The sequence below is a fragment of the Streptomyces sp. NPDC091972 genome (assembly GCF_044756385.1).
GTDB lineage: Bacteria > Actinomycetota > Actinomycetes > Streptomycetales > Streptomycetaceae > Streptomyces.
Window position 1 is genome coordinate 111,935 of sequence record NZ_JBIVSV010000007.1, and the last position, 110,506, is coordinate 222,440.

Annotated in this window: 109 protein-coding genes and 3 pseudogenes (2 of these 112 cut by a window edge); 52 read left to right on the forward strand and 60 right to left on the reverse strand. The window is 71.2% G+C overall.

The genetic code is table 11. The features are described 5' to 3' along the window. The 8 genes and pseudogenes from ACIQJT_RS21940 to ACIQJT_RS21975 form a co-directional block, all read right to left on the reverse strand. Positions 1-279 carry the 5' portion of a SpdD-like protein gene (locus ACIQJT_RS21940; protein WP_402645891.1) on the reverse strand. 42 nt of this gene lie to the left of the window's left edge, so only the first 279 of its 321 coding nucleotides appear in the window; the start codon lies at positions 277-279; the stop codon falls past the left edge of the window. Positions 280-291: 12 nt separating this feature from the next. Continuing rightward, positions 292-447, reverse strand: a complete 156-nt coding sequence (locus ACIQJT_RS21945) for a hypothetical protein (protein ID WP_007382116.1) — start codon at positions 445-447, stop codon at positions 292-294. 14 nt (positions 448-461) lie between these two features. Continuing rightward, positions 462-656, reverse strand: coding sequence for a mobile element transfer protein (locus tag ACIQJT_RS21950; protein WP_356460348.1), 195 nt, complete (start codon positions 654-656; stop codon positions 462-464). A gap of 22 nt (positions 657-678) precedes the next feature. Further along, entirely contained in the window at positions 679-1,353 is a 675-nt protein-coding gene (locus tag ACIQJT_RS21955; RefSeq protein ID WP_402645895.1) for a DUF2637 domain-containing protein, read from the reverse strand. 71 nt (positions 1,354-1,424) lie between these two features. Then, the gene (locus ACIQJT_RS21960) at positions 1,425-1,625 is read right to left on the reverse strand and encodes a hypothetical protein (RefSeq protein WP_402645898.1); all 201 of its coding nucleotides are present in this window, start codon (positions 1,623-1,625) and stop codon (positions 1,425-1,427) included. After that, entirely contained in the window at positions 1,622-1,840 is a 219-nt protein-coding gene (locus tag ACIQJT_RS21965; RefSeq protein ID WP_359031542.1) for a hypothetical protein, read from the reverse strand. The genes ACIQJT_RS21960 and ACIQJT_RS21965 overlap by 4 nt, the downstream gene beginning before the upstream one ends. Positions 1,841-1,924: 84 nt before the next feature. Further along, a pseudogene (locus ACIQJT_RS21970) lies at positions 1,925-3,269 on the reverse strand (FtsK/SpoIIIE domain-containing protein). Between the two features lie 5 nt (positions 3,270-3,274). After that, positions 3,275-3,403, reverse strand: a complete 129-nt coding sequence (locus ACIQJT_RS21975; protein WP_402646525.1) for a hypothetical protein — start codon at positions 3,401-3,403, stop codon at positions 3,275-3,277. Positions 3,404-3,792: 389 nt separating this feature from the next. Between ACIQJT_RS21975 and ACIQJT_RS21980 the strand changes: the two genes are divergently transcribed. The 3 genes from ACIQJT_RS21980 (at position 3,793) to ACIQJT_RS21990 (ending at position 7,430) form a co-directional block, all read left to right on the forward strand. Continuing rightward, positions 3,793-4,113, forward strand: coding sequence for a putative quinol monooxygenase (locus ACIQJT_RS21980; RefSeq protein ID WP_402645901.1), 321 nt, complete (start codon positions 3,793-3,795; stop codon positions 4,111-4,113). Next, positions 4,110-5,345 carry a helix-turn-helix domain-containing protein gene (locus ACIQJT_RS21985; RefSeq protein WP_402645904.1) on the forward strand — a complete coding sequence of 412 codons (1,236 nt, stop codon included), beginning with the start codon at positions 4,110-4,112 and terminating at the stop codon, positions 5,343-5,345. Before ACIQJT_RS21980 ends, ACIQJT_RS21985 begins: the two co-directional genes overlap by 4 nt. A gap of 1,452 nt (positions 5,346-6,797) precedes the next feature. Further along, on the forward strand, positions 6,798-7,430 hold the full coding sequence (locus ACIQJT_RS21990) for a hypothetical protein (protein WP_402645906.1): 633 nt from the start codon (positions 6,798-6,800) through the stop codon (positions 7,428-7,430). Between the two features lie 740 nt (positions 7,431-8,170). On the opposite strand, the gene ACIQJT_RS21995 is transcribed toward ACIQJT_RS21990, so the two are convergent. Together ACIQJT_RS21995 and ACIQJT_RS22000 are read right to left on the reverse strand one after the other, a co-directional pair. Next, complete coding sequence (locus ACIQJT_RS21995; protein WP_402645909.1) at positions 8,171-9,250, reverse strand: DNA cytosine methyltransferase; 1,080 nt, start codon at positions 9,248-9,250, stop codon at positions 8,171-8,173. 66 nt (positions 9,251-9,316) lie between these two features. After that, positions 9,317-10,540: a hypothetical protein gene (locus tag ACIQJT_RS22000; protein WP_402645911.1), complete on the reverse strand. Its 1,224-nt coding sequence runs from the start codon at positions 10,538-10,540 to the stop codon at positions 9,317-9,319. Between the two features lie 135 nt (positions 10,541-10,675). Here ACIQJT_RS22000 and ACIQJT_RS22005 point away from each other — a divergent pair, with 135 nt between their 5' ends. The 3 genes from ACIQJT_RS22005 to ACIQJT_RS22015 all read left to right on the forward strand — a co-directional run bounded on the left by ACIQJT_RS22005 (position 10,676) and on the right by ACIQJT_RS22015 (position 13,055). Then, positions 10,676-11,146: a very short patch repair endonuclease gene (locus ACIQJT_RS22005; RefSeq protein ID WP_402645914.1), complete on the forward strand. Its 471-nt coding sequence runs from the start codon at positions 10,676-10,678 to the stop codon at positions 11,144-11,146. A 259-nt stretch (positions 11,147-11,405) separates the two neighbouring features. Then, entirely contained in the window at positions 11,406-12,068 is a 663-nt protein-coding gene (locus ACIQJT_RS22010) for a hypothetical protein (protein WP_402646485.1), read from the forward strand. A gap of 96 nt (positions 12,069-12,164) precedes the next feature. Further along, complete coding sequence (locus ACIQJT_RS22015; protein ID WP_365461780.1) at positions 12,165-13,055, forward strand: SDR family oxidoreductase; 891 nt, start codon at positions 12,165-12,167, stop codon at positions 13,053-13,055. A 6-nt stretch (positions 13,056-13,061) separates the two neighbouring features. Here the strand turns inward: ACIQJT_RS22015 and ACIQJT_RS22020 are convergent, their stop codons facing one another. The 11 genes and pseudogenes from ACIQJT_RS22020 to ACIQJT_RS22070 form a co-directional block, all read right to left on the reverse strand. After that, positions 13,062-14,024, reverse strand: a complete 963-nt coding sequence (locus ACIQJT_RS22020; protein ID WP_402645917.1) for a glycosyltransferase family 2 protein — start codon at positions 14,022-14,024, stop codon at positions 13,062-13,064. Further along, positions 14,002-15,075, reverse strand: a complete 1,074-nt coding sequence (locus ACIQJT_RS22025) for a glycosyltransferase family 9 protein (RefSeq protein ID WP_402645920.1) — start codon at positions 15,073-15,075, stop codon at positions 14,002-14,004. The genes ACIQJT_RS22020 and ACIQJT_RS22025 overlap by 23 nt, the downstream gene beginning before the upstream one ends. A 340-nt stretch (positions 15,076-15,415) precedes the next feature. Beyond that, positions 15,416-16,852 carry a D-glycero-beta-D-manno-heptose 1-phosphate adenylyltransferase gene (gene rfaE2, locus ACIQJT_RS22030; RefSeq protein WP_402645923.1) on the reverse strand — a complete coding sequence of 479 codons (1,437 nt, stop codon included), beginning with the start codon at positions 16,850-16,852 and terminating at the stop codon, positions 15,416-15,418. Continuing rightward, positions 16,849-17,457 carry an SIS domain-containing protein gene (locus ACIQJT_RS22035; RefSeq protein WP_365461774.1) on the reverse strand — a complete coding sequence of 203 codons (609 nt, stop codon included), beginning with the start codon at positions 17,455-17,457 and terminating at the stop codon, positions 16,849-16,851. The genes rfaE2 and ACIQJT_RS22035 overlap by 4 nt, the downstream gene beginning before the upstream one ends. After that, positions 17,454-18,689: a glycosyltransferase gene (locus tag ACIQJT_RS22040; protein ID WP_402645926.1), complete on the reverse strand. Its 1,236-nt coding sequence runs from the start codon at positions 18,687-18,689 to the stop codon at positions 17,454-17,456. Before ACIQJT_RS22040 ends, ACIQJT_RS22035 begins: the two co-directional genes overlap by 4 nt. Then, positions 18,686-19,648 carry a glycosyltransferase gene (locus ACIQJT_RS22045; RefSeq protein ID WP_402645929.1) on the reverse strand — a complete coding sequence of 321 codons (963 nt, stop codon included), beginning with the start codon at positions 19,646-19,648 and terminating at the stop codon, positions 18,686-18,688. The genes ACIQJT_RS22040 and ACIQJT_RS22045 overlap by 4 nt, the downstream gene beginning before the upstream one ends. After that, positions 19,645-20,556: a glycosyltransferase family 9 protein gene (locus tag ACIQJT_RS22050; protein WP_402646488.1), complete on the reverse strand. Its 912-nt coding sequence runs from the start codon at positions 20,554-20,556 to the stop codon at positions 19,645-19,647. Before ACIQJT_RS22050 ends, ACIQJT_RS22045 begins: the two co-directional genes overlap by 4 nt. Positions 20,557-20,703: 147 nt before the next feature. Further along, positions 20,704-21,249 (reverse strand): annotated as a pseudogene (locus tag ACIQJT_RS22055) (D-glycero-alpha-D-manno-heptose-1,7-bisphosphate 7-phosphatase); the annotation flags it as partial. Further along, the gene (locus ACIQJT_RS22060) at positions 21,246-22,259 is read right to left on the reverse strand and encodes a glycosyltransferase family 2 protein (RefSeq protein WP_402645932.1); all 1,014 of its coding nucleotides are present in this window, start codon (positions 22,257-22,259) and stop codon (positions 21,246-21,248) included. The gene ACIQJT_RS22060 and the pseudogene ACIQJT_RS22055, both read right to left, overlap by 4 nt. Next, positions 22,256-23,890 carry a carbamoyltransferase gene (locus ACIQJT_RS22065; RefSeq protein ID WP_402645935.1) on the reverse strand — a complete coding sequence of 545 codons (1,635 nt, stop codon included), beginning with the start codon at positions 23,888-23,890 and terminating at the stop codon, positions 22,256-22,258. The genes ACIQJT_RS22060 and ACIQJT_RS22065 overlap by 4 nt, the downstream gene beginning before the upstream one ends. Before the next feature lie 47 nt (positions 23,891-23,937). Next, positions 23,938-24,933 (reverse strand): NAD-dependent epimerase/dehydratase family protein, encoded by a 996-nt coding sequence (locus tag ACIQJT_RS22070; RefSeq protein ID WP_402645937.1) that lies wholly within the window; start codon positions 24,931-24,933, stop codon positions 23,938-23,940. A gap of 605 nt (positions 24,934-25,538) precedes the next feature. Here ACIQJT_RS22070 and ACIQJT_RS22075 point away from each other — a divergent pair. Together ACIQJT_RS22075 and ACIQJT_RS22080 are read left to right on the forward strand one after the other, a co-directional pair. Then, the gene (locus ACIQJT_RS22075; protein WP_365461764.1) at positions 25,539-26,795 is read left to right on the forward strand and encodes an MFS transporter; all 1,257 of its coding nucleotides are present in this window, start codon (positions 25,539-25,541) and stop codon (positions 26,793-26,795) included. Between the two features lie 75 nt (positions 26,796-26,870). After that, positions 26,871-27,944, forward strand: coding sequence for an acyltransferase family protein (locus tag ACIQJT_RS22080; protein WP_402645942.1), 1,074 nt, complete (start codon positions 26,871-26,873; stop codon positions 27,942-27,944). A gap of 440 nt (positions 27,945-28,384) precedes the next feature. Here the strand turns inward: ACIQJT_RS22080 and ACIQJT_RS22085 are convergent, their stop codons facing one another. After that, a complete protein-coding gene (locus ACIQJT_RS22085) occupies positions 28,385-28,795 on the reverse strand; it encodes a hypothetical protein (RefSeq protein ID WP_402645944.1) in 411 nt (136 codons plus the stop codon). 171 nt (positions 28,796-28,966) lie between these two features. Here ACIQJT_RS22085 and ACIQJT_RS22090 point away from each other — a divergent pair, with 171 nt between their 5' ends. From ACIQJT_RS22090 to ACIQJT_RS22100, 3 genes are read left to right on the forward strand one after another with little or no spacing between them, the layout of a single operon-like run. Then, entirely contained in the window at positions 28,967-29,479 is a 513-nt protein-coding gene (locus ACIQJT_RS22090; protein ID WP_365461760.1) for a SigE family RNA polymerase sigma factor, read from the forward strand. Positions 29,480-29,487: 8 nt separating this feature from the next. Then, positions 29,488-29,880, forward strand: coding sequence for a hypothetical protein (locus ACIQJT_RS22095; RefSeq protein WP_402645947.1), 393 nt, complete (start codon positions 29,488-29,490; stop codon positions 29,878-29,880). Positions 29,881-29,933: 53 nt separating this feature from the next. Continuing rightward, a complete protein-coding gene (locus tag ACIQJT_RS22100) occupies positions 29,934-30,434 on the forward strand; it encodes a peptidylprolyl isomerase (protein WP_402645949.1) in 501 nt (166 codons plus the stop codon). Positions 30,435-30,492: 58 nt separating this feature from the next. Here ACIQJT_RS22100 and ACIQJT_RS22105 read toward each other — a convergent pair whose 3' ends face one another. Further along, positions 30,493-31,524, reverse strand: coding sequence for a Ku protein (locus tag ACIQJT_RS22105; RefSeq protein ID WP_365461756.1), 1,032 nt, complete (start codon positions 31,522-31,524; stop codon positions 30,493-30,495). Between the two features lie 54 nt (positions 31,525-31,578). On the opposite strand from ACIQJT_RS22105, the gene ligD reads away from it, so the two are divergent. Beyond that, positions 31,579-32,460, forward strand: a complete 882-nt coding sequence (gene ligD, locus ACIQJT_RS22110; RefSeq protein ID WP_365461754.1) for a non-homologous end-joining DNA ligase — start codon at positions 31,579-31,581, stop codon at positions 32,458-32,460. Between the two features lie 606 nt (positions 32,461-33,066). Here the strand turns inward: ligD and ACIQJT_RS22115 are convergent. After that, on the reverse strand, positions 33,067-33,870 hold the full coding sequence (locus ACIQJT_RS22115) for a nuclease-related domain-containing protein (protein WP_402645954.1): 804 nt from the start codon (positions 33,868-33,870) through the stop codon (positions 33,067-33,069). A 120-nt stretch (positions 33,871-33,990) separates the two neighbouring features. Between ACIQJT_RS22115 and ACIQJT_RS22120 the strand changes: the two genes are divergently transcribed. The 7 genes from ACIQJT_RS22120 to ACIQJT_RS22150 all read left to right on the forward strand — a co-directional run bounded on the left by ACIQJT_RS22120 (position 33,991) and on the right by ACIQJT_RS22150 (position 40,518). After that, positions 33,991-34,497: a protein phosphatase gene (locus ACIQJT_RS22120; protein ID WP_365461750.1), complete on the forward strand. Its 507-nt coding sequence runs from the start codon at positions 33,991-33,993 to the stop codon at positions 34,495-34,497. Between the two features lie 46 nt (positions 34,498-34,543). After that, complete coding sequence (locus ACIQJT_RS22125; RefSeq protein WP_402645958.1) at positions 34,544-35,323, forward strand: hypothetical protein; 780 nt, start codon at positions 34,544-34,546, stop codon at positions 35,321-35,323. Beyond that, positions 35,320-36,555: an ATP-binding protein gene (locus tag ACIQJT_RS22130; RefSeq protein ID WP_402645961.1), complete on the forward strand. Its 1,236-nt coding sequence runs from the start codon at positions 35,320-35,322 to the stop codon at positions 36,553-36,555. The genes ACIQJT_RS22125 and ACIQJT_RS22130 overlap by 4 nt, the downstream gene beginning before the upstream one ends. Before the next feature lie 93 nt (positions 36,556-36,648). After that, entirely contained in the window at positions 36,649-37,068 is a 420-nt protein-coding gene (locus ACIQJT_RS22135; RefSeq protein WP_402645964.1) for an SH3 domain-containing protein, read from the forward strand. A 52-nt stretch (positions 37,069-37,120) separates the two neighbouring features. Then, positions 37,121-38,482 carry an FtsW/RodA/SpoVE family cell cycle protein gene (locus ACIQJT_RS22140; RefSeq protein WP_365461742.1) on the forward strand — a complete coding sequence of 454 codons (1,362 nt, stop codon included), beginning with the start codon at positions 37,121-37,123 and terminating at the stop codon, positions 38,480-38,482. A 17-nt stretch (positions 38,483-38,499) separates the two neighbouring features. Next, a complete protein-coding gene (locus ACIQJT_RS22145; protein ID WP_365461913.1) occupies positions 38,500-39,963 on the forward strand; it encodes a penicillin-binding protein 2 in 1,464 nt (487 codons plus the stop codon). 45 nt (positions 39,964-40,008) lie between these two features. Next, a complete protein-coding gene (locus ACIQJT_RS22150) occupies positions 40,009-40,518 on the forward strand; it encodes a DUF3291 domain-containing protein (RefSeq protein WP_365461740.1) in 510 nt (169 codons plus the stop codon). A 6-nt stretch (positions 40,519-40,524) separates the two neighbouring features. Here ACIQJT_RS22150 and ACIQJT_RS22155 read toward each other — a convergent pair whose 3' ends face one another. Then, entirely contained in the window at positions 40,525-41,628 is a 1,104-nt protein-coding gene (locus ACIQJT_RS22155) for a ferritin-like domain-containing protein (RefSeq protein ID WP_365461738.1), read from the reverse strand. Positions 41,629-41,718: 90 nt separating this feature from the next. Here ACIQJT_RS22155 and ACIQJT_RS22160 point away from each other — a divergent pair, with 90 nt between their 5' ends. From ACIQJT_RS22160 to ACIQJT_RS22175, 4 genes are all read left to right on the forward strand, one after another. Then, a complete protein-coding gene (locus ACIQJT_RS22160; protein ID WP_365461736.1) occupies positions 41,719-42,657 on the forward strand; it encodes a diiron oxygenase in 939 nt (312 codons plus the stop codon). Between the two features lie 140 nt (positions 42,658-42,797). After that, positions 42,798-43,445 (forward strand): helix-turn-helix domain-containing protein, encoded by a 648-nt coding sequence (locus tag ACIQJT_RS22165; RefSeq protein WP_365461734.1) that lies wholly within the window; start codon positions 42,798-42,800, stop codon positions 43,443-43,445. Further along, positions 43,438-43,740 carry a hypothetical protein gene (locus ACIQJT_RS22170; protein ID WP_402645970.1) on the forward strand — a complete coding sequence of 101 codons (303 nt, stop codon included), beginning with the start codon at positions 43,438-43,440 and terminating at the stop codon, positions 43,738-43,740. Before ACIQJT_RS22165 ends, ACIQJT_RS22170 begins: the two co-directional genes overlap by 8 nt. A 103-nt stretch (positions 43,741-43,843) precedes the next feature. Further along, positions 43,844-44,938, forward strand: coding sequence for a C40 family peptidase (locus ACIQJT_RS22175; RefSeq protein ID WP_402645973.1), 1,095 nt, complete (start codon positions 43,844-43,846; stop codon positions 44,936-44,938). Here the strand turns inward: ACIQJT_RS22175 and ACIQJT_RS22180 are convergent. Genes ACIQJT_RS22180 through ACIQJT_RS22200 form a run of 5 tightly spaced genes read right to left on the reverse strand, consistent with a single transcriptional unit; the run spans position 44,887 to position 50,418 of the window. Continuing rightward, positions 44,887-46,140: a styrene monooxygenase/indole monooxygenase family protein gene (locus tag ACIQJT_RS22180; protein WP_365461728.1), complete on the reverse strand. Its 1,254-nt coding sequence runs from the start codon at positions 46,138-46,140 to the stop codon at positions 44,887-44,889. The two genes, ACIQJT_RS22175 and ACIQJT_RS22180, sit on opposite strands and share 52 nt — an antisense overlap. Positions 46,141-46,165: 25 nt before the next feature. Further along, complete coding sequence (locus tag ACIQJT_RS22185) at positions 46,166-46,822, reverse strand: ATP/GTP-binding protein (RefSeq protein WP_365461726.1); 657 nt, start codon at positions 46,820-46,822, stop codon at positions 46,166-46,168. After that, the gene (locus ACIQJT_RS22190; RefSeq protein WP_053852876.1) at positions 46,803-47,207 is read right to left on the reverse strand and encodes a DUF742 domain-containing protein; all 405 of its coding nucleotides are present in this window, start codon (positions 47,205-47,207) and stop codon (positions 46,803-46,805) included. Before ACIQJT_RS22190 ends, ACIQJT_RS22185 begins: the two co-directional genes overlap by 20 nt. After that, positions 47,204-47,707, reverse strand: coding sequence for a roadblock/LC7 domain-containing protein (locus ACIQJT_RS22195; protein WP_053852877.1), 504 nt, complete (start codon positions 47,705-47,707; stop codon positions 47,204-47,206). The genes ACIQJT_RS22190 and ACIQJT_RS22195 overlap by 4 nt, the downstream gene beginning before the upstream one ends. After that, the gene (locus ACIQJT_RS22200; RefSeq protein WP_402645979.1) at positions 47,704-50,418 is read right to left on the reverse strand and encodes a nitrate- and nitrite sensing domain-containing protein; all 2,715 of its coding nucleotides are present in this window, start codon (positions 50,416-50,418) and stop codon (positions 47,704-47,706) included. Before ACIQJT_RS22200 ends, ACIQJT_RS22195 begins: the two co-directional genes overlap by 4 nt. 372 nt (positions 50,419-50,790) lie before the next feature. On the opposite strand from ACIQJT_RS22200, the gene ACIQJT_RS22205 reads away from it, so the two are divergent. Next, positions 50,791-51,579: a protein phosphatase 2C domain-containing protein gene (locus tag ACIQJT_RS22205; protein WP_402645982.1), complete on the forward strand. Its 789-nt coding sequence runs from the start codon at positions 50,791-50,793 to the stop codon at positions 51,577-51,579. A 767-nt stretch (positions 51,580-52,346) separates the two neighbouring features. On the opposite strand, the gene ACIQJT_RS22210 is transcribed toward ACIQJT_RS22205, so the two are convergent. Continuing rightward, positions 52,347-52,841, reverse strand: a complete 495-nt coding sequence (locus tag ACIQJT_RS22210; protein WP_365461719.1) for a MarR family transcriptional regulator — start codon at positions 52,839-52,841, stop codon at positions 52,347-52,349. A 235-nt stretch (positions 52,842-53,076) separates the two neighbouring features. Between ACIQJT_RS22210 and ACIQJT_RS22215 the strand changes: the two genes are divergently transcribed. Next, positions 53,077-53,913, forward strand: coding sequence for a lysozyme (locus tag ACIQJT_RS22215; protein ID WP_365461717.1), 837 nt, complete (start codon positions 53,077-53,079; stop codon positions 53,911-53,913). A gap of 75 nt (positions 53,914-53,988) precedes the next feature. Here the strand turns inward: ACIQJT_RS22215 and lon are convergent, their stop codons facing one another. Then, positions 53,989-56,403 (reverse strand): endopeptidase La, encoded by a 2,415-nt coding sequence (gene lon, locus ACIQJT_RS22220; protein WP_365461715.1) that lies wholly within the window; start codon positions 56,401-56,403, stop codon positions 53,989-53,991. A gap of 179 nt (positions 56,404-56,582) precedes the next feature. Between lon and ACIQJT_RS22225 the strand changes: the two genes are divergently transcribed. Then, complete coding sequence (locus ACIQJT_RS22225; RefSeq protein ID WP_402645987.1) at positions 56,583-57,242, forward strand: GNAT family N-acetyltransferase; 660 nt, start codon at positions 56,583-56,585, stop codon at positions 57,240-57,242. A 261-nt stretch (positions 57,243-57,503) separates the two neighbouring features. Here the strand turns inward: ACIQJT_RS22225 and ACIQJT_RS22230 are convergent, their stop codons facing one another. Beyond that, positions 57,504-58,325: a rhomboid-like protein gene (locus tag ACIQJT_RS22230; protein ID WP_402645989.1), complete on the reverse strand. Its 822-nt coding sequence runs from the start codon at positions 58,323-58,325 to the stop codon at positions 57,504-57,506. Positions 58,326-58,464: 139 nt separating this feature from the next. On the opposite strand from ACIQJT_RS22230, the gene ACIQJT_RS22235 reads away from it, so the two are divergent. The 5 genes from ACIQJT_RS22235 to ACIQJT_RS22255 all read left to right on the forward strand — a co-directional run bounded on the left by ACIQJT_RS22235 (position 58,465) and on the right by ACIQJT_RS22255 (position 65,500). Beyond that, positions 58,465-59,142, forward strand: coding sequence for a spermidine synthase (locus tag ACIQJT_RS22235; protein WP_365461709.1), 678 nt, complete (start codon positions 58,465-58,467; stop codon positions 59,140-59,142). Between the two features lie 123 nt (positions 59,143-59,265). Next, the gene (locus tag ACIQJT_RS22240; protein ID WP_352390195.1) at positions 59,266-60,003 is read left to right on the forward strand and encodes a response regulator transcription factor; all 738 of its coding nucleotides are present in this window, start codon (positions 59,266-59,268) and stop codon (positions 60,001-60,003) included. Continuing rightward, positions 60,000-61,109, forward strand: coding sequence for an ATP-binding protein (locus ACIQJT_RS22245; protein WP_365461707.1), 1,110 nt, complete (start codon positions 60,000-60,002; stop codon positions 61,107-61,109). Before ACIQJT_RS22240 ends, ACIQJT_RS22245 begins: the two co-directional genes overlap by 4 nt. A 293-nt stretch (positions 61,110-61,402) precedes the next feature. Further along, the gene (locus ACIQJT_RS22250; protein ID WP_402645995.1) at positions 61,403-65,233 is read left to right on the forward strand and encodes a multifunctional oxoglutarate decarboxylase/oxoglutarate dehydrogenase thiamine pyrophosphate-binding subunit/dihydrolipoyllysine-residue succinyltransferase subunit; all 3,831 of its coding nucleotides are present in this window, start codon (positions 61,403-61,405) and stop codon (positions 65,231-65,233) included. 87 nt (positions 65,234-65,320) lie between these two features. Continuing rightward, positions 65,321-65,500, forward strand: coding sequence for a DUF6104 family protein (locus tag ACIQJT_RS22255; protein ID WP_003992906.1), 180 nt, complete (start codon positions 65,321-65,323; stop codon positions 65,498-65,500). A gap of 225 nt (positions 65,501-65,725) precedes the next feature. Here the strand turns inward: ACIQJT_RS22255 and ACIQJT_RS22260 are convergent, their stop codons facing one another. Further along, the gene (locus ACIQJT_RS22260; protein WP_402645998.1) at positions 65,726-66,565 is read right to left on the reverse strand and encodes a hypothetical protein; all 840 of its coding nucleotides are present in this window, start codon (positions 66,563-66,565) and stop codon (positions 65,726-65,728) included. 146 nt (positions 66,566-66,711) lie between these two features. On the opposite strand from ACIQJT_RS22260, the gene ACIQJT_RS22265 reads away from it, so the two are divergent. Both ACIQJT_RS22265 and ACIQJT_RS22270 read left to right on the forward strand, forming a co-directional pair. After that, positions 66,712-67,734, forward strand: a complete 1,023-nt coding sequence (locus tag ACIQJT_RS22265) for a DUF4097 family beta strand repeat-containing protein (RefSeq protein WP_365461701.1) — start codon at positions 66,712-66,714, stop codon at positions 67,732-67,734. 1 nt (position 67,735) lies between these two features. After that, positions 67,736-68,815, forward strand: a complete 1,080-nt coding sequence (locus ACIQJT_RS22270; RefSeq protein ID WP_402646002.1) for a helix-turn-helix transcriptional regulator — start codon at positions 67,736-67,738, stop codon at positions 68,813-68,815. Between the two features lie 102 nt (positions 68,816-68,917). Here the strand turns inward: ACIQJT_RS22270 and ACIQJT_RS22275 are convergent, their stop codons facing one another. From ACIQJT_RS22275 to ACIQJT_RS22290, 4 genes are all read right to left on the reverse strand, one after another. Next, the gene (locus ACIQJT_RS22275; protein WP_365461697.1) at positions 68,918-69,481 is read right to left on the reverse strand and encodes a Clp protease N-terminal domain-containing protein; all 564 of its coding nucleotides are present in this window, start codon (positions 69,479-69,481) and stop codon (positions 68,918-68,920) included. Next, a complete protein-coding gene (locus tag ACIQJT_RS22280; RefSeq protein WP_007384656.1) occupies positions 69,481-69,690 on the reverse strand; it encodes a helix-turn-helix domain-containing protein in 210 nt (69 codons plus the stop codon). Before ACIQJT_RS22280 ends, ACIQJT_RS22275 begins: the two co-directional genes overlap by 1 nt. A 104-nt stretch (positions 69,691-69,794) precedes the next feature. Next, a complete protein-coding gene (locus tag ACIQJT_RS22285) occupies positions 69,795-70,760 on the reverse strand; it encodes a zinc-binding dehydrogenase (protein WP_365461695.1) in 966 nt (321 codons plus the stop codon). Positions 70,761-71,297: 537 nt separating this feature from the next. Beyond that, complete coding sequence (locus ACIQJT_RS22290; RefSeq protein WP_053850409.1) at positions 71,298-72,521, reverse strand: NADP-dependent malic enzyme; 1,224 nt, start codon at positions 72,519-72,521, stop codon at positions 71,298-71,300. Between the two features lie 644 nt (positions 72,522-73,165). Between ACIQJT_RS22290 and ACIQJT_RS22295 the strand changes: the two genes are divergently transcribed. The 3 genes from ACIQJT_RS22295 to ACIQJT_RS22305 are packed head-to-tail and all read left to right on the forward strand — an operon-like array spanning position 73,166 to position 75,855. Beyond that, entirely contained in the window at positions 73,166-74,128 is a 963-nt protein-coding gene (locus tag ACIQJT_RS22295; RefSeq protein ID WP_402646007.1) for an ABC transporter substrate-binding protein, read from the forward strand. 30 nt (positions 74,129-74,158) lie between these two features. Further along, positions 74,159-75,097: an amino acid ABC transporter permease gene (locus ACIQJT_RS22300; RefSeq protein ID WP_402646010.1), complete on the forward strand. Its 939-nt coding sequence runs from the start codon at positions 74,159-74,161 to the stop codon at positions 75,095-75,097. After that, entirely contained in the window at positions 75,094-75,855 is a 762-nt protein-coding gene (locus ACIQJT_RS22305; RefSeq protein ID WP_280849377.1) for an amino acid ABC transporter ATP-binding protein, read from the forward strand. The genes ACIQJT_RS22300 and ACIQJT_RS22305 overlap by 4 nt, the downstream gene beginning before the upstream one ends. Positions 75,856-75,926: 71 nt before the next feature. Here ACIQJT_RS22305 and ACIQJT_RS22310 read toward each other — a convergent pair whose 3' ends face one another. Continuing rightward, positions 75,927-76,685 carry a class I SAM-dependent methyltransferase gene (locus tag ACIQJT_RS22310; protein WP_402646013.1) on the reverse strand — a complete coding sequence of 253 codons (759 nt, stop codon included), beginning with the start codon at positions 76,683-76,685 and terminating at the stop codon, positions 75,927-75,929. 98 nt (positions 76,686-76,783) lie between these two features. Between ACIQJT_RS22310 and ACIQJT_RS22315 the strand changes: the two genes are divergently transcribed. After that, the gene (locus tag ACIQJT_RS22315) at positions 76,784-77,413 is read left to right on the forward strand and encodes an ABATE domain-containing protein (RefSeq protein WP_053850405.1); all 630 of its coding nucleotides are present in this window, start codon (positions 76,784-76,786) and stop codon (positions 77,411-77,413) included. Here ACIQJT_RS22315 and sodX read toward each other — a convergent pair. Continuing rightward, positions 77,317-77,754, reverse strand: coding sequence for a nickel-type superoxide dismutase maturation protease (sodX, locus tag ACIQJT_RS22320; protein ID WP_053850411.1), 438 nt, complete (start codon positions 77,752-77,754; stop codon positions 77,317-77,319). The genes ACIQJT_RS22315 and sodX overlap by 97 nt on opposite strands. A 145-nt stretch (positions 77,755-77,899) precedes the next feature. Here sodX and sodN point away from each other — a divergent pair, with 145 nt between their 5' ends. Then, positions 77,900-78,295, forward strand: a complete 396-nt coding sequence (gene sodN, locus ACIQJT_RS22325) for a superoxide dismutase, Ni (protein ID WP_020136639.1) — start codon at positions 77,900-77,902, stop codon at positions 78,293-78,295. Positions 78,296-78,388: 93 nt separating this feature from the next. On the opposite strand, the gene ACIQJT_RS22330 is transcribed toward sodN, so the two are convergent. The 5 genes and pseudogenes from ACIQJT_RS22330 to ACIQJT_RS22350 all read right to left on the reverse strand — a co-directional run bounded on the left by ACIQJT_RS22330 (position 78,389) and on the right by ACIQJT_RS22350 (position 82,934). Continuing rightward, positions 78,389-79,192, reverse strand: coding sequence for a phosphatidate cytidylyltransferase (locus ACIQJT_RS22330; RefSeq protein ID WP_402646015.1), 804 nt, complete (start codon positions 79,190-79,192; stop codon positions 78,389-78,391). Next, positions 79,189-80,952: an aminotransferase class I/II-fold pyridoxal phosphate-dependent enzyme gene (locus ACIQJT_RS22335; RefSeq protein WP_402646017.1), complete on the reverse strand. Its 1,764-nt coding sequence runs from the start codon at positions 80,950-80,952 to the stop codon at positions 79,189-79,191. The genes ACIQJT_RS22330 and ACIQJT_RS22335 overlap by 4 nt, the downstream gene beginning before the upstream one ends. 125 nt (positions 80,953-81,077) lie before the next feature. Beyond that, a pseudogene (locus ACIQJT_RS22340) lies at positions 81,078-81,495 on the reverse strand (hypothetical protein). 28 nt (positions 81,496-81,523) lie between these two features. Beyond that, on the reverse strand, positions 81,524-81,760 hold the full coding sequence (locus ACIQJT_RS22345) for a hypothetical protein (protein WP_402646020.1): 237 nt from the start codon (positions 81,758-81,760) through the stop codon (positions 81,524-81,526). Positions 81,761-81,779: 19 nt separating this feature from the next. Further along, positions 81,780-82,934 (reverse strand): anion permease, encoded by a 1,155-nt coding sequence (locus ACIQJT_RS22350; RefSeq protein WP_402646023.1) that lies wholly within the window; start codon positions 82,932-82,934, stop codon positions 81,780-81,782. 103 nt (positions 82,935-83,037) lie between these two features. Here ACIQJT_RS22350 and ACIQJT_RS22355 point away from each other — a divergent pair, with 103 nt between their 5' ends. The 3 genes from ACIQJT_RS22355 to ACIQJT_RS22365 are packed head-to-tail and all read left to right on the forward strand — an operon-like array spanning position 83,038 to position 84,619. After that, on the forward strand, positions 83,038-83,433 hold the full coding sequence (locus ACIQJT_RS22355; protein ID WP_053850400.1) for a helix-turn-helix transcriptional regulator: 396 nt from the start codon (positions 83,038-83,040) through the stop codon (positions 83,431-83,433). Positions 83,434-83,442: 9 nt separating this feature from the next. Continuing rightward, positions 83,443-83,856, forward strand: coding sequence for a VOC family protein (locus tag ACIQJT_RS22360; RefSeq protein ID WP_365463079.1), 414 nt, complete (start codon positions 83,443-83,445; stop codon positions 83,854-83,856). A gap of 19 nt (positions 83,857-83,875) precedes the next feature. Continuing rightward, positions 83,876-84,619 carry a VOC family protein gene (locus tag ACIQJT_RS22365; protein ID WP_402646028.1) on the forward strand — a complete coding sequence of 248 codons (744 nt, stop codon included), beginning with the start codon at positions 83,876-83,878 and terminating at the stop codon, positions 84,617-84,619. On the opposite strand, the gene ACIQJT_RS22370 is transcribed toward ACIQJT_RS22365, so the two are convergent. From ACIQJT_RS22370 to ACIQJT_RS22385, 4 genes are read right to left on the reverse strand one after another with little or no spacing between them, the layout of a single operon-like run. Beyond that, positions 84,606-84,848, reverse strand: a complete 243-nt coding sequence (locus tag ACIQJT_RS22370) for a hypothetical protein (RefSeq protein ID WP_365463073.1) — start codon at positions 84,846-84,848, stop codon at positions 84,606-84,608. The genes ACIQJT_RS22365 and ACIQJT_RS22370 overlap by 14 nt on opposite strands. Further along, a complete protein-coding gene (locus ACIQJT_RS22375; RefSeq protein WP_402646031.1) occupies positions 84,845-85,177 on the reverse strand; it encodes a DUF952 domain-containing protein in 333 nt (110 codons plus the stop codon). Before ACIQJT_RS22375 ends, ACIQJT_RS22370 begins: the two co-directional genes overlap by 4 nt. Before the next feature lie 44 nt (positions 85,178-85,221). Next, positions 85,222-85,419 (reverse strand): hypothetical protein, encoded by a 198-nt coding sequence (locus ACIQJT_RS22380; RefSeq protein WP_365463067.1) that lies wholly within the window; start codon positions 85,417-85,419, stop codon positions 85,222-85,224. A 38-nt stretch (positions 85,420-85,457) separates the two neighbouring features. Beyond that, positions 85,458-86,042 carry a dihydrofolate reductase family protein gene (locus tag ACIQJT_RS22385; RefSeq protein ID WP_365463064.1) on the reverse strand — a complete coding sequence of 195 codons (585 nt, stop codon included), beginning with the start codon at positions 86,040-86,042 and terminating at the stop codon, positions 85,458-85,460. A gap of 116 nt (positions 86,043-86,158) precedes the next feature. Here ACIQJT_RS22385 and ACIQJT_RS22390 point away from each other — a divergent pair, with 116 nt between their 5' ends. Further along, positions 86,159-86,749 (forward strand): TetR family transcriptional regulator, encoded by a 591-nt coding sequence (locus tag ACIQJT_RS22390; protein WP_365463062.1) that lies wholly within the window; start codon positions 86,159-86,161, stop codon positions 86,747-86,749. Positions 86,750-87,281: 532 nt separating this feature from the next. On the opposite strand, the gene ACIQJT_RS22395 is transcribed toward ACIQJT_RS22390, so the two are convergent. The 3 genes from ACIQJT_RS22395 to ACIQJT_RS22405 form a co-directional block, all read right to left on the reverse strand. Further along, positions 87,282-87,887 carry a GNAT family N-acetyltransferase gene (locus ACIQJT_RS22395; RefSeq protein ID WP_402646034.1) on the reverse strand — a complete coding sequence of 202 codons (606 nt, stop codon included), beginning with the start codon at positions 87,885-87,887 and terminating at the stop codon, positions 87,282-87,284. Between the two features lie 167 nt (positions 87,888-88,054). After that, the gene (locus ACIQJT_RS22400) at positions 88,055-89,230 is read right to left on the reverse strand and encodes a family 2 encapsulin nanocompartment cargo protein polyprenyl transferase (protein WP_402646036.1); all 1,176 of its coding nucleotides are present in this window, start codon (positions 89,228-89,230) and stop codon (positions 88,055-88,057) included. 167 nt (positions 89,231-89,397) lie between these two features. Beyond that, on the reverse strand, positions 89,398-90,804 hold the full coding sequence (locus ACIQJT_RS22405; RefSeq protein ID WP_365463054.1) for a family 2B encapsulin nanocompartment shell protein: 1,407 nt from the start codon (positions 90,802-90,804) through the stop codon (positions 89,398-89,400). 311 nt (positions 90,805-91,115) lie between these two features. Here ACIQJT_RS22405 and ACIQJT_RS22410 point away from each other — a divergent pair, with 311 nt between their 5' ends. Next, entirely contained in the window at positions 91,116-91,706 is a 591-nt protein-coding gene (locus tag ACIQJT_RS22410) for an N-acetylmuramoyl-L-alanine amidase (protein ID WP_402646039.1), read from the forward strand. Positions 91,707-91,728: 22 nt separating this feature from the next. Further along, positions 91,729-92,622 (forward strand): 1-aminocyclopropane-1-carboxylate deaminase/D-cysteine desulfhydrase, encoded by an 894-nt coding sequence (locus ACIQJT_RS22415; protein ID WP_402646041.1) that lies wholly within the window; start codon positions 91,729-91,731, stop codon positions 92,620-92,622. Positions 92,623-92,633: 11 nt separating this feature from the next. On the opposite strand, the gene ACIQJT_RS22420 is transcribed toward ACIQJT_RS22415, so the two are convergent. Further along, positions 92,634-94,232 carry a Na+/H+ antiporter gene (locus ACIQJT_RS22420; RefSeq protein ID WP_365463045.1) on the reverse strand — a complete coding sequence of 533 codons (1,599 nt, stop codon included), beginning with the start codon at positions 94,230-94,232 and terminating at the stop codon, positions 92,634-92,636. Between the two features lie 85 nt (positions 94,233-94,317). On the opposite strand from ACIQJT_RS22420, the gene ACIQJT_RS22425 reads away from it, so the two are divergent. From ACIQJT_RS22425 to ACIQJT_RS22435, 3 genes are all read left to right on the forward strand, one after another. Continuing rightward, entirely contained in the window at positions 94,318-94,578 is a 261-nt protein-coding gene (locus ACIQJT_RS22425) for a UBP-type zinc finger domain-containing protein (protein WP_402646044.1), read from the forward strand. Between the two features lie 259 nt (positions 94,579-94,837). Further along, positions 94,838-95,251 carry an anti-sigma factor gene (locus ACIQJT_RS22430; RefSeq protein ID WP_006136266.1) on the forward strand — a complete coding sequence of 138 codons (414 nt, stop codon included), beginning with the start codon at positions 94,838-94,840 and terminating at the stop codon, positions 95,249-95,251. A gap of 17 nt (positions 95,252-95,268) precedes the next feature. Further along, positions 95,269-96,414 (forward strand): RNA polymerase sigma factor SigF, encoded by a 1,146-nt coding sequence (locus ACIQJT_RS22435; protein WP_402646047.1) that lies wholly within the window; start codon positions 95,269-95,271, stop codon positions 96,412-96,414. 103 nt (positions 96,415-96,517) lie between these two features. On the opposite strand, the gene ACIQJT_RS22440 is transcribed toward ACIQJT_RS22435, so the two are convergent. Then, on the reverse strand, positions 96,518-96,967 hold the full coding sequence (locus ACIQJT_RS22440) for a hypothetical protein (RefSeq protein WP_365463036.1): 450 nt from the start codon (positions 96,965-96,967) through the stop codon (positions 96,518-96,520). A gap of 169 nt (positions 96,968-97,136) precedes the next feature. Here ACIQJT_RS22440 and ACIQJT_RS22445 point away from each other — a divergent pair, with 169 nt between their 5' ends. Beyond that, complete coding sequence (locus tag ACIQJT_RS22445; protein WP_402646051.1) at positions 97,137-98,105, forward strand: diacylglycerol/lipid kinase family protein; 969 nt, start codon at positions 97,137-97,139, stop codon at positions 98,103-98,105. Between the two features lie 320 nt (positions 98,106-98,425). Continuing rightward, positions 98,426-98,683 (forward strand): WhiB family transcriptional regulator, encoded by a 258-nt coding sequence (locus tag ACIQJT_RS22450; RefSeq protein ID WP_006142322.1) that lies wholly within the window; start codon positions 98,426-98,428, stop codon positions 98,681-98,683. 197 nt (positions 98,684-98,880) lie between these two features. Here the strand turns inward: ACIQJT_RS22450 and ACIQJT_RS22455 are convergent, their stop codons facing one another. Both ACIQJT_RS22455 and ACIQJT_RS22460 read right to left on the reverse strand, forming a co-directional pair. After that, positions 98,881-100,347: a PAS domain-containing sensor histidine kinase gene (locus tag ACIQJT_RS22455; RefSeq protein ID WP_365463115.1), complete on the reverse strand. Its 1,467-nt coding sequence runs from the start codon at positions 100,345-100,347 to the stop codon at positions 98,881-98,883. Positions 100,348-100,716: 369 nt separating this feature from the next. Beyond that, on the reverse strand, positions 100,717-101,358 hold the full coding sequence (locus ACIQJT_RS22460) for a TetR/AcrR family transcriptional regulator (protein ID WP_402646053.1): 642 nt from the start codon (positions 101,356-101,358) through the stop codon (positions 100,717-100,719). A 224-nt stretch (positions 101,359-101,582) separates the two neighbouring features. Between ACIQJT_RS22460 and nagB the strand changes: the two genes are divergently transcribed. Then, on the forward strand, positions 101,583-102,368 hold the full coding sequence (nagB, locus tag ACIQJT_RS22465; protein WP_365463030.1) for a glucosamine-6-phosphate deaminase: 786 nt from the start codon (positions 101,583-101,585) through the stop codon (positions 102,366-102,368). 136 nt (positions 102,369-102,504) lie between these two features. Here the strand turns inward: nagB and ACIQJT_RS22470 are convergent, their stop codons facing one another. The 4 genes from ACIQJT_RS22470 to ACIQJT_RS22485 form a co-directional block, all read right to left on the reverse strand. Then, positions 102,505-104,007, reverse strand: a complete 1,503-nt coding sequence (locus ACIQJT_RS22470; protein WP_365463027.1) for a glycoside hydrolase family 3 protein — start codon at positions 104,005-104,007, stop codon at positions 102,505-102,507. Between the two features lie 8 nt (positions 104,008-104,015). Further along, positions 104,016-104,867 carry a carbohydrate ABC transporter permease gene (locus ACIQJT_RS22475; RefSeq protein ID WP_365463024.1) on the reverse strand — a complete coding sequence of 284 codons (852 nt, stop codon included), beginning with the start codon at positions 104,865-104,867 and terminating at the stop codon, positions 104,016-104,018. Then, complete coding sequence (locus ACIQJT_RS22480) at positions 104,864-105,844, reverse strand: sugar ABC transporter permease (protein WP_365463022.1); 981 nt, start codon at positions 105,842-105,844, stop codon at positions 104,864-104,866. Before ACIQJT_RS22480 ends, ACIQJT_RS22475 begins: the two co-directional genes overlap by 4 nt. 124 nt (positions 105,845-105,968) lie before the next feature. After that, positions 105,969-107,252, reverse strand: coding sequence for an extracellular solute-binding protein (locus ACIQJT_RS22485; protein ID WP_365463019.1), 1,284 nt, complete (start codon positions 107,250-107,252; stop codon positions 105,969-105,971). Positions 107,253-107,559: 307 nt separating this feature from the next. Between ACIQJT_RS22485 and ACIQJT_RS22490 the strand changes: the two genes are divergently transcribed. Together ACIQJT_RS22490 and ACIQJT_RS22495 are read left to right on the forward strand one after the other, a co-directional pair. After that, complete coding sequence (locus tag ACIQJT_RS22490; protein WP_053847903.1) at positions 107,560-108,324, forward strand: GntR family transcriptional regulator; 765 nt, start codon at positions 107,560-107,562, stop codon at positions 108,322-108,324. Positions 108,325-108,413: 89 nt separating this feature from the next. Further along, positions 108,414-110,506, forward strand: partial view of a carbon starvation CstA family protein gene (locus ACIQJT_RS22495; protein WP_402646059.1) — the 5' portion only. It continues 43 nt past the right edge of the window; 2,093 of the gene's 2,136 nt are visible here — the first part of the coding sequence; its start codon is at positions 108,414-108,416; its stop codon lies beyond the right edge, outside the window.

Consider the following 110,506-nt stretch of genomic DNA (forward strand, 5'->3'; position numbering starts at 1 on the left):
GGCGCACACGGCGACCGAGGCGCCGGTGATGGCGACCGCGAGGAGCATCGAGACCAGGACGGCGCCGACCACGAGGACGGCGGCGGTGCCCATTCCGGCGACGGCGACGACTGCGCCGGGGGTGAGCTGGACCGTGGGCCGCGAGGAGACCGGGGCCGGTGCCATCGGGGCGGGCGGCGGGGTCGGGGCGCCCGGCGTGATGGTGGTCGGCTGGATGACGGCGGGTGGGGTGCTCAGCCCGGTCGGGGTCGGGTTGACCGGGACTTTGGGTCGGATCATGGCGGGGTCTCCTTACTTGGTCGCGGTGTCGATGGCGGGGGCGAGGAAGCTGTCGGCGAGGAGGTAGCCGCCGATCAGCAGGACGATCACGAGCCACCAGGGCGGGCGGACGAGCTTGACGCCGACCAGGCCCAGGCAGGCGATGAAGAACCACAGCGGCACGGACACGGCGTGATCTCCCTTCAGCGGACGGGGCAGCGGTGGCCGCGCGCGGCGACCATGGCGGCCTCGTAGGAGTCGTAGGCGGCCGACCAGCCGCAGTCCTCCGCGTCGCAGGCGGCGACGTACTTCATCTCGCCGGTGCGTCGGTCGGGTCCGCCGCCGATCGCGGTGGTGCCCACGCGGTGCATCTCGTTCCAGATCTGATACAGGCCCATCAGGGGTCAACGCCTTTCGGGTTCAGGTGAGTTGGGCGGCGATGGCGTCCGCCATGACGGCGGGGACGTTGAGTCGGGCGCGCAGGGTGTCGGTGTCGATCGGGGCGCCGGTGCGGGCCGTGTGGTCGGCGGCGATCTTGCGAGCGTGCGCGACCAGAGCGGCCGGTACCGGCACAGCAGGGGCCGGGGCGGGCGTGGGTTCGGCGACGGGCAGAGCGGGAGGTTCCTCGGTCGCGGTCGCAGCTGTCTTCAGCTCGGAGACCGGCGGGGGGACGGAGTCGCGCTCGACGTCGAGGACTGCCGGGGCCGGGGCCGTGTCTGCCGTGTCGGAGGGGTGGTCGGGTGCGTGGGCGAGGAGGGTGCCGCCGAGGAACGCGAGGGCGGGCCAGCCGGCGACGCCGAAGCGCAGCCATGCCGGGGGGTGGGCGAGGTCGAGGAAGCCGGCCGTGGCGACATTGGCGCCGAGCGATGCGACCAGGGCGATCAGGAACCAGCACCAGGCCAGCCGCGACGAACCACCGCCGCGCAGCCGTCGCCAGGCAGCGACCAGGAGAAGGTCAACCGAGATGGGGTAGGCCCAGGCTTTCCAGCCGGTCTGTCCGGCAGCGGCGGCGAGGTCGTGCAGGTGGGCGAAGGACAGCGCCCCGGCGATCACGGCCTGCACGAGCACGGCGTCGAGGCGGATCGAGCGAGTCATGTCTTCACCTCCTTCAGGGAGTTGGGCCGAGGCGGGGCGGGGATCAGGTCCGGCCGCCCGTCCCCGCGGGTTCAGTCGGTGGCGGCTTCGCCAGAGCCCCAGCAGGTGGTGCACAGGGCGGCTTGCCGGTCGTCGGTGGCACGCTTCTTACGGCCGCCGACCTGCACGGTTTCGGCGACCTCGCCCTTGCCCTCGCAGTCCGGGCACGCGGCCGGCATCGGCTTGCGGGCGGCGGTCTTGCGGCGGGTCGTCGTCTTCTTGGCACTGGTCACGGGGTCCACCCCTCGCCGGGGTATTCGGGGCCCTGGTTGGGGTCGTAGCCGGGCGGGAACAGGCCGGGCGGCGGCTCGGGCAGCGATGCGGCCAGGCACGGACCCACGGTCTCGATGAACGTCTGGTCGGCGTCGGCGCCGAGGGTGTCGGCGTACAGGGCCAGGGCGCCGAGCAGGATCACGGTGCGGTGGAAGTCCTCGCAGTGCTCGCACATGGGAGGTGTCCTCCCTCCTTCGGGCATGGCTCGGGTAGGGATCTGGCGCGAAGGCGGTCGCGCCGACCGTGGAACAGAGGAGTGTCAGGCGGCTTCGGCCACGGCCGGCGCCTCGACAGGCGCGAGGCCGAGCAGCGGGCGGAAGCGGGCCAACTCCGGGATCTCCGGGACCAGATGGGCATACTTGTTGCAGGCCGCCACGGCTTGCCGCATGGTCGTGTGCGGGGTGCGGATGCGCACCCACTCCCCGGTGGAGTAGCCGACCACGGCCATCCCCCGCCGTTCGTTGGGGATCTGGATCGCGGCGAACACAGCGTGCGGGGAGATGTCCCCGAAGGCCATCTTGGCCGTCGACTCGTCGTTGACGCGGTGCACCATCCGGCCGGTGAGCTGGGCGCGCAGCATGGTGATGCCGTCGCCGAGTTCGGAGCCGAAGCGCTGGCCGTAGATGTCGAGGAAGATGCCGGCCGCACGGCCCAGTTGGGCGAGGCGCACCAGGGCCTTGACGATCCGGTCGCGGCGCGGGTCGTTCTTCTTCGTGCTCAGCGCGAGTTCGGCGATCTCGTCGATGGTGACCACGATCGGCACCGGCCGCAGACTCTCGGGAAGGTCCCAGATGTTCGCGGCGATCTCCGCATCCGGGGTGTCCGCACTGATGCGCTGCTCACGCCGGATCACGTCGTAGATGACTTCCATCCGGGCAATGAGCGCTTCGAGGAGGTCGGCGGCATCGTCGGGGTTGTCGACCAGGGCGGAGAACCGGCGCGCGAGCGGACCCAGTTCCACACCCTTCTTGCAGTCGATGCCGACCAGGGCGACCGGTTGCGGGGCGAGTTCCTTGATCAGGGTGCGTTGGGTGACGGACTTGCCGGTGCCGATCGCGCCGACCGTGATCGAGTGCGGCACCTGCCGGTAGTCGCGGTAGTGCACGCTGCCGTCCTCGACCAGCGCGAGCGGGATCTTCAACAGACCACGGTCGGTCGTTGCCGGCATCTGCACCCGCTTGAGGACGTCGTAGCCCGTCAGGGCGATCTCGATGACACCCGGCTTGATCTCGCGGGAGGTGACCTGATGGACGCCGAAGGAGTGGCGCAGCCGGTCGGAGGCGGCGGCGAACTCGAACGCGTCCTGACCGGGCCACATCTTGATCCGTAGCCGTAGACCGGTGCGGGGTCGGGCGGATCCACACCAGACGCGGCACCCGCTGTTGCGGGACCGGCTTCTTCATCCACCGGGCCAGCGCCCGACGCATCCGGGAGGCGGGAACGGTCAGATGGCAGGCCTCCATGACCGAGGCGTACCGCCAGCGCACGCGCACCACAGCGAGGACGATGCCGAAGCTCAGCCAATACCAGACCGGGCGGCGCCACTTCAGCAGCAGCGCCGAGGCGACCAGGGCCGCTAACGCGATCAGCAGCAGCTTGGCCATGGTGGTCAGCCCTTGCCGTTCGAGCCGGCCGGCGTGAGCTGCTTGGCGGCGACCGCGATCGCGCGGTAGGAGATGCCGTGACCGAAGTCGTTCTCCCACGGGCGGGCCACCAGCCCAGGCAGCTCGACCGGCATGCCCGGCATGAGGTCGGCCTGTGCCGTCCTCGGCGACCACGATCGTCACCGCGTCCGGACGACCGTCCACGATCACGGCCACGTTGACGTTGTAGAGCACCTTGCCCGACGTCTTGTCGACGGCGATCTCACCAGTGTCGCGGTTCTTGACCTTCTTCTCCGGAACCTGGATCAGCATGACCGTCATCGCGGACGTGTCGACGGGAATCTGGCGCATGATGGAGTCTCCCTGTTGGGACGAGCCCCGGGCTGCGTCGTGATCTTGGCGGATGGCACGCAGTTCGGGGCGGCTTGTTGTTACGACACCACCGAAGCTACTCGCAGAAAAACTGCGACTAGTAGGAGTTCTCCGAGTCTGCGAGACTGAGTGCGACGACAAGGAGGACGAAATGGCTAACTTTGCTCTTTTCGTTCGCTTCACGCTGCGCGATGGCGCGGGTGAGGCGTTCGACGCGCTGATGCAGGAGACGACAGCGGGAATCCGCGCGCATGAGCCCGGCACGCTGGTCTACACATGCCATACGGTCGAGGGCGCACCCAATGAGCGGATCTTCTTCGAGCTGTACGCAGATCACGAGGCTTTCGAGGCACACGAGCGCCAGCCCCACACACGTCACTTCCTGGCGGAGCGCGCCAAGTACGTTGAGAAGACCGAGGTTGATCGGCTTCAGCCCTACGCCGGTAAGTACCCCACCGGAGCGCAAGAGTGACGAGCCCCGACACCAAGATCGTTGGCCAGCGGGTCAAGGAGCTACGCCGAGCCGCAGGCATGTCACAGAGCGACCTCGCCGCAGCGATGGGACGCTCCGAAAGCTGGGTTTCCCAGGTTGAAAGAGGCGTGCAGCCGGTCGAACGGCTATCGATCATTCAGGCGCTTGCCGATGCCCTCAACGTGTCCGTACGCGACGTACGGCCGGACGCTGCCCCGGCAGAGCAGAGCGAACCTGAGGAAGCCGCGACGAGCAACGACCTTGACGGGCTGCGGGTAGCCCTCACCGGTCACCCAGCCTTGGGAAGCCTCTTTGAGCAGCCGCCAGCCGAGCCGACGCCATCGCTCGCCGACTACCGCCGGCATGTCGACGAGGCATGGGCGCTCGCGCACGCATCCAGCTACGCAGCGCTCAGCGATCACCTCGCCAAGCTGCTCCCGAGTATCGAAGCCGCAGTTCGCCATGCACCAGCGAGCGAGCGGGTCGAGCTGCACTCGTTGCGCGCCAAGGCGTACCAGGTAGCCGCAGCAAGCTTCACGCGTCAGGACCAAGCAGATGCCGCGTGGGTTGCGGCCGACCGAGCGCTCCAAGCGGCCGAACTCGCAGGACAGCCATTGGAAGTTGTCGCGAGCCTATTCCGCATGGCACACGCATTCATGCGGCAACAGCACATGGAACAGGCCGAGCAAGCCGCGCAATCCGCTGTGACCGTGATGGCTCCAAGAGCCGAGAACCCGGCATGTCCGCCTGAGGAACTTTCCCTTCTAGGCGCCATGAACCTAGTGCTCTCAGTGATCAACGCGAGAGAGGGTAACCGAGGGCACACCCATGAGCACCTCCAGGTTGCGCGAGGGATCGCGGCGCGATTGGGAGAAGACCGCAACGACTTTGACACGGAGTTCGGGCCGACGAACGTGGAGATCCACGCCGTGAGCACAGCCGTGGAGTTGGGGGATGCGGGACTTGCTCTCGAAGTGGCTCAGCACGTCGAAACGTCAGGGCTGTCCGCAGAACGACAGGCGCGTTTTCTGCTTGACGTGGCGCGAGCACACGCGCAGCGGCGACACGTCGGCGAGGCCACAGCCGCGCTCTTGGAGGCGGAGGCGCTGACACCTGAACAGATCCACGATCACTACTTGGCCCGCGAGGTCATCCGCGACTTGATCCAGCTCTCGGAGCCTCGCATCCCTGAATCTCTACGCGGCTTGGCTGATCGGAGCGCTGTCGTCTAGAGGTTTCCCGTTGCCGTTCTACCGGCCGACATCCATGGGCGTCGCGCACGGCGGCCCAATATCAAGCCCCGGTGACGCTCCACACGGCACCGGGGCTTACGCATGCCTAGCTGACGCCCGGACCATGGGTCCACGCGGCGAGGCGGCTCACCATGTCCAGGACCACGTCCTGACGATCAGCAGGAAGGAACGGCCACGACACCCATGCGGGGAGGGAGGCCGCGACGACGATCAGAATAGGGAGGACGCGAATCCAGCGTCCCGGGGGGCTCGCGAACAGCGAAGGCAACATGGAGCCTGCTTTCTTGACCTGACGCGACGAGACCTTGTGCCTCGCCTAAAGGTATCCGCCGGGTCTGCACGATGACTCCAATCCGTGTGCGGCAATCATGCCGTACGCACCAGTTACTCACTTTATGTCCGGATTAGTCAACGTGATCTGGCACACGCCTCCGTACCTCAGCCGAGCAGATCGCGGTAGAACTTTCCCTACTTCATCAAGGCTCGCTGCGCTCGCTCGCCCGGCAGCCGCCGACGTTTGTCGATCTTCGGCCTGATACTCCGCCCCGGCGTATCAACGCCGCTCTGGCCCGCACACCACCGCCACCACGATCCGGCCTCAGGGATGGAAAAGAGCAACAGCAGCTAGACCCCAACGCCCCGCTTCCGGGGCCACGCCGCACCCCTTTCCACCCGGTTGCCTACAGAAGTAGGTCGTATCAAACCGAGGGCCGCGCCAAGCGCGGCGGCGCCGGCCGGTCGCCGCCGCGCCGCCTCCATGTCTCCGCCACCGGCGCACGTCGCCGCCCGTCCGTCGCCGCACGCAGCGGCCAAGTCCAACACGGGCACGGGGGCGGACGGAATTCCCCACGGTGCAGGTCAAAGAGGCTTTGTGTTACCGAAGGAGGCCGGATCGTGGTGGCGGCGGCATGCGGTCCAACGCTGCCAGATATGCGGGCGTTCGAACGGTCCGCCGATACCGCACCAGGCCACCAGCCCGACGGCGGACGCGGCCATACAGACGTAGAGCACCAACACCCAACCTCGACCTAGAGCAAGGCCATGGTCAGAACGATGCCTCCGGCGGGGGATCGGCCGGCACCGGGATGGAGGGGCGCCGTTCCCGACTGCGGGTCCGTGGATGGCGTGCGTGGTGGGCTCCCATCCCGTCCACCGTCGACCCAGGCAGAGCCGAGCAGACGCGGCCCATGGCGTCCAGGTCGTTCGTAGAGTGGCGCGCTCCACCTGGACGCCATGAACCACGCCCGCTCCACGGTGTGTGGGTCGACGGCGGACGGGATGGGAGCTGGGGCAGTTAGTGGTTACGGAAGGAAGCGAATGCCACCCGCCCGATCAGCCAGTCTGCCAACATGGGTCAATGGAATACGGCCTGTCGAGTACGCAGCTGCCCCGCGGATATTTCTTCAGAGGACAGGAAGCGGTCCTCTCCATATGGCCTGGGACACGAACGTGCTTGTCGATTACTTGCAGTACGGCAAAGTAATTTGGGGTGATGGCGACCTCGACATAGAGGACCCAGAGTACGCAAGCCAAGTCGAAGCAGTAGGCCGGATAATGGATCCGCTGTTCTGTTTCTGGGACATCAGGATCCATCTTTTCGACGAAATCCTCAACGACGCGAAACGTGAATTATCTATCGAACGCAGAAGCCGCAGGGAGCGCGCCCTCGAGCGATTCACTCGCGCCCTGATGTTCGCCGACTGGTCCGAGGAAGGCGACGAGTGGGACGACCTTGAAACCGAGTACCCTCAGGAACCTCTTTTCGACGAGGAGGCACTCACGCAACCGGTCAGCCCAATACGCCAGAACCTGAGTGCCGCGCTCCCCGACGGCCACGATCGTATCCTCGTGACCGAAGCAGTGGAACGCGGCATGCATGTGTTCCTCACGCGAGATCAAGGGATTCTCAGGACAGCAGCCCTCGCCGACCGTCTTGGACTCCTGATCGTCAGCCCCGTCGAATTTCTCCAACTGTTCGAGGAGTCCGGACTCTCAGCCCTACAGTTCCCAGTTCCCGACCTCGCACGCATTTCAAAGGTGATAGAGGCCCTAGAGTTCGATTGATATCTGGAGCTTATCCCGACCGGGCATGCACCCAAAAAACCGAGGACCCTGCGGCTATTAACCGCAGGGCCCTCGTTCGTCAGCTCAGGCGAGAGGCAGCAACCTCGCTGCCATTGTTCCCGTAACCGTCTCGGCCGCCTTAAGCGTGCTCTTCTTAGACATTCTGAATTTACTCATCCGAATCTCCCTTCGTTCGTGATGCGGTATCCGTTCCTGGCTTAATGCTTCGTAGAACCAGATTGCTGAACTTCAATACAATCGCGACCGAAACGAGGATTAGGACCCAATGTAGGGGAATCGAACCCCCGACTCCTGCCTCTACCCTCAACTGACGACTGCTCAGTTATACCAGCCCTGCCCATGGGTTGTGTAGGGGCGGCTACGGTCGCCCAATCTCGCCCCAAGGGCGATGGCGCCAGGGGTTCCTCTTACCACTGTCGAAGAAACGGCAGGTCAGAGCACTTCTTTTGACAGCGCGATCGGCTCACCCGACTTGCGCATTACTGGCAAAACACACCACGGGAAGTTGATCCGCTCATCACATGGGCCGGCGGGCCACGCCTTGCCACTGTCGTGCCAGGACCGGCAGGGACTCACGGGGAACCACGGTGCCGTAGTGGGCAACGGCTGGAGGTCAGCTCAGGACAAGGAACTCCCAGGCACACCCATGGTCACCCAACCTCGCTCCTAACGCGGTGATCGACGGCAGCCGCGTCCCCTACCAGTCCGCCGCCAGACGGTCACAGGGCTTTGAGAACCTCAGTTGCTACTTGTTGCGCCAAAGCAGGAGGAACAGAGTTACCGATCTGGGTTTGGATGGATCCCCTGCTCCCCCCGAATTCAAATTCGTCGGGAAAGGTGAAAAGTCTCTTCATCTCAGGAATCCGCAGCCGTCGATTTTCCCAGTGAAACGGACCAACGTATGGACCAGGTTGAGCCTGGATGGTAGGAGACGGCTTCTCAGGTGAGAGCTTGAGGAGGAATGACCAGTACTTTGACCTCCACCTGAACTGAGGATCAGGGTGTCCACGCTCCTCAGTGTAATGAAGATAATTCTCACCCGGCGGGATGTCCGGAAGCAAATGACCATACTTCCCGGCTACAATTTCGCCGGGCTCAGGCTCGGAGATCACGTCAGCCAACGCCTCACCGGCAGTCACATGCGGTCGTTCCGCCTTGCCTGTGGAACGCCTCTCCCAACTGCCCCCGTGAGTTGGTGCTGGGTGAGTCGGCATTTTCTGACCCTTTGGAACACCGATGATGAACAAACGTGGCCTGGCCTGTGGAACGCCATAGTCTGCGGCATGAAGCACTTGTGACGCGCAGTCATAACCAGCTTCGTCGATTTCGCGCAGGAGTCGCTCATAGGCGGGTCTCGAAGCTCGATTGTTGTATGTCAGCGAGTAGACGTTCTCCAGAATGAAGGCTCGCGGCTTGCTCTCGCGCAATACACGCGTATATTCCTGCAGCAGCGACGCATCAGGGTCGAGTCCTTCGCGCTTCCACTTGAGCCAGTAACCCGACTTAGAGAACGGTGTACACGGAGGACCTCCAACGAGGAGATCAGGCCGGTCGCCGCCACTCAGGCCAGCTGCCTCCATGATCTTCTCAGTCGGCACATTGAGGATGTCATCCTGGATCACCGAGGACGAGAGGTCGAAGTTCTTCTCCATCGTTGCGGCCGCGTCAGCGTTCCGCTCGACAGCAGCTCGCACCACGAACCGGCAGCCTGCGTCAGAGAGCGAGGCCGCCTCTACCCCCAAGTCCAGGCCGCCGGCACCGCTGAAGAGGCTGATTGCTACTAGGTCGTTCGCAGGCATGGAACGTATGATGCCAGGCTTCACGACTGTCTCACCCATCGCCTCACGGTTCACCGCCACAGTCCGTCACCCTTCCAGGACGGACAGCAGGTCAGGCGACCAGCTGTCGTCCACGACTTGCATCGCAGCGATCTTGTGGTCATGAGACGCATGACGCCTGAGGCTCTCAGACCTCTTGAAGCGGAATTCCCACTTTCCAGTCACCGAGAAGAGGCAAGCGGCGACCACCTGAAAGTGTGTGACATCGTAATAGCGACTGGTGGGGTCACTCTTCGAGGCTCGAGTTTTTTGCACTTCCACACGATAGTTTCCGTTCGCGGTTAGCTTGGGCGAGCAGTTCTTGCACTCGATGCGAAGTTTCACACCACTTGTGGTCAGCACCTCGAAGTCTGGCTGACCGTCAAGATCGAGCGGCTCAATGTTGGCGAGACCTTTAGTCGATCTAAGCTGTTGCTCGAGGTGCCATTCCGCGACCCGCCCCCTCACTGCAACCTTCAATCGGTTAGCCGACGAAAGGAGATCCAGAATGTGATTGCTAGACATGGCAAACGCTTCTTCGAGGTCATGGCGACCAACAATCCCTCCGGAGCCACCGACCTCGCTTAGGTCTGCCACATCAACCTTAGCCAGACTCTCGGCCAACTTGTAACGCAGTGGACTGTCGAGCTGGAGGCGCTGAGCCCGGCGTTCCAGGTGAATGAAGTGGAGGATCTTGTCAGGCCGAAATACGACAACAGTCTCGAGGCCGGTACGTGAGCGCGGCATCCCCCTCCTGATTCCCGGAACGTTTTCACGCTCATAGACGTACCAGCCAGACTTCAGCGCCTTCTCGACATATTCCTGTTTATATTCAAAGGAAATCCCCATCGGTAGTGGGTCGTAAAGGGTACGATCCAATCCTACGAAATGCCCCAGGTCAGGATCAACCCCCATGACCAACGTGGTCTCTATCCCCGCCATATCCTCGGCTAGCGAATGATCAAAGATATGCCAGCTTTTCTCGCTACCATATCGGATTTGCATTCGGTGCTCGTCACCAGGGCGGTTCGTCGTCGTTCGGCGATTCGAGCGGAAGGGATAGAGCAGCAGCCCGATCCGATACGTATCAAAAAGCTCCAATCCGACATAAATGGGAGTAGTCCCGTCGGGGGTCACAAAAAGAACTCGCACGCCAGCTTCCTTGACACTCGCGAGCGCGTCGAGAATCGCCTGTCTGACGTCAGCCTTGCCAACCGTCCTGTAGGTCGCGAAGTAGGTACGGCCTGCGTGCTTGGCGTCTGAATCCGTCATGCTGATCATCCTGCACGCCCGCACTCGCGGTTGTCTCACCTTTTCGAGGAAGCCCAACCGACAGCTCTACTGGTGCGCGGCAGCACCGACGAGCGGCTGAAGCGAGGATCCGTCAGTGTGACTACCGTGTGGTTGATGACCCCTGAACGCGCAGCCGTTGAGTCGGTGGTTCCGACGCCTGGCCGTTCGCGCATCATGGCCGCGATCCGGCGCCGCGACACGCGCCCTGAACGCTCGGTCCGCTCCCTGCTGCACGCAGCCGGGAAGCGCTACCGTGTCGACTTCCGCGTGGATCTTGAAGGCGCACGCCCGCGCCCGGACATCGCTTTCACACGTGCAAGGGTTGCCGTGTTCGTGGACGGCTGCTTCTGGCACTCCTGCCCGCAGCACGGCACAAAGCCGGGCGTCAATCAAGGCTACTGGCAGCCCAAGCTAGAACGGAACGTCGCCCGTGACCGCGCCAACGACAGGGCTCTTGTCGCTGCCGGCTGGACGGTCATACGTGTCTGGGAGCACGAGTCTCCTCACGACGCAGCCCGACGCATCATCGCCGTTCTCGAGAGAAGTCAGCCCGTCCAGCCATTGCCGAAGCGCTCGACTGGATGATGCCCAAGCCGTGGACCATTTGTGGACCACATACGGACTGTTGGGTGAGCCAATGCCGCTGACCTGCGAACTTATCCGTGCCCGAAGGGGTCTCCGGAGGCATGTGCGCAGGTTGGGATCCTGCCGGGGCACTCCTTATGAGGTGCCCAAAGGCCTCGTCATCAGTGGCCCCGCTGAGGCCGGGGGCTTCGTGTATGTGCTGCCGTGGCCCTGCAAGGCAGGAACCCCTCCTGTCAGTGGTGTGCGTTTTGATGGGTGGGTGACTGTTCTGGATGTTGCTCGGCGGTTGCCCGAGATTGTTGTCCTTCGTGAGCACTGCCGGTCTCTGGCCATGCTGGAGGCCGGTCTGAGTCCGGAGTGGGACTACCGCTATCACTCCTTCGACGAACACTGGGCCGAAGGGGAGTCGTTGGCCTCGATGCGGAACGGATCGGGGGACGACTACTCCATCGTCTTCTCGGCCGCCGGCGTCTACATCCGTGGGTTCGATCATGAATCGCCCATGAGCCCCTACGCGGAGGACGGGCCCTGGCCCGGTGTGCTCGACGAGGTTCCCGGCGTCTTTCAGGCGTACGTCAGGGAGCCCGCGTTCTCCGATGACGGCCTGCCGCGCGTCACCGCGTGCATGTGGCGGGAGGCAGGGGACGACAGGTGGAGAACGGGGACCATCGACTTCCCCGACGAGAGGAACGCCGACCCGGACGGCGCCGACTTCCTCTTCGAACTGTTGGTGGACCGCTCGCCCGAGGCGTTTCAGGAGTGGGCCCAGGACTACTACGAGGTTCCGGTCGACCTGGGGGCCGTTCGGCACGTCTTCTCCTCGCGTCCGCTGACCGAGGACGTGGTCCGCGCGTTGAACCCGGACATCGGTCTGTCGGATCTCGCCCGGGACATCGCCGAGATCGGCTATCCGACGAGGTGAGGACGAGTTCCCTCGGCGCGGTCACGCTTTTCGAGGTGGCCGCCGTGGGAACCCGCTTCTGCGAACGTACCCCCCACCGATGTCGAGGAGGCCGCCGTGGCCGAGCAGGAGCGGACCCAGCAGGATCCCGTGACGCAGCATGCGCAGCCGGAGTTCCCGGAGCAGGACCAGCCTCATCCGGGCTGGACCGGGCCGATGGACCCGCCGCCGGATCACGGTGAGGAGTCGTACCGCGGGACCGGGCGGCTGGAGGGGCGCAAGACCGTCATCACGGGCGGGGACTCCGGTATCGGGCGGGCGGTGGCGCTGGCCTTCGCCCGGGAGGGCGCCGACGTGCTCTTCACGTACCTGCCGGAGGAGGCGGACGACGCGCGCGAGACCTCCCGGCTGGTCGAGGACGCCGGCCGCAAGGCGGTCGCCGTCTCCTGCGACATCCGCGAGGAGGACAACTGCCGGGCGCTGGTGGAGCGCGCGGTCGCCGAGTTCGGGCGGATCGACGTACTGGTGAACAACGCGGCGTTCCAGATGTCGCAGCCGGACGGCATCGAGGCCATCACGACCGAGCAGTTCGACCGGGTGATGCGCACCAACCTGTACGGGATGTTCTGGCTGACGAAGTTCGCCGTGCCGCACATCCCGAAGGGCGGCAGCGTCATCAACTCCACGTCGGTGCAGGCGTACAAGCCCAGTCCGCACCTGCTGGACTACGCGATGACCAAGGGCGCCATCGTGACCTTCACCCAGGGGCTGGCCCAGATGCTCGCGGAGCGCGGCATCCGCGTCAACGCGGTCGCGCCGGGCCCGGTGTGGACGCCGTTGATCCCCGCGACGATGCCCGACACCGCGGAGTTCGGCAAGCAGAGCCCGCTCGGCCGCCCGGCCCAGCCCGCCGAACTGGCCCCGGCGTACGTCTATCTGGCCTCTCAGGAGGCGAGTTTCGTCACCGCGGAGATCCTCAACGCCACCGGTGGCACGCCCCTGCCGTAAGCCCGACTAGCGGCCACGCTCCAGGAGTCTGATCGCCCCCTCCACGTGCGGCGGCAGCGGTCGGCGCCTCGCCAGGGCGGCGGGGAGGCGTACGGCCGTTTCGTGCAGGGCGCGGCGGGCGCCGGGGGCACCGGTGGCCGCGGCGGTCAGGCGGGCGGTGGCCCGCAGGGCCGCCGGCAGCGGGCGGCGCAGCCAGAAGGTCAGGACCTCGTTGCGCCGCAGCAGAGGGCTTCGCCCGTCGCGGCCGCCGTGCGCCGGGTGGTGACGGGCCGTCAGCGTCGGTTCGTAGGTCACGCCCCAGCCGTCGGCCGCGAGATCGTAGGCGAGCAGGGTCTCCTCGCCGCCGAAGAACAGGAGCGGGTGGTAGCCGCCCGCCCGGAGGTAGGCGTCCCGGCGGACCACGCAGGCGCAGGCCAGGAAGCCCAGCACCGGACGGCCCGGCAGGTCGGGCTCCTGGGGCAGCGGTGAGGCGGCGAGCACGGCGTTGAAGGGGTCCTCGGTCCGGTCGGGGCCGACGAGCGTGCGGGCCGCCAGCAGGCCAAGCCGGGGGTGCCGGTCGAACAGGTCGGCCGCGTGCCGCAGGGCGCCCTCGGTCCACCAGGAGTCGTCGTCGCTGAAGGCCACGTAGGGCGTCTCGGCCCGCCGTACCGCGAGGTTGCGGCCCAGGGCGCCGGTGTTCCGGTCGGGTTTGAGCACGCGGACGGCCGGCGGACGGTGGCGCAGGGCTTCGAGGGTCGAGTCGTCGGAGCTGTTGTCGACGACGATGACGGGGGGCCGTTCGGGCAGGGCGGTGAGGGCGTCGACGGTGCGCAGGACGTCGGCGGGCCGGTCGCGGGTGATGACCGCGACCGTGACCCGGCCGTCCCGGCGGTCCCGGCGGTCCGTACCGTTTCGGGCGTCCCGGCCGTCCCGGCCGTTCCGGGCGCCGGTGCGGTCCGCCGGGTCGTCAGGCCGGGGCCGTGGGTACACCGGCGTCACTCCCCTTCCGGGCGGGTGCACCGGCGCGTACGGGCCGCAGCAGGGACAGCGCGGCGGTGACGGCCTCGTCGGTGCCGATCCGCAGCAACTGCGGGTCGGGGGTGTCGCCGTGCGGGTCGCCGGGCGGTCCGGGTTTCCACAGGGCGATGTGGTGCGCGGCACCGGGTGGGCCCCACAGGTTCGGCGAGACCGGGCCGAAGAGCGTCACGGACGGCGTGGCGTGGGCCACGGCGAGATGCGCCGGTCCGGTGTCGCCGCTCACGACGAGCGGGGCGTGGGCGACGAGCGCCGAGAGTTCGCCGAACGGCAGCCCGCCGTGCAGTACGTCCCGCTCCGGCAGGCCCGCCCGTGCGGCGACGTCCAGGACCAGGGCGTCCTCCGCCGGGCCACCGGTGACGACGACACGGTGACCGGCGGTGCGCAGTCGTCGTACGAGGTCGGCGAAGCGTTCGGCGGGCCAGCGGCGGGACGCGGCCTCCGCACCGGGGTGGACGACCACCGCACCCGGCGCCGGGGACGGCGTGGCCGGTGGCGGCAGCCGCAGATCGGCGGGGTCCGCTGGGATGCCGTACGCCGCGAGGAAGTCGCACCACCGCTCGCGCTCGTGCTGGTCCGGCCGCCACACCGGGGGTTCGGGGAGGGCCGGGTCGGGCTGGGCGTGGGCCAGAAGCCGGCGGGGGGCGAGGACGGCCAGCGCGTCGCGGCTCTCCGGTCCGTTGCCGTGCAGGTCGACGGCGATGTCGGGGGGTGGCCCGGTCCATCCGTCCAGCGTGGGTACGGCCCGTCCCGGGGCCTGGGCCGGGAGGATGTCGTCCACCGCCCCCGTGGCCAGCGCGGCCTCGCCGAGGGTCGGCGGGAGCGCCAGGACGACGTGATGGCCGGGGAAGGCCCGGCGGATGCCGCGCAACGCGGGGACCGAGGCGAGCAGGTCGCCCAGTCCCAGCGCGCGCAGCACCAGGAGCCGGGGGCGGCCGGTCACCGGCTCGTGCGCCCCGGCCGGGCGCGCGGACCGAGGCGCCGTCGGGCGCGGGTGGCCGGTCATCGGCTTCTCCGCCCCGGCCGGGCCAATCCGGCCAGACGCACGGACCGTCGCTCCACCGGGCGCAGGCAACCCGTCCTCGACTCCTCCACCCCGGCCCGGCGCACGGACCGACGTACCACCGGGCGCAGGCGGCCGGTCACCGGCTCCGCCGCCCAGGCCAGGCGCGCTGGTTGAGGCGCCATCAGACGCGGACGGCCGTTCATCGACTCCTCCCCCACGGCCGGGCCACCCCGGCCGTGGGGGACGGACCGACGCACCACCGGGCGCGGACGGCCGTTCATCGACTCCCCCACCCCGCCCAACCACACCGCCCGACGCCCCGCCGGCCGCAGTCGGCCCGTCACCGGCTTCTCCGTCCCGCCGGGTGGGACGGCTGGGGGGTCGCCGCGGCGCGTTCCGCGATGCCGGTGGTGGAGCGGCCGTCCAGGTAGGGGAACAGGACGACCTGTCCGCCCCAGCTCTCCACGAGCGACGCCTCCGGCAGGTGGGCCAGGGCGTAGTCGCCGCCCTTGGCCCAGATGTGCGGGCGCAGTTCGCCGAGGAGTCGCTCCGGGGTGTCCTCGTCGAACACGGCGACCGCGTCGACGCACTCCAGTGCGCGCAGTACCCGGACCCGGTCCGCCAGCGGGACGAGGGGCCGGCCGCTGCCCTTGCGGCGGCGTACGGAGGCGTCCGAGTTGACGCACACCACCAGGCAGTCACCGGTGCGGCGGGCGGCCTCCAGCAGGGCGACGTGGCCGGCGTGCAGCAGGTCGAAGCAGCCGCCGGCGGCGACGACGGTTCCGCCGGCGGCCCGTACCCGGGTGGCCGTGCGCAGGGCGTCGTCCGTCGGTTCGTGGTCGTCGGAGGGGCGCGGGGGCGCGGCCGGGGCGGTGTCCACGGCGAGCGCGCGGGCGCCCCCTTCGGCGACGTACCTGGTGGCGGCGTGCACGGCGGCCCGCACCGCGGTCTCGGTGAGCTCGCCGTCGGCGAGGGACCCGGCGGCGGTCGCCGCGAACCGGTCGCCGGCCCCGCAGGCGTCGCCCTCGGCGGTGACCGGCGACGGCACCAGCAGCGGCGTCTCCCCGTGGGACAGCAGCGCGCCCCGCCCGCCCAGGGTGACGACCACGGAGGCCGCTTGCCAGGCGCGGACCAGCGTGTCGGCGTGGCGGGCCGCGGCGTGCAGGGCGCTGCCGCCCTGGGACTCGTCGCCGGGGTGCACCTGGCCGGCGAAGGCCCGTGCCTCGCTCGCGCACGGGGTGGCCAGCCTGACGCCGGGCACCGGCGGGCGGCCGCGCGGGTGCGGGTCCCAGACGACGGGCAGGCGGGCGGCCGCCGACCGCAGCTCCTCGCGCAGGACGTCGGCGGTGCCGCGGCCGTAGTCGGCGACCAGGACGGCACCGGCCTCCGCGATCGCCCGGCACGCCTCGTCGGTCCGTTCCCGGGCCCGTCCGTCGCCGTCGTCCAGGCGCAGCAGGGGCCGGTCCTCGGCGAGGACGCGTGTCTTGCTGGACAGGGCGCCGGTCAGGGGCAGCCGTACCAGGCGCACCCGGTCGGGCAGCAGTCGGCACAGCGACGCGCTGGCCTCGTCGTCGCCCAGCGCGGTGACGAGGGTGACCTGCCGTCCGTCGGCCGCGGCGAGGCAGGCGGCCAGCGCGGCTCCGCCGGGCCGCGCGATGCGCCGGAGCGAGCTGACGACGGGGACGGGCGCGTCGGGGGCCAGCCGTTCGACGCGTCCGCACAGGTCGTGGTCGAGCAGGGCGTCGCCGACGACGAGCAGCGGGGCCGGGGCGCTCATGTGCCGCCCTCCGCGTCCGGGTGTGTCAGCGGGCCGTCGTCCACCGTGCGGTCGAAGGACTCGCAGAGCATGTGGACGGCCACCAGGTGCAGTTCCTGGACCGTGGCGGACGTCGCCGCGTCCACGCACAGGGAGTCGTCCGCGCACCCTTCGAGCGGGTTGGGCGCCGGGCCGGTCAGGGCCCACACGGTCAGGCCCAGGCGTTGCGCCTCCTTGGCGGCGACGAGCAGGTTGGCGCTGGAGCCGCTGGTGGACAGCAGCATGAGCACGTCCCCGGCGCGGCCGTGCGCGGCGACCTGGCGGGCGAAGATCTCCTGGACGCCGTAGTCGTTGGCGATGGCGGTGGTCGAGGACGTGTCGGCGTGCAGGGCGAGCGCGGAGAACGGCGGGCGGTCGTCGCGGTAGCGGCCGACGAGCTCGGCGGTCAGGTGCTGGGCCTGGGCCGCGCTGCCGCCGTTGCCCGCGACGAGGAGCCGGGCGCCGGTGCCCAGGCGTTCGGCGAGGGAGGTCCCCCAGCGCCGGACGACGGGGGCGGCGTGGTCGCGGAACCCTTCGAGGGCCTTCATCAGGTCGTCGCAGTGTGCGGTGTCCGGGGCGAGTTTCATCGGACCACTCCCGAGAGCGAGGGTACGGAGGAGACGGCGCCGTAGACCCGGGTCACCCCGTCGGCGACGCGGTCCCAGGTGTAGCGGGCGAGGACACGGCGGCGGCCGGCCGCGCCGTACCGGGCGAGCCGGTCCGGGTCGTCGAGCAGTTCCCGTACGGTCGCGCCGAGGTCGTGGTCCTCGTCGGGCGGGACCAGGACGCCCGTGACGCCGTCGGCGACGGTGTCGAGCTGTCCGCCGACGGCGGTGGCGACGACGGGGGTGCCGCAGGCCATGGCCTCGACCGGGACGATGCCGAAGGGTTCGTAGCGGGGCACGGACAGCACGAGGTCCGCGCCGGACATGAGGGCGGGCATCCGGGTACGGCTCACGCCGCCGAGCAGTGTCACGCGGTCGGCCACCCCGCACTCCCGGGCGATCGAGCACAGCCGTTCCGTCTCCGGCTCGGCGAACAGCAGGGCCGGTTCGGGGCCCCCGGCGATGAGGAGTTCGGCGTCCGGCACGGCCGCGAGGGCGCGGATGGCCCGGTCGAAGCCCTTGCGGGGGACGAGCCGGCCGACGGTGAGCAGACGCCGGGGCGCGGACGGGTCCCGGCGGGCTCCGGCAACCGGCGCGAACCGCACGGGGTCCACACCGCAGGGGACGACGTGGATGCGCCGGCGGGGCAGGCCCATGGCGACGAGTTCGTCCACCTCGTCCTCGCAGGTGGCGATGATGCCGCTGCACTCGCGGCCCACGGCCGTCTCGATCTCCACGCGTGCGCGCGGCGAGGTGTCGGCGGCGCCCTGGTGCCGTTTCTTGACGGTGCCGAGGGCGTGGTAGGTCTGCACGACGGGCACGCCCGCGGCGCGTGCCCCGGTCACCGCCGCCAGCCCGGACATCCAGAAGTGGGCGTGCACCACGTCGGGTGGTTCCGTCGCCCACTCACGGGCCAGCCACGCCCCGAACTCCGCCATGTACGGCAGGAGTTCGTCCTTGGGTATCGGGGCGGGCGGTCCGGCGGGCACGTGCACGACCCGCACCCCGTCGGCCGTGACGACCCGCTCCGGCAGCCGCGGGTCGTCGCGGCGCGTGTACACGACGACCTCGTGGCCCCGGCGGGCCAGTTGGGCGGCGAGCTGGGCCACGTAGACGTTCTGGCCGCCCGCGTCGGGCCCGCCGAGCTCGGCCAGCGGGCTGGCGTGCTCGGAGACCATGGCGACGCGGCCGGCCGACGGCTGGCTGGGGCTCATCGGGTGACCTCCTTGATCAGGCGTTCCCAGTCGTCCCGGAAACGCCGCTCTCCGTAGCGGGACCGTGCCGCGGCGCGGGCGGCCTCCCCGGTCCGCCGGGCACGGTCCCGGTCCGCGAGGAACCCGCGGACGGCCTCCTCCAGGACGTCGAGGCGGTTGGAGACCACCCCGGCGCCCTCGGGCACGGCCTCGCGCACCTCCGTGGTGTCGAGCGCGACCACGGGCATGCCCAGGAACATGGCCTCCAGCAGCGACAGCCCGAGGGACGTCCAGCGCACGGGATGCAGGTACAGGCGGCAGCGGGCCATCGCGGGGTGCAGTTCGCCCTGCGGCAGGTCGCGGCTGCGGCAGCGGTCGGCAGGCAGCCCGAGCCGGTCGGCGAGTCCCTCCGTGCGCATGCCGAAGACGTCCAGCGGCGCCGAGCGCGCGAACCGCGGCAGCAGGTCGGTTCCGGTGGTACGGCCGCGCCGTACGGGCTCGTTGACGACGACGGCCGCGCGGGGCTCCTCGCCGGTCCACAGGGGGCCCGGGTCGATGATGCCGTGCTCGATGACCTCGGTGGGAGCGCGGCCGTTGTCCCACATCAGGCGGTTGAAGTGGGTGACGTGGACGACGGGGACGTCGCTCCGGTCGGCGAGGGGGTGGCGGGTGTCGACGGGTGACTCGTGCGGGCTGTTGTGCTCGACGTACACGGCGGGCACGTCGGTGCCGGGCCGGTGGCCGGTCCAGCGCAGGGCCAGGTCCAGCTCGTGCGGCCGTTGCAGGACCATCAGGTCGATGTCGGCCTCGCGCAGTTCGGCGGGGCTCAGCTCGCGGACGGTGGCCGGCCACTGCCAGGTCCTGGCCCGCCCCAGTCCGTCCGGTCCGCGGTCGGGCGTCACCGGGACGAGGAAGGTGTACGGGCCCTGGACGAACGACGTCAGCCATGAGCCGTGTACATGCCAGACCAGGATGTTCATGCGCTCTCCTTGAGGAGTTTCTGCACGGCCCGTACGACGTCCTGGGCCGTGACCTCGTCCAGGCACGGATGGCCCGGCACGGGGCAGTGCCGGGCCCGGCTGTCGGCGCAGGGCGCGTGCTGGTCGCCGAGGAGCACGTGGGGCACGCCGTACGGCGCCCAGCGCTCGGCCGGGACGACGGGCGCGAACAGGGAGACCACGGGGGTGGCGACGGCGGCGGCCAGATGGGCGGGGCCGGTGTTGCCGCACACCACGACGTGGGCCATGCGCAGGACGCCGGCCAGGGTCTGCGGGGTCGTCCGGCCGCCGAGGTCCACGGCGGAGCCGCCCGCGACCCGCCGGGTGAGGCCGGTTTCGTCGGGGCCGCCGGTGACGACGACGCGGTGCCCCGCCTCGGTGAGCAGGGCCACGGCCTCGGCGCAGCGGTCGGGACTCCAGGCGCGGGCGGGCGCGCTGGCACCGGGGTGCACGACGACGTAGGGGCCGTTGCCGGTCAGTGCGACGGTGTCCGGCGGCGGGAGGACCCGCAGCCTGCCGTCGTCGCCCGGCGGTGGGAGGAAGCCCATGGCGGCGGCGGTGTCGAGCGCGGCCTCCGTCTCGTGCCGGCCGGGCAGCCGCCGGTGCCGTACGTCGAGCAGGCGGCCCGGGTGGTCGACGCTGTCGGCGCCGGTCCGCGCCACGCCGGCCATCCGCAGCAGCAGGGCCGTGGGCAGCGGGCTCTGGTGGAACGACGTGAGGATCAGGGCGGTGTCGAAGGCCTCCGCCCGCAGGCGCGCCAGCAGTCCGTCGACGTCCGCCTCGGCGACGGCGGGTGCGTGCACGCCCTCCCAGGGGGCCGCCCAGGTGATCACGTCGTCGACGCCGGGCAGGAGCCGTGCGGCGGACTCGCCGAGCGGGCCGCAGAGCATGGTCACCCGGGAGGAGCGGGCGGCGACGGCCCGGACGGCGGGTCCGGCGAGCAGGACGTCACCGAAGCTGTCGAGCCGCACGACCAGTGTCTTCGGCTCGTCCCCCGCCGGGGGCGGCCCGGTGGCGGTGCTCGGGTCACGGCGTTCCGGCGGGGCCTCGTCGAGGAGCTCGCGGACCGCGGTGAGGAGGTCGGGGGCGGTCCGGGGAGCCGCCTCGGTCTCCTCGGGCCGGGTCGCCGCGTTGGGTACGAGCACGCCGCGGGCGCCCGCGGCACGGGCGGCCAGGACGTCGGCCGCGATGTCGCCGATCACCACGCAGTCCGACGGGGCCACTCCGAGGCGCCGTGCCGCCTCGATCACCAGGCCGGGACGGGGCTTGCGGCAGTCGCAGCCCGCCTCGGGCAGGTGCGGGCAGTACACCCAGGTGCCGAGACCGCCGAGCAGCGCGTCGGCCCGGGCGTTGACCCGCTGCACGTCGGCGTGCGTGAGCAGTCCGCGGCCGATGCCCGACTGGTTGCTGACCACGCCGGTGGCGACGCCCGCCGCGCGCAGCAGGTCGAGGGCCTGCCGGGCGCCGGGCAGGGGGCGCACCAGGTCGGGGTCGCCGTTGTAGGGGACGTCCTCGACGAGGGTGCCGTCGCGGTCGAAGAGCACGGCGGCCGGGCGGGGGGCGTGCGAGGTCGGGTGGTTCACGGCGTGCCCCCGAGCCGTGCGGCGCCCCGATGGCGGATCAGGCCGTCGATCCAGTGGCGGACGGCGAGGGGCGGGATGACCACGCTGGTGGCGAGCATGGTGGTGATCTCGCGGGCGGTGCGCGGGCCCGGTGCGATGCGGGCCAGGGCGAACTCGGCCGTGCCCAACGCCCACAGCGCTCCGGCGGCGCCCGCGGCGCGGGGCCTGCCGGCCGCGGCGCACCCGGCCGCGACGAGCGCGCCGGCGGTCACCAGCGCGTGCCGGGTGAGCCGTCCGCGGGGCGCACCGGCGCAGATCCACCAGTCGCGTCCGTGGAGGCGGGTCATCAGGGCGTCGTCCGCGTTGCCCCGCTGGGTCCGTACCGACACCCAGGGGTCGGCCGGGCGCACCGGGTGGCGTGTGGTGCGCCGGCCGCGGCGCAGCGTCCAGCCGGCGTCCCGCACCCGCAGCGCCAGGTCGGCGTCCTCGCGGAAGGCCCGGGGGAACCGCTCGTCGAAGCCGTGGACCTGGGCCAGGGCGGCGGTGCGGTAGGCCATGTCCGCCGTGGCCCAGGCGGCCCGTTCCAGCCCGGCCGTGCCGCGTTCCCAGTCCGTCGGCCGGCGGTGGGCGGGCAGTGGGACGGACAGCCGGCCCTGGATGCCGCCGGTGGCCGCGTCGGCCGCCGTGAGGTCCTCGGCGAGCAGGCGGGACCAGTCCGGCAGCACCTGGACGTCGTCGTCGAGGAAGACGGTCCAGGGTGCGGTGACCGTGCGCCAGCCCGTGTTGCGGGCGGCCGCGGGGCCGCGTCCGCCGCTGCGCAGGGTCCGCACCCGCCCGCGCAGGACGCCCGCGGCATCCAGCGGCAGCTCCCCGGCCGGGTCCGTGCGGTCGTCGACCACGACGACCTCGGTGGGCGGATGACCGCCGGCGGCGGCGAGCGCGCGCAGGCAGTCGGCCAGACAGGGGCGTCCGATCGTCGGCACGACGACGGCGTAGGCCGGTGCGGAGGAGAGGGAGGGGGCGTCCGTCATGCGAACATGCCCTTCCGCCGGATCGCGAACGGCCCGAGGGCCAGCAGGTCCACGGGTGCGGAGCCGAAGCACTCCAGGGCGTCCCGCGGGTCGTCGACCATGGGCCGGCCGGCCGTGTTGAGGCTGGTGTTGACCACCACGGGCAGCCCCGTGCGCCGTTCGAAGCCGTCGATCATCCGGGCCACCAGCGGCTCCGCGGCACGGTCCACGGTCTGGATCCGGGCCGTGCCGTCCACGTGGACGACGGCCGGGATGCGCTCGCGCCACTCGGCGGCGACCTCGTGCACGAACAGCATGTAGGGGCTGGGCAGGGGCCCGTCGAAGAGCTCCGCGGCCCGCTCCGCCAGCACCATGGGGGCGACCGGCCGGAACTCTTCCCGGCCCTTCACCGCGTTGAGGCGTTCCAGGTTCGCGGGCCGGCCGGGGTGGGCCAGCAGCGAACGGTGGCCCAGGGCCCGGGGGCCGTACTCGCTGCGTCCCTGGAACCAGGCCACGATGCCGTCCCGGGCGAGCTCCTCGGCGACGGTGTCGGCGATGTCGGCGGGCTCCTCGTAGGGGACGGCGGCACGCTCCAGCCACTCCCGCAGCTCGTCGTCGCTCCAGCCGCGTCCCAGGGCGGCCGTCGGCATGGCCTCGACCGTCTCCTTCTGGTGGGCGACGTGCAGCGCGGCGCCGAGGGCCGTGCCCGCGTCCCCGGCCGCGGGCTGCACCCAGATGCGGTCGAAGGGGCCCTCCCGGTGCAGCCGGGTGTTGGCCACGCAGTTGAGCGCCACACCGCCCGCCAGCGTCAGCACGTCCTCGCCGGTGCGCTCGTGCAGCCAGCGCACCAGGCCGAGCAGGACCTCCTCCAGGCACGCCTGGGCACTGGCGGCGGCGTCGGCGTGGTCCTCGGTCCACGGGGCGCCCGCCGCACGCGGGGGCACCAGCGAGGACCAGGGGACCGGACGGGCCCGGAAGCCGCCCTCCCCCTCCAGGTGGACGTACTGCCGCAGCTGCTCGAGGAAGCGCGGGCGGCCGTACGACGCCAGGGCCATCACCTTGAACTCGTCGCTGCTGCGCAGGAAGCCGAGGTGGTGGGTGAGGTCCTCGTAGAACAGGCCCAGGGAGTCGGGCAGCGACTGGGTCCCCAGCACGGCGAGCTCGCGGCGGGCGTAGCGGCCGGCGAGGTGGGAGCCGCATTCGCCGCGGCCGTCCAGGACGAGGACGGCGCAGTCCGGGTAGGGGGAGGCCTGGCCCGCGGAGGCGGCGTGGGCAACGTGGTGCGGGACGAACCGCACCTTGCCGGGGTCGAGTCCGGGCAGGGCCTCGGCCAGGAACTCGGGGGCCCGGCGGGCGTACTCCTGGCGCAGGTGGTCCCAGGGGTCGTCCAGGCCCAGCTGGTCGGCGGGGCGGGCGAGTTCGGGGTCGTAGGAGTAGGCGACCGCGTCGAGGTCGGCCGGGGTGAGACCGGCCTGTTCCAGGCACCAGCGGGCGGACAGTTCGGGCAGTTCCCACGCGGAGAAGGGGATGGGCCGCTTGCCGTGCTTACGACGGCTGAAGCGCTCCTCCTCCGCGGCTGCCACGATCCTGCCGTCCATGACCAGGGCGGCGGCCGGGTCGTGGAAGAGGGCGTTGATTCCCAGGACACGCATGAGGTTCCTCCGGGGCGGCGTGGTGGACGACTTCTCGGCGTGCGGGCTCAGAGCTGCCGGATCGGCTCCCGCGTCGGCCGCGCCGCGGCGAAGTAGGCGATGGTCTGCTTGATGCCCTCCTCCCAGGGCACCTTGGGGGTCCAGCCCAGCAGTTCACGGGCCAGCCGGGTGTCCGGGCGGCGGCGCTGCGGGTCGTCGACGGGACGGTCGACGAACTCGATGCGTGAGGAGGAGCCCGCCAGTTCCACCACCCGGCGGGCGATGTCGCGGACCGCGACCTCGTCGGTGCCGCCGATGTTCACGGGCCGTACCGAGCGGCTCGCGGCCACCAGCAGGATTCCGTCGACGGTGTCGTCCACGTAGCACAGGGACCGTGTCTGGCTGCCGTCGCCCGCCACCGTCAGGGGCTCGTCGGCCAGCGCCTGGCAGACGAAGGTCGGTACGGCTCGGCCGTCGTGGGCGCGCATGCGCGGCCCGTACGTGTTGAACAGGCGGACGATGCCCGCGTCGGCGTCCTTGACGCGCACATGAGCGGTGACCAGCGCCTCGGCGAACCGCTTGGACTCGTCGTACACGCTGCGCGGACCCACCGGGTTGACGTTGCCCCAGTAGTCCTCGCGCTGCGGGTGCACCAGGGGGTCGCCGTACACCTCGGAGGTCGAGGCGAGCAGGAAGCGGGCCCGGTCGCGTTCGGCGAGGGCCAGCATGGTGCGGGTGCCGAGGCTGCCCGCGTCGAGCGTCTCCAGGGGCAGCCGCAGGTAGTCGGCGGGCGAGGCGGGACACGCGAAGTGCAGGACGACGTCGTACGGTCCCGGCAGGCGCCCCAGGCACTCGGGCGCGGAGACGTCGCACTCCACGAACCTGAATCCGGCGCGGCCCTCCAGGTGGGCGATGTTCCGACGCGCTCCGGACGAGAGATTGTCCGCGCAGTCGACTTCGACACCTGAATCCAGCAGGCGCTCGCACAGATGGCTGCCGAGGAAGCCGGCGCCGCCGGTCACCAGGGCACGGCGCCAGGGCACGCGAGGGGTGGCATCAATCATGGGGACGTCCTTCAGCCGTGCTCGCGGGGCGGTGCGAGCGGCTTTGTGGAGGGGAGTGAAAGAACAGGAGTGGTCGGGACGCACCGGAACGTGCGTCTGGAACAGGGCCTGGCTGGTCGCGGCCGCCGTTTTCCCGACGGAGAGGAGCGAAAGACTGGCGCCAGCTGCTTTCACGCTTTGATGCCTATTGTGCCGACAGGTCCGTTTCCACGCGACCGCTGACAGGGGCGCCCGGTCGACGCGGCGCGGGCCGGCTCCACGCGTTGAACTCTGCTCCTCCTGTGAGCAACCGCACTCAGCAGGGCAAGTGGCGTGAAGGTGCGCGGCAGTTGGGCCCGTCAGGACGCTCTCGCGCGACGCACCGCGGCCGACGGGCCGGGCGGGTCTGTCACGATGGTGCGCGCCGTGACCGACTCGGTGGACGGCCGCGCAGTGCAGCCGGCGTTCCTCGGTTTCGCCTACCTGTCTGACCTGCCTCTTCGTCTCCCGGGTACCCCACTGTGTCTTCCGCCCCTGTTCCCGTCTGCCCTGCCGCCGCCCCGGCCGCCGCGGTCCCGCCCCGGCCGACGTCGCGCTCGCCGTGGCGCTCCCTGAGGCACCGCAGCATGCGCTGGTGGTCCGTCGCGAACCTCGTGTCGAACGTCGGCACCTGGATGCAGCTCACCGTGCAGAACCTGCTCGTCCTGCAGATCACCGGCTCCGCCGCCGCGACGGGGCTGTCGATGTCCGTCCAGGCCGGCCCCGCCCTCTTCATGAGCCTGCTGGGCGGAGCGGCCGTGGACCGCTGGTCGCGCAAGCTGACCGCGGCCGTCAGCCAGACCCTCCTCGGCGCGGTCGCCTTCGCCACGGCCGTCCTCGTGGCGCTGGACCGGCTCGACATGACGTCCCTGCTGGTGCTGGCCGCCGTGACCGGCACCGTGGCCACCGTGGACGGACCGGCGTGCGCCCTGCTGGGCAACGACCTCGTCCCGCCCGAGGACGTCCCCTCCGCCATCGGCGTCGGCGCGCTGGTGCACAGTGCCGGCCGGCTCGTCGGGACCGCCCTGGCCGGTGTGACGGTCGGCTTCCTCGGCACGGCCGCCGCGTACGCGGCCAACGGGCTGTCCTTCCTGTTCGTCGCCGCGGTCGTGCCGTTCCTGCGCCCCGCGCCCGGTGCGGCACCGGTGGCCGGACCCGGCACGGTCACCGCGCGGACCGGGGCCGACCCCGACCCGACCGTCCGCGGCGGCCTGCGCTTCTTCGCGCGCCGGCCCCGGCTGGTCGCGCTCGCCGGCATCACCGGGATCAGCGCGGTCCTCGGCCGCAACTACGGGCTGACCCTGGCCGTGCTCGTCACCGGGCCGCTCGCGGGCGGTGCGGGGGCCTTCGGCACGGTCTCCGCGGTCCTCGCCGTCGGCGGCATCCTGGGCGCGTTCCTCGGCGCCCGGCTGCGGCGGCCCTCCGTGCGGCTGGTGGGCACCCTGGCCGCCGCGGGTGCGCTGCTGCAACTGGCGGCGGGGCTCTCGCCGTCGGTGGCCGTCCTGCTGGTGCTGGTCCTGCCCATGGCCGTGCTGGAGTCCGTGTCCGACACCGCCGGAACGGCCGTGCTCCAGACCGACCCGCCCCCTCATCTGCGCGGGCGCGTCCTCGGTGCGTGGAACAGCATCGGCACGGTGTGGAGCCTCGGCGGCCCGCCCGCGCTGGGCCTGCTCATGGAACTGGCCGGGGCACGCGGGGCCCTGGTGACCGGTGGCCTGCTCATCGCCGGCGCGATCGGGGCGGGGTTCCTGGTACAGACCCGCCGCACCCCTGCCCCCGTGGCCCTGGCGGCGACGCCGGGCGGCGAGGTGACGGGGCGGGAAGCGCTGCGAACGGCTGCCTGAGGATCCGCCCCGCGGGGGACGGCCGGCACACAAGTACGGGGTTTGGGCCGTTCCCGCAGTGGTGAGGCGCCGGGGATGCACGAGCACCTTGTCACGGCCGCCCCTCGGGAAGGACTCGCGGCGCGGCGGCCCGCGGAACGCGACGCCTTCTTCGACAACGCCAAGTACCTGGCGATCGTCCTGGTCGCCGTGGGGCACGCCTGGGAGCCGCTGCGGGACGGGAGCCGGGGCGTGTCCGCGCTGTACCTGCTCGTGTACGCCTTCCACATGCCGGCGTTCATCGTCGTCTCCGGGTACTTCTCGCGGAACTTCGACGCGAGTCCGGGGAAGCTGCGGCGGCTGGTGACCGGGCTCCTCGTGCCGTACGTCGTGTTCGAGACGGCGTACACCTTCTTCACGCGGTGGACGGACCAGGAGCCCGGCCGGCCGGTGAGTCTGCTGGACCCGCTGTACCTGACGTGGTTCCTGGTGGCGTTGTTCGTGTGGCGGCTGACCACCCCTCTGTGGAAGCGGGTGCGGCGGCCGGTGCCGGTCGCCCTGGCCGTGGCGATGCTCGCGACGCTCACGCCCTCCATCGGGGACGACCTCGACCTCCAGCGCGTCCTTCAGTTCCTGCCGTACTTCGTCCTCGGGCTGTCGCTCGGGCCCGAGCACTTCCGGCTGGTCCGCCGGCGGGCGGTACGGCTGCTCGCCGGGCCGGTGTTCGCGGTCGCGCTCGTGGCGGCGTACTGGGCGGTGCCGCGGATGAGCGGGGCCTGGTTCTACCACCGGGACAGCGCCCGGGAGCTGGGCGCGCCCGGCTGGTCGGGACCGGTGATGACGCTGGTCGCCTTCGGGTGTTCGCTGGTGCTCGTCGGCTGCTTCCTCGCGCTGGTGCCGGGGCGGCGGACCTGGTTCACCGCGCTGGGCGAGGGCACGCTCTACGGCTATCTGCTGCACGGCTTCCTCGTCCAGGGCGCCCGCTTCTGGGGCTGGTACGGGCCGCCCTGGCTGCACACCCCGCTCGGCGTGGCCGCGCTCACCCTCGCCGCGGCGGCGGTCGTGACCACCCTGTGCACCCCACCGGTCCGCCGAGCCCTGCGGTGCGTGGTGGAACCGGAACTCCGGTGGGCGTTCCGCCGGGAGACACCGCGACCGGCGGGCCCGTGACGGCACCGGCGCGAACGCCTCCCGTACAGAGGCGGCAGCGCGCCCTGCCACGACGCCACCGGCGCGGACACCAGGGACCGCTGACGCCGGACCCGCCGCCGACGCCCGCACGGCCACGGCGGCGCGTCACGGCCCGGCCGACCGCTCCGGCCCACGACACCCCGCCCGCCCTGCGGCGGAGACATCCCCCCGCCTCACCGCAACGGCGGCGAGCCACCGGCTCCTCCCCCACCGCGGTCGACGACGGCATCGCGCGACGGCAGTCCCTCCGCCGGCGGTGTCTCCGCCCGCAGCTGCGACGGGATGTCCTGCCCGCCGCAGATGTCCAGCCCCGCTTCGGACGATGACCGCGCGGCAACCGCGCGAGCCACCAGCCTGCGCCGGGGCGCCGACGGCTCCTCCCCCGGCGTAGCCCCGCCGCAGGCCCTTCTCCGCTCCCCCTACTTCGACGACCCCTCGGCGACCGACGGCACCGGGCTCGGGGCCGTGGTCGGTTCCGCGGGGGCGGGGCTCGGCCCGGTCGACGGCCGCTCCTTCGGCACGACCGTCGGCACGGGGCTCGGCACGACCGTCGGCACGGGGCTCGGCACAGTCGTCGGCGCGGACGGGACCGGGCTCGGCTCGGAGGGCCGCCCGGACGGGACCGGTGACGGCACGGCCGAGGGCCCCGTGGACGGGGCCGTGGACGGGACCGGTGACGGGGCCGTGGAAGGGGCCGACGTCGGTGACGGCGTGGCGGAGCCCGTTGCGGCGCCTGCGAGGGCGGCCCAGCCGCCCACGGCCACGGCGGTTCCCGCGAGGACGCCGATCAGGAGGCGGCGGGTGGGTCGGATGGCACGACGGTCGGTCAAGGCTGCTCCTCTGTGGTCGGTCGTTTGCGTGAGAGGAGTACGGGACGGCGGCCGGGACGGGTTGCACGGACCGGTGCGGAAACTTTTCTCACGGGGGCGTGCAACCTCGCGGAGCGTCCCGCCGTACCTCTCAGGGACAGGTGTGACGGGTTCGGCGGAGGGTCGGGGCGGGTGCGGGAAGCAGTCCGGGAGCGGGAGTTCCGGGAGTTCGCCGAGGCCCGGCAGGGGCAGCTCCGACGCAGCGCGTACCTGCTGTGCGGGGACTGGCACCAGGCCCAGGACCTCACCCAGACGACGTTGATGAAGCTGTACGCCTCCTGGGGCCGGGTCCGCCGCGACGGCAACGTCGAGGCATACGCCCGTACGATCCTCACCCGCGTCTTCATCGACCAGTACCGCAAGCGCACCTGGCGGGAGGAGCCGACGGAGGAGCTGCCGGAGCCGGGGTCCGCGGAGCCGCCGGTCACGCCCGAGCTGCGGCTGGTGATGCAGGCCGCGCTGATGCAACTGCCGCCCCGCTACCGGGCGGTCCTGGTACTGCGGTTCTGGGAGGACTGGAGTGTGGAGCAGACCGCCGAGGCGCTGCGCGTGACCCCGGGCACGGTCAAGAGCCAGAGCGCCCGCGGGCTCGTCCGGCTGCGCGGGCTCGTCGAGGGCCTGGCGGGCGAGACGAGCGGGAGGTGAGGCGGCAGATGGACGACACGGACGAGTACGGGGAGGGCGGCCGCGTGCGGGACGCCTTCGAGGCCATCCTCGACGGCGGGCTCGAACCGGCCCTGCCCAGCGTCACCGACGCGGCCGTCGCCGGCGGCCGACGGATCCGACGCCGTCGTACGGCGGTCTCGGGCGCCGTGGGAGCACTGGTGGCCGCCGCCCTCACGGCCGGCATCGTGGCCGCGCTGCCCGGTACCGACTCCGGCCGTTCCTCGGTGCCGCTGGCACCGGCGAGCAGCCCCCCGCCTCCCCGCACCGGCCCGGTGTCACCGTCGCCCGCGCCCTCCGAGCCGTCGGTCGTACCGACCCCGCGGCCCGGCACGACCGGGATCGTCACGGGCGAGGCCCCCCTCTCGTCACCGGCGCCGTGACAGCCGTGTGACAAGATGCTTCGGTCATGCCCCACCAGAAAGGGACGATTCCCATGTCCAGGGTCGAGCTGACCACTAATTTCGGCCGTATCGTCCTCGAGCTCGCCGACGCCGAGGCGCCCAAGACCGTCGAGAACTTCCTGACCTACGTCGGCAACGGGCACTACGACGGCACGATCTTCCACCGGGTGATCGACGGCTTCATGGTCCAGGGCGGTGGCTTCACCCCGGACATGGTGCAGAAGCCCACGCTCGCGCCGGTCCCGAACGAGGCCGACAACGGTCTGAAGAACACCGCGTACACCGTCGCGATGGCGCGCACCAGCGACCCGCACTCGGCGACCGCGCAGTTCTTCATCAACGTCTCGGACAACGACTTCCTCAACTTCACGGCCAAGAGCCCGAACGGCTGGGGCTACACCGTGTTCGGCAAGGTCGCCGAGGGCCAGGACGTCGTCGACCAGATCAAGGGCGTGCGCACCGGCAGCAGCCGCGGTCACGGCGACGTGCCGACGCAGCCGGTGATCATCGAGTCCGCGAAGGTCGTCGACTGACCTCGCGGCACGACTGACGCGACCTGCGCGGCGCCTTCCTCGGGCGGTGGTGCGCAGGTCACGCGGTCCGCTTGCGGGCGGTCGTCTTCTTGGCCGCCGTCTTCTTCGCGGTCGACGCCTTCTTGGCCGCCGCCGTCTTCTTCGTCCCCTGGGACGACTTCGCCGTCGTCTTCTTGGCGGCCGCCGTCTTCTTCGTCGTGGTGCTCTTGGTGGTCCTGGCCGTCGACTTCTTCCCGCCGGTCTCCTTGGGCGCGGACCGCGCCGACTTCCGCTGCGGCAACTGCCTGACCTCGCCCGGCTCCTCGCCCCGCGACTCCTTCGCCTCCCGCACGCTCTTCTCCAGCGCGGCCATGAGGTCGAGCACCTTGCCGCTGCGGGCCGGTTCCGGCGACTCCGGCGGGGCCTCCCCCGCGGCCTTCGCGGCGACGACCTCCTCCAGCGCCTCGCGGTACTCGTCGTGCAGTTCGTCCAGGTCGATCTCGCCGAGGGTGTCCATCAGGGCGTCCGCGAGGTCGAGTTCCTTGTCGCTGACGGTGACCTTGGTGTCGGGGGCGAGTCCCTCGGGCGCGCGGACCTCGTCCGGCCACAGCAGCCCGTGCAGGGCGATGGCGTCCTCGACCACCCGGAGCATCCCGAGGCGTTCGCGGCCGCGCAGCGCGTACTTGGCGATGGCCACCTTGTTGCTGCGTTTGAGGGCCTCCCGGAGCAGGGTGTACGGCTTGGCCGCGGGGGCGCCGCCCGCCTGGAGGTAGTACGACGCGTCCATCTGGAGGGGGTCGATCCGGTCGGCCGGCACGAAGGCGACGATCTCGATCGTCTTGGCCGTGGGGAGCGGCAGGTGGGCCAGGTCCTCGTCGGTGATCGGGATGATGGTGCCGTCCGCGTCCTCGTACCCCTTGCCGATCTCCGCCTGGCTGATCTCCCGGTCCTCCAGTTCGCAGACCTTGCGGTAGCGGACCCGTCCGCCGTCCTCGGTGTGGATCTGGCGGAAGGAGATCGAGTGGCTCTCGGTGGCGTTGACCAGCTTGATCGGGATGCTGACCAGGCCGAAGGAGATGGCGCCGTTCCATATGGATCTCACCAGCAGCACCCTTTCTGGGGTTTTTGTGCCGTTCTATCCCTCTTTGCATGAGATTCTCATCGTATGACGCCGATCACAGAGGTGGAGGGACGACGGCTCGCGCTCAGCAACCTGGAGAAGGTGCTGTATCCGGCCACCGGCTTCACCAAGGGCGAGGTGCTCCACTACTACGCCATCGCGGCCGACGTCCTGCTCCCCCATCTGCGTGACCGCGCCGTCTCCTTCCTGCGCTATCCGGACGGTCCCGACGGCCAGGTCTTCTTCGCCAAGAACGTGCCGCCGGGTACGCCCGACTGGGTCACCACGGCCGAGGTGCCCCGCTCGGAGGGGCCGGCCAGGATGGTGCTGGTCCAGGACCTGGCGAGCTTGATGTGGGCGGCCAACCTGGTCACCGAGTTCCACACCCACCAGTGGCTGGTCGGCTCGCCCGAGGAGGCCGACCGCCTGGTCCTCGACCTGGATCCGGGACCGCCCGCGACGGTCGTCGAGTGCTGCGAGGTGGCGCTGTGGCTGCGGGAGCGGCTGGCGGCGGACGGCATCGAGGCGTACCCGAAGACCGCCGGGTCCAAGGGGCTGCACCTGCTGGCGGCGGTGCGGGGCGCCTCGTCCGAGCAGGTGTCGGAGTACGCGAAGCAGCTCGCCGTGGAGGCGGAGCGGGCGATGCCGGGGCTGGCGCTGCACCGGATGACGCGCAGTCTGCGGCCCGGGAAGGTCTTCGTGGACTGGAGCCAGAACGCCGCCCGCAAGACGACGGCCACGCCGTACACCCTGCGGGCCCGGGCCCGCCCCCTGGTGTCGGCGCCGGTCACCTGGACGGAGGTCGAGGAGTGCACGGCGCCGGGTCAACTGGCCTTCGAGGCCCAGGACATGGGGGATCGGTTGCAGGACTACGGTGATCTGCTGGGTCCGCTGCTGGACGGCGGGCGGGCGTCTCTGCTGCCGTAGGGGCGCGAGGGGGGTGCCGGGTCGGGTGGTCGGGCGACTGCGGGCCCGTGGGGGCGCGAGGGGGGCCGGGTCGGGTGGTCGGGCGGCTGCGGGCCCGTGGGGGCGCGAGGGGGGGTGCCGGGTCGGGTGGTCGGGCGACTGCGGGCCCGTGGGGGCTTGTCGCGCAGTTCCCCGCGCCCCTGGGTGGGCTGCCGTGAGCTGTGTCCAGACCTTGCCGTCCCCGCGCCCTCGGGTGGGCTCCGCCCCGCCGCCTCCGCACGACCACGCCGCCTCAACTCCCGGTACCCAGGCCCCCCGGCACCCCGCACCGACTCAACCCGCGACGTCCACACCCCGCGCCCCCGCACCACCACACCACCTAAGCCCACAACGTCCAGGCCCCGACGCCCCTGCCCCCGCCACGCCGAGTCAGCCCACAGCGCCCAGGCCCTGCCACCCCTGTCCCCACCACGTTGCGTCAGCCCACAATGTCCAGGCCCTGCCACCCCCGCCCCCCACCACGCCGCCTCAAGCCACGGCGCTCAGCCCCTGGCGCCGCCGCACCACTACACCTCAACCCACGGCGCCCAGCCCCTAGCGCCCCCACACCGCCTCAACCCGCCGTGTTCAGACCTTGCTCCATGTGTGCCGGTCTCTCGCCATCGCGTGCAGGGCCTCCACGTCCGTCGGTTTGAGGACGCCGCCGAGACGGGCGAGGTCTTCCAGGTCCGTGTCGCGCAGGACGCGGATGCCGCGGGGCGGGAGGGTGACCGTGAGGCCCGAGGGGCCGACGAGGGCGAGGACCGGGTGGACCTCGGCGGTCAGGGCGTAGGAGGCGCGGTCGGCGTCGGCGCGGACGCGGCGCAGCAGCGGCTGCGGGTCGCGGCGGCCGAGGGAGACCATCGGGTCGGCGACCGTCACCCGCTGCTTGCGGGCGTACAGCGTGTGCACGGCGAACAGTCCGCCGGGGCCGATCGCCAGGTGGTGGACGCGGTCGCCGCCGGGCAGCGGGACGGAGTGCAGGGTGTGCCAGCCCGCGCCGTCGAGGCGGTCCAGCGCCTCGCCCACGGTCTGCTCGGCCTCCAGGGCGCGGCGACGTGGGTCGCGGCGCAGCCGGTGCCCGGGTCCGGGGTCCCGGTCCAGGGCGATCTGGAGGGCCTCGCCGGGCCGGTTGGGTGCCAGGTCGTCGTCCGGGTGGAGGGAGAGCCGGGCCAGTTCGGCGGGCGTCGGGACCGGGGGCGGGCCCACGGCCACCCGGCCGGTCAGGAAGGGCCCGAGGGCGTCGAGCACGTCCTCTCTGCGGTCCTCGCTCAGCAGGTTGATCCGGGCCGCCTCACGGTCGTACCAGGCGATGTTCCTGCCGTCCGTGAGGCAGACGTAGAGCCGCTCCTGACCATGGCGCCAGGTCGGTACGACGCGCAGTCCGCTCATGCACCATCACCCCATGGACCATGGGAACAGGCGGGGTGCTGCGCAGGCAAGAAGCCGGTTACCTTTGGGGTGAGTTGCCATGAGTTGCAGGGCTTGGCGCAGGGGCTTGGGGAGGCACTGTTGCGGACCCGCGGGAAGCAACCCGACGTACCGGCTCCGGACAGGGCGTGGGACGAGATCGTGCCCGGTCTGTGGATGGGCGGGCACGAGTTCCAGGGCCTGTCGGGGAGACGGGAGTTCGCCGTCGTACGGGATGAGTTCGAGGTCGTGCAGACGCTGCTGCGGCTGCCCGGCCACGGCCCCGACCCCGGTGTCGAGCACCATGTGTGGCCGATTCCGGACGGCCCGCTGGACGGGACCCAGTTGGCGGGCGTGATACGCCTGGCGCAGGCCGCGGGCGACGCGCTGGACGAGGGCCGCACGGTTCTCGTCCGCTGTTACCACGGCTACAACCGCTCGGGGCTGGTCGTCGCGCACGCCCTGGTCCGCAGGGGGCACACCCCCGACGCGGCGATCCGGCTGATCCGCGGCCGGCGCTCGCCGTGGGCGCTGCACAACGAGCTGTTCGTCGAGTACCTGCGCACCGGGCTGTCGACGGCCCGGCTGCTGGAGGAGCTGACCGAGTAGGGCCGCCCGGTACCGCCGCACGGCAAAAAGGACTTCCGTACGAATAATGTGTACGGGGCCGACGCCCCCGACCGGCCCCGACCCCAGGAGCACAGTGCCACCCGCCCGCCGCGCACCCCGTACGGCCCGTGCCGCAGCCGCCGTCGCCCTGCTGCTCGTCGCCGCGGCGGGCTGTGGCGACGCGGGCGGCCTGGTGGGCGCGGGTTCCACGCCGACCGCGATCAGCCCCGACCGGCTGTGGCCGGATCTGACGCCCGCCTCCAGCCCGGCCTTCGAGATCGGCGAGGTGGACTCGCAGACCGTGGCGGGCGTCTCCGTGCCCGGCGACGACATCCGCACGGTGGACCCGGTCGCCCTCGTGCGCGCCGAGATCAGGGAGGACCCCGGCAGCTACGCCGGCGGGGGGTACGCGGAGACGGCCCGCCGGATGGCGGACTGCGGGAAGCCGGGGGCGGCCGGGAAGAGGTGTCCCGTGCTGAGGCCGTACTACCGCGACCTGACCGGTGACGGGCACGAGGACCTGACGCTGGGCTTCCGGCAGTTGCCCGGCAATGTCACCGCCGTCCGTGTCTACACCGTGGTGAAGCACCGGCTGGTGCGTGTCATGCACTGGGAGGACGCCGTCAGCGGGGTCGAGCTGGCCGGGCACTCGGTGATCATCCGTTCGCCGTCCGAGGTGGCCGGGTACGAGTACCGGCTCCAGTGGACCTGGGACCCGCAGCAGAGGTCGATGCTCCTCACCCATGACGAGATGCTGCGCACCGGCGGCCGGGCCCCCGGTGACGGGCCGAGCCCGGCGCCCAGCCCGTCGGCGAGCCCGCGATGAGGCTCGCGCTGCCCGGCTGGTCCGGCACGCTCGCGGTGAAGGCCGCCGTGTTCATCACCGTGATGTGCTGCGCCCTCGCCGCGCTGCTCGGTGTCCTCGTGCACGTGTCGGTGACGAACCAGACCGTCGGCGAGGCCCGGCACCTGGCCCTGGGCCGGCTGAAGGACGCGACCGAGGCGTACGAGGCCGGGGACACCCTGCGGTGGGACGCGGGCGTGGACCCGCCGGGCCTGCCGGGGTCGCTGCGGGCACTGGCGGTGGCCGGGGACCGCGGCACGATGGTCGGCGTGCACCGCGGCCGCCCCACGATGTGGGCGGCGGGCCCGGTGGACGGCGACCGGGCGCTGGCCGTGGGGGTCGACTACGCGCAGGGCGCGCGGACGATCGCGGGCCTCGACCGGGCGATCCTGTGGTCGTCGGCGCTGGCGATCACGGCGACACTGCTGGTGGGGGCGTTCGCGGTGACCCGGGTGACGAAGCGGCTGGACACGACCGCCCGGGTGGCCCGGCGGATCAGCGCGGGCGACCTCGACGCGCGGGTCGGCGATCCGCGGACGAAGGACCCGTCGCGGCCGCAGGACGAGGTGGCCGCGGTGGCCGCCGCGCTGGACTCCATGGCGGGGTCGTTGCAGGGGAAGCTGCTGAGCGAGCAGCGGTTCACCGCGGATGTGGCGCACGAGCTGCGCACACCGTTGACGGGGCTGCACGCTGCGGCCGAGTTGCTGCCGCCGGGCCGGCCGACCGAGCTGGTGCGGGACCGGGTGGCCGCGTTGCGGACGCTGACGGAGGACCTGCTGGAGATCTCCCGCCTGGACACCGGCCGGGAGCGGGTGGAGCTGGACGCGGAACGCCTGGGCGCGGTGGCCGAGCGGGTGGTGCGGGCGTCCGGGACGGACACCGAGGTCGTCGTCGTACGGGACCTGGCCGTGGAGACGGACCGGCGACGGCTGGAGCGGGTGCTGGGCAATCTGGTGGCCAACGCCCACCGGCACGGGCGGGGGCCGGTGTCGCTGACGGTCGACGGGCCGGTGGTGACCGTCCGGGACCACGGGGACGGGTTCCCGCAGTACCTCGTCGAGCACGGGCCGCAGCGGTTCCGCACGGAGGGCGGGGCCCGGGGGCACGGGCTGGGCCTGACCATCGCGCTGGGGCAGGCGGAGGTGCTCGGGGCCCGGTTGTCGTTCTCGAACGCCCAGGACGGCGGGGCGGTGGCGACGCTGACGTTGCGGTAGGCGCTGCTCCTATGGCCCATCTGGAAAGGCGGCCCGTCCGCACGCCTCCTAACGTGGCGAACAGTCAGGTTCGCCCCCCAACGGAGGTCCCCCATGTCCCTGCGCTCCCGTCTCCCCATAGCGGTCGCCGCCTGCGCCCTCGCCGTCACCGCCCTCGCCACGCCCGCCGCCGCCGGTGACGAGTGGGGCGACGACGACCCCCAGAGCAGCTCCGGCAACCACCAGGGCCAGGGGCAGGGGCAGGGTCAAGGGCAGAACCAGGGTCAGAACCAGAACTCACGCCTGGCCAGAGGAGTCGTGACGGCCAGTTCGCTGGCGCTGCGCAGTGCGCCCAACCGGGGCGGGCAGATCATCCGGTGGGCCGAACGGGGTGAGGTCGTGTCCATCTTCTGCCGGACCAACGGCCAGAGCGTCCAGGGCAACCGCCAGTGGTACCTCCTCACGGACGGCACCTGGGCCTGGGGCTCGGCCCGGTACATCAGGACCCTCGGTTCGGCGCCACGCTGGTGCTGACATCTCACGCAAGCTAGGCAGACATCACATGCTATTTGGGTAGGTTCCGGACATGACCAAGGCCGGAATCACCGTGGCCCCCGCGGACACCTCCGCTCGCGCGGTACGCCTCCCCCGGCGCCGTGGCGTAGAACTGGCCCTCATCGTCCTCGCCGTGCTGCTGTCGGTGTACGGCTACTGCGCCGTCGGCCTCGCCAGGAACGGCACCGTCCCGCCCGGCGCCGCCGGATACGGCGCCGGGCTCGGCGTGCTCGCGTTCGTCGCCCATCTGGCGGTGCGGCTGAGGGCGCCGTACGCCGATCCGCTCCTGCTGCCCATCGGGGTGCTGCTCAACGGGCTGGGCCTGGTGCTGATCTACCGGCTCGACCTGGAGACCCCCGGCGACCGCGCCGCCCCCACCCAGCTCGTGTGGTCCACGGTCGGGGTGACCCTGTTCATCGTGGTCGTCCTGATGCTGCGCGACCACCGCGTGCTCCAGCGGTACGCCTACGTGTGCGTCGCCGCCGCGCTCGCCCTGCTGATCCTGCCGATCCTCTTCCCGGCCGTGAACGGCGCCCGCATCTGGATCCGGATCGCCGGGTTCTCCATCCAGCCCGGCGAGTTCGCGAAGGTGCTGCTGGCCGTGTTCTTCGCCGCCTACCTCGCGACGAACCGGAACGCGCTGGCGTTCACCGGACGGCGGTTCTGGGGGCTGCAACTGCCCACCGGCCGGGTGGTGGGCCCGCTGCTCGCCATCTGGCTGCTCAGCGTGGGGGTCCTGGTCCTGGAGCGGGACCTCGGCACCTCGCTGCTGTTCTTCGGGCTGTTCGTCGTCCTGCTGTACGTCGCCACCGGACTCACCGGCTGGATCGCGATCGGCCTGCTGCTGGCCACCGTCGGCGCCTTCGCCGTGGGCTGGCTGGAACCGCACGTGCACAGCAGGGTGGAGGACTGGCTGCACCCGTTCGCCTCGATCGAGGCGGGACAGGGACCCAACCAGCTCGCGCAGTCCCTGTTCGCCTTCGCGGCGGGCGGGGTCCTCGGCACCGGGCTCGGGCTCGGCCACTCCGTCCTGATCGGCTTCGCGGCCAAGTCGGACTTCATCCTGGCGACGGCGGGCGAGGAACTGGGCCTGGCCGGCCTGTCCGCCGTCTTCCTGCTGTACGCCCTTCTCGTGGAGCGCGGCTACCGGGCGGGCCTCGCCCTGCGCGACCCCTTCGGACGGCTCCTGGCGGTCGGTCTCGCCTCGATCGTCGCGCTCCAGGTGTTCGTGATCGCGGGCGGGGTCGGCGGACTGATCCCGCTCACCGGCATGGCGATGCCGTTCCTCGCCCAGGGCGGCTCGTCGGTCGTCACCAACTGGGCGATCGTCGCCCTGCTGATCCGGGTGAGCGACTCGGCCCGCCGCCAGTACGACGGCAAGGAGACCCCGTGACCGCACCAGGCCCCGGTATGACCCGCTACATCCGGCACGCCGCCTGCTTCTGCGTCCTGCTCCTCACGGCGCTGCTCGTCAACGCCGTCCGCGTCCAGGTCTTCGAGGCGCGGGCGCACGCCGAGAACCCGGCCAACCGTCGCGAGAACATCGCCCGGTACGGCCGGGCGCGCGGGGACATCCTGGTCGGCGGGCGGCCGGTCACCGGCTCCCGGGACACCGGGGAGCAGCTCCGCTACGAACGGACGTACACGGACGGGCCGTTGTACGCGCCGGTCACCGGTTTCGCCTCGCAGGAGTACGGCACGAGCCTGCTGGAGCACAGCGAGGACGCGGTCCTGTCCGGCACGGACCCGATGCTGAGGCCGTTCCCGCTGTGGACCGACTTCACGGGGAGCCGCAACCAGGGCGGGGACGTCGTCACGACCCTCGACGCGGCCGCGCAGCGGGCCGCCTATCGCGGGCTCGCCGGGCGCAAGGGCGCGGTGGCGGCCGTGGAACCGGCGACGGGACGCATCCTCGCGCTGGTGTCCTCGCCGTCGTACGACCCGGGGGTGCTGTCGGGCAACAACGCGGGGGTGGGCCAGTCGTGGGCGTGGCTCAACGGCAACCCGGACCGGCCGATGCTCAACCGGGCGGTGCGGCAGACGTATCCGCCGGGTTCGACGTTCAAGGTGGTCACCGCGGCGGCCGCGCTGGACGCGAAGGTGATCGAGGACGTGGACGCGCGGACGGACTCGCCGGCGCCGTACACCCTGCCCGGCACCACGACCTCGCTCGGCAACGAGTCCGAGGGCTGCCGCAACCTGTCCCTGCGGGAGGCCTTCCGGTGGTCGTGCAACACGGTGTTCGCGAAGCTCGGCGTGGACGTGGGGGTGCGTGACATGACGGCCACCGCGCGCGCCTTCGGATTCAACGACCCGGCGCTGCGCATCCCGTTCTCGGTGGCCCGCAGCACCTTCGACCCGACCGTGGACCGGGCGCAGCTCGCCCTGTCGTCGATCGGCCAGTACAACACGCGCGCGACACCGCTCCAGATGGCCATGGTCTCGGCGGCCGTCGCCAACGGCGGGCAGATCCGCACGCCCTACCTCGTGGAGCGGACCACCACGGCCGGCGGGAGCGTGGTGGCCACGGCGGGTCCGCGTCCGGTGCGGCAGGCGATGCAGCCGGCGACCGCCGCCGTGCTGAAGGAGCTCATGACCCAGGTGGTGACCGAGGGCACCGGCACCAACGCGGCCATCCCCGGCGCGATCGTCGGCGGCAAGACCGGCACCGCCCAGCACGGCATCGGCAACTCCGGGATGCCGTACGCCTGGTTCGTGGCGTGGGCGCAGGGCGAGCGGGACATGGAGCCCGAGGTCGCGGTGGCGGTGGTGGTGGAGGACGCGTCGGCGGACCGGGGGGACATCACCGGGGGCGGGGTGGCCGCGCCGATCGCGCGGGCGGTGATGAAGGCGGTGCTCAACTCCAAGGAGTGAGAAAGGGGTTGAGGCCCCTCGATCGACCGACCTACCGTCCGGTCCATGACTGAAGCGACCGTGTACCAACTCGCCCAGGTGAACATCGGCCGTCTCGCGGCCCCGCTGGACTCCGCGCAGTTGAAGGACTTCGTCGACAACCTCGATCCCGTGAACGCCGACGCGGACGCCGCCGACGGTTTCGTCTGGCGGCTGGAGGGCGAGTCGGGCGACGCCACCGACATCGCCGTCTTCGGCGACGAGTGGCTGATCATCAACATGTCGGTGTGGCGGGACGCCGACGCGCTGACGTCGTACATGTACCAGGGCCGGCACCGCGCGATGCTGGCCCGCCGCAGGGAGTTCTTCGAGCGGGTCCAGGAGGCGATGGTTGCCCTGTGGTGGGTCCCGGCCGGCCACCGCCCCACGGTCGCCGAGGCCGAGTCCCGGCTGCTGCACCTGCGCACGCACGGCCCGACACCGTATGCCTTCACCCTGCGCACGCGGTACCCGGCCCAGGGGGCGGAGCCGGCCACCGTCCTCGGACTCCCCGACGACCTGGGGTGCTCGGTCTAGGGCCGCTCACCCCTCCCCGGCCGCGATCGCCTCCCGGACCTCCGCGACCCGCTCCCGCTCCTCGGCCGCGAAGCGTTCCGCGTCCAGTTTCTCGGCGATCTCCTCGTCCTGGGCCATGAGGAGGTCGAGGTTGGAGTCGCCCATCTCGAAGACGCCCATGTCGACGTAGGCCTGCTGGAGGCGTTTGCCCCACAGGCCGATGTCCTTGACGCAGGGGACGATCCGGGAGAACAGCAACCGGCGGAAGAGGGCCAGGAACTCCGACTGTTCGGCGTACTCCTCGGCCTCCGCCTTCGGGATGCCGAAGTTCTCCAGGACCTCGACCCCGCGCAGCCGGTCGCGCATCAGGTGGCAGCCCTCGATGACGAAGTCCTCGCGTTCGCGCAGTTCGGCGTCGGAGAGCTGCTTGTAGTAGTCGCGCAGGGCCATGCGCCCGAAGGCCACGTGCCGGGCCTCGTCCTGCATGACGTAGGCGAGGATCTGCTTGGGCAGCGGCTTGTCTGTGGTGTCGCGGATCATGCCGAACGCGGCCAGCGCGAGGCCCTCGATGAGGACCTGCATGCCGAGGTAGGGCATGTCCCAGCGGGAGTCCCGCAGTGTGTCGCCCAGCAGGGACCGGAGGTTGTCGTTGATCGGGTACAGCATCCCGATCTTCTCGTGGAGGAAGCGGCCGTAGATCTCCGCGTGCCGCGCCTCGTCCATCACCTGGGTCGCGGAGTAGAGCTTGGCGTCGAGGTCGGGCACGGACTCCACGATCCGCGCGGCGCACACCATCGCGCCCTGCTCGCCGTGCAGGAACTGGCTGAACTGCCAGGAGGCGAGGTGCTGGCGCAGTTCGCCCTTGTCCTTGTCGGTGAACTTCGCCCAGTACTTGGTGCCGTAGACGGAGATGGACTCGTCGGGGGTGCCGAGGGGGTCGGCGGGATCGACTTCGAGGTCCCAGTCGATGCGCTTCTGCCCGTCCCACTGCTTGTCCTTGCCCTTCTGGTACAGGGCGAGGAGACGTTCGCGGCCGTCGTCGTACTCCCAGGCGAAACGGGCCTGGCCCGTGGCCGGTACCTGCCAGTGGGGGTCCCCGGGATCCGTGGTGTACAGGTCGAAAGTCGGCATGTCCCGCAGGCTGCCCCTTTGTAGACGCCGGGTCAACAAGTCGCGCGCAGGGGATTGACGGCCTTGCTGACAAGCAGTCTCATAAGAGCCATGACGAGTCTGACAGATGTCGACGCGCTCGAAGGGCTGCGTGACGCCCTCGGCCTGCTCAAGGACCGGGAGCAGGTCGCCGAGCGGCTGCTCGACTCCTCCGCGAAGCACTCCTTCGACCCGGACAAGGAACTGGACTGGGACGCGCCCTTCGAGGACGGCCTGTGGTACTGGCCGCCGGAGCTGGTGTCGCTCTACGACACCCCGATGTGGCGGCGGATGAGCGAGGAGCAGCGGATCCTGCTCTCGAAGCACGAGGCCGCGGCCCTGGCCTCGCTGGGCATCTGGTTCGAGATCATCCTCATGCAGCTCCTGTGCCGTCACATCTACGACAAGGCGGCCACGAGCGCGCATGTGCGGTACGCCCTCACCGAGATCGAGGACGAGTGCCGGCACTCCAAGATGTTCGCGCGGCTGATCACCCGGGGCGACACGCCCTGGTACCCGGTGAGCCGGACCCATCAGCAGCTCGGGCGGCTGTTCAAGACGATCTCCACGACCCCGGGGTCGTTCACGGCCACGCTGCTCGGTGAGGAGATCCTCGACTGGATGCAGCGGCTGACGTTCCCGGACGAGCGCGTGCAGCCGCTGATCCGGGGCGTGACGCGGATCCACGTGGTGGAGGAGGCGCGGCACGTGCGCTACGCCCGGGAGGAGCTGCGGCGCCAGATGGTCTCCGCCCCTCGGTGGTCGCAGGAGTTCACCCGGGTGACCTCCGGAGAGTTCGCACGGGTGTTCTCGGTCGCCTTCGTGAACCCCGAGGTCTACACGAACGTCGGCCTGGACCAGCGGGAGGCGCTGGCGCAGGTGAAGGCGAGCGGGCACCGGCGGGAAGTGATGCAGACGGGTGCGAAGCGGCTGACCGACTTCCTGGACGACATCGGGGTGCTCCGGGGCGTCGGGCGCCGGCTGTGGAAGTCGTCGGGGCTGCTGGCCTGACGGTCGTGCGCGGACCGGCGGGGACTGGTCGCGCGGTTCCCCGCACCCCTGAACGACATGCACCGGTCCGGCCTTCAAGGGGCGCGGGGAACTGCGCGACCAGCCACGACGCTCCCGCGGACGCCGACTACGCTGCACTCATGACCCCATCCGCGCCCGCCTACCGGAGACTCGGCGTCGAGGAGCGCAGAAGCCAGCTTCTCGAGGCCGCCCTCGGGCTCTTCGCGCACCGCGCCCCCGAGGACGTGTCCCTGGACGACGTGGCCGAAGCGGCCGGAGTCTCCCGTCCCCTCGTCTACCGGTACTTCCCCGGCGGCAAGCAGCAGCTCTACGAGGCCGCGCTGCGGTCCGCCGCGGACGAACTGGAGCAGTGCTTCGACGAGCCCCGGGACGGCCCCCTCCTCGACCGCCTGTCCCGCGCCCTCGACCGCTACCTCGCCTTCGTCGACGAGCACGACGCCGGCTTCAGCGCCCTGCTCCAGGGCGGCAGTGTCGTCGAGACGTCCCGGACCACCGCCATCGTCGACGGCGTACGACGGGCCGCCGCCGAGCACATCCTGCGCCACCTCGGTGTCGCCGAACCGAGCCTGCGGCTGCGCATGACCGTGCGGATGTGGATCACCGCGGTGGAGGCGGCCTCCCTGATCTGGCTCGACGAGAGCAAGCAGCCCCCGGTCCAGGAGCTGCGCGACTGGCTGGTGGAGCAGTTCGTCGCCGTGCTCTCGGTGACCGCGAACCGCGACCCGCAGACCGCCGCGCTGGTCACGGCCCTCGCGGCGGATGGCTGACACTGGTGCCGTGAAGAGCGAAGACACCCCCTTCGAGGGCGGCCCCATGGACGGCCGGGTGCTGCCCGTGCTGCTGGGACCGACCGGTCACCCGCCGAAGACGTACCGCATCCCCGTCCCCGACGCGGCCGGCGGCCCGCCCACCGTGCTGGTCTACCGCCGGGTGCCCGGAGGGCACAGCAGGCTGGGCATCCAGAAGGGCTGGAAGTACGCGTACGACCCCGAGGGGAAGGCGGGCGACCGGCCGAGGTGGCCGTGGTCCAGGCCCGGCAGGCCCGCTGACACCGACGGGTGACGAGGTTGCTCCGAACCGCCCACACCCGGCGCGCGCGCCCGCCCGAGCCGCCTGATGCTCGCCGTGCGGAACAGAGGGGCTGCTCCGCACCGGAGGTGATGACGTGTCAGGAAGGCTTCTGCGTCTGGTGTGTACGGCGGCGGTGGCGGCCGGCACCGCCCTCGCGCCGCTGCCCGCGGCCGCCGCACCGGAGCCGCAGCCGCGCGAGCGCTCCGTCGCCGAGCTGCTGACGGACCTTCAGCGGCTGTACCAGGAGGCCGAGGAGGCCACCGAGACCTACAACGCCACCGCGGAGAAGCTGAAGGCGAAGCGCGCCGAGGTGAACCGCCTGGACGCGGCGCTCTCCGAGGTCAGGCTCTCGCTGCACGACAGCCGGGGTGCCGCCGGGCGGCTGGCCCGCCAGCAGTACCAGAGCAGCACCGACATCTCGCCGTACGTCCGTCTCCTGCTCGCCCGCGACCCCCAGCACGCCATCGAACAGGGCCATGTGATCGGCCAGTTGGCGCGGGACCGGGCCAGGACGGTGGGCCGCCTCACCGGCACCGAGCGGCACGCCGACGAACTGGCCCGCAGGGGGCGCAAGGCGCTCGACCAGCAGCTCACGCTCGCCGCCCGGCAGAAGAAGGAGCGGGACGCCGTACGGGCGAAGCTCCACGGTGTGGAGGAGCTGCTCGCCTCCCTCAGCGCCGAACAGTTCACCGCGCTGGCGGAGTTCGAGGAGAAGGGCGTCGAGAAGGCCCAGCGGGAGCTGACGACGTCCGGCGCCCTGGGAGAGGAAGCGCGCAAGCCGTCCAGGGCGGGCGAGAGAGCCCTGCGGTACGCCCGACGGCAGCTCGGGAAACCGTACGAGTGGGGTGCGGAGGGCCCGCGGACGTACGACTGCTCAGGACTGACGTCGAAGGCGTGGGCGTCCGCCGGCACCCCGATCCCCCGGACCAGCCAGCAGCAGTGGGCCCGGCTGCCGAGGGTGCCGTTGAACCGACTGCGCCCGGGTGACCTGGTGCTGTACTTCCGCGGGGCCACGCACGTGGCGATGTACGTCGGGAAGGGCGAGGTCATCGAGGCCCCGAGGACGGGCGAGCGGATCAGGGTGTCCCCGATCGCCGCTCACCCGCTCCTCGGAGCCGTGCGTCCCGACGACAGGAGTCAGGCCCCGGCCACCGAGGCCACGAACGCCTCCGCCTTCTCCGGGTCGTAGAAGAAGTTCTCGAAGTCGGCCGGGTTGTCGAAGCCGTTGGCGAAACGGTCCGCCACCGGCTGCAACTGCCCGGCCGCACCGATCAGGTTCAGGATGTGCTCCGGCGGGGGCGCGAGCATCGCGTTCGTCCACTTGGTGACGTGCTGGGCGGTGGCCCAGTACCGCTCGAACGTCCCGCGCATCCACTCCTCGTCGAACTCCTTCTCCCCGCGCTCCAGGATCGAGGCGAGGTAGGAGGCCGCGCACTTGGACGCGGAGTTGGAGCCCTGCCCGGTGATCGGGTCGTTGGCCACGACGACGTCGGCCACGCCCAGGACCAGTCCCCCACCGGGCAGGCGGCCTATCGGGTTGCGCACGGTGGGCGCGTAGCGGCCGGCCAGCGTGCCGCCGGCGTCGGTGAGCTCGACGTTCGTGGCGCGCGCGTACTCCCAGGGCAGGAACTTCTCCATGAGTTCCAGGGTCAAGGAGAGATGTTCCGCCGGGTCCTTCACGCCGTTGAAGACGTCGAGCGGGCCGCCGGGCACGCCCTCCCAGAAGAGGATGTCGGCGCGCCCGGAGGTGGTGAGCGTCGGCATGACGAACAGTTCGCCGACGCCGGGGACGAGGTTGCAGCGGACGGCCTCGGTGTCCGGGTGCTCCGGGCGCGGGCCCAGGCCGTGCACGTAGGAGACGGCGAGCGCGCGCTGCGGCTCGCGGTACGGGGAGCGCTCCGGGTCCCTGGCGAACATGGAGACCAGCTCGCCCTTGCCGGCCGAGACCAGGACCAGGTCGTACGTACGGGAGAAGTAGTCGAGGTCGCCGACCGCGGCGCCGTGGATGACGAGCTGGCCGCCGCGCTGGGCGAACGTCTCCATCCAGCCGGCCATCTTCACGCGCTGGTCGACCGACTGCGCGTACCCGTCGAGTCTGCCCAGCCAGTCGATCGCGCGCTGCGAGGGCCCCGGGTCGAACGAGCCGGGGGCCGCCACCGAGACACCGAGCCCCTCGATCTTCGGGGCCTGGGACTCCCAGAAGTTCAGCTGGAGATCGCGCTCGTGCTGGAGTGCCGTGTGGAACATGCACTGCGTCGACATGACCCGGCCGGAACGGATCTCGTCCGCGGTCCGGTTGGACATCAGGGTGACCTCGTACCCGTGCGACTGGAGGCCGAGGGCGAGCTGGAGTCCGGACTGGCCGGCTCCGACGACGAGTATCTTCCGCATGCGGGTGCTGGCTCCTAAGGGTGGACTACTCGGGGGTCTCGTCCAGCGCGTGGCCGACGAGGGACAGCAGGGTCTCGATGACCGAGATCTTCCGCCGCGCGTCCATGATCATGACAGGTATGTGCCGGGGGATGCTGAGGGCCTCCCGCACGTCCTCCGGCTCGAACAGCTCGCTGCCGTCGAAGTGGTTGACGGCGACGACGTACGGCAGTCCGCAGCTCTCGAAGTAGTCGAGCGCGGGGAAGGAGTCCTTGAGGCGGCGGGTGTCGGCCAGGACGACGGCGCCGATCGCGCCCCGCACCAGGTCGTCCCACATGAACCAGAACCGCTCCTGGCCCGGCGTGCCGAAGAGGTACAGCACCAGGTCGTCGTCGAGCGTGATGCGGCCGTAGTCCATGGCCACGGTGGTGGTGACCTTCTCCGGGGTGCCGGTGAGGTCGTCGACCTGCTCGCTGGCCTCGGTCATCAGCGCCTCCGTCTGGAGGGGCTCGATCTCCGAGACGGTGCCGACCAGGGTGGTCTTGCCGACGCCGAAGCCGCCGGCCACGACTATCTTCGTGGCGATGGGGGCCCGGGTGCGGTCCGTCTGCCAGGACTTGAGGTCGTCGTCGGTCTCGACATCGACGAACGGGGTGACGCCGGCCTCCCGGGAGGCGGCGGCGTCAGAGACGGCGGAGTCCACTCAGCACCCTTTCCAGCAGAGCGCGGTCGGGACGGCCCGTGCCATGACCGGTCCCGGTGCCGTACACACGGATCTTTCCCTGGTCCGCGAGGTCGCTGAGGAGGACCCGGACCACGCCGAGCGGCATCTTCAGCAGCGCGGCGATCTCGGCCACCGTGCGCATCCGGCGGCACAGTTCGACGATGGCCCGCAGCTCGGGCATGACCGACTTCAGCGAGCCGTTGCCGAGCTCCTTGCGCTCCTCCGGAGCTTCCAGGGCCGCCACGAAGGTCTCGACCAGGAGCACGTGACCGAAGCGGGTCCGGCCGCCGGTGAGGGAGTACGGCCGGACGCGGGCCGGTTTGCGGTCGCCGCCGCGGACGGGCAGTTCGGGCCGGTTCGTCATCGGGCGCTCCCCGTCCCCTCGTTCTCCAGCGACTGCCGTAGCTCGCTGCGGAGTTCGGGGGTCAGGACGTGTCCGGCGCGGCCGACGAACAGGGCCATGTGGTACGCGACGACGCTCATGTCGCAGTCCGCGGAGCCGTGCACGCCGAGCAGCGAACCGTCGCTGATCGACATGACGAACAGACTGCCCTCGTCCATCGCGATCATGGTGTGCTTCGTCGTGCCGAAGTCCATGAGCTTGGCGGCGCCGAGGGTGAGGCTGCCGATGCCGGAGACGATGGTCGCGAGGTCGGCGGACGAGCCGCGCGGGCCGGCCGGCTTCCCGTCCCGGGCCTCGCGTGCCTCCGCGTTCCGCTCGGCGTCGGAGGAGAGCAGGAGCAGGCCGTCGGAGGAGACCACGGCGACGGACTGGACGCCGGGCACCTCCTCCACGAGGTTGGTCAGCAGGAAGTGGAGATTGCGGGCTTCACGACTCAGTCCGAAGGTACTGGGCGCGGTCAACTGCTTGCCTCCTCGGCTGTGCCCCCCGTGGCTTCTTCGGATGCGGTGCGTTGTTCTGCGGCCGGCAGCTTGGTCTCGCCGGTCTGTTCCTTGATCTCCGCCTCCACGTCGCGGTAGCCGGCCTCCGCCCCCCGGCGGAAGCCGCCGAGCCTGCGGCGGAGTGCGTCGGCGTCCACGGACGCGTTGCGCCGGCGCGGGGCCGGGGCGGTGGGCGCGGTGATCTTGGGGGTGCGCTTGGGGAGGCCCTTGTCGGTGAGGGGCTCCTCGTCGGCGCGGGTGTGCTCGGTCTCGGCCTCGGCGTCGACCGCGGGCTCGGGCTCGGGCGCCGACGGCTCGTCCGGCACGGGGTCCGGCCGCACCGGGTCCGGCTCCCCCTGGGCCGGTATCGGGGCCAGGAGTTCCATCGTGGTCTCGGCGGGGGTCTCCGCCTCCGCGTGGCGTACGGCCTTCTCGGCCATGGCCACCAGGGGGTCGCCGTCCTGCGAACGGCCGCTCAGAACGTTGGAGTTGACCTCCGCGTCGGCGCCGGGGAGGGAGAAGGAGTGGGTCGCGCCGGAGACCGGTGCGGCGCCCGAGGCGGGGACGGCGGACGGGGGCGCGGCGGTGAGCAGCGTCTTGGGGAGGACCACCACGGCGGCCACGCCCCCCTGCTTCTGCTCGCGCAGCTGCACGCGGACACCGTGCCGGTGGGCGAGGCGGGCCACGACGTACAGGCCGAGGCCGAGACCCTCGTCGCCCTCGTCGTACGACTCGTAGGCGGCCTCGGGGTCGAAGTCGGCGAGGCGGGAGTTGAGGGTGGCCATCCGCTCGGCGGTCATGCCGATGCCCTCGTCCTGGACGGAGAGCATGACCTCGCCGCTCTCCAGGAGCCAGCCGGAGACCTCGACGGGCAGGTCGGGCGGGCAGAACGAGGTGGCGTTCTCCATGAGTTCGGCCAGCAGGTGCGAGAGGTCGTCCGCGGCGAAGCCGGCCACGTGGGCGTGGGGCGGGAGGGCGGCGATACGGACCCGCTCGTAGCGCTCGATCTCGCTGACCGCGGCGCGGACCACGTCGACGAGCGGGACCGGTCCGGCGCTCTGCTGCACGTGCTCGGTGCCGGCCAGGACGAGGAGGTTCTCGCTGTGCCGGCGCATGACCGTGGCGAAGTGGTCGAGCTTGAAGAGGGTCGCGAGCCGCTCCGGATCCTGCTCGCGCTCCTCCAGGCCCTCGATGACGGCGAGTTGCCGCTCGACCAGGCCGAGCGTGCGCAGCGCCAGGTTCACGAAGGTGGCGCCGATGGTGGTGCGCAGCCGCTCCAACTGGGCGGTGGACTCAGCGAGTTCGCTCTTGAGCTGCTCGCGGGCGTCCGCCATCTTCTGGCGCTGGCCGACCAGGTGCTTGCGGTCGGACTCCAGGGTGTTGATCCGCTCGGCGAGCGCCACGGCGTGCGCGTGCAGGGTGTTGACGGAGCGGACGACCTGGGCGAACTCGTCGTTGCGGCCGGTGAAGGAGACGGCTTCCTCGGTGGTGGGGTCCTCGGCGCCGGCGAGCCGGGCGGAGCCGCGGCGCAGCACGGACAGGGGCCGGGTGAGGGTGCGGGCCATGGCGGTGCTGATGCCGACGGCCAGCAGCATCAGGGCGCCGAGGACCGCCACCCTCAGCTCCAGCGCGGTGACGTCGTCGTCGCGGAGCTGGGCGAGCGCCTTGACCCGGCGGTCGTAGAGCGCGGACTCGGCGCCGCGCATGAGGTCGACGCGGGCGGACAGGGCGGCGTCGAGCTTGGCGGTGCCGGTGTTCAGCTCACCGGCGGACAGGGTGGGCTGGTCGGTGAGGGCGGCGAGGTACTTGTCGGCGGAGTTGACCTCAGGGCCGGCGACCGTGGAGTCGTAGCTCGCCCTGGCGGCGGCGGGCGCGGAGTCCCGGAAGTCGGCGAGGGCCGCGTCGGAGCGCAGCCGGGCCTGCTGGGCGGCGGCGGCGAGCGCGTCGCGCTGGGCGGCGTCGGCCTTGGAGGAGACCTTCTCGGTGTTCGTCAGGCCGCTGACCGGGTCGTAGACGCTGCGGGTCGTCGTGGGCACGCTGAGCGCCGCGAGCAGGAGTCCGCGGGTGGCGGCGGCCTGCTGCACGGCGGAGTCCAGCTCGGCGAGGGAGTAGGCGCCGGAGCCGGCCCGGGCCGGCATCCGCTCGGCCAGTTCCTCGGCGAGGGCGTGCAGTTCGGTGATGGCGGCGGAGTAGGCGTTGTGCGTCTCCAGCGCGGTGGTCTTGCCGGTGAGCGCGGAGCGGCGTACGGCGTCGATGCCGTCGAGGTCGGTGCGCAGGGTGGCGGGCAGGTCGCTGTCGGCGCGCAGTTCCCCGGCCTGACGGTCGACGCGGGCGCTCGACTGCTCGCCGGGCGCCTTCGCCCTGGGCCGTCCGGCCGCGATGTAGGAGGTGACCTCGTCGCGTTCGTCGGCGAGCGCGTGGGCGAGGTCCAGGGCGTCCTGGGTCTGCTCGGCGAGCGTCACCAGGTCCTGGGAGTCGTGGAGTTCCCCCGAGGCGGTGACCAGGGAGGGGGCGCCGGCCCCGGCGATCGCGGCGGCCACGACGGCGACGGCGAGAATCAGCCGGGTGCGGACGTGGGTGGGGCGGCCCTTGCCGACGGGGGTCCCGGGGGCGCCGGGCGTGGCGGCTGCGCGCTCCGCGCCGTTGCCGGAGGCCGTCTGCTTGCCTGTGCGACGAGGCCGCGTCTTCTGCACCGCTGCTCGCATTCCTGAACTCGTGATACCCATGGGCCCGGGGTGACGCTCCGTCAACTGGTGTGCACACCGGGGTACGGTTCCCGACCCTCCCAGCGCCGGTGGGCGGTGGTCGCGCATCGCCTGAGCCGCCACCCGAAGGAGTGAACCCCGGACGGGAGTTGGCGGGCAAGTTCCCGCGGCACACGCACCGGCCGGGCCCGGCGGGCCGGTTGGACGTCGGCGAAGACCGATGGCAATATTCGCCACCACGCGTGCCCGGAGACCGCCATTCCAGCCCAAAACTGGCGCCTGACCTGCGCGACTACGTCAATTCCGCGAGTGTTGGCACGCTTTGGCGAAGCTTGTGAAGGGCTCGTGCAGACTGGCTGGATGCGTACGGAACTTGTCTCGGAGCCCGGCGATGTCCAGCGTCCCAACGAGGACTTCGCGAGTGTCGCGCTGCCCGCTTCCGGACGGGGCGGCGTCCTGGTCGTCCTCGACGGGGTCACGCCGCCCGCCGGTCCGACGGGCTGTCTGCATTCGGTCGAGTGGTTCACGGCCCGACTGGGCGGGGCGCTGACCGAACTGGCCGTTTCGCTCACGGATGTTCCCCTGACCGAGGTGCTGTCCCGGGCGATCGTGCGCACAGCGGAGACACATGGTGAAGGTTGTGACCTTTCTCACCCGCGTACACCCCAGGGGACGGTGGTGACGGCGCGGTGGTCCCCGGAGTCGGTCGAGTACCTGGTCCTGTCCGACTCGGCACTGCTGGTGGAGGCGCCGGACGGCTCGGTCTCGGCGGTACTGGACGACCGCCTCTCCCGGCTCCCCCGCGCCTCCCTGGCCACGGACGCGCTGATCGACGCGAACCTCCGCAACAAGGAGGGCGGCTTCTTCACCGCGGCGGCGGATCCCTCGGTGGCGGGGCGCGCGGTGACCGGGGTGCTGCCGCGCGCGTCGGTGCGCGCCCTGCTGGCCCTGACGGACGGGGCGGCCCGGTGGGTGGAGAAGTTCCACGAGGGCGGCTGGCCGGACTTGTTCGCCCTCGTCCGCAAGGAGGGCGCCCAGGCCCTGGTGGACCGCGTCCGGGAACTGGAGCGGGCGGACGCGGAGCCCCGGACCCACCTGGGCCGCAGCAAGACCCACGACGACGCGTCGGCGGTGTACGCGGAGCTGTGAGGGGGCGCCCGGGCGGACGGGTTCGCGCACGTGCGGTCCGTGCCGGTTCGCTTCGGTGGAGCGGTGAGATGCGGCGGAGCGATGAGGGCCGACCGGGCGGGGCGGCCCGCGTCGGCGGCGCTGCGAGGAGACCGACCAGGGCGGGACGGCCCACGTCGGGGGACCGGTGAGGAGACCGACCGGGGCAGCTCGCGTCCGGCCCTCGTGGGCTCGATTAGGTGGGGCGGTGTGGGACTCCAGAGCCTGCCGGGGCGCCTCGCGTCGACGAGCGGCGCGAAGGTGCCGGGTAGGGCAGGCGGCCTCCCGCCAGCTCGATTCGGAGGAGCCGTGAGGGCCGTCCGGGCCTGCCTGGGCGGCCCGTATCGACGAGCGCGCGGGGGGTCCGGGCGGAACCGGGGGCGGCCACGCCGGCAGAGCTGTAAGGGGACCGACCGGGGCGACTCACGTCCGGGCCTGCCCGGGCGGCCCGCGTCGGCGGAGCTACGAGGGGGCGGACCCCGACTGCCCACGACAGCCGACGCCAACCCGCGACAGCCCGCACCGCCGGAACCGCCCGCACCGCCCGCAGCGCCTGCACCCCCCGCACCGCCCGCAGCGCCTGCACCCCGCGCACCACCGGCGCCGTCGGCACCACCCGTGCCCGAGACCACCGCACCGCCGGCACCGCCGGCACCGCCGGCACCGCCGGCACCGCCCGCACCCGACACCGCCCGCCCCAGCTACCCCGTCCGGCGGAACGCCAACCCCCGCCGCCGTCCGAGGCCGGACTACTTCTCCATGCCCCGGTTGAGCTGGTGCAGCAGTCGGGCCAGTTCGGTGACCTCCTGTGGGTTCCAGTGGGCCAGACGGCCCGCGTACCGGGCCCGGCGGGCGTCGCGGACCCGGTGCACCCGGGAGCGGCCCTCCTGCGTGAGGTCGACCAGCCAGGCGCGGCCGTCCGCGGGGTCCGGCTCGCGGGTGACGAGACCCAGGTCCTCCAGGGCACGCAGCTGGCGGGACATCGTGGCCTTGCCGACCCCGATGTAGCCGGCCAGTTCGGTGGCGCGCTGGCGGCCGCATTCATCCAGACGGATGAGCAGCCCGTAGGCCGCCGACTCCAGGTCGGGATGGACCTCCCGGGCCATCTCCCCCTGGTTGGCCCGGGCGCGGCGCAGCAGGACGGTCAACTCGCGTTCCAGCGCCAGGAATCCGGGCTGGTCCACACCGCTCGGCGCCCTGTCGGCCCCGCCCCGGCCGCCGTCGCCGTTTCCCTCTTCGTGCACGTCAGCCCCTGCCTTGGATTTCCCGGTCGTGAAAGTTTCCGCCAGATTGCGACATCACCGCAGCTCCGTAAGTATTTCGCAGGGCTGGACCAACGGCAGCGTCCGGCCCCTCTTCCCACCCCGTCGTCCCCGTACGTAGCGTCTCGACCGAGCAGTGGCTGGCATGCACACGTCAGCCCGGCACGGCCTTCCCTGTTCCCCCCACCGAGCATCACCGAGCCCTCGGAGGCACGCCATGCCCGTGCACAGACCCGGACCGATACGTCCCCGACGCCTCTTCCTCGTCGGACTCCTGCTCACCGCGTTCTCCCTGCTCTCCACCGCCCCCGTCCCGGCCGCGGAATCCCCCGAGGCCACCGCCGTCCCGGCCCGCGGCTCCGCCCGCATGGGGATGGGCGTCGTGGCGCACGACGGCCAGGGCGGCCTCCCCGCCGGCACCCGCGCCACCCAGACGGAGGGCGTCGACGTCGCCAGTTACCAGGGCAACGTCGCCTGGACCACCCTGTGGAACAGCGGCGTCCGGTGGGCGTACACCAAGGCCAGCGAGGGGACGTACTACACGAACCCCTACTTCTCCCAGCAGTACACCGGCTCCTACGGCGTCGGGATGATCCGCGGCGCCTACCACTTCGCCACCCCGGACACCACGAGCGGCGCGACGCAGGCCGACTACTTCGTCGACCACGGCGGCGCCTGGTCCAGGGACGGCAGGACCCTGCCCGGGGTGCTCGACATCGAGTGGAACCCGTACGGCGACGCCTGCTTCGGCAAGACGCAGAGCGCGATGGTCACCTGGATCCGTGACTTCCTGAACCAGTACAAGGCGCGCACCGGCCGGCAGGCCGTCATCTACACCGCCACGAGCTGGTGGACCCAGTGCACCGGCAACTACGGCGGCTTCGCCGCCACCACCCCGCTGTGGATCGCGCGCTACGCCTCGACGCCCGGCACCCTCCCGGCCGGCTGGAGCACGTACACCATGTGGCAGTACACCTCGACCGGCCCGACGGTCGGCGACCACGACCGCTTCAACGGCGCGCTCGACCGGGTGCAGGCCCTCGCCAACGGCTGACCCGCCCCGGCGTACGGCGAAGGCCCGGGCCTCCCTCACGAGAACCCGGGCCTTCACCTCATCCGGCAGCGCCCGTCACGCCGCCACCGGAACCTCCGGCGCCGCCCCGTTGGTGGCCGGGGCCAGCGCCAGCTCCAGGACCTGGCGGACGTCGGTGACGGCGTGGACGTCGAGCTTGTCCAGCACCTCCGCCGGGACGTCGTCCAGGTCGGCCTCGTTGCGCTTGGGGATGATCACGGTCGTCACCCCGGCGCGGTGCGCGGCGAGCAGCTTCTGCTTCACGCCGCCGATGGGCAGGACCCGGCCGGTCAGCGACACCTCACCGGTCATGGCCACGTCCGTGCGGACCAGCCGGCCGGAGAGCAGCGAGGCCAGCGCCGTCGTCATGGTGACGCCCGCGCTCGGGCCGTCCTTGGGGACCGCGCCCGCCGGGAAGTGGATGTGCACACCCCGGTCCTTGAGGTCTCCGACCGGCAGTTCGAGCTCCGCGCCGTGCGAGCGCAGGAAGCTCAGGGCGATCTGCGCGCTCTCCTTCATCACGTCACCCAGCTGGCCGGTCAGCGTCAGACCCGCCGCGCCCGTCTCCGGGTCGGCCAGCGACGCCTCCACGTAGAGGACGTCCCCGCCGGCTCCGGTGACCGCGAGCCCGGTGGCCACACCCGGGACCGCCGTACGGCGCTCCGCGGGGTCCTGGGCCGACTCGGGCACGTGGTGCGGCCGGCCGATCAGACCGCGCAGGTCCGCGTCCGTGATGGTGAACGGCAGCTCCCGCTCGCCGAGTTCGTGCTGGGCCGCCACCTTGCGCAGCAGCCTCGCGACGGACCGCTCCAGGGTGCGCACGCCCGCCTCGCGGGTGTACTCGCCGGCGAGCTTGCGCAGCGCGCTCTCGTCGATGACGACCTCGTCCTTCGCGAGCCCCGCCCGCTCCAGCTGGCGCGGGAGCAGGTGGTCACGGGCGATGACGATCTTCTCGTCCTCGGTGTAGCCGTCGAGGCGGACCAGTTCCATACGGTCGAGCAGGGCCTCCGGGATGGCCTCCAGGACGTTCGCCGTGGCGAGGAACACCACGTCGGACAGGTCTAGTTCGACCTCCAGGTAGTGGTCGCGGAAGGTGTGGTTCTGCGCCGGGTCCAGGACCTCCAGGAGGGCGGCCGCGGGGTCGCCGCGGAAGTCGGAGCCCACCTTGTCGATCTCGTCGAGCAGGACGACCGGGTTCATCGAACCGGCCTCCTTGATGGCCCGTACGATCCGGCCGGGCAGCGCGCCGACGTACGTCCGCCGGTGGCCGCGGATCTCCGCCTCGTCCCGCACACCGCCGAGCGCGACGCGGACGAACTTGCGGCCCATGGCGTGCGCGACCGACTCGCCGAGGGAGGTCTTGCCGACGCCGGGAGGGCCCACGAGGGCGAGCACGGCACCGCCGCGCCGGCCGCCGACGACGCCCAGGCCCCGGTCGTTGCGGCGCTTGCGCACCGCCAGGTACTCGGTGATCCGCTCCTTCACGTCCTCCAGGCCCGCGTGCTCGGCGTCCAGGACCGCCTTGGCGCCCTGGATGTCGTAGGCGTCCTCGGTCCGCTCGTTCCACGGCAGTTCGAGAACCGTGTCCAGCCAGGTGCGGATCCAGGAGCCCTCGGGCGACTGGTCGGAGGACCGCTCCAGCTTGTCGACCTCCTTGAGGGCGGCCTCCCGCACCTTCTCGGGCAGGTCGGCGGCCTCCACGCGGGCGCGGTAGTCGTCGGACTCCTCGCCCTCCTGCTCGCCGTTGAGCTCGCGCAGTTCCTTGCGTACGGCTTCCAGCTGACGGCGCAGCAGGAACTCCCGCTGCTGCTTGTCGACGCCCTCCTGGACGTCCTTGGCGATGGTCTCTGCCACGTCCTGCTCGGCGAGGTGGTCGCGGAGCTGCTGGGTGGCGAGCTTGAGGCGGGCGACCGGGTCGGCGGTCTCCAGCAGTTCGACCTTCTGCTCGGTGGTCAGGAACGGCGAGTAACCGGAGTTGTCGGCGAGCGCGGACACGTCGTCGATGGCCTGCACCCGGTCCACGACCTGCCAGGCTCCGCGCTTGCGCAGCCAGGCGGTGGCGAGTGCCTTGTACTCCTTGACCAGTTCGCCGACGTGACCGGGCAGCGGGTCGGGGACGGTCTGGTCGACCGTGGTCCCCTCGACCCACAGGGCGGCGCCCGGGCCGGTGGTCCCCGCACCGATCCTCACCCTGCTCCGGCCGCGGATGAGCGCGCCCGGGTCGCCGTCGGCCAGCCGGCCGACCTGCTCGACGGTGCCGAGCACACCCGTGCTCGCGTAGGTGCCGTCGATCCGTGGCACCAGGAGGACCTTCGGCTTTCCGGGTTCCGAGCGGGCCGCGGCCTGGGCGGCCTCGACCGCGGCGCGGACGTCGGTGTCGTTCAGGTCCAGCGGCACCACCATTCCGGGCAGCACGACCTCGTCGTCGAGCGGCAGCACAGGCAGAGTGAGCGGTGTGGACGTCGAAGCCATGATCTCCCCTTCGGCAGTCAAGTTGAGCTATGCCGACTCAATGCCCATGAGCCGTCGAATGTTCCCCACCCGCTTGCCTGTTCGCTGTCGGCGATCACGACTGCCGGAATCGGCACGTCCGGACCTAGGGTCGAGGCGTAATAGGCACATACGGTCACCGGTCATTACTGGGGGATGTCGTGGACGGAGTCGTGCAGGCGTGGGTGACCGGCTGGGTCGTGTCCCGGGGGGCCGCCCCGCCCGAGCGGGAGCCCTGGGGGTTCACCGTCGACGTGGGACAGCTCGCGCAGGTCTCGCGGCACGTCTTCGAGGCGCTGGGCGCCGACGTGGACGAGCGGCTGGTCCGCAAGGTGGCGGACGGGGTGACGGGCGCCGGGGTCTGGCTCAAGGTGTTCCAGGACCCGGAGGTCGTCCGGGGCTGGCTCGGCGAGGGCTGGTGGGTGGACCCGGAACCGGGGTACCTCATGACGGTCCCGCTGGCCGGAGCCGCGGGCGGAGACGGGCACACCCCCGACGGCTACCGGAAGCGCGTCTGGTCCGCCGGCGGCGTCACGCGCGTGCTCCTCGCCGCCCCCGACGGCTCCCTGGCCGCGCGCGGCCAGACCGCCCCGACCGGCGCCACCGCCGTCTTCGACCAGATCGAGACCGCGCCCGCGCACCGGCGCCGGGGCCTGGGCAGCGTCGTCATGCGCACCCTCCAGGGCGCGGCGGCCGCCGCGGGGGCGCGGGCCGGCGTCCTCGCCGGAACACCGGCGGGACGGGCCCTGTACGAGTCTCTGGGCTGGCATGTGCAGGCTCCGCTCACCAGTGCCAAGTTCGTGGGCCGGGGCACCGGGTGAGCGTCCGTCACGGTTCACCGCGCGAAGCCGCCAGGCACCCCGGCAGGGGCTCTGTCACGCTGCGCCGGTGATCGCCCCGGTTCCCCGGTGGTCTCCGCCGGCCGCAGGGCGGACAACGCCCGGCCGGCGCCGGGTCTTCCCGGCGGCCTGCCGGGTCTCGGACGCCGACGTCCCGGTGACCGCGGGCCACGACCCGGCCACCAGCCGCCCCGCGCCGGCCCGGCTCACGCGACCGACCACGACCACGCCGTTCGGACGGGCTCACCGGCCCTCTGGACACCGCCGCTGCCCGGCCGGGGGAAACCGCCCGGCCCGATCCCCGCGCCGCACCAGCGGCCAGGTCGCGACACCGATCACCAGGGCGATCGGGTGACCCCAGTCGGTCAGTGGGTCGGTGAACGCGATCAGGGCGGTCACCAGCAGCCAGCCGAAGAGGGCGAGCAACGGCCAGCGCAGCCACGGCCCGAGCAGCCCCGCCAGGGCGCCGACGCACGCGGCCACGCCGAAGCTGACGCCGTAGTCGAGGCGGTGCAGCGAACTGGCGGGCAGATGCCCGACCAGGACCGCGAGGCCGATGGGCACCTCCGTGGCGAGGGTCGCCCCGGCGTGCCCGAGCAGGAAGACACCGGCCGTGCGCACGCCGCCGATCCGCCGCTCCAGCGCGGTGAGGACGAACAGCAGGGCGAGGGCGTACGGCGAGAGGATCCCGCCCGCGATCCACGACGCGCTGGCCACCAGCACCAGTACGGGCATCCGGGCGAGGTGGACGACATCGGTGCTGGAGCCCTGGTGCAGGGTGTGCACGAGGACCGGGTCCAGATGCGCGGCGACCAGGGAGACGACGGCCAGGACGGCGCCGTAGCCGAAGGTGAACGGCGTCCCGGCGGGGGTGGGGAGCAGCCGCCGGAACCGGGGGACGTGAAGTCGCTTGCCCGGAGCGGCGGTTGCCGTAGGTGTCGCCGGTACCGCGGCACCCGTCCCGGCCCGTTCCCGCTGCCGGGGCATCGCGTCGAGCAGCCCTGCCCCCGCGGGCGCTTCCGGGGCGGGCGCGCCGGAAGGGGCTGGCGGCACGGTCCGTTCCAAGGTGGGCTGCTCCTTCCGTCGCACCCCACCCTTCGCGCCCCACCCGTCCCCTGTCTGTGACCCGCGCCACCCCGGCCCCGATTCACAGGGACTTCTCAAGCAGTCCCGGTCCGGCCGCCGGACCTGCCAGGATGGGCCGATGCCCACCTCGTACGACATCCCCGAAGTCCTGGACCGTCGCGAGGGCCCGTACGGAGAGGTAGTCCTGCGGCGGCACGGCGAGTTGCTCCAGATCATCGCCAACGGCTGCTTCCTGATGGACACCTCCGACGGCCGCTCGGAGCGGATGCTGGTCGACGCGGCGCTCGCCGCGCTCGACGACCGGCCCGATCCGCACGTCCTCATCGGCGGACTGGGGGTCGGCTTCTCGCTCGCACACGCGTCCGCGAACCCGCGTTGGGGCCGGATCACGGTCGTGGAGCGGGAGCCGGCGATCATCGACTGGCACCGCACCGGCCCGCTCTCGGCACTCTCCGCGAAGGCGCTCGCCGATCCCCGGACGAACATTCTGGAAACGGATCTAGTCGGATTCGTCAATGAGACATGCGCCACTTTCGACGCGCTGTGTCTCGACATCGACAACGGCCCCGACTGGACGGTCACGGACGGCAACCACGACCTGTACGCGCACACCGGACTCACAAGCTGCGCAAGGGCGTTGAAGCCGGGCGGGGTACTGGCCGTGTGGTCGGCGAAACCCTCTGCGGAATTTGAGGGATCCCTAGCAAATGCCGGGTTCCAACAGGTACGTACCGAGGAGATCCCGGTTGCCCGGGGCGTACCCGACGTCGTCCATCTCGCCGTCCGACCTGGATAGCAAAGGTGTGACGCCTCCCCGTACTCTGCTTCCCTACGCCGATCATTCAAGCGTCAATCGCAGTCATGCGCAGACAAGGAATCACCCCACATGGTTCCGGAAAGCACTCCCCAGGGGCGGGCGATGGAGCAGACACACACCTCCCACAACGGTTCGACGGCTACCCCGGGCGCTCAGCGCCGGGTCCTGGTCGTCGAGGACGATCCGACGATCGTCGACGCCATCGCGACCCGCCTGCGCGCCGAGGGATTCCTCGTGCAAACGGCGGTCGACGGTCCGTCGGCGGTCGACACGGCCGAGGCCTGGCAGCCGGACCTGCTGATCCTCGACATCATGCTGCCCGGATTCGACGGTCTGGAGGTCTGCCGCCGTGTGCAGGCCGCCCGCCCGGTGCCGGTGCTCATGCTGACGGCCCGTGACGACGAGACCGACATGCTGGTCGGTCTCGGCGTCGGCGCCGACGACTACATGACCAAGCCCTTCTCGATGCGTGAGCTGGCCGCGCGCGTCCACGTCCTGCTGCGGCGCGTCGAGCGGGCCGCGCTGGCCGCCACGACGCCCCGGAGCGGCATCCTCCGGCTCGGCGAGCTGGAGATCGACCACGCGCAGCGCCGGGTCCGGGTGCGGAGCGAGGACGTCCACCTCACCCCCACCGAGTTCGACCTGCTCGTGTGCCTGGCGAACACCCCGCGCGCGGTGCTCTCCCGTGAGCAGCTGCTCGCCGAGGTGTGGGACTGGGCGGACGCCTCCGGCACCCGTACGGTCGACAGCCACATCAAGGCGCTGCGCCGGAAGATCGGCGCCGAGCGGATCCGCACGGTGCACGGCGTGGGTTACGCCCTGGAGACGCCGACGCCATGAGCGAGGGTCCGGCCGGCCGGAGAGGAGGCCCCAGGGAACCCTGGGGCGGCGTGAGTCCGTTCTCGATCAAGACCAAGCTGGGCGCCCTCGTCGTCATCGCGGTCCTCATCACCACCGGGCTGATGATGATCGCGATGCGCACGGCGACCGAGCTGCGCTTCATCACGGTCTTCTCGATGATCGCCACCCTCCTGATCACGCAGTTCGTGGCGCATTCGCTCACCGCGCCCCTGGACGACATGAACGCGGTCGCCCGGTCCATCTCGCACGGCGACTACACCCGCCGGGTCCGCGAGAACCGCCGGGACGAGCTCGGCGACCTGGCCCAGACGATCAACCGCATGGCGGACGACCTGGAGGCCCAGGAACGCCAGCGCAAGGAACTTGTGGCGAATGTCTCCCACGAGCTGCGCACGCCCATCGCGGGCCTGCGCGCCGTGCTGGAGAACATCGTCGACGGGGTCACCCAGGCCGACCCGGAGACCATGCGCACGGCCCTGAAGCAGACCGAGCGGCTCGGCCGGCTGGTGGAGACGCTGCTGGACCTGTCCCGCCTCGACAACGGCGTCGTCCCGCTGAAGAAGCGCCGCTTCGAGGTGTGGCCGTACCTCTCGGGCGTGCTGAAGGAGGCCAACATGGTCGCCTCGGCGCGCGGGGGCATCGCCTCCGGATCCGGCAGCCACACGCGCACGGACGTCCACCTGCACCTCGACGTGTCCCCGCCGGAGCTGACCGCGCACGCCGATCCCGAGCGCATCCACCAGGTCGTGGCCAATCTGATCGACAACGCGGTCAAGCACAGCCCGGCCCACGGGCGGGTGACGGTCAAGGCGCGGCGCGGGGCGCAGCCCGAGTCGCTCGAGCTGGAGGTCCTCGACGAGGGACCCGGCATCCCGCGGTCGGAGTGGCACCGCGTCTTCGAGCGCTTCAACCGCGGTCAGGTCATGCGGCCGCACGGTCCGGGCAGCGACGGCGGCACCGGGCTCGGGCTGGCGATCGCCCGCTGGGCGGTGGATCTGCACGGCGGCCGGATCGGAGTGGCCGAATCCGAGCGGGGTTGCAGAATTCTTGTCACCCTTCCGGGACTCACATCTGTGCCAAGTTGACGTAAAGTTCGAAGCGGAGCCACAAGATCCACCTCTGTCCGCGCTGACGGACACGTGTGATCAGGCAGAGGGCCGCGCCGCAGTCGCGCAGGGCCCCGCCACGCGCTTGCCTGCGACGGCTTCACACACCGGAACCACGCTTGTTTCCCGCCATTTCCGCCCGCGAAACTCGCTCTTCGATGTGACTTACACGACGATGGACCGGCCCGACCTGACCTTCCCGCTCTCGGGGGCGTAGCCTTTATTCCCGCTGTCCATCACCTTGTGAGAAGCGGAAGAGGGCGGTTGCCGCCGTGTCGCCACAGTCCCCCAGTAACTCGAGCATCTCGACCGACGCAGACCAAGCGGGCAAGAACCCCGCTGCCGCGTTCGGCCCGAACGAGTGGCTCGTCGACGAGATCTATCAGCAGTACCTCCAGGACCCGAATTCGGTAGACCGTGCCTGGTGGGACTTCTTCGCCGACTACAAGTCGGGGGCTGCCGCTCCGGCCGCGGCGGGTACCGCGGCCGCGGGGGCCGCGGAGACCACCACCGCCGCCTCTGCCGCCCCGGCTCCCAGCGCCCCGGCCCAGGCTCCCGCCCCGGCCCCGGCCGCTGCTCCGGCCGCGAAGCCGGCCGCCGCGGCTCCGGCCCCGGCCAAGGCCGCCGCCCCGGCCGCCCCGGCGCAGGCCGCTCCGGCGCAGGCCGCTCCGGCCGCCAAGCCGGCCGCCGCCAAGCCCGCCGCGAAGCCGGCCGCCGAGGGTGCCTCCGCGGAGGGCCCGGAGCTGGTGACCCTGCGCGGCCCCGCCGCCGCGGTCGCGAAGAACATGAACGCCTCCCTGGAGCTGCCCACGGCCACGTCCGTGCGCGCGGTCCCGGTGAAGCTGCTCTTCGACAACCGCATCGTCATCAACAACCACCTCAAGCGCGCCCGCGGCGGGAAGATCTCCTTCACGCACCTCATCGGGTACGCGATGGTGCAGGCCATCAAGGCCATGCCGTCGATGAACTGGCACTACGCGGAGAAGGACGGGAAGCCCACCCTCGTCAAGCCGCCGCACGTCAACTTCGGCCTCGCCATCGACCTGGTGAAGCCCAACGGCGACCGCCAGCTCGTCGTCGCGGGCATCAAGAAGGCCGAGACGCTGAACTTCTTCGAGTTCTGGCAGGCCTACGAGGACATCGTCCGCCGCGCCCGTGACGGCAAGCTGACGATGGACGACTTCTCGGGCGTCACGGTCTCCCTGACCAACCCGGGCGGCCTCGGCACCGTCCACTCCGTGCCGCGTCTGATGCCCGGCCAGTCGGTCATCATGGGCGTCGGCTCCATGGACTACCCGGCGGAGTTCCAGGGCACCTCCCAGGACACCCTGAACAAGCTCGGCATCTCGAAGGTCATGACGCTCACGTCGACCTACGACCACCGGGTCATCCAGGGCGCCGCCTCCGGCGAGTTCCTGCGGATCGTCGCGAACCTCCTGCTCGGCGAGAACGGCTTCTACGACGAGATCTTCGAGGCGCTGCGCATCCCCTACGAGCCGGTCCGCTGGCTCAAGGACATCGACGCCTCGCACGACGACGACGTCACGAAGGCCGCGCGCGTCTTCGAGCTGATCCACTCCTACCGGGTCCGCGGCCACGTCATGGCCGACACCGACCCGCTGGAGTACCGCCAGCGCAAGCACCCCGACCTGGACATCACCGAGCACGGCCTCACCCTGTGGGACCTGGAGCGCGAGTTCGCCGTCGGCGGCTTCTCCGGCAAGTCCCTGATGAAGCTGCGCGACATCCTCGGCGTGCTGCGCGACTCGTACTGCCGCACCACCGGCATCGAGTTCATGCACATCCAGGACCCCAAGCAGCGCAAGTGGATCCAGGACCGCATCGAGCGCCCGCACACCAAGCCGGAGCGCGAGGAACAGCTGCGCATCCTGCGCCGGCTGAACGCCGCGGAGGCGTTCGAGACCTTCCTGCAGACGAAGTACGTCGGCCAGAAGCGGTTCTCCCTGGAGGGCGGCGAGTCCGTCATCCCGCTGCTCGACGCGGTCCTCGACTCGGCCGCCGAGTCCCGCCTGGACGAGGTCGTCATCGGCATGGCCCACCGCGGCCGCCTGAACGTCCTGGCGAACATCGTCGGCAAGTCGTACGCGCAGATCTTCCGCGAGTTCGAGGGCAACCTCGACCCGAAGTCGATGCACGGCTCCGGCGACGTCAAGTACCACCTGGGCGCCGAGGGCACCTTCACCGGCCTCGACGGCGAGCAGATCAAGGTCTCGCTGGCCGCGAACCCCTCCCACCTTGAGACGGTCGACCCGGTCATCGAGGGCATCGTCCGCGCCAAGCAGGACATCATCAACAAGGGCGGCACGGACTTCACGGTCCTGCCGGTCGCCCTGCACGGTGACGCGGCCTTCGCGGGCCAGGGCGTGGTGGCCGAGACCCTGAACATGTCGCAGCTGCGCGGCTACCGCACCGGCGGCACGGTCCACATCGTCATCAACAACCAGGTCGGCTTCACGGCCGCCCCGGAGTCCTCGCGTTCCTCCATGTACGCCACGGACGTGGCCCGCATGATCGAGGCCCCGATCTTCCACGTGAACGGCGACGACCCGGAGGCCGTGGTCCGCGTCGCGCGGCTCGCCTTCGAGTTCCGCCAGGCGTTCAACAAGGACGTGGTGATCGACCTCATCTGCTACCGCCGCCGCGGTCACAACGAGTCGGACAACCCGGCCTTCACCCAGCCGCTGATGTACGACCTGATCGACAAGAAGCGCTCGGTGCGCAAGCTGTACACCGAGTCCCTCATCGGTCGCGGCGACATCACCCTGGAAGAGGCCGAGCAGGCGCTCCAGGACTACCAGGGCCAGCTGGAGAAGGTCTTCACCGAGGTCCGCGAGGCCGTCACGGCCCAGCCGGCCGCCGGTCCCGTCTCCGACCCGCAGGCCGAGTTCCCGGTCGCCGTGAACACCGCGATCTCCGCGGAGACGGTGAAGCGGATCGCCGAGTCCCAGGTCAACATCCCCGACACCTTCCACGTCCACCCGCGTCTGCTGCCGCAGCTCCAGCGCCGGGCGGCGATGGTCGAGGACGGCACCATCGACTGGGGCATGGGCGAGACGCTGGCCGTCGGCTCCCTGCTGCTGGAGGGCACCCCGGTCCGGCTGTCCGGCCAGGACTCCCAGCGCGGCACCTTCGGCCAGCGGCACGCGGTCCTCATCGACCGCGAGACGGGCGAGGAGCACACCCCGCTCCAGTACCTCAACGAGGACCAGGCCCGCTACAACGTCTACAACTCCCTGCTGTCCGAGTACGCGGTCATGGGCTTCGAGTACGGCTACTCGCTGGCCCGCCCCGACGCGCTCGTGATGTGGGAGGCGCAGTTCGGCGACTTCGTCAACGGCGCGCAGACGGTGGTCGACGAGTACATCTCGGCGGCCGAGCAGAAGTGGGGCCAGACGAGCGGGGTCACGCTCCTGCTCCCCCACGGCTACGAGGGCCAGGGCCCGGACCACTCCTCGGCCCGTGTCGAGCGGTTCCTCCAGCTCTGCGCCCAGAACAACATGACGGTCGCGATGCCGACCCTGCCGTCGAACTACTTCCACCTCCTGCGGTGGCAGGTGCACAACCCGCACCACAAGCCGCTGGTGGTCTTCACCCCGAAGTCGATGCTGCGCCTCAAGGCCGCCGCGTCGAAGACGGAGGAGTTCACCTCGGGTCAGTTCCGCCCGGTCATCGGCGACACCTCCGTGGAGGCCTCCGCGGTCCGCAAGGTCGTCTTCGTGGCGGGCAAGCTGTACTACGACCTGGAGGCCGAGCGTCAGAAGCGCGGCATCACGGACACGGCGATCATCCGTATCGAGCGCCTGTACCCGCTGCCGGGTGCCGAGCTCCAGGCGGAGATCGCCAAGTACCCGAACGCCGAGAAGTACCTGTGGGCGCAGGAGGAGCCGGCGAACCAGGGCGCGTGGCCCTTCATCGCCCTCAACCTGATCGACCACCTGGACCTGGCGGTCGGCGCGGACGTCCCGCACGGGGAGCGGCTGCGGCGGATCTCCCGCCCGCACTCGTCGTCTCCGGCGGTGGGCTCCGCGAAGCGGCACCAGGCCGAGCAGGAGCAGCTCGTGCGCGAGGTGTTCGAGGCGTAACCCGCCTCGCGGGCAGTGTGTGACCGGGCCGCATCCCTCTCCGGAGGGGTGCGGCCCGGCCGTTTCGGCCCACTTATCCTTGACGGCATGTACTTCACGGACCGTGGCATCGAGGAACTGGAGAAGCGGCGCGGCGAGGAGGAGGTCACCTTCGAGTGGCTCGCCGAGCAGTTGCGGACGTTCGTCGACCTCAATCCCGACTTCGAGGTGCCGGTGGAGCGACTGGCCACGTGGCTGGCCCGGCTGGACGACGAGGACGACGAGTAGAACCGAAGCGGTACGGGGCGCCCTTCGGGGCGCCCTTTGTCTTGCGCCCCAGGCCATCCGCGCGGGCGCCTCAGCCCGTACGCCGGCCCGAGCACCCTGTGCGCCGGCAGCAGGGCCCCAGCCGTGAGCCGGCCACCGCTGCGGTGCCGTACACACCGGCCGACGCCCCTGCCAAGGTGAGGTACGGGACGATCCTCGGGGCGCTCTTTGTCTTGCGCTGCCTAGTCAGTCGCGCGGATGGGTCATGTCGTACGACAGCCCGAGCGCGCCGTGCGCCAGCAGCAGGGTTCCCGCCGTGAGCCAGCCGCCGCTGCGGTGCCGCAGGCCCCAGGCGGCCAGCGGGAGGCCCGCGGCCATCTGGGCCAGGGCGCGGGCCTTCGGGTCGCCGGACCAGGGGAGCCAGGGCGTGAGGCGGCGGGCCGCGACCGCCTCGAGTTCGCCGCGGACGGTGTCCGGCCGCTCCTCCCCCTCGACGGGGCGGGCGTCCGGCCGGTCCCGGGCGACCTCGCGGAGACGGTCGGCCGGTTCGCCGGGGGCTAGGCCGACGGGGAGATCCAGGCCCACGCGCGTGAGGACCGCGAGCAGGCCGCGCAGCCGGCCGCGGGCGTCGGCGACGGGATCCGGTGCGGTGAGCCGGTCCAGGGACTGGACGTCCAGGACCGGGTCGAGGCCCAGGCGGGCCGCGAAGGTGCGCATGGCCTCGTCCTCGCCGGCCGGGGTGCCGTTGGCGAGCCAGACGTAGCCGACGGGCCGGCGGAAGCCGGACGCGAGGGTGTAGCCGCCGCGGTCGGCGTCCCACCACAGTGCGAGGACGGGCCAGGGAGCGCCGACGGCCAGGGCGGTGGCCCAGCCCGTCATGACGCGGTCCACCGGGTCCTCACCGCGCAGCCACGGCCCGCCTTCCGGCACGAGGACGCTCCACCCCTGCCCCGCGCGCGTGAGCAGCATCCGCTCGCGCAGCAGCCGGGCGGCGGGGGCGACGGAGTCGGGTGCGGCACGGCAGAGCAGCAGACCGCCGGGGGCCGGGGCGGTGCGGCCGGCACGGGAGGTGGCTTCCGTCGACATGGTCACACGCTAGGTCGATCCGTACGGGTTGGTCATATTTTCGACACCCGCCTCCCCGGAAAGAGTGCCTTGACTTTCGACCACCACGATATATCGTGAATTGCAGGAGACGCGATATGGCGCGTTGCTACGGGGAGGTCTGCACCATGTCCGAGTGGTCCGTCACGGAGCCCAGGAAGCTCACCTTCGACGAGCCCGTGCACGAACTCCATGTACGCATCGTCAACGGCACGGTGAACGTCGTGGGCACCGAGGAAGGTTCCGCGCGCCTGGAGGTGTCCGAGATCGAGGGGCCGCCCCTGGTCGTCACCCAGGAGCGCGGAACCCTCACGGTGGCCTACGAGGACCTGCCCTGGAAGGGCTTCCTCAAGTGGCTCGACCGCAAGGGCTGGCGGCGCAGCGCGGTCGTCTCGCTGGCCGTTCCGGCCGACACCCGCGTCGAGGTGGGGGTGGTCAGTGCCGCGGCCGTCGTGTCGGGCCTGCGCGGCCCGTCCGTGGTGAAGGGGGTCAACGGCGACACCACCCTCGTCGGCCTCTCCGGGCCCGTCCGCGCCGACACCGTCTCGGGGAACCTGGAGGCCCAGGCCGTCACCGGCGACCTGCGCTTCAACTCGGTCTCGGGGGACCTCACCGTCGTGGAGGGCTCGGGCCCCTCCGTGCGGGCCGACTCGGTCAGCGGCTCGATGATCGTCGACCTCGACCCGGAGGGCCCCACCGACGTCCGGCTGACCAGTGTCTCGGGGGAGATCGCCATCCGGCTCCCGCAGCCCGCGGACGCGGAGGTGGAGGCCAACACCGCGAGCGGGACGATCTCCAACGCCTTCGAGGGCCTGCGGGTGCGCGGCCAGTGGGGCGCCCACAAGGTCACGGGCCGTCTCGGCGCCGGTACCGGCAAGCTCCGCGCGACCACCGTCTCCGGCTCCATCGCCCTGCTGGGCCGCCCGCCGCGGGAGGACGAGGAGGAGCCGTGGGAGACGGACCCCTTCGTGAAGGACGGTGCCCCGGGCACCGGACCGGCCGACACCGCCGACCCGGTGGACGGCGTGGACGGCGTCCCGGGGGACAATTCCGTTTCCGGCCCGGCCGACGGCCCCCACCGGACGGACGGCCCCACGGACGATCCGACCCGCGGCCCGGCCGACGGCACGACCGACAAGAAGGTGCTCTGACATGCCCCCCGTCTTCGCCCACGGCCGCCTCCGCCTGTACCTGTTGAAGCTGCTGGACGAGGCCCCGCGCCACGGCTACGAGGTGATCCGCCTCCTGGAGGAGCGCTTCCAGGGCCTGTACGCCCCCTCGGCGGGCACCGTCTACCCCCGGCTGGCCAAGCTGGAGGCGGAGGGCCTGGTCACCCACACCACCGAGGGCGGCCGCAAGGTGTACGCCATCACCGACGCGGGCCGCGCTGAGCTGGCCGACCGCAGCGGGGAACTGGCCGACCTGGAGCTGGAGATCCGCGAGTCGGTCGCGGAGCTCGCCGCCGAGATCCGGGCCGATGTGCGGGGCGCGGCCGGCGATCTGCGGCGCGAGATGCGGGCGGCCGCCACCGAGGCCCGCCGCGGCTCCGGCAGCGGCGCCAAGAGCGCCGGCGAGCACGAGGCCCCGTTCGGGGACTTCACCGAGTACGCCGACAAGGAGGCGTGGCGCGCCGCCAAGGAGGAGATGCGCCGCGTCAAGCAGGAGTGGAAGGAGCAGGCCCGGCGCGCCAAGGACGAGAGCCGCCGTGCCCGCGAGGAGGCCCAGCGCGCCCGCCGCCAGGCCAAGGAGGCCCAGGACCGGGCCCGGGAGCAGGCCCAGGAGGAGGTGCAGCGGATCGCCCGGCGGGTGCAGGAGCAGGTGCAGGACCACTTCGCGCGCGGCGACTGGCCGACGGGGGTGCGTGAGGGCCTGACCGAACTGGCCAAGGAGTTCGGTGAGTTCGGCAAGGACTACGGCAAGGGGTTCGGGAAGGACTTCGGCTTCGGCCGGGGCGGCGCGAGGTCCGAGAAGGCCGAGGGCACCCCGTCCGGCCCCCAGTACTCCCACACCCCGCAGGACTTCCCCGCCGAATACGAACCCTCCTGGGCCCACGAGGACCCCACCGGGGACCCGGCCCGCGACCTGGACCGCCTGCTCGACCGCTTCCGCGACGACATCCGTGACGCGGCCCGCGACCACGGCGTCACAGCCGAGCAGTTGCGCGACGCCCGCCGCCATCTGTCGACGGCGGCGGCCCACATAGGAGCACTCCTGCGAGCGCCGAAGGCGTGACCCCGCCGGACTCCGGCACGACGGCCCCGGCCCTTCCGGCCGGGCCGTACTGCCGGAGCGGACGGTCTCCACCCAACCAGCCCTCACGCAACCGGCCCTCACTCAGCCGGCCTTCGCCTCCCCCTCGCCGTAGAGGACGCGCACGACCGACGCATAGGTCACCCCGTGGTCGGCGAGAACCTCCCCGGGCACACCCGGCCTGACCGTCAACGCCAGCAGGATGTGCTCGTCGCCGACATGGCGGTCCCGCCGGGCCACGGCGATCCGCAGCGCCTTCTCCAGGATCTCCTTGGCGTCCCGTCCGAAGGAGCGCCGCCCGGACCACCAGCCCTTGCTCTTGCGGTCGCCGGACATCGCTCCGACCCCGTGCACCTCCTCCACCCGGGCGACGATCTCCGAGACGTCGATCCCGAGGCCGGCCAGCGCCTCGGCGTCCGCCTGGGACAGTCCGGCCCGGCGTCGCGCCTCACCCAGCGCCTCCCGCACCGCGCCCTGGCGCTCGGCGAGTCCGAGGGCGGCCAGCGCGAAGGAGGCCCGACTGGCCTCCCGGTCCAGCAGCGCGAGCAGCAGATGCTCGGCGTCCACGGACCCCGCCCCCACCGCCTCGGCATGCTCGACGGCGCCCACGACCACTGCCCGGGCGTTCTTCGTGAGCCGCTCGAACATCAATGCCTCCCGTACTTCTTGTGCACGGCCTGCCTGCTCACTCCGAGTTCCGCGGCGATCTCCTGCCACGACCAGCCCTGATTGCGCGCACTGCGCACCTGCACCGACTCGAGCTGCTCCAGCAGCCTGCGCAGTGCGGCGACGGCGCGCAGTCCGACCCGGGGATCGCGATCACCGGCACGCTCGGCGAGATCCGTTGCTTCGGTCATGATGTCAACTTACGTTGACAAGACCGGCTCGTCAACCACAGTTGACAAACAGCGACGGCCGGCCCGAACCCGGACCGACCGTCGACAAAAAGAGTGGAAGAGAATCAGTCGTTCGTGAGCACGACCTTCCCGAACTGCTCACCGGACGCGACCCGTTCGAACCCCTCACGGGCCCGGTCCATGGGCAGCACCTCGTCGATGACGGGCCGCACCCCGGTGGCGGCGCAGAACGAGAGCAGATCCTCCAGCTCGTCCTTGGTCCCCATGGTCGAGCCCACGACCTTGAGCTCCAGGAAGAAGATCCGGGTCAGTTCGGCGTGCGAGGGACGGTCACCGCTCGTGGCACCGGAGATGACCAGCGTGCCGCCGGGCCTGAGCGACTTCACGGAGTGCGACCAGGTGGCCGCCCCCACGGTCTCGATGACGGCGTCCACCCGTTGCGGCAGCCGCGCACCCGACTCCAGCGCCTCCACGGCCCCGAGCTCCATCGCACGCTTCCGCTTGGCCTCGTCCCGGCTCGTGGCGAAGACCCGCAGCCCCGCGGCCTTCCCCAGCACGATGGCGGCCGTGGCGACACCACCGCCGGCGCCCTGCACCAGCACGGAGTCACCGGGGCGCACACCCGCGTTGGTGAACAGCATGCGGTACGCCGTCAGCCAGGCCGTGGGCAGACAGGCGGCCTCCGCGAAGGACAGCTCCTTGGGCTTGGGCAGGACGTTCCAGGTCGGCACGGCCACCTGCTCGGCGAAGGTCCCCTGGTAGCGCTCGGTGAGGATGGACCGCGGCTCCTTGGGGCCGACCCCGTGCCCGCTCTGTCCGATGACGGAGTGCAGGACGACCTCGTTGCCGTCCTCGTCGACACCGGCGGCGTCACAGCCGAGGATCATCGGAAGCTTGTCCTCCGCGAGGCCCACGCCGCGCAGGGACCAGAGGTCATGGTGATTGAGGGAAGCGGCCTTGACGTCGACGACGCTCCAACCCGGGCGGGCTTCGGGGGCGGGGCGCTCCCCCGACTCCAGTCCCGAGAGCGGGTTGTCGCGGTCGATTCGGGCGGCATAGACAGCGAACATGACCTTGACGATAGGGTCCGCCGACGACCCACGGAACCGGGCCACGTTGTGACACATGCCCTCTTGCAAAACGGTGCGTCCATGGGGGCGCACCGGGCCAGGTAGTCAGACGGCTGCGGGCCGGTGGGGGCTGGTCGCGCAGTTCCCCGCGCCCCTAAGTGGGTCATGTGGACGCTCGTGCAGACGCGGACGGCGCGCAGGGGACGGGGTGGGGGGTGTCCGCCCGCAGCGGCCGGCGTCCGTTACCGAGCACTAAATCAGCGACCGAGCCGCCGGACCGAGGACGGATACCCCCCACCCCGGCACCGACCCACCCACCGGACCGTATGCGCTACACGAACCCCCACCGGGCAGCGAGGGGCCGCCGCAGGCATCAGGGGCGCGGGGAACTGCGCAAAACGCCCGCCCCCACCCAGCCGCAGACCCCCACCCAACCGCAGACCCACAACCACCGTCACCCCACCAGCCCCACCCCAAGGCAAAAAATGGCCCCGCCCGGAAACGAACCCGGACGGGACCACCACACCCACAACCGCCTCAGCGGCGAGCGACCCCCTCCGCCCGAGCCGCCGCAGCGACCGCCGCCGTGACCGCAGGCGCCACCCGGTCGTCGAACGGGGACGGGATCACGTAGTCCGCCGCGAGATCGTCACCGACGACCGCCGCCAGCGCCTCCGCCGCCGCGATCTTCATGCCCTCCGTGATCCGCGAGGCCCGCACCTGGAGCGCCCCCGCGAAGATGCCCGGGAACGCCAGCACGTTGTTGATCTGGTTCGGGAAGTCGGACCGCCCGGTCGCCACCACGGCCGCGTACTTGTGCGCGACATCGGGGTGCACCTCGGGGTTCGGGTTGGCCATCGCGAACACGAAGGCCCCCTCCGCCATCGAGGCGACCGCGGACTCCGCGACCGTACCGCCGGACACGCCGATGAAGACGTCCGCGCCCGCGAGCGCGTCCTCCAGCGACCCGGACAGCCCCGCCTTGTTCGTGAACCCGGCGAGCTCCCGCTTCACGGACGTGAGGTCGTCCCGGTCAGCGGACACCACACCGCGCCGGTCCGCGACGGCGACGTCCCCGATGCCCGCCTCGACGAGCATCTTGGCGATGGCCACGCCCGCGGCGCCCGCACCGGAGATCACCGCACGAAGATCTCCGATGGACCGCCCGCTCAGCCGCGCGGCGTTCCGCAGGGCGGCCAGCGTCACGACCGCGGTCCCGTGCTGGTCGTCGTGGAAGACGGGAATGTCGAGCCGCTCCTGGAGCCGCCGCTCGATCTCGAAGCACCGGGGAGCCGAGATGTCCTCGAGGTTCACGCCGCCGAAGGACGGGGCGAGACGGACCACGGTCTCGATGATCTCGTCGACGTCGGTGCAGGCCAGCGCGAGCGGAACCGCGTCCACCCCGCCGAACTGCTTGAACAGGATGGCCTTGCCCTCCATCACCGGGAGGGAGGCTTCGGGCCCGATGTCACCGAGGCCCAGCACGGCCGTACCGTCCGTCACGACGGCGACGACCGACGACTTCCATGTGTAGTCGTGGACGAGTTCCGGCTGCTCGGCGATGGCGCTGCACACTTTCGCCACGCCGGGCGTGTACGCGAGGGACAGGTCGTCCTTGTCACGGACCGGCACGGTGGCCTGCACGGCCATCTTGCCGCCGCGGTGCAGCGCGAACGCGGGGTCGAAGGAATCGAGGGGCTCCGCCCCTCCGTCCTGTCCCGTATCGCTGTCGCTGCGAGGATTGACGATCTCCGCTGCCACTTTGTCTTACCCCTTAGGTCTTCATGGTTTGAGGGTGGCCACTCCTGGTTGAGAAGTGGGCGGGCACCGCGCACGGCCCTGGTCACTGATGCGTACGGGCCGGTCGCGACGGGCGCGCCGCACACGCGCCCTGAGCCCCGGATGAGGGGTGTAAAGAACCTTCTTACCGGACGACCGGCGCCGAGGACGAGTCCAATACGTCCAAGGTCACATGCCGGAACGGAAATCGATCATCGATCACCGGAGGCCGGTGACATGAATCATGGAACGCCGGCCGGACAAACCGTCAGCGGGCCCTTGACGATCACCGCGGAGCCGCTCTCACGGCGGCGGATGCGCCGGGGCAGGTCATCCGCTACCCCGCCGGCACCGGAGATCTTCCGGCCGGAATGCCAGATTCCCGCAGATGGTCCGGTCGTGATGTACGGACATGCGGCGGTTCGGGGGTCACCCGTTATCCGATTTTGACATGACCGGCCCCCTGAATGGTCCAGTCCGAATGGCAAGATGCCGTCATCACACGAGGTCGCGACACTCGAAGGCGTGTGCTCTCGTCGACCTGAGGAATGACGGCAGCGCTGCCGGCCCGTTCGGCAGCCGCCCCGCCCATCGGCAACTCCACCCATCCGCCGGAGGAACCCACCATGACCGCAAGCTCCACCCGTCGTACGACCGCCGCGCGCACCAGGACAGCCGCGGTAGGTGCGATCGCGGTCGCAGGCGCCCTGATTCTCACCGGCTGCGGTGACCAGACGGACAGCGGCGGCAGCAGCACCAAGGAATCCGCCTCGTCCAGCAGCGCCCCGCTGTTCGACAAGCTGCCCGCGAAGATCCAGAAGGCCGGCGTCATCAAGGTCGGCACCAATGCCGAGTACGCCCCCATGGAGTACCAGGAGGGCGGCAAGATCGTCGGTGTCGACCCCGACATCGCGGCCGCGCTGGGCAAGCAGCTGGGCGTGGAGTTCCAGTTCACCTCGGGCTCCTTCGACGGCCTGATCAGCTCCCTGAACTCCGGGCGCTACGACGTCGCCATGTCCTCCATCACGGACACCAAGGCGCGCCAGGAGGGCCTGGACGAGGACGGCAAGAAGCTCGGCCCTGGCGTCGACTTCGTCGACTACTTCACGGCCGGCACCGCCATCTACGTCCAGAAGGGCAACCCGAAGAAGATCGGCTCGATCGAGGACCTCTGCGGCCAGAAGGTCGCCGTGCAGCGCGGCACGACCTACGAGCAGGCCCTGCAGAAGCAGTCCGCGGCGTGCACGAAGGACGGCAAGAAGAAGCTCGACATCGAGTCCTTCGACAACGACACCGAGGCCCAGACCCGCGTGAAGTCGGGCGGCGCCGTCGCGGGCGTCAACGACTACCCGGTCGCCGTGGACCTCGCCCGCAAGGCGGACGGCGGCAACGCCTTCGAGGTCGTCGGCGAGCAGGTCGACGCCGGTCCGTTCGGCATCGCCGTGAACAAGGACAACAAGGAGCTCACGAGCGCCCTGGAGGCGGCCGTGAACGCCATCATCGAGGACGGCACCTACAAGAAGGTGCTGGAGAAGTGGGGCGCCGAGACCGGCGCCATCGACAAGGCCGCGGTCAACGGCGGCAAGTGACGGACCCCGCACCACCGAAGGGCAGTCACTGTGACTGACAAGATCGACAAGGGGCCGGCGGACACGCCACCGGCGGCCGCCGCCCCCGAGACCATCAAGGCCATCCCGGTCCGCCACTACGGCCGCTACGTCAGCGCCGTCGTCGTCCTGGCCCTGGTGGCCCTGCTGGTCAACGCGTTCGCCACCGCCGAGAAGATCCAGTGGAGCGCGGTCGGCGACAAGCTGTTCGACTCCACGGTCCTCGCGGGCGCCGGCCGCACCCTGCTGATCAGCGTCCTCGCGATGATCGTGGGCGTGGTCCTCGGCGTCCTGCTGGCCGTCATGCGGCTCTCCAAGAACCCGGTGACGAGCTGGGTGGCCTGGGCCTACATCTGGTTCTTCCGCGGGACGCCGGTCTACGTCCAGCTCCTGCTGTGGTTCAACCTGGCGCTGATCTTCCCGATGCTGAATCTCGGTCCGATCTACAAGGACGAGATGACGGACGTCATGACCCCGTTCATGTGCGCCCTGCTGGGTCTCGGCCTGAACGAGGCCGCGTACATGGCGGAGATCTGCCGCGCCGGTCTGATGGCCGTCGACGAGGGCCAGACGGAGGCCGCGCACGCGCTCGGCATGAGCCACGGCAAGACGCTGCGCCGGATCGTGATCCCGCAGGCGATGCGGGTGATCGTGCCGCCGACCGGCAACGAGTTCATCAACATGCTGAAGACCTCGTCGCTGGTGTACGCGGTCACGTACAACGAACTGCTGCGCGCCACCTCGACGATCGGCTCGACCTCGTACGCCGTGATGGAGATGCTGTTCGTGGCGTCCATCTGGTACCTGGTCATGACCAGCGTGTTCAGTGTCTTCCAGTACTACCTGGAGCGCCGTTTCGCCCGCGGTTCGTCCCGGAACCTGCCGGCGACGCCGTTCCAGAAGATCAGGGCGAACCTGCTGTCGCTCCGGAGCCAGGGGGGTGCGGCATGACCGCCATGGTGAAGGCCGAGGGCGTCCACAAGTCGTACGGCCTGGTCGAGGTCCTCAAGGGCATCGACCTGGAGGTCAAGCAGGGCGAGGTCTTCTGCCTCATCGGCCCCTCGGGCTCCGGCAAGTCGACCTTCCTCAGGTGCATCAACCACCTGGAGAAGATCAACGCCGGCCGGCTCTACGTCGACGGCGAGCTGGTCGGCTACCGCCAGAAGGGCGACAAGCTGTACGAGCTCAAGGACAGCGAGGTCGCGCTGCAACGCCGGGACATCGGCATGGTGTTCCAGCGGTTCAACCTGTTCCCGCACATGACGGCCGTCGAGAACGTCATGGAGGCGCCGGTCCAGGTCAAGGGCGCGAGCCGGGCGCAGGCCCGGGAGCGCGCGCGGGAGCTGCTGGACCGGGTGGGCCTCGCCGACAAGGCGGGCAGCTACCCAGCGCAGCTCTCCGGCGGCCAGCAGCAGCGCGTCGCCATCGCCCGGGCGCTCGCGATGGAGCCGAAGCTGATGCTCTTCGACGAGCCGACCTCGGCCCTCGACCCGGAGCTGGTCGGTGACGTCCTCGACGTCATGCGCGACCTCGCCGAGTCCGGCATGACGATGGTCGTCGTCACCCACGAGATGGGCTTCGCCCGCGAGGTGGGCGACAGCCTGGTCTTCATGGACGGCGGCGTGGTCGTCGAGTCCGGCGACCCCCGCGAGGTCCTGACGAACCCGCAGCACGAGCGCACCCAGGCGTTCCTGTCGAAGGTCCTCTAGCCGAGGGCCCTCGGGCGGTACGACGTCGAAGGGGCGGTACGGGACTCCCGTACCGCCCCTTTCGCGTGCGCCTACTTGAGCGCGAGCAGCAGGGTGTCCGAGGGCGAGCACCACACCGGCCGGGCCTCCGCGAAGCCCTTCTCGCGCAGCACGCGCGCGTGCCAGGCGGCGGACGGCATGTCCCCGTCGGCGTGCTCGCCGTAGATCTCGAAGCGGCGGGCCGTCGGTCCGGCGAGGACGGGGTCCTCGGCGGCGAGCTGCCACCACGCGGCCCAGTCGAGGGCGCCGTCCCGCTTGGCGCGGTCCATATGTGCGTGGCGCTGCGCGCGTTCGGCCGCGTTGATCCGGGGCGTGGTCTCGTCGATCATGTGGTCGGCGTTCATGAAGACGCCGCCGTCGCGGACGAGTCCGGCGATCCGGCCGTAGAGGTCCGCGAGGGGTTCGCTGTGCAGCCAGTGCAGGGCCGTGGCGGTCAGCACGGCGTCGTAGGAGTCGTGCGGCAGGCGGGCGGGCCAGTCGGGGTCCTTGAGGTCGGCCGTCACGAGCGTGACCCGCTCGTCGTCCCCGAACGTGCCCTCGGCGATGGTGAGGAGCGCCGGGTCGAGGTCGACGCCGGTGCTGGTGGCCTCGGGGAACCGGGCGAGCAGCCGGGCCGTGATGGTTCCCGTGCCGCACGCGAGGTCGAGCACGCGCGGCCGGGGTCCGACGAGTGCCTCGACCATGTCCAGCATGACCCGGAACCGCTCCTCGCGGTCCGGCATGTACCACTCCTGCTGGCGGTCCCAGCTCTCCTGCCAGGCCTGCCAGTCGGTTCCGACACCGGTCGTCATGGAGCCCCCTGTCCACTCGTTGTCGTAATACCCTGGAAGCACGATCAGCTCTTACCCGACCGCACCACGACGATAGAACGCCTCCGTAAGGACTACAAGTGGAACTGGCCTATTACTCGGACTACGCCGTACGTCTGGTCAACAGCGAGGACCCGGCCCGGGGCAAGGACACACTGACCTCGGTGGAGGCGGTCCGCGACCTGTTCGGCGGCAACGGCACCGGCGCCCGGCGCGCCACCGAGGCCGACGTCACCCGGTTCCGTTCGGTGCGGGCCCGGCTGCGGTCGGTCTTCGAGGCGGCGGACGAGGGCGAGGAGACGCTCGCCGTGGACCTGCTGAACTCGCTCCTGCTGGAGTTCCCCGTCAGCCCCCAGATCTCCGGGCACGACTTCCGCGACGACGACGGCCGCCCGCTGTGGCACATGCACCTGGCGGACCACCCGTCCAACGCCACCGCCGGGTACGCGGCGATCGCGGCGATGGGCCTGGCGTTCCACCTCACCGAGTACGGCGTGGACCGGCTGGGCCTGTGCGAGGCCGCACCCTGCCGCAACGCCTACCTCGACACCTCGACGAACCGCTCCCGCCGCTACTGCTCCGACCGGTGCGCCACCCGCGCCAACGTGGCCGCCTACCGGGCCCGCAAACGCCTGGAGGCCGACCGGTCCGGGAAGACGGGCCGCACCGCGGACAGCGCCCAGCGCACGGCGGCCAGCGGGGAGCGCTGAGCGGACGTGAGCGGCCGGTACCGGAGCCGGGCCTTGCCCAGCACGAGCTCCTCCGGTACGACGCCGTAGTCCGTGCTGTCGCCGCCCGCGAACGCGTTGTCCCCGAGCACCCACCAGCCGCCCTCGCGCCGCTCCACGGCCCGCTTGACGACGAGCAGGTCCTGCTGGAACGGATGCCGCAGGACCACGATGTCGCCGGGGACGACCCGCGCCCCCCAGTGCACGACGAGCCGGTCCCCGTGCCGGAGCGTGGGCACCATCGACGGCCCGGTCACCTCGGCCACCCCCACGAAGGGCAGCAACGACCTCTCCCGCTCGGTCTCCTGCGACAGCTCCGGCATCCCCGGCACCTCCCCGGTACGTTCGTCCACCAGTCTCAGTCTGACCCCGGACTTTTGTCCTAAGCCCATGGGGGCACCCGCGATTTCGCCTCTCGCAGGGAGTAATGTCGCACCTGAGAAGACGATCACGAGGAAGGAACGCTTCATGCTTTCCCGCCTGTTTGCCCCCAAGGTCAAGGTCAGCGCACACTGCGACCTGCCCTGCGGTGTGTACGACCCGGCCCAGGCCCGCATCGAGGCGGAGTCGGTGAAGGCCGTGCAGGAGAAGATGGCCGCCAACGACGACCCGCACTTCCAGGCGCGTGCCACGGTCATCAAGGAGCAGCGCGCCGAGCTCGCGAAGCACCACGTCTCCGTGCTCTGGAGCGACTACTTCAAGCCCCCGCACTTCGAGAAGTACCCGGAGCTGCACCAGCTCGTCAACGACACCCTCAAGGCCCTCTCGGCCGCCAAGGCGTCGACCGACCCGGCCACGGGTCAGAAGGCTCTGGACTACATCGCCCAGATCGACAAGATCTTCTGGGAGACCAAGAAGGCCTGAGGCGTCTGCCTGCGGGAAGGGGCTCGGCCGGCTGCACGCCGGCACGGGCCCCTTTCTCGTTCCGTGGACCACCCATGGGCGTGCCCCGGTTCGTCAGCTCAGCACGAGCAGCACGGCCAGGGCGACGAGCAGGGAGTCGATCCGGTCCAGCAGGCCGCCGGAGCCGGGCAGCCAGCGGCCGGCGTCCTTGACCCGCGCGCCTCGCTTGACCATGGACTCCAGCAGGTCTCCGGCCGGCCCTCCGACCACCACGGCGACCGCCATGGGCGGGCTCGCCGCGGACAGCACGGCGAGCACACCGAGCCCGGCAGCCGCCCCGGCCAGCGTCCCGCTCCACCGCTTGGCCGGTGACAGCGGCGACAGCCGGGGCCCGCCCAGCCGCCGCCCGGCGAAGTACGCGGTGATGTCGGCGACCGAGACCGCCACGAACAGCGCCAGCCCGTCCGCCCCGAGCGGCACCAGCGCGGCCGGCACGCTCAGCCAGGCGAGCCCCAGCAGCCCGGCGCCGAGCCGGCGCAGACCGTGGTCGGCGTCGCCGCCCAGCAGCGGCACCGCGGCCACCGCCAGCGCCCCGGCGCCCAGGGCCCGGAGCACCTCCCCGGGCGCCAGCCAGACGGTCAGCACCACGCCCGTGACGGCCGCTGCCAGCACGGCACGGTCCAGCCGGCCGAGCGACATCAGCCCGCCGAACTCCAGCACCGCGATCACCCCGACCACGACGGCGACGGCCGCGGCACCCGGCTCACCCCACCAGAACGCCAGGGTGACCAGCGGCACCCCGGCCGCCCAGGCGCACCACCGGACCATCAGCTCGCGGCGCCCGGACGCGGCCACCGCGACACCGCCCAGGGCCAGCGCCCCACCGAGGTAGGGCGCCAGCGAACCCACGCTCGTCACCGGGCGGCGCCCAGGGGCCGTGCCACGAGCGCGGCGGGCGCCGGCCGCAGCACGTCCAGGGCGGCCCGGCAGGCCGCCACGATGCGGGCGTTCTCGGCGGTGTCCCGGACCGCGACGCGCACGGTGCGCCCCTCGTACCGCGGCGACAGCGGCGACAGGTCGCGCAGGTACACGCCGTGACGGCGGCACTCGTCGACGAGTCGTGCGGCGCTCGGTCCGCCCGGCGGCAGGGTGAGGGAGAGGAAGTTCGCCACCGACTCCTCGACGCTCACGTCCGGGGCCGCCTCGGCCAGGTCCGCGGCCAGCCGTCGGCGCAGGGTGTGGGTGGCGAGCCAGCGGTCGCGGTAGTACCCGGGGTCGCGCAGCGCCGCCACGGCGGCCATCTGGGCCGGGAGACCGACCGTCCAGGGCGGGGTCCACCGGCGCAGTTCCGCCGCGGTGGACGGTTCGGCCACGGCGTACGCGGCCCGCATGCCGGACAGCGCGTACATCTTCGACAGCGAGGTGCAGACGGTCACCCGGGGGTCGGTCGCGGCGAGGCCGGCCAGGGACTCGTCCAGGCCGACGTAGCCCAGGTAGGCCTCGTCGATCCACCAGTGCGTGCGGTCCGGCGCGGCCTCGATCAGCGCGCGCAGGCCGGCCGCGGGCGCGTGCCGCCCGGTGGGGTTGTTCGGGTTGACCACCACCACGAGGTCGTAGCGACCGGAGTGGACGGCGGCCGCGAGCCGCTCCGGGTCGATCCGCCAGCCGTCCTCGCGGCGCAGCGGGAACCGGTCCACCCGGCAGCCGACGACCCGCTCCGTGACATGGGCGTACTCGCCGTAGCACGGGTCGGTCAGCAGCACCCGGCTGCGCGGGGTCAGCCTGCGGCCGAACGCCCGGAAGATCAGGTCGGACGATCCGGCGCCCACCGCCAGCGTGTCCGGGGGCAGCTCCCGGGCCGTGGCGATCTGCTCCGACAGTCCCTCGGCGCCGGACGGCGGCGAGGTGCGGGCGGCCCAGGCCGGGTCGTCCGCGAGGGCCGCCCGCACCCCGGGGGCCGGCGGGAACCAGGCGTCCAGCACGTCGGCCATGACGATGTCCCGCCGCCGGTGCAGGGTGCGGAAGTCGGTGCCGAGGGCGGTGAACGAGGCACCGCCGTGCTCGCAGCCGTCCGGCCGGGGCGCGAAGGGCATGTCCAGCCGCCAGTCCACCGCGGACCGCAGCCGCTCCAGCGCGCTGCCGTACCGCTCCCGCGCCCGCCGCGTCAGTTCGGGCACACCGCCGGTCAGCACCTCGAACGTCACGGCGCCGCCGCGGACGGTCCGGCCGACCGTGCGCAGGCCGACGGCCCGGTACATGTCGAGCACCTCGGTACGCCCCATCGCCACCACCCGGCGCCCGCCGCGGGAGGCGATCCAGCGCAGCGCCGCGTACATCAGCAGGGGCGCCGCCGAGGTGGTGCGCCAGCGCGGCTCGACGGTGAGGATGCGCACCTCGAACACATCGTGGCCGGCCAGGACCGGCAGCTCCTCGCGGGTCAGGTACTTGTCCAGGCCGAACCGCCCCACCCAGGGCGGGGTCAGGCTGACGAAGCCGATCCGGGCCGGTCCGCGCGCCGCGACGAGGTAGACGTTGTCACCGTCGAGTCCGTCGCGCAGCCGCCCGGCGGGATCCGGCGGGTGCTGGCCCAGCTCCCGGGCGTACACCCGGTGACGCAGTTCGTGGATCCAGTCGAGATCCTCCGGAGTGGCTGTGCGCAGCTCCAGGTCACGAGCCATGGGGCACCTCTTTCGACGCGGGTGGGTTGATCATGGGAAACCCGCGCCGCCCGTGCCAGAGCCGAGTACCGCCACCGGCCTGAGTACGGGTACTCAGGCGTTCGCGCTCCCGGTGTGCATCGGCCCTATGCCTCGCCCGCCTCCAGCAGCCCCGCCGCCTCGCCCACGATCCGCGGGTCGGGCGTGCCGACGACCTCCTCGTCCTTGTCGGTGTAGTCGAAGCGGGCCGGCACCGTGCGCATGGCCTCGACACGGGCCCGCTTCTTGTCGTTGCTCTTGACCACCGTCCAGGGCGCGAACCGGGTGTCCGTCTCACGGAACATGGCGACCTTGGCGGCGGTGTAGTCGTCCCAGCGCTCCAGGGAGGCCAGGTCCATGGGGCTGCTGGAGCCGTTTGTGCCAGTCGTACTCCTTGCGCTCCATGCGGTGCGCGTAGGGGTAGTTCTCCCGTCAGGTGTCGATCGGGCTGCCGTCCGGGCGGACGAGCACGGGGTCGTCGGGGTCGGTGTAGTCGACCTTCAGGTCGGTCAGCAGGGGGGTCACCGCGCTGCTCCCCTCTCCTCTCGGTGGTTCAGTGGAACTGCGGCACGATCAGGTGGATGCCGTACGCCACCACCGCCGCGCAGGCGAGGAAGCACAGGCCGGACTGGGCGACGCCGAGTGGGGACGTTCCACGACCGCCGTCCTCCCTCGCCCCTTCGATACGGGCGAGGCCGAGTACCCCGAGGGCGAAGACCACGACCACCGCGATGGTGACGCCGACGCTCACCGCGGTGACCTGGCCGAGTGCGGTCCAGTCGATGCTCATGACAGAACTCCCAGGGGGCTCAGGCGGCCGTGCCGACGCGGGTCGGCGCCGCGCTGCGGACGGGGACCTCGTGGTGGTCGTTGACGTTGTGGGCGCTCACCGGGTTGCGGCGGGAGACGAGCACGATGCCCGTGGCGACGGCGGCACCGGCGAGCGCGACGACGACCGTGCCGAGGTTTCCGCCGTGCTTCACGGCGCTCGCGGAGACGCCGCCGACCAGCGCGGCCGCCGGCAGGGTGATCAGCCAGGCCGCGACCATGCGTCCGGCGATGCCCCAGCGGACCTCCGCCAGCCTCCGGCCGAGGCCCGCGCCGAGGATGCTGCCCGAGGCGACCTGGGTGGTCGACAGGGCGAAACCGAGGTGGGCGGAGGTCAGGATGACCGTGGTGGAGGCGGTCTCCGCGGCGAAGCCCTGCGGGGACTGGATCTCCGTGAGGCCCTTGCCCATGGTGCGGATGATCCGCCAGCCGCCGAGATAGGTGCCGAGGCCGATCGCGAGGCCCGCGGCGGCGACGACCCACACGGGCGGACCGGCGTCGTGGCCGAGCGCGCCGGCCGAGATGAGGGTGAGCGTGATGACGCCCATGGTCTTCTGGGCGTCGTTGGTGCCGTGCGCGAGGGAGACGAGGGACGCGGAGGCGATCTGACCGAGCCGGAACCCCTTGGTCACCGAGTCCTTGCGGGCGCGGGCGGTGAGCCGGTAGGCGAGGTAGGTGGCGATCAGCGCCGCCACGCCCGCCACCACCGGGGACGCCACCGCCGGGATCAGGATCTTCTCGACGACCTTGTCGAAGTGCACCCCGTGGGAGCCCGCGCCCACCCACACGGCGCCGATGAGCCCGCCGAACAGGGCGTGCGACGAGCTCGACGGAAGGCCGACCAGCCAGGTCAGCAGGTTCCACAGGATCGCTCCGACCAGCCCCGCGAAGATCATTCCGGGCGTGACCAGTCCGTCGTCCACGATGCCGCCGGAGATCGTCCTGGCGACCTCGGTGGACAGGAAGGCGCCCACGACGTTCAGGACGCCGCTCACCAGGACCGCGGTCCTGGGCCTCAGCGCGCCGGTCGCGATGGAGGTCGCCATCGCGTTGGCCGTGTCGTGGAATCCGTTGGTGAAGTCGAAGGCCAGGGCCGTGACGATGACGACCGTCACGAGGAACGTGATGTGGTCCATGCCTCCCATGGGAGCAAGAGCTTCCGTACGGCAGGAGAACGTCAGGCAAAGCCCGTCCCAGGTCCCCGCACCCGGCCGGTGGGCGTCGTGCGATGCTGGCGTGATGGTGAGCATCGAGGACCTGGTACGGCTGCGGCAGGCACGCGACCGGATGGACCGCGAGTACACCGAGCCGCTCGACGTGCCCGCGCTCGCCCGCACCGCGCTGATGTCACCGGGCCACTTCCAGCGCAGCTTCCGCGCGGAGTTCGGTGAGACGCCGTACGGCTATCTCATGACCCGGCGCATCGAGCGCGCGAAGGCGCTGCTGCGGCGGGGCGACCTGTCCGTCACCGAGGTCTGCATGGCCGTGGGGTGCACCTCCCTGGGCTCCTTCAGCTCGCGGTTCACGGAGCTGGTGGGCGAGACACCGAGCGCGTACCGGGCCCGCTCCCACGAGGAGGCCGCCGGGATCCCGCCGTGCGTCGTCCGCAGGCACACCCGGCCCCGGCGGGCCTAACGTGGGGCCATGGACATCAAGCTCAAGAACTGCTTCATCGCGGTGGACGACCACGACAAGGCGATCGCGTTCTACCGGGACGTCCTGGGCATGGAGGTGCGCAACGACGTCGGCTACGAGGGGCTGCGCTGGGTGACGGTCGGCTCGCCGCTCCAGCCGGACGTGGACATCGTCCTGGAGCCGCCGGCCGCCGACCCGGACGCCTCCCCGGCGGACAAGGAGGCGATGGCGCGCCTGCTGGCGAAGGGGCTGCTGCGGGCGGTCAACTTCACCACCACCGACTGCGACGCGTTGTTCGCGCGCGTGCGGGAGTCGGGGGCCGAGGTGGTCCAGGAGCCGACGGACATGCCGTACGGGGTGCGGGACTGCGCGTTCCGGGATCCGGCGGGGAACATGCTGCGGTTCATGGAGGTGCCGACGTAACGGCCCCTACGATCACCGCATGACTACCCGCTGGACTTACGCCTTCGTGGACCGGCCCGTGGCCCGCTTCGCCCAGGCCTGCGACTTCTGGACCGGTGTCACCGGTAGCCGTCTGTCCGCGTTCCGTGGCGAGCGGCGGGAGTTCGTCACGCTGGTGCCTTCCGACGGGACCGACGCCTGCGTCAAGGTGCAGGCCGTCGCCTCGGGGCCCGGGGGTGCCCATCTCGACTTCTGCGTCGACGACGTACGCAGGTTCGCGCAGGCGGCGCAGGCGCTCGGCGCCCATGTGGTCGCCGATCAGGGCACGTTGGTCGTGCTGCGCTCCCCCGCCGGCCAGTTGTTCTGCGCCGACCCCTGGCGCGGGCAGTCGACCCGCCCGCCGGTCGTCCGCGGCAGCCGCCTCGACCAGGTGTGCCTGGACGTCCCGCCCTCCCTGCACGAGTCCGAAGTCGCCTTCTGGGCCGCCCTGTTGCCCGACTGGGAGTCGCTGCCGGGCTCGCTCCCCGAGTTCCATGTGCTGAAGCCGCCGGCCGGTCTCCCGGTCCGCATCCTCCTCCAGCGCCTCGGCGAGGAGCGTCCCGCCTCCGCCCATCTGGACCTGGCCTGCGCGGACATCGGGGTGACGCGGGCCGAACACGAGCGGCTGGGCGCCGAGTTCGTGGCCGAGGGCGGAAGCTGGACGGTGATGCGGGACCCGGCGGGCGGCCTGTACTGCCTGACGGGACGGGACCCGGAGACGGGCGGGCTGCCTAGCCGGAGGTGATGAACGCGCAGGCCACCGCGAGCCGGTCGCCGTCGGGGTCGGCGGTGGGGCTGGGGCACATGCTCTCCCACCCCTCCGGCAGCTCGGGCGTCGGACTGCTCTCCTCCCAGCCGTACGGCCCCGGCGGCTCCGCCGAGTCCTGGAGCCAGAGCGTGAGCCCGCCCGCGACGGCCACGAGGGCCGCCCAGACCGCCACGGCCCACAGCCACGGCCGACGGCGACCGCTCACCCCCACGGCTCCACGTCCACGACCGCGGCCACCGGGAGCGGCCCGTAGATGTGCGGGAACTCCTCGGCACCGGGTTCGGGGGCCTCGTACTTCAGCGGTACGTCGAGGCGGGCGGGGTCGATGACGAGCAGCACCAGGTCATCGGGGCCGTCGTAGGAGCCGTAGAGGAAAGCCGCGACGGACGGCAGCTGCGCACGCGTCGAGCAGTGGATGAACCCCTCCTCCTGGAGGGTGCGGCCGCGGGTCGAGATCTCGTACGCGCCCCGGGCGCGGGCCTCCTCCCAGAGCGAGCGTTCGGTCAGGTGCACGATGTGGCTGGGTGTGGACATGCCGTCACGTTAAGGCCTCAGCCGTGCGCGCCGCCCGGCCGGGCTCAGGAACCCTTTCCGGCGGGTGCGTCGCCGTGGTCCTCCTCGGGCTCGGCGGCCTTGTCGGCGTACGCCTCGCACTCCGGGTTGCGGCACGGGCCGTCCGTCCACACGGGGACCCACGCGCCCAGCGTCTTGTGACGCCGTACGACTGTCTCGACCGGCTGTCCGCAAACGGGACAGACGTGTTCATCGCTGCCCATGTCCTCAGGGTAGGCCGAAGGAGCCGCGGGCGCCTCCCTCAGCTCTTCCTGCCGTACGTCCGCACCACGATGCCGTTGCCGAAGGTCCGCACCTCGTCGAGCGTGAACTCGGTGACGGGGAAACCGGAGCCGAACATCGGCATGCCGGCGCCGAGGACGACGGGGTACGTCTTGACGACGAGTTCGTCGATCTCTGCGTGGAGTTCGCCCGCGAGCCGGGAGCCGCCGCACAGGTAGATGCCGAACTCGCCGTCCTCCGCCTTCAGTTCGCGCACCCTGCCGACCAGGTCGTCGCGGATGATCTCGACCTTCGGGTCAGGCGACTCGGTGAGGGTGCGTGAGGCGACGTACTCGCGCAGGTGGTCGTACGGCCTGGTGATGCCCTCCTTCAGGGCCACCTCGTAGCTGCCGCGGCCCTGGACGACCGTGTCGAATCTCCGGTGCTCCAGGTCGTGGATGCCGAGGGCCCTGCGGCCCTGGGCCGCGATGGTCTCCGGGAACTCGGCGGTGAGGTAGGCGAGGAACTCCTCGTCGACGAACCGGTACATGAACGACGCGTCGCCGCTCTCGTCGCCGATGAAGCCGTCGATGGTGCAGGCGATGAAGTACGTGAGCTTTCGCAAGCGGGTCTCTTCTCGTAGGCTGCGCTTCGGTGTGAACTACTTCAGTTGTAGTACTTCACATGTAGTGGTTGCAAGATGTTTTCCGAAGTCGGATCAACTGGGAAAGGAGATTCCGCATGGCCAGCAATCCGGAGCGCCGGGCCGCACTCGTGGACGCGGGGGTCGAGGTGCTGGCCCGCGAGGGGGCGCGCGGGCTGACGTTCCGCGCGGTCGACAACGAGGCCGGGGTCCCGGTGGGGACGGCCTCGAACTACTTCACCGACCGCGACGACCTGCTGCGGCAGATCGACACCCGTCTCCACGTCCGGCTGGCCCCGGACCCCGACAAGTTCGCCGAACTGCTGACCCGGCCGAAGGACCGGTCCCTGGTCGCGGAGTTCATGCACGACCTGATGGGCCGCGCGACCCACGACCGCACGGGCTATCTGGCCCTGCTGGAGATGCGCCTGGAGGCCACCCGCCGCCCCGAACTCCGCGCCTCCTTCACCAAGTCGGTCCGCGCGGACCTGGAGGAGGGCATCCGCTTCCACCGCGAGACGGGCCTCCCGGGCGGCGCCGAGACGGTCACCGTGCTCTACCTGGCGATGCTGGGACTGCTCCTGGAACACCTGACACTGCCCGACGCACTGGAGGGAGTACTGCCGGGGGTGGGGGTCCCGGAGGGCCTGGTCGAACGGATCGTGGCAGCGATCGTGCCCGCGAGTTAGCCGGGGGCGGTGCTCGCGAGACGGAGCTCCTTGATCCGATCACGGGCGGTCACTGGGCGGCCTACCTGGGACGGCGCAGCAGGCCCTGCCCGCACAACCAGCATCCTGAGCGCGGCGAGCCTGCGTGAGCCTGAAGCAGGCGGCGACCGCGACCAAGCCCTTACGGACCGGCCAGGGGCGGCACTACGCGGCCGACCTCCGTGAGTCGACAAAGTGCACGACGACGGCGATCGATCGACCTCCCCGGGCCGGCCAGTGGGCGGCGACCACGCCGTTGACCTTCCTGATCCGGCCAGGGGCGGGAACGGCACGGTCGTGCCTCCGTGCGCAGCCAGGGGACGGCGAAGGCGCTGCCGGCCTCTCGGAGCCGGTCAGGGGGCCGCGACCGCACGGCCGATCGAGGCGCCGCAACCGCAGGACCCGCGCCCGCGAGCCGACCAGGACACGGCGACCACCCAACAGGCCCCCTGATACGGCCAGGAGATCGCAGCCGTACGTCGGCCCTTCTGCCGTCCCGGGCGTGCCCCCGCCCCTATCGCGCGGCGCGCGGTTCGCGCCACATCGGCCACATCCGGGGGCCTTCCGGCAGGTCGAGGGGCCGCTCCAGGAGCTCGAACCCGAGCCGTTCGTACAGTCCTCGGCTCCTCGCGCTGCTCGCCTCCAGATACGCGGGCAGCCCCTCCCGGTCGCAGCGCTCCAGAACCGATCCGATGAGCGCGGTCCCGAGTCCCTCCCCCTGCCGCTCGGGGGCGACGCCGATCATCCACAGGTACTCGTGGGCCCGCCCGGCCGGATGGACCTCGGCGGTGAGGCGACCGATCAGCTCGATGCGCTCGTTGCCCGGATCGAGAGCCTCCCGCAGGGCGGCGAACTCGTCCTCGCCGTCATGCTGGTCGCCCCCGTCCGCCGGAACCGGCAGCCACAACGCGCACGCGGTCCCCTCCTCCGTGACATCCACCCGCCCCTCAGCCATCACGATGTCCACGAACGCCGCCATCAGCCGGGGATGCGTCGTACGGCGGTACTCCTCCCCCGGAAAGATCCATCCGCTGACCGGATCGTCCTGGAAAGCCGAGTCCAGCAGCCGCGTCACCAGCTCGCGATCGCTTTCGCCGGCCGTCCGTATCGCCACGCCCATGTCCCACCCCTTCAACTCAACCACCGTTGGACACAAGGGTGTTGAGACTATCCGGTGGGCATGCGGAAGCGGGCCCCGCACACCGTGGGGATGTGCGGGACCCGTCGGCCGGAACCCCCGGCGGCCACGCGGGGTCAGGACCGCGCGGTGCCGGGCGCTCCGGGGTCTCAGGCGGTGCGCCGCGTCACGAACTCCGCGAGGGAGAGCAGTCCGCCCGCTGCCTCGGGGTCGGGAACCGCGCGGGCCAACTGCCCCATCGCGCGCGCCATCCGGTCGGCCGCCTGCACCTGCGCCCAGTCGCGGCCGCCGGCCTCCTCGACGGCGAGGGCGGTACGCGCCAGGTCCTCCCCGGCGTACGGGGCCGCGTACAGCTCGGCCAGTTCGGCGGCCGCGGCGGTGCCGGAGGTGAGCGCGGCGACCACCGGGAGGGACTTCTTGCGGGCGGCGAGGTCCGCGCCGGCCGGTTTGCCGGTGCGGCTCGGGTCTCCCCATATGCCGATCACGTCGTCGATGAGCTGGAAGGCGAGCCCCGCCTCCCGGCCGAACGCGTCCATCGCCCCGACGTCCTCGGCGGACGCGCCCGCGTACAGCGCGCCGAGCGCACAGGCACACCCGAGCAGCGCCCCGGTCTTCGCCTCGGCCATCACGAGCACCTGGTCGAGGGTGACCTCGCCGGGAGCGAGTCCCTGCATGGCGGTGTCCTCGTGCTGGCCCTCGCACAGCTCGACGACACAGGCCGCGAGCCGGGCGGCGGCGGCCGGCGCCGCGGGGTGCGGGTCCTGGGCCAGCAGTTGGAGCGCCAGCGCCTGAAGGGCGTCCCCGGCCAGGATCGCGTCGGCGTCGCCGAACACGGTCCACGCGGTGGGGCGGTGCCGGCGGGTGGTGTCGCGGTCCATCACGTCGTCGTGCAGCAGCGTGAAGTTGTGGACCAGCTCGACCGCCACGGCCGCCCGGACGGCCGCCGCCCGCGCCCGGTCTCCACCGAGAGCGGCGGCCGCGGTGAGCACGAGTGCGGGCCGTATCGCCTTGCCCGCGTTGCCCGCGGCCGGAGTGCCGTCGGCCTCCTCCCAACCGAAGTGGTAGAGCGCCACCCGGCGCAGGGAGCGGGGCAACGACTCCAGCGCGGCCCGCAGCTCCGGGTCGACCACCGTCCGGACCCGCTCCAGGATCGCGACGGCCTCGTGCCCGTCGAGGGGACGCGTCCCGGACCCGTCGGGCGAGCCCGCCTGCCCCGCCGTGGTCCTCCCGCCGGTGACCGACGCCTCCCTCCCCCCGGTGGCCGGCGCCCGCGCCTCGGTGCTTTCCTGTGCCAATGCCTGTGTGCCCGTCGTGAACTCGGCCATGGAACCCCCCTCGGTCAGTCCGCGGACGGTGGCGCCTCCGCCGTGGGCGGGCGCGCTCCTCCGGGGTGTCTCCACTCCGGAGGCCGACCGGGGTGCCGCCACCCCGGTGTCCGACCGGGATGTACCCGCCCCGGCGGGCGGGGACACGGCTCCCCGGTGCAGGAACGTCACCTCCACCGGCCGATCTCGACGTTCTCCAGGACTCCGAGCGCGTCCGGCACCAGGACGGCCGCCGAGTAGTAGGCCGTCACCAGGTACTTGATGATCGACTGTTCGTTGATGCCCATGAACCGCACCGACAGGCTCGGCTCGATCTCGTCCGGGATGCCGGCCTGCTGGAGGCCGATGACACCCTGGTCGGCCTCACCGGTACGCATGGCGATGATCGAGGTGGTCCGCTCCGGGGTGACCGGGATCTTGTTGCACGGATAGATCGGCACCCCGCGCCAGGTGGGGATGCGGTTGCCGCCCACGTCGATGGTCTCGGGGACCAGTCCGCGCTTGTTCAGCTCACGGCCGATCGCGGAGATCGCACGCGGGTGGGCGAGCAGCAGCTTGGTGCCGCGGCGGCGGCTGAGCAGTTCGTCGAGGTCGTCGGGGCTGGGCACACCGTCGTGCGGCTGGAGCCGCTGGTCGTACTCGCAGTTGTTCAGCAGCCCGAACTCACGGTTGTTGACGAGCTCGTGCTCCTGGCGCTCCTTGAGTGCCTCCACGGTCAGCCGGATCTGCTGTTCCGTCTGGTTCATCGGCTGGTTGTAGAGGTCGGCCACCCGGGTGTGGATGCGCAGGACGGTCTGGGCGATGCTCAGTTCGTACTCGCGGGGCCGGGCCTCGTAGTCGACGAAGGTGTGCGGGATGTCGGGCTCGCCCTCGTGGCCGGCCGCGAGGTCGATCGCCTTCTCGCCGTACTTGTTGGTGCGCTGCGAGGGGATCGCGCGCTGTTGCTGAAGGTGCTCGCGCAAATCCTCGGCACGCTCCGCCACCTGGTCGACGTCCTGGCGGGGCAGCACGAGGACCGTGCAGGCGGTGGCCGCTCGGGCGGTGTACTCCCAGATGGCGTCCGGGTCGAGGAGCGCCTGGTCGCCGAAGTAGGCGCCGTCGGCGAGCACTCCGAGCACCGCGTCGTCACCGTAGGGGCCGGTGCCGACCTTCTCCACCCGGCCGTGCGCCAGCAGGTACACCTCGTCGGCCTGGCCGCCGAACGAGGCGATCACCGAACCCGGGGTGAACTCCCGCTGCTGGCAGCGCTGGGCGAGCTCGGAGAGCACGTCGTCGTCCTCGTAGGACCTGAGCGCCGGCAGCTCGCGCAGCTCGGCGGGGATCACCTCGACCCGGTCCCCGGTCTTCACGAAGGTCACCCGGCCGTCGCCCACGGCGTAGCTCAGGCGTCGGTTCACCCGGTACGTACCGCCCTGGACGTTCACCCAGGGCAGCATGCGCAGCAGCCAGCGGGAGCTGATCTCCTGCATCTGGGGTGCGGACTTGGTGGTGGTGGCCAGGTTCCGCGCGGCCGCCGTGCCGAGGCTCTGCTGCGGCCGGTCCTGCTCGGTGCGGACCTCTTCGCCTACCGACATAAGGAATTGCCCTCCCGGTACATGCCCGGACGCGATCTCGCCCGGGCATCGTGTGCAGGAGCAAGCCTTCCTCACGGAGCGTGCCGGTGCTATTACCCGAAAGAGGGGGCATGGATCACCGCGTGGTTGGGCATATGCGCATTTCCCGTACCCTGACGTGCAGTCAATTCGAGCGACCGTAACGGAATTTGATTGTCCGAATCGGCTCACACGCTGTGCGGACCAGGAGTCGGAGGCCGCCGCTTTCGGTACAAGCACCTGTGAGGGCCGGCCGCGGTCGGTGGCCGGCGCGCAGTGCGAAGGAGGGAGCCATGGCCTCACCCATGTCCGCGGGCAGATTCCTGGCCGTCCTGCGGGCGGAGGGTGCCACCGTCGTCGAGGTCGGCGACTGGGAGCACCACAACCGCAATCACGTCGGCGCCTGGGGCCCGGTGCACGGCGTGATGATCCACCACACGGTGACCCGGGGCAGCGCGGCGACGGTCGAGCTGTGCCGCAAGGGCTACACCGGCCTACCGGGCCCGCTGTGCCACGGCGTCATCACCAAGGACGGCACCGTCCATCTCGTCGGCTACGGCCGCGCCAACCACGCCGGTCTCGGCGACGACGACGTCCTGCGCGCGGTGATCGCGGAGAACGCACTCCCCGCCGACAACGAGGCCAACACCGACGGCAACCGCCACTTCTACGGCTTCGAGTGCGAGAACCTCGGCGACGGCGAGGATCCCTGGCCGGCGGCCCAGCTCACGGCGATCGAACGGGTCTGCGCGGCGGTGTGCCGCCACCACGGCTGGACGGAACGGTCGGTCATCGGCCACCTGGAGTGGCAGCCGGGCAAGGTGGACCCGCGGGGCTTCACGATGGCCTCGATGCGGAGCCGGATCCGGGAGCGCCTGAAGTGACCCCGCAGGTCACAATGGGGGCGTGACCGGCCTCGACACCCTGCGCCCCCGCCTTCCCTCACCCCTGCAGGAAGTGTCGGACCCCCGCTTCGCCCGGCGCGGCCTGCGCCTCCTGCTGAAGCGCGACGACCTGATCCACCCCGAACTCGTCGGCAACAAGTGGCGCAAGCTGGCGCCGAACCTCACCGCGGCCGCCGGCCGTGCCGTCGTCACCTTCGGCGGCGCCTACTCCAACCACCTGCGGGCCACGGCCGCCGCGGGCCGTCTCCTGGGCCTGCCCACGGTCGGCGTGGTCCGCGGTGAGGAACTCGCCGACCGCCCCCTGAACCCCTCCCTGGCCCGGTGTGCGGACGACGGCATGCGGCTGCACTTCGTCGACCGGTCGACGTACCGCCGCAAGGCCGAACCGGACGTCCTCGCGCGCGTGCTGCGCGCGGCGGACGCCGCGGAGGCGTACGTCGTCCCGGAGGGCGGCAGCAACCCGCTCGCCGTGCGGGGGTGCCGCGCACTCGGGGAGGAGCTGGCGGGGCGGGCCGACGTCGTCGCGGTCGCCTGCGGCACCGGCGGCACCCTGGCGGGCCTGGCAGCCGGACTCGCCCCTGACCAGCGCGCCCTGGGCATACCGGTGCTCAGGGGCGGCTTCCTGACGGCCGACACCAGGGCGCTCCAGCACCAGGCCTTCGGCGGCACGCGCGGCGACTGGGCACTCGACGACCGCTTCCACTTCGGCGGTTACGCCCGCACCGCACCCGAACTGGACGCCTTCGCCGTGGACTTCGAGGACCGCCACGGCGTGCCCGTGGAACGTCTCTATGTCGCCAAGTTGCTCTATGGACTGACCGCCCTCGCCGAGGAGGGCGCCTTCCCGCGCGGGGCGACGCTGGCGGCGGTGGTCACGGGTCGTCCCTTCCCCTGATCCGGCCCGCCCTACTCGGCCGCCTCCCGGTAGGCCGCCGCCTCCTCCAGATCCAGCCTGCGCAACAGGGTCCGCAGCATCTCGTCGTCGATGTAGCGCAGGTCCCGCAGCTTCACGAACACCGAGCGCTCGGCGCCGATCATCTCCCTGGACAGCCGGCGGTAGGTGTCGTCGACGGTCTCGCCGGTGAGCGGGTTGGACTGGCCGAGACGCTCCCAGACGGCGTTGCGGCGGCGCTCCAGGACCGTGCGCAGGCGGTCGGCGAGGGGCGGCGGGAGGGTGTTGCGCTCGTCGGAGAGGAGTTCGTCCAGGCGCCGTTCGGCGGCCCGCGAGGCCTGCGCCTGGGCGTTGGCCTCGGCGAGTGTCTCCGCCTGCCGGTCGCGCCCGGGGAGCTTCAGCAGGCGGATCAGCGGGGGCAGGGTGACGCCCTGGACGACGAGGGTGCCGATGACCGTCGTGAAGGTGAGGAAGAGGATCAGGTTGCGGCCCTCGAACGGCTCGCCGCCGTGCAGGTGCTCCGGGATCGAGAAGGCGATCGCCAGCGAGACCACGCCCCGCATCCCGGCCCAGGCGATGACGAACGGCGCCTTCCAGGTGGGGTTGTCCTCACGCGCGCGGATCCGCGCGGACAGGATGCGCGGCAGGAAGGTCGCGGGGTAGACCCACACGAACCTCGACGCCACGACCACGAGGAACACGGCGACCGCGTACCAGACGGCGCTGCCGCCCTCGTACTCCCCGAGACCCTTCAGCACGACGGGCAGTTGCAGCCCGATGAGGGCGAACACCGACGACTCCAGGACGAAGGCCACCATCTTCCAGACGGCGTCCTCCTGGAGGCGTGTCGCGAAGTCGACCTCCCACGCGCGGTGGCCGAGGAAGAGCGCCACCACGACCACCGCGAGGACTCCGGACGCGTGGAACTGCTCGGCCGCCGCGTAGGCGACGAACGGGATCAGCAGGGACAGCGTGTTCTGGAGCAGCGGCTCCTTGAGGTGGGTGCGCAGCCAGTGGATCGGCACCATCAGCACCAGGCCGACCACCACCCCGCCGACCGCCGCGAGCAGGAACTCGCCGATGCCGCCCGCCCAGGTGGCGCCCTCGCCGATCGCGGCCGCGAGCGCGACCCGGTAGGCGGTGATCGCGGTCGCGTCGTTCACCAGGGACTCGCCCTGGAGAATGGTGGTGATCCGGGAGGGCAGTCCCACGCGGCGTGCCACCGCCGTCGCCGCGACCGCGTCCGGCGGCGCCACCACCGCGCCCAGCACCAGTGCCCCGGTCAGCGAGAGCCCGGGCACGATCTGGTAGGCCGCCCAGCCGACGACGATGGTCGCGAAGAGCACGTATCCCACCGACAGCAGCGCCACGGGCCGCATGTTGGCCCGGAGGTCGAGATAGGAGCTGTCGGTGGCCGCGGAGTGCAGCAGCGGCGGCAGGATGAGGGGCAGGACCACGTCCGGGTCGAGCGTGTACCCGGGGACCCCGGGCACGTACGAGACCAGCAGTCCGGCCGCGACCAGCAGCAGCGGCGCCGGTACGGGGGTCCGCCGGGCGGCCGCGGCGACCGCCGCGCTCCCCGCCACCAGCAACAGCAGTGGCATCACGTCCATGACTCTCGCCCGCCCTCGCTCATCGTCGTGCGCCCGCCCTCTTTTTCCGCGCGGCCGCCCGCGCGGCCGTCGTAACCTGGCAATCATGAAACAGTGCACGCACGCCGACGCGCTGCCGCACCCGGAGCCCGAGCCGCTCAGCGAGACGTGCCCGGAGTGCCTGAGGGACGGTACCCACCCGGTTCAACTGCGCCTGTGCCTGTCCTGCGGTCACGTCGGCTGCTGCGACTCCTCGCCGGGACAACACGCGACGAAGCACCACAAGGACTCCGAGCACCCCGTGATGCGGACCTTCGAGCCGGGTGAGAACTGGCGTTGGTGCTTCGTGGACCACGTCCTTGTGTGACCCTGGACGCCCGGGTTCCAGGACGGTTCGACCGTCTGACGTCTGGGTACGTCAACCCGGCGCGCGTTCTTCCCAATTGGAGCCGCAAACCCCTAGACACGGAGCGTGTCCACAGTTTTACTGTGAGTAACGGCAGGGGTTGGGGTCCCGGGGACAGGAAAGTCGAGAGCGCGGTAGCGTCACCGCTGAACCACACGTCGCGTTACTCCGGGGGGCGACCCTCGGCCCCCGTAAAGCTTGTACCACCTTGGAGGTGAGGGTGTCCCAGATCGCAGGCGAGCCCGCGACCCAGGACTTCGTGGAAGTCCGGCTGCCGGCCGCGGGTGCCTACCTGTCGGTGCTGCGGACGGCCACGGCCGGCCTCGCGGCCCGTTTGGACTTCACCCTCGACGAGATCGAGGACCTGCGCATCGCGGTGGACGAGGCCTGCGCGATCCTGCTCCAGCAGGCCGTGCCCGGCTCGGTGCTCAGCTGCGTGTTCCGACTCGTCGACGACTCGCTGGAGGTCACCGTCTCGGCCCCGACCACGGACGGTCACGCGCCGTCCCGGGACACCTTCGCCTGGACCGTCCTGTCGGCCCTCGCGGGCAAGGTCTCCTCGGCCGTGGACGAGGACAGGACCGTTTCGATCAGCCTCTACAAACAACGCGGCGCGGGACCCGGGCCGGCGTGAGGAACGGGGACGGGCCGGTGCGGGACGAAGAGCGCGGCACACGGGAGCTGGCGGCCGGGGGCGGACACCGTCCTCCCCGCCCGAGCGGCGCAGACGGCCTGGGTGACGACGGCCCCGGCGGTTCCCGTCGTACGGCGGACGGCATCGACGGCATCCCCGAGCAGGCCCGGCCGCATCCGGAGCAGGACGTCGTCGACACGACGGCGACCGGCCTCCTGGACGACGGTCAGCGCGATCGGAAAGGTGCCGTGCAGGGTGCGCCTCCGGCAGGGCGGGCCGGGATCATCCCGGACCCCACGGAGGCGGGGGCTCGTGGAAGGGCGACGGGCGGGACGATGAGCGAGCACGAGCGAAACGCAGAGGACGGCGCGGCGGGCGCGAACAACACGCCGGTCCCGCGGCACGACCCACAGGACCGCAGCGGGGCACGGGCCCTGTTCGTCGAGCTGCGCGCGCTGAAGGACGGCAGCCCGGAGTACGCGGAGCTGCGCAACCAGCTGGTCCGGATGCACCTGCCGCTCGTCGAGCACCTCGCCCGCCGCTTCCGCAACCGCGGCGAGCCGCTGGACGACCTCACCCAGGTCGCCACCATCGGTCTGATCAAGTCGGTCGACCGCTTCGACCCGGACCGCGGGGTGGAGTTCTCGACCTACGCGACCCCCACGGTCGTGGGCGAGATCAAGCGGCACTTCCGCGACAAGGGCTGGGCGGTCCGCGTCCCGCGCAGGCTCCAGGAGCTGCGGCTCTCGCTCACCACGGCGACGGCCGAGCTCTCCCAGCTGCACGGCCGCTCCCCCACGGTCCACGAGCTGGCCGAGAAGCTGGCCATCTCGGAGGAGGAGGTCCTGGAGGGCCTGGAGTCCGCCAACGCGTACTCCACGCTGTCCCTGGACGTCCCCGACACCGACGACGAGTCCCCGGCGGTCGCGGACACCCTCGGCGCGGAGGACGAGGCGCTGGAGGGCGTGGAGTACCGGGAGTCGCTGAAGCCGCTCCTGGAGGACCTGCCCCCGCGCGAGAAGCGAATCCTTCTCCTGCGCTTCTTCGGCAACATGACCCAGTCGCAGATCGCGCAGGAGGTCGGCATCTCCCAGATGCACGTCTCCCGCCTGCTGGCCCGCACTTTGGCCCAGCTGCGGGAGAAGCTGCTGGTGGAGGAGTAGGCCGCACCCGGCCTGCCCGTCCGGGTGCGGCGCACCCGCTCGGGTCCCCCCCGACGGCAGGCCGCTCCGCCCGCGGATCAGGCGCCGCGCCTTCGCCGTACGGCTACTGCTTGCCGTCCTGCGTCCGTCCCGGGCCCCTGATCCCGAGCGCACGGGTCGTCGCCGGGTTGATCAGGAGGACCAGCGCGGCCACCGCGACGACCGCGAGGGCGATGCCCGCCGGGATCGCCACGCTGTCGGCCTGGAGGAGGTTGTAGGCGACGGGCAGGGCCATGATCTGGGTGATGACCGCCGGGCCACGGCTCCAGCTGCGCCGGGCGAGCAGCCCGCGCGCGGCGAGGAGCGGCAGCAGGGCGAGGACGATCAGCGTGATGCCCCCGGTGACGGCGGACTGCCGGTCGTCCGGGTCGCCGGCCAGACCCTCCACGAGCATCCAGACACCCCCCGCGACGAGCGCGAGCCCCTCCAGGGCGGCCAGGGCGGCGGCGTACGTCAGGCGCCGCGGGCGCGGACCGGCGGTCTCGGGGGCGGTGGGAGTCTGCTCGCTGCTCACCCCTGAAGGGTAGCCCTCGCCCCCGGAGCCCCCGCCGTGAGGCGCGGGCGACGCACCCGCCCGCGCGCGGGTTGCCCCACGCCCCCGTGGCAAGGTTCACGCACCGAAGTCTTACGTGATCCCTACCTCGACCTGTGCCCGGTACCACCCAGTAGGTACGCTGCAACCCATGCGTGCACTTCTCGTGGTCAATCCGGCGGCAACCACCACAAGCGCACGTACGCGCGATGTCCTGATCCACGCACTCGCCAGCGAGATGAAACTGGAAGCGGTCACCACCGAGTACCGCGGCCACGCCCGTGACCTGGGCCGGCAGGCGGCGGAGAGCAAGGACATCGACCTGGTCGTGGCCCTGGGCGGCGACGGCACGGTCAACGAGGTCGTCAACGGCCTCCTGCACGCCGGCCCCGACCCCGAGCACCTGCCCGGCCTCGCCGTGGTCCCCGGCGGCTCCACCAATGTCTTCGCCCGCGCCCTCGGCCTGCCCAACGACGCCGTCGAGGCCACCGGCGCCCTCCTGGACGCCCTGCGCGAGGGCAGCGAGCGGACGGTCGGCCTGGGTCTGACCTCGGGCACGCCCGGCACCGAGGACGAAGCCGTGCCGGGACGCTGGTTCACCTTCAACGCGGGGCTCGGATTCGACGCCGGCGTGGTCGGCCGCGTGGAGCAGCAGCGCGAGCGCGGAAGGAAATCCACACACGCTCTCTACGTCCGCCAGGCCCTGCGCCAGTTCTTCGGCGAGACGCACCGCCGGCACGGGACGATCACCGTGGAACGACCGGACGCGGAGCCGGTGACCGATCTGGTCCTTTCCATAGTCTCGAACACCTCTCCGTGGACTTTCCTGGGCAATCACCCGATGTACGCGTCGCCTAAGGCCTCGTTCGACAAGGGCCTCGACGTACTCGGCCTCAGCCGTATGACGACGACCGCGATCGCCCGATATGGCACCCAGTTGCTCACTTCGTCCCCCGAGCGCGGCCCCCATGGCAAGCACGCGGTGTCCCTGCACGACCTGGACCAGTTCACCTTGCATTCGAAGGTGCCTCTGCCCCTCCAGATGGACGGCGACCACCTCGGACTGCGTACGAGCGTGACGTTCACAGGCGTACGCCGTGCACTGCGTGTGATTGTGTGAGCAGAAGGGGCTAAAGTCCTTTCACTCGAACGTTTAGGCCAGGGTCCACCCCATGGAAGTACGGCTGTGACCTAGTCGACACCGAGGAATCAAAAAAAACTTTCCGGAAGGGGTTGTATCCGCCGCTGAGGTTTGCGAGTCTCTACGTGGCGGTCGGGACAGCCCGCAGCACCGGCGTCCACAGACCACCGGAACCCCTCTTCAATCCACAGGACCACACCGGGGAAGACTCGGTGATCGGCCCTTCACTTGTTGAGGGATTCGTGAAAGCGTTCACATTCACAAGCACTTGCACGTAATACCAAGGAGAGGTAGCAGCCATGGACTGGCGTCACAACGCCGTTTGCCGCGAGGAAGACCCCGAGCTCTTCTTCCCCATCGGCAACACCGGTCCTGCGCTGCTGCAGATCGAGGAAGCCAAGGCCGTCTGCCGTCGCTGCCCCGTTATGGATCAGTGTCTGCAGTGGGCGCTCGAGTCCGGTCAGGACTCCGGCGTCTGGGGTGGTCTCAGCGAGGACGAGCGTCGCGCCATGAAGCGCCGTGCCGCCCGCAACCGGGCCCGTCAGGCCTCCGCCTGACACACCCGCCCCGCACAGCCTGAGCTTGGCGGCGCGTACACCGCGTACGCTTCTCCCGCCCCCGAGCCGCAGCGCGCAGTACCCCCGATGCGCAGCACACGCTGGCAACGAGCATTTGAGCCCCGGACCCCTGAACGGTCCGGGGCTTTTTGCTGCGCCCCGCCGTTCCCGCGCCCGCGCCCCGGACCGGGTGCGGGCTACTTCTGCGCCTGCACCGGCACGTCGAGGATGACGCGGGTGCCGCCCTCCGGCGCCGGGACCATGTCGAACGTACCGCCCAACTCGCCCTCCACCAGCGTCCGTACGATCTGGAGGCCCAGGTTGCCCGCGGTGTGCGGGTCGAAGCCCTCGGGCAGACCGACGCCGTCGTCCTGGACGGTGACGAGGAGGCGGGCCTCCTTGGTGGTGCCGCCGCGGACGGCCGTGACCTCGACCGTGCCGGTCTCGCCCTCGCGGAAGCCGTGCTCCAGGGCGTTCTGGAGGATTTCGGTGAGGACCATGGACAGCGGGGTGGCGACCTCGGCGTCCAGGATGCCGAAGCGTCCGCTGCGCCGGCCGGTGACCTTGCCCGGGGAGATCTCGGCGACCATGGCGAGCACTCGGTCGGCGATCTCGTCGAACTCCACGCGCTCGTCCAGGTTCTGAGACAGCGTCTCGTGCACGATGGCGATGGAGCCGACGCGGCGGACCGCCTCTTCGAGGGCCTCGCGGCCGCGGTCGGACTCGATGCGCCGGGCCTGGAGGCGGAGCAGGGCCGCCACGGTCTGGAGGTTGTTCTTCACCCGGTGGTGGATCTCCCGGATGGTCGCGTCCTTGGTGATCAACTCGCGTTCGCGGCGGCGCAGTTCGGTCACGTCCCGCAGCAGGACCAGGGAACCGATGCGGGTGCCCTTGGGCTTGAGCGGGATCGCCCGGAACTGGATGACCCCGTCGTGCGCCTCGATCTCGAACTCGCGGGGGGCCCAGCCGCTGGCGACCTTGGCGAGCGCCTCGTCCACCGGGCCGCGGGTGGGGGCGAGTTCGGCGGTGGTCCGGCCGAGGTGCTGGCCCACCAGGTCGGAGGCGAGACCCATGCGGTGGTAGGCGGAGAGGGCGTTCGGGGAGGCGTACTGGACGATGCCGTCCGCGTCGAGGCGGATCAGTCCGTCGCCGACCCGCGGGGCCGCGTCCATGTCCATCTGCTGGTTGGGGAACGGGAACGAGCCGGCCGCGATCATCTGGGCCAGGTCGGATGCGCTCTGGAGATAGGTCAGTTCGAGCCGGCTCGGGGTGCGGACGGTCAGCAGGTTGGTGTTGCGGGCGATGACGCCGAGGACGCGCCCCTCCCGTCGTACCGGGATCGACTCGACGCGGACCGGGACCTCCTCGCGCCACTCCGGGTCGCCCTCGCGCACGATCCGGCCCTCGTCGAGCGCCACGTCCAGCAGCGGACGTCGGCCGCGTGGGACGAGATGGCCGACCATGTCGTCCTGGTAGGAGGTGGGGCCGGTGTTGGGCCGCATCTGGGCGACCGAGACATAGCGGGTGCCGTCGAGGGTGGGGACCCACAGGACGAGGTCGGCGAAGGAGAGGTCGGAGAGCAACTGCCACTCCGAGACCAGCAGATGCAGCCACTCGAGGTCGGAGTCGTCGAGGGCGGTGTGCTGGCGGACCAGTTCGTTCATGGAGGGCACACATGCGAGCGTACCTGGGGGTATGTGAGTGACCTAAACACACCGGCCCCGGAAACACCCGCGGGCCGCGGCGCCTGGGAAGGACCCTCAACCTTCCCGGCACCGCAGCCCGGAGCAATATCGGCCGTGGGGTGTGCGGTCCCGGTCGGCCGAGGATGAGGACCCGGGGCAGTCAGGGCAGAGAGCTCCGGTTCCTCGGTCCGTCTTCCTGTGCGGGGAAGACGGAAGTCACGGTTCAATTGTGGACTAGACCACTAGGTGTGTCCATGCGTTGGAGCCTGTTTGTTGTTGGGTCTTCGCCTCGCGGGGGCACTTACTCGGACGCCCTAACAACCCACACGCAGCCTAACGCGTGTGGGTTCATGTGCGGGGCCAGATGGACAGGGCAATTTCCGCGACAGCCTCGAGTTCCTCGCGGCTCGCGCCGTCGCGCGCCTGTTGGGACATGCCGTGCACGATCGCGCCGCTGTGCCGGGCGAGTGCGCGGGCGTCGGTGCCGGGAGGCAGCTCACCTGCGGCGATGCCGGCCCGGATACGGGTCTCGAAGGCGGCGATCAGGGCGTTGCGCCGGTCCCGCAGCGAGTCCGCGACCTCGGGAGTGGTGCAGTTGGTGGCCGCGTGGGCGATGAGACAGCCGTGCGGGCGGTCGGACCGCGTGTAGGCGCGGGCGGCTTCCCGCAGGGTCCGTTCGACGGCGGCCCGGGCGGTGGGCTCCTCGGCCAGGGCGCGGTCCGCGAAGGCGGCGTAGCGGGCGTCGTAGACGCTCACGGCCTCCTCGAAGAGGGTGCGCTTGTCGCCGAAGGCGGCGTACAGGCTCGGGGCGCCGATGTCCATCGCACGCGTGAGGTCGGAGACGGACGTGGCCTCGTACCCCCGCTCCCAGAAGGCCAGGATCGCCTTCTCCAGCGCGGTCTCACGGTCGAAGGACCGGGGGCGGCCGCGCCGCCTGGACACCGGCGAGGGGGATGTGACCTGCACTTTCGTCTCGCGACTGCTCACCATGGAGTGAATTGTATAGCGAGTATTAGAGAAAGGAGGTACGTTCTTTGTGCAGCGGCTGCCGGGCAGTGGAGGGAGGCTTCGACGTGGGCACCGCTCCCTGGGCCGTGGGACCCGATTCTGTTAGATTGGTCTAAACCACATGGGCCGTACCGGGGTCCGGTCGAGCCCTCTCGTTCAGACTGTTTCTACAGATCAGACCGTTTCCTCAGATCGGCAGGCCCAGCGTGGAAGTTGTCATCGTTCCGGACGCCAAGGCGGGTGGCGAGCTCATCGCCGAGGCCATGGCCCAACTGCTCCGGCGCAAGCCCGACGCCCTGCTCGGCGTGGCGACCGGCTCCACCCCGCTGCCCATCTACGAGGCCCTGGCGGCGAAGGTGCGCTCCGGTGCCGTGGACGCCTCACGGGCGCGGATAGCCCAGCTCGACGAGTACGTGGGACTGCCGGCCGACCATCCGGAGTCCTACCGTTCGGTGCTGCGGCGGGAGGTGCTGGAGCCGCTGGGGATCCCGATGGACTCCTTCATGGGCCCGGACGGGACGGCCCAGGACATCACCGGTGCCTGCCAGGCGTACGACTCCGCGCTGGCCGATGCGGGGGGCGTGGACCTGCAACTGCTCGGGATCGGGACGGACGGGCACATCGGGTTCAACGAGCCGTGCTCCTCGCTGGCCTCGCGGACCCGGATCAAGACGCTGACCGAGCAGACCCGGGTGGACAACGCGCGCTTCTTCGAGGGGGACATCTCGCAGGTGCCGCACCATGTGATCACTCAGGGGATCGGGACGATCCTCGAGGCCCGTCATCTGGTGCTGCTGGCCACGGGCGAGGGGAAGGCGGACGCGGTGGCGGCCACGGTGGAGGGGCCGGTCGCCGCGGTGTGCCCCGCTTCGGCGCTCCAGTTGCACCCGCATGCGACGGTCGTGGTGGACGAGGGGGCGGCTTCCAAGCTGAAGCTCGCCGACTACTTCCGGCACACGTTCGTCAACAAGCCTGACTGGCAGGGGATCTGAGGCGGTTCGCGTCTGCCCGGTTCTGCCGTCTGCGGAGTGCGGGTCCGCCGTGGCCGGTCTCGCGGTTCCCCGCGCCCCTGACGAAGACAGGTGCCGGTTGCCCCAAGGGGAACCGGCACCTGTCCTGCCGTAGCCCCTACTCCCCCGCGATGACTTCCGCCGCAGCCCTGCCGCAGACCCTTGCCGCGCCGTGGGTCGCGATGTGCAGGGCTCCTCGGGCGGGCGCCTGCGGGAGGCCCATCTCGACCACCACGGTGTCGGGGCGGGTGCGCAGGACGGTGTCCAGGGCCGCTCCCATCCACGGGTGGCGGTGTTCGTCGCGGACCACGGCCACGATGCGGCGGGGGCCGGCCGCGGCCAGCGTCGCGAGGCCCGCGTCCTCGCCGGCGAAGCTGCCCGTCTCCGTGCCGGGGAGTACACGGGCGAGTTCGGCGGCCAAGCCCCAGGGCGTCTCGTCGCCGACGGCCACATTGGCCACCGGGGTGAAGGCGGCGACATACGGCGCCGTGGTGAGGGGGGTGAAGCCGTCCGCGCCGGTGACGCGCAGCGCCCTGCGGGCGGCGCGCAGTCCCACCTCCTCGTCGGCCGGCGGCCGGCCGCCGGCCGCGCCGGCCGCCGTCCAGTGGGCCAGCGTGCGCACGCGTTCCGCCGCCTCCGCGAGCCGTTCCTCGGGGAGTTCGCCCGAGCGGACCGCCGAGACCAGCGCGTCCCGCAGCCGCCGTACCGTCTCGTCGTCGGCGAGGCCGCCGCCCACGCAGATCGCGTCGGCACCGGCGGCGACGGCGAGGACGCTACCGCGTTCGATGCCGTAGGTGGCGGCGATGGCCTGCATCTCCATGCCGTCGGTGACGATGAGGCCGGTGTAGCCGAGTTCGCGGCGGAGCAGGTCGGTCAGCACCTTGGGGGACAGCGTCGCCGGGCGGTCCGGGTCCAGGGCGGGGACCAGGATGTGGGCGGTCATCACCGCGCGGGTACCGGCGGCGATGGCGGCGCGGAAGGGCCGCAGCTCACGTTCGAGGAGGACCGACTCGTCCACGTCGATGCGGGGCAGGGCGTGGTGGGAGTCGATCGCCGTGTCGCCGTGGCCCGGGAAGTGCTTGGTGCAGGCGGCGACGCCCGCCGACTGGAGCCCGGTGACGTAGGCCGCGGTGTGCCGGGCGGCCAGGTCGGCGGAGGCGCCGAAGGAACGGACGCCGATCACCGGGTTGGAGGGGTTGGAGTTCACGTCGGCCGAGGGGGCCCAGTTGAGGTTGACCCCGCAGGCCGCGAGGCGGCGGCCGAGCTCAGCGGCCACCTTCCTCGTCAGTTCCAGGTCGTCCACCGCGCCGAGGGCGTGGTTGCCGGGGAAGGAGGAGCCGGTGCGCACCTCCAGGCGGGTCACGTCACCGCCCTCCTCGTCTATGGCGACCAGGATGTCCTCGCGTTCGGCGCGCAACTGGGCCGTCAGTGCGGCCAGTTGTTCCGGCGAGGCGATGTTGCGGCCGAACAGGCCGACGGAGGCGAGGCCCTCGCCGAGGCGGCGCAGCAGCCAGTCGGGGGCGGTGGTGCCGGTGAAGCCGGGCTGGAGGACGGTCAGCGCATCGCGGGTGAGCACATCTTTTGCATTGGACCCGGTCGTGCCGCTGGCGAATGTCGTCATCGGGGGCGTTATCCCTTCACGGCGCCCGCGGTGAGACCCGCGGCCATCTTGCGCTGGACGAGGAGGAAGAGGACCACGATCGGCACCGCCATCATGGTGGAACCGGCCATCATCGGGGCGTATTCGGTGCCGTGTTTGGTGGTGAAGTTGCCGAGCCAGACGGTCGCGGTCTGGTTCTTCTGGCTGAGCAGCATGAGGGCGTACAGGTACTCGTTCCAGGCCTGGATGAAGCCGTAGACCGAGGTGGCGACCATGCCGGGGGCCAGCAGCGGGAAGACCACCCGCATGAAGGCGCCGGTGGGGGAACAGCCGTCGACCATCGCCGCCTCCTCCAGTTCCTTCGGGATGTTGACGATGAAACCGCGCAGCGTCCACACCGTGAAGGGGAGGATGAAGGTCAGATAGGTGATGATCAGGCCGGACAGCTTGTCGTACTGGTCGAGGTCGTTCAGGAGCAGGAAGACCGGGATGATCATCGCGACGAGCGGGACCATCTGCACCGCCAGGATGCCCACGATCACGATCTTCCGGCCGCGGAAGGAGAAGCGGGAGATGGCGAGGGCGCCGAGCGTGCCGACGAGGATGCCGATGGCCACGACCGCCAGGGAGACGACCAGGCTGCGGCCGACCGGGCCCCAGAAGTCGGCGATGTCCAGCGCGCGGCTGAAGTTGGAGAACGTGATGCCGGTCGGCAGCAGGCTCGGGTCCGGGTCGATCGCGTCCTTCGCCGGCTTGAACGCGGTGTTGAGCATCCAGTAGACGGGGAAGCCGGCCGTCAGGAAGACCAGCAGGCCGAGGAGGTTCCAGCCGGCCTTGGACTTGCCGCGGCGACGGCCTCCGGCCGGGGCGAGTGCGCTCATTCGACCTCTCCGATCTTCAGCATCTGCCGCATGTAGACGGCGACGACCCCGAGCAGCAGCACCACGGTGATGAGGGCGATCGCCGAGCCCTGCGCGTAGTCGTTGACCACGAAGGCGCGGTCGTAGGAGTAGGTGGTCAGGAGCTGGAACTCCTGCTCCGGATGGCCGTTGCGCATCACGAACACCTGCGGGAAGACGCCCATGTCCCAGATCACCGAGAGGGTCGTGAGCATCACGATGATCGGCTTGAGGACGGGCACGGTGACGTACCGGAAGACGCCCCAGGCACTCGCGCCGTCCAGCCTGGCCGCCTCCTCCAGTTCCGCCGGGACCTGGGTGAGTCCGGCGCTGAGGGTGATGACGACGAAGGGCACCGCGCCCCACACCACGAGCAGCATGATCACGGCCAGGCCCTGGGGGCCGCTCGCGAACCAGTTGTGGCCGATCATCTCGACGCCGGGCAGCTTGCTGAGCAGGGCGTTGAGGATGCCGTAGTCCGCGTCGAACAGCCACTTGAAGACCGTGGTGGCGACGATGATCGGCATGCCCCAGCTGGCCACCAGGGCGATGTTGACGAGGGTCTTCACCCAGCCGGAGACCCGCTGGAGCAGCAGGGCGATCAGCATGCCCGCGACCATCGTGAAGATGACGCAGCCGGCTGCGAAGACGACGGTCCGTACGACGACCGCCCAGAACTCGCCGTCGCCCAGCACGCCCGTGAAGTTGTCGAAGCCGACCCACTCGGCGGGCTGGAAGCCCCAGAGCTGGGACTGCCCGAACTTCTGGAAGGACAGCCCGACCAGGCGGACCAGGGGATAGCCGAGGACGAGCACCAGGATCAGCAGACAGGGCGCGAGCAGCAGCCAGGGGGTGGCGCGGGAGGCCCGCTTTCTGCCGGGCGGGGCCGGCCTGGACGGTGGTGGTACCGACAGCGGCGGCGGCACCTCGGTGGGCGTGGTGGTGTCTGCGGCACTCATGGCGCGCTCCTCAGCGGTCCCTCTGGTCGTACGAAGCGAAGCCCGTACGGCCGTACGAATGCGAAGCCCGCACGGCCGTACGGGAGGCAGGGCCCCGCCGGTCTCAACGGGGCCCTGCCTGCGGTCACTTGTTGTTGATGACCTTGTCGATCGCGGCGTCCGCGTCCTTCGCGGCGGCCTCGACCGACTTCTTGCCGGTGCCGATGTTCTGGAGCATGGTCTGCAGGACCTGCGCCTTCTCGACCTGGCCCCAGCCGGGCGCCATGGGCACGAACCAGTTGGACTCGGCCGCGGTGGCCGGGACGGCGGTCGCCGGGTCGTTCTTCAGGGTGGCGAGGTCGGTCTTGTTGTTGGGCAGGTTGCCCTTGGCCATCAGGCCCTTCTGTCCGGAGGGACCGGTGAAGGCGTTGATCCACTCGGCGGCGACGGCCTGCGCCTTGGACTTCACCGGGACGGCGAGGTCCGAACCGCCCAGGAAGACGGGCATGTTCTTGCCGGACGGACCCGGCACCACGAAGTTCTCGAGGTTGTCCTTGAGCTTGCCGGTCTTGTCGTTCTTCGGGTCGGCCGAGGTCGCCCCCTCCCAGGCCGCGCCGAAGATCATGCCGGACTTGCCCTGGCCGTAGACGATGTAGCGGTCGGACTCGTCCTTGGTCTTGTCGCCGTGCATGTACTTGTCGACGACGTTCTTGAAGTCGGTGAGGCCCTTGACGGACTCCGGCGAGGAGAGGTTGGCCTTCCACTGGCCGCCCGACTCGACGGCGATGGAGCCGCCGGCGTCGTAGACGAAGGACATGGCCGCGTACCAGTCACGGGTGGGCTGGTACCAGGCGGAGAACTTGTCGCCCTCCTTCTTCTGGACCTTGTCCAGGGCCGCGGTGAGCTCCGCGTAGGTCTTCGGGGTGGACTTGACGCCGACCGAGGCGAAGACGTCCTTGCGCCAGTTGCCGACCCGGCCGCCCGCGTAGTACGGGACGCCGTACACCTTGCCGTCGTAGGTCACCGAGGCCTTGAGGCCGTCGAGCCAGGCCGAGGAGTTGGTGAACTTGGCCGTGTCCAGGGGCGCGAAGGCGCCCTTGACCATGTAGCCGAGCATCTCGGTGTTGCCCATCTCGACGACGTCGGGGGCCTTGTCGGTGGCGAGGACCGCGTCGAGCTTGGTGTTCTTGTCCGGCCAGCCGTAGTACTCGTGGTTGATCTTGATTCCGGGGTGCTTCTTCTGCACCGCGGCGTCCGCCGCCTTCACCAGCTCGGGCCAGTTGTTCTGGGCGTCGACGGTGAGCCAGACGGTCAGCTCCTTGGCGTCCGCGCCGCTGTTGTCCGAACTTCCGCTGTCGCTGCCACCGCACGCCGCGACGGAGACCACCATGCCCGCGATACCGATCGCGGCTGCAAGCTTGCGCTTCACGCCACCCTCCTCAGGGATGCCCACACCCCCCCGCCCACAGGCCGGGACCTGGACCAATGGTGTAGACCAGTAGGGGGAGCTTGGACCAGACCAGGAAGCCTGTCAAGGGTGCTCGAAACGGCCCTGACCAGCCGTTATACGAGCTACATATGCAGGAACCATTACTAAAGAAGCCAGCGAAAAGAGCGGCACCGGAGTACTCTCGTCCGCTAGACCACTCACCTCTGTGGACTAGACCAAAAGAGGTGGCGACGGTATACAGAAGGGATCACGATGTGACCCGCATCCGGAGCCGGGAAGGCAGACCATGAGCAGCGACGTCAGCAGTGCGGAGACCGAGGGCGGGGCAGGCGTCCGTACCGCGCGCGTGCCCAAGTACTACCGCCTGAAGAAGCACCTGCTCGACATGACGGAGACGCAGTCGCCCGGCACCCCGGTACCGCCCGAGCGCACCCTCGCCGCCGAGTTCGACACCTCCCGCACCACCGTGCGCCAGGCCCTCCAGGAACTGGTCGTCGAGGGTCGCCTGGAGCGCATCCAGGGCAAGGGCACCTTCGTCGCCAAGCCGAAGGTCTCCCAGGCCCTGCAACTGACCTCCTACACGGAGGACATGCGCGCCCAGGGTCTCGAACCCACCTCGCAGCTCCTCGACATCGGTTACATCACCGCCGACGACCGCCTCGCCGAGCTCCTCGACATCACCGCCGGCGGCCGCGTCCTGCGCATCGAGCGGCTGCGCATGGCCAACGCCGAGCCGATGGCCATCGAGACGACCCACCTCTCCGCCAAGCGCTTCCCGGCCCTGCGCAGGTCGCTCGTCAAGTACACGTCCCTCTACACGGCCCTGGCCGAGGTCTACGACGTCCACCTCGCCGAGGCCGAGGAGACCATCGAGACCTCCCTGGCCACCCCGCGCGAGGCTGGTCTGCTCGGCACCGACGTGGGCCTGCCGATGCTGATGTTGTCCCGCCACTCGTTCGACAAGACGGGCGAGCCGGTGGAGTGGGTGCGGTCGGTGTACCGGGGCGACCGGTACAAGTTCGTGGCCCGCCTGAAGCGGCCCGTCGACTGAGGCCCTTTCCGGTACCGCACGCGGTGTAGCGCAACCACGCTTCCTGCTCTACGGTCCTCCCGACTCCGTCTGGACGGGAGGACCGCCCCGTGCGTACCGCGAACGTCCGAACCATCGTCATCTGGACCCTCGTCGCCCTGGTCGGCGCGGCCGGCTGGTCCGTGCTCGCGCTCGCCCGCGGCGAGGACGTCTCCGCCGCCTGGATGGTCGCGGCCGCCCTCGGGTCGTACGCGATCGGCTACCGCTTCTACGCGAAGTTCATCGCCCACCGGGTCCTGAAGGTCGACGGGACCAGGGCCACGCCGGCCGAACGCCTCGACAACGGCATCGACTTCCACCCCACCGACCGCCGGGTCCTGCTCGGCCACCACTTCGCCGCGATCGCCGGCGCGGGACCGCTGGTCGGCCCGGTCCTCGCCGCGCAGATGGGATACCTCCCCGGCACCATCTGGATCATCGCGGGCGTCATCTTCGCGGGCGCGGTCCAGGACATGGTGGTGCTGTTCTTCTCCACCCGCAGGGACGGCCGTTCGCTCGGGCAGATGGCCCGCGAGGAGATCGGCCCGTTCGGCGGCGCGGCCGCGCTGATCGCCGCCTTCGCCATCATGATCATCCTGCTCGGGGTGCTGGCTCTGGTCATCGTCAACGCCCTCGCGGCCTCCCCGTGGGGCACCTTCTCCATCGCGATGACGATCCCGATCGCCTTGCTGATGGGCTTCTACCTGCGCGTCCTGCGCCCCGGCCGGGTCGCCGAGGTCTCCCTCGTCGGGGTGGGGCTGCTGCTGCTCGCGCTGGTCGCCGGCCGCTGGGTCGCCGAGTCCTCCTGGGCCGACACCTTCACCCTCGCGCCCGCCACCCTGGTCGTCTGGCTGGTGGCGTACGGCTTCATCGCGTCGATCCTGCCCGTGTGGATGCTCCTCGCGCCCCGCGACTACCTCTCCACCTTCATGAAGATCGGCACGATCGTGCTGCTCGCCCTCGGGGTCGTCGTGGCACTGCCCACGCTGAGGATGGACGCGGTGACGGACTTCGCCTCGCGCGGCGACGGCCCGGTCTTCGCGGGCTCGCTGTTCCCCTTCGTCTTCATCACCATCGCCTGCGGCGCCCTGTCCGGCTTCCACTCCCTGATATCGAGCGGCACGACGCCGAAGATGATCCAGAAGGAGACGCAGGTCCGGATGATCGGCTACGGCTCCATGCTGATGGAGTCGTCGGTCGCGATCATGGCGCTGGTCGCGGCGAGCATCATCGACCCGGGGCTGTACTTCGCGATGAACGCCCCGGCCGGCGCGATCGGCACGACGGTGGAGAACGCCTCGCAGGTCGTGACGGGCTGGGGCTACTCCATCTCCCCCGCCGAGCTCGCCCAGGCGGCGAAGAACGTCGAGGAGGCGAGCCTGCTCTCCCGCACCGGCGGCGCCCCGACCCTCGCCGTCGGCGTCTCGGAGATCTTCTCCGAGGTCACCGGCGGGAGCCTCAGGGCCTTCTGGTACCACTTCGCGATCATGTTCGAGGCGCTGTTCATCCTGACCGCGCTGGACGCCGGCACGCGGGTGGGCCGGTTCATGCTCCAGGACATGCTGGGCAACGTGTACCGGCCGTTCAGGAACATCAGCTGGAAGCCGGGACTGGTCCTCACCAGCGCGGTCGTCTGCGCCCTGTGGGGCTACTTCCTGTGGGTCGGCGTCCACGAACCGCTCGGCGGGATCAACCAGCTCTTCCCGGTCTTCGGCATCTCCAACCAGCTGCTCGCCGCGGTCGCCCTGGCCGTCTGCACCACCCTGCTGGTGAAGTCGGGGCGCCTCAAGTGGGCCTGGATCACCGGGGTCCCGCTCGCCTGGGACGCGACCGTCACGCTCACGGCCAGCTTCCAGAAGGTGTTCTCCAGCGACCCCAAGGTCGGCTTCTTCAAGCAGCGCTCGGTGTTCCAGGACGCCATCGACGACGGCAAGGTGCTGCCGCCCGCCAAGAGCATGGACGACATGCACACCGTGGTCACCAACTCCACCGTCGACGGCGTCCTGACGGCCGTCCTCGCCCTGCTGATCGTGGTGGTGATCGCCGACGCCCTGCGGGTCTGCGTCCGGCACGTCCGCCGCCCCGCGCTGTCCACGCTCAGCGAGGCGCCGTACGTCGAGTCGAAGATCCACGCCCCGGCCGGGCTGATCCCGACCCGCGCGGA

What these genes read in the sequence shown, in the direction of transcription:
- lon (WP_365461715.1), bottom strand. Translation starts at nt 56,403, where the DNA reads ATGGCTTCGACGTCCACACCGCTCACTCTGCCTGTGCTGCCGCTCGAC.
- ACIQJT_RS21950 (WP_356460348.1), bottom strand. Translation starts at nt 656, where the DNA reads ATGGGCCTGTATCAGATCTGGAACGAGATGCACCGCGTGGGCACCACC.
- ACIQJT_RS22265 (WP_365461701.1), top strand. Translation starts at nt 66,712, where the DNA reads ATGTCCGAGTGGTCCGTCACGGAGCCCAGGAAGCTCACCTTCGACGAG.
- ACIQJT_RS22165 (WP_365461734.1), top strand. Translation starts at nt 42,798, where the DNA reads ATGACCCCATCCGCGCCCGCCTACCGGAGACTCGGCGTCGAGGAGCGC.
- ACIQJT_RS22345 (WP_402646020.1), bottom strand. Translation starts at nt 81,760, where the DNA reads ATGAGCATCGACTGGACCGCACTCGGCCAGGTCACCGCGGTGAGCGTC.
- ACIQJT_RS22310 (WP_402646013.1), bottom strand. Translation starts at nt 76,685, where the DNA reads ATGACGACCGGTGTCGGAACCGACTGGCAGGCCTGGCAGGAGAGCTGG.
- ACIQJT_RS22450 (WP_006142322.1), top strand. Translation starts at nt 98,426, where the DNA reads ATGGACTGGCGTCACAACGCCGTTTGCCGCGAGGAAGACCCCGAGCTC.
- ACIQJT_RS22285 (WP_365461695.1), bottom strand. Translation starts at nt 70,760, where the DNA reads ATGTTCGCTGTCTATGCCGCCCGAATCGACCGCGACAACCCGCTCTCG.
- ACIQJT_RS22405 (WP_365463054.1), bottom strand. Translation starts at nt 90,804, where the DNA reads ATGTCGGTAGGCGAAGAGGTCCGCACCGAGCAGGACCGGCCGCAGCAG.
- ACIQJT_RS22000 (WP_402645911.1), bottom strand. Translation starts at nt 10,540, where the DNA reads ATGACGGATTCAGACGCCAAGCACGCAGGCCGTACCTACTTCGCGACC.
- ACIQJT_RS22205 (WP_402645982.1), top strand. Translation starts at nt 50,791, where the DNA reads ATGCGTACGGAACTTGTCTCGGAGCCCGGCGATGTCCAGCGTCCCAAC.
- ACIQJT_RS22480 (WP_365463022.1), bottom strand. Translation starts at nt 105,844, where the DNA reads ATGAGTGCCGCAGACACCACCACGCCCACCGAGGTGCCGCCGCCGCTG.
- ACIQJT_RS21965 (WP_359031542.1), bottom strand. Translation starts at nt 1,840, where the DNA reads ATGTGCGAGCACTGCGAGGACTTCCACCGCACCGTGATCCTGCTCGGC.
- ACIQJT_RS22065 (WP_402645935.1), bottom strand. Translation starts at nt 23,890, where the DNA reads ATGCGTGTCCTGGGAATCAACGCCCTCTTCCACGACCCGGCCGCCGCC.
- ACIQJT_RS22235 (WP_365461709.1), top strand. Translation starts at nt 58,465, where the DNA reads ATGCCCACCTCGTACGACATCCCCGAAGTCCTGGACCGTCGCGAGGGC.
- ACIQJT_RS22245 (WP_365461707.1), top strand. Translation starts at nt 60,000, where the DNA reads ATGAGCGAGGGTCCGGCCGGCCGGAGAGGAGGCCCCAGGGAACCCTGG.
- ACIQJT_RS22490 (WP_053847903.1), top strand. Translation starts at nt 107,560, where the DNA reads ATGAGCAGCGACGTCAGCAGTGCGGAGACCGAGGGCGGGGCAGGCGTC.
- ACIQJT_RS22470 (WP_365463027.1), bottom strand. Translation starts at nt 104,007, where the DNA reads ATGACGACATTCGCCAGCGGCACGACCGGGTCCAATGCAAAAGATGTG.
- ACIQJT_RS22365 (WP_402646028.1), top strand. Translation starts at nt 83,876, where the DNA reads ATGACTACCCGCTGGACTTACGCCTTCGTGGACCGGCCCGTGGCCCGC.
- ACIQJT_RS22095 (WP_402645947.1), top strand. Translation starts at nt 29,488, where the DNA reads ATGGACGACACGGACGAGTACGGGGAGGGCGGCCGCGTGCGGGACGCC.
- ACIQJT_RS22255 (WP_003992906.1), top strand. Translation starts at nt 65,321, where the DNA reads ATGTACTTCACGGACCGTGGCATCGAGGAACTGGAGAAGCGGCGCGGC.
- ACIQJT_RS21995 (WP_402645909.1), bottom strand. Translation starts at nt 9,250, where the DNA reads ATGCCTGCGAACGACCTAGTAGCAATCAGCCTCTTCAGCGGTGCCGGC.
- ACIQJT_RS22215 (WP_365461717.1), top strand. Translation starts at nt 53,077, where the DNA reads ATGCCCGTGCACAGACCCGGACCGATACGTCCCCGACGCCTCTTCCTC.
- ACIQJT_RS22125 (WP_402645958.1), top strand. Translation starts at nt 34,544, where the DNA reads ATGTGTACGGGGCCGACGCCCCCGACCGGCCCCGACCCCAGGAGCACA.
- ACIQJT_RS22360 (WP_365463079.1), top strand. Translation starts at nt 83,443, where the DNA reads ATGGACATCAAGCTCAAGAACTGCTTCATCGCGGTGGACGACCACGAC.
- ACIQJT_RS22135 (WP_402645964.1), top strand. Translation starts at nt 36,649, where the DNA reads ATGTCCCTGCGCTCCCGTCTCCCCATAGCGGTCGCCGCCTGCGCCCTC.
- ACIQJT_RS22050 (WP_402646488.1), bottom strand. Translation starts at nt 20,556, where the DNA reads ATGCTCTGCGGCCCGCTCGGCGAGTCCGCCGCACGGCTCCTGCCCGGC.
- ACIQJT_RS22155 (WP_365461738.1), bottom strand. Translation starts at nt 41,628, where the DNA reads ATGCCGACTTTCGACCTGTACACCACGGATCCCGGGGACCCCCACTGG.
- ACIQJT_RS22240 (WP_352390195.1), top strand. Translation starts at nt 59,266, where the DNA reads ATGGAGCAGACACACACCTCCCACAACGGTTCGACGGCTACCCCGGGC.
- ACIQJT_RS22275 (WP_365461697.1), bottom strand. Translation starts at nt 69,481, where the DNA reads ATGTTCGAGCGGCTCACGAAGAACGCCCGGGCAGTGGTCGTGGGCGCC.
- ACIQJT_RS21990 (WP_402645906.1), top strand. Translation starts at nt 6,798, where the DNA reads ATGGCCTGGGACACGAACGTGCTTGTCGATTACTTGCAGTACGGCAAA.
- ACIQJT_RS22455 (WP_365463115.1), bottom strand. Translation starts at nt 100,347, where the DNA reads ATGAACGAACTGGTCCGCCAGCACACCGCCCTCGACGACTCCGACCTC.
- rfaE2 (WP_402645923.1), bottom strand. Translation starts at nt 16,852, where the DNA reads ATGAGCGCCCCGGCCCCGCTGCTCGTCGTCGGCGACGCCCTGCTCGAC.
- ACIQJT_RS21955 (WP_402645895.1), bottom strand. Translation starts at nt 1,353, where the DNA reads ATGACTCGCTCGATCCGCCTCGACGCCGTGCTCGTGCAGGCCGTGATC.
- ACIQJT_RS22380 (WP_365463067.1), bottom strand. Translation starts at nt 85,419, where the DNA reads ATGGGCAGCGATGAACACGTCTGTCCCGTTTGCGGACAGCCGGTCGAG.
- ACIQJT_RS22045 (WP_402645929.1), bottom strand. Translation starts at nt 19,648, where the DNA reads ATGAACATCCTGGTCTGGCATGTACACGGCTCATGGCTGACGTCGTTC.
- ACIQJT_RS22305 (WP_280849377.1), top strand. Translation starts at nt 75,094, where the DNA reads ATGACCGCCATGGTGAAGGCCGAGGGCGTCCACAAGTCGTACGGCCTG.
- ACIQJT_RS22460 (WP_402646053.1), bottom strand. Translation starts at nt 101,358, where the DNA reads ATGGTGAGCAGTCGCGAGACGAAAGTGCAGGTCACATCCCCCTCGCCG.
- ACIQJT_RS22260 (WP_402645998.1), bottom strand. Translation starts at nt 66,565, where the DNA reads ATGTCGACGGAAGCCACCTCCCGTGCCGGCCGCACCGCCCCGGCCCCC.
- ACIQJT_RS22445 (WP_402646051.1), top strand. Translation starts at nt 97,137, where the DNA reads ATGCGTGCACTTCTCGTGGTCAATCCGGCGGCAACCACCACAAGCGCA.
- ACIQJT_RS22140 (WP_365461742.1), top strand. Translation starts at nt 37,121, where the DNA reads ATGACCAAGGCCGGAATCACCGTGGCCCCCGCGGACACCTCCGCTCGC.
- ACIQJT_RS22395 (WP_402646034.1), bottom strand. Translation starts at nt 87,887, where the DNA reads ATGGGCGTGGCGATACGGACGGCCGGCGAAAGCGATCGCGAGCTGGTG.
- ACIQJT_RS22270 (WP_402646002.1), top strand. Translation starts at nt 67,736, where the DNA reads ATGCCCCCCGTCTTCGCCCACGGCCGCCTCCGCCTGTACCTGTTGAAG.
- ACIQJT_RS22390 (WP_365463062.1), top strand. Translation starts at nt 86,159, where the DNA reads ATGGCCAGCAATCCGGAGCGCCGGGCCGCACTCGTGGACGCGGGGGTC.
- ACIQJT_RS22115 (WP_402645954.1), bottom strand. Translation starts at nt 33,870, where the DNA reads ATGAGCGGACTGCGCGTCGTACCGACCTGGCGCCATGGTCAGGAGCGG.
- ACIQJT_RS22180 (WP_365461728.1), bottom strand. Translation starts at nt 46,140, where the DNA reads ATGCGGAAGATACTCGTCGTCGGAGCCGGCCAGTCCGGACTCCAGCTC.
- ACIQJT_RS22410 (WP_402646039.1), top strand. Translation starts at nt 91,116, where the DNA reads ATGGCCTCACCCATGTCCGCGGGCAGATTCCTGGCCGTCCTGCGGGCG.
- ACIQJT_RS22005 (WP_402645914.1), top strand. Translation starts at nt 10,676, where the DNA reads ATGACCCCTGAACGCGCAGCCGTTGAGTCGGTGGTTCCGACGCCTGGC.
- ACIQJT_RS22335 (WP_402646017.1), bottom strand. Translation starts at nt 80,952, where the DNA reads ATGGCTCGTGACCTGGAGCTGCGCACAGCCACTCCGGAGGATCTCGAC.
- ACIQJT_RS22355 (WP_053850400.1), top strand. Translation starts at nt 83,038, where the DNA reads ATGGTGAGCATCGAGGACCTGGTACGGCTGCGGCAGGCACGCGACCGG.
- ACIQJT_RS22100 (WP_402645949.1), top strand. Translation starts at nt 29,934, where the DNA reads ATGTCCAGGGTCGAGCTGACCACTAATTTCGGCCGTATCGTCCTCGAG.
- ACIQJT_RS22145 (WP_365461913.1), top strand. Translation starts at nt 38,500, where the DNA reads ATGACCCGCTACATCCGGCACGCCGCCTGCTTCTGCGTCCTGCTCCTC.
- ACIQJT_RS21975 (WP_402646525.1), bottom strand. Translation starts at nt 3,403, where the DNA reads ATGCCGGTCGAGCTGCCTGGGCTGGTGGCCCGCCCGTGGGAGAACGAC.
- ACIQJT_RS22130 (WP_402645961.1), top strand. Translation starts at nt 35,320, where the DNA reads ATGAGGCTCGCGCTGCCCGGCTGGTCCGGCACGCTCGCGGTGAAGGCC.
- ACIQJT_RS21980 (WP_402645901.1), top strand. Translation starts at nt 3,793, where the DNA reads ATGGCTAACTTTGCTCTTTTCGTTCGCTTCACGCTGCGCGATGGCGCG.
- ACIQJT_RS22475 (WP_365463024.1), bottom strand. Translation starts at nt 104,867, where the DNA reads ATGAGCGCACTCGCCCCGGCCGGAGGCCGTCGCCGCGGCAAGTCCAAG.
- ACIQJT_RS22075 (WP_365461764.1), top strand. Translation starts at nt 25,539, where the DNA reads ATGCGCTGGTGGTCCGTCGCGAACCTCGTGTCGAACGTCGGCACCTGG.
- ACIQJT_RS22400 (WP_402646036.1), bottom strand. Translation starts at nt 89,230, where the DNA reads ATGGCCGAGTTCACGACGGGCACACAGGCATTGGCACAGGAAAGCACC.
- sodX (WP_053850411.1), bottom strand. Translation starts at nt 77,754, where the DNA reads ATGCCGGAGCTGTCGCAGGAGACCGAGCGGGAGAGGTCGTTGCTGCCC.
- ACIQJT_RS22040 (WP_402645926.1), bottom strand. Translation starts at nt 18,689, where the DNA reads ATGAGCCCCAGCCAGCCGTCGGCCGGCCGCGTCGCCATGGTCTCCGAG.
- ACIQJT_RS22025 (WP_402645920.1), bottom strand. Translation starts at nt 15,075, where the DNA reads ATGACCGGCCACCCGCGCCCGACGGCGCCTCGGTCCGCGCGCCCGGCC.
- ACIQJT_RS22295 (WP_402646007.1), top strand. Translation starts at nt 73,166, where the DNA reads ATGACCGCAAGCTCCACCCGTCGTACGACCGCCGCGCGCACCAGGACA.
- sodN (WP_020136639.1), top strand. Translation starts at nt 77,900, where the DNA reads ATGCTTTCCCGCCTGTTTGCCCCCAAGGTCAAGGTCAGCGCACACTGC.
- ACIQJT_RS22080 (WP_402645942.1), top strand. Translation starts at nt 26,871, where the DNA reads ATGCACGAGCACCTTGTCACGGCCGCCCCTCGGGAAGGACTCGCGGCG.
- ACIQJT_RS22280 (WP_007384656.1), bottom strand. Translation starts at nt 69,690, where the DNA reads ATGACCGAAGCAACGGATCTCGCCGAGCGTGCCGGTGATCGCGATCCC.
- ACIQJT_RS22150 (WP_365461740.1), top strand. Translation starts at nt 40,009, where the DNA reads ATGACTGAAGCGACCGTGTACCAACTCGCCCAGGTGAACATCGGCCGT.
- ACIQJT_RS22350 (WP_402646023.1), bottom strand. Translation starts at nt 82,934, where the DNA reads ATGGACCACATCACGTTCCTCGTGACGGTCGTCATCGTCACGGCCCTG.
- ACIQJT_RS22420 (WP_365463045.1), bottom strand. Translation starts at nt 94,232, where the DNA reads ATGGACGTGATGCCACTGCTGTTGCTGGTGGCGGGGAGCGCGGCGGTC.
- ACIQJT_RS22375 (WP_402646031.1), bottom strand. Translation starts at nt 85,177, where the DNA reads ATGTCCACACCCAGCCACATCGTGCACCTGACCGAACGCTCGCTCTGG.
- ACIQJT_RS22190 (WP_053852876.1), bottom strand. Translation starts at nt 47,207, where the DNA reads ATGACGAACCGGCCCGAACTGCCCGTCCGCGGCGGCGACCGCAAACCG.
- ACIQJT_RS22170 (WP_402645970.1), top strand. Translation starts at nt 43,438, where the DNA reads ATGGCTGACACTGGTGCCGTGAAGAGCGAAGACACCCCCTTCGAGGGC.
- ACIQJT_RS22070 (WP_402645937.1), bottom strand. Translation starts at nt 24,933, where the DNA reads ATGATTGATGCCACCCCTCGCGTGCCCTGGCGCCGTGCCCTGGTGACC.
- ACIQJT_RS22035 (WP_365461774.1), bottom strand. Translation starts at nt 17,457, where the DNA reads ATGAAACTCGCCCCGGACACCGCACACTGCGACGACCTGATGAAGGCC.
- ACIQJT_RS22060 (WP_402645932.1), bottom strand. Translation starts at nt 22,259, where the DNA reads ATGACGGACGCCCCCTCCCTCTCCTCCGCACCGGCCTACGCCGTCGTC.
- ACIQJT_RS22160 (WP_365461736.1), top strand. Translation starts at nt 41,719, where the DNA reads ATGACGAGTCTGACAGATGTCGACGCGCTCGAAGGGCTGCGTGACGCC.
- ligD (WP_365461754.1), top strand. Translation starts at nt 31,579, where the DNA reads ATGACGCCGATCACAGAGGTGGAGGGACGACGGCTCGCGCTCAGCAAC.
- ACIQJT_RS22425 (WP_402646044.1), top strand. Translation starts at nt 94,318, where the DNA reads ATGAAACAGTGCACGCACGCCGACGCGCTGCCGCACCCGGAGCCCGAG.